Genomic DNA, 102521 nt, shown 5'->3' on the forward strand with positions numbered 1-102521 from the left:
TAGGAGCGAGGCTTGCCCGCGAAGGCGGCCTGACAGCCGACCAATCTCTTGCAGGTACCCACATTCCACTGTAGGAGTGAGCCTGCTCGCGAAGGCGGCCTGACAGCCGACCAATCTCTTGCAGGTACACCCATTCCACTGTAGGAGCGAGGCTTGCCCGCGAAGGCGGTCTGACAGCCGAACAATCACTTGTAGATGTAGGTCATTCCATGTGGGAGCGAGCCTGCTCGCGATGGGGGTGTGTCATTCAACATTGATGTCGGCTGATCCAATGCCATCGCGAGCAGGCTCACTCCTACAGGGAATGTGTGCTGATTTGAGGGGTGTGTTTAATTGTGTTTAGCGTTACTTCCTGAAAGCTACAGTTCCTTGCGCCGTTGCCTACGACTGCGCCAGAATCCGCCGGCTTGTGCGCTTTGTGCCTGGTCTTTATCGTTTCCGCATCGCTGCCAATCAGCGGTCGGGTTTAGCGACTCGGACCATTCAAAGTGCATCAATGCTCCAGACTTTCTAGCAGGCTTTTACGTCTGCAATTTCGTCATGGTGACTGTGTGCGGGAGACCTTCGGGTCTACCGGGTGCCTTTGACCGGTTCGCTAACCTGCATACAGTCGCCACCCTTATTTGTTTAGCGACGGGTTTTGGTGGCGCCAATTTTCAAAGGAGATTCACCATGTTCAAAGCCACACCCAATCCCCCGCACTCCGACGACGTTTCCCCCTACGATCCCCTCGACCCAAAAAAGCTCAACGAAGCCGCCGACCGTGCGCTGGATCACTATCTCAATCCGCTGAAAAGCGCGATCCCGCCACGCAAGCCCAGCACCATTTACCTCATCGCCCCGGATATCGACACCGAAACCCTGTTGGTCAACGCTTGCGAATCCCTGGCTTCAGCCAGTGTCATGGCCAGCGACTTCGCCGGGTTTCTCGAGGGCCCGCAACGCAACACGATGCTGGCCCTCCAGCAAATCATTATGCTAAGCGAGCTGGCGGTGAATCGGGCGCTGGATAACGTCGTTCCGCAGGCGTAAACGCTGAGTCTGGAGCGGGAGGGTTTCTGTGGCGAGGGAGCTTGCTCCCGCTCGGCGGCGAAGCCGTCGTAAAACCAGTGAATGCGGTGTGTCAATGGAGATGCGTTTGCCGGGTTTAGGTCTGCTGCGCAGCCCAGCGGGAGTAAGCTCCCTCGCCACAGTATGAGTTCATCAAGTGGGCCGCGAATCGTTCGAAAGGCAGCCTCACACAAAAAAACCGCGACCCACCCCCGAGGGCCGCGGTTTTTTATGCCTTGCGATTACTGCTGCAGCACGGTCGCCCGGTTGTCACTGCCCAACTGCTGAACCGTCGCCATTTGGGTCACGCCGCTCTGATCAACACTGGCCATGTTCCCGGTACCGCCCTGGGTCACGTAGGCGACGTTCATGGTGTCAGCCTGTTTGACGCTGATCATGTTGTCGCTGCCATACAGCTGCGTGGTGAATGCCTGGTTGCCCGTGCCGGACTGGTCGAACTCGGTGGTGTTGCCAGTGCCGTTGGTGGTGCCCTGGGCCAGGTTGGTGGTGCCGCGCTGGTCGGCGATCAGGATGTTGTCGCTGCCGTTCTGGTCGAAGTACAGCTCGTTATAGGAGTCGGCCTGGCTGATGGTGGTTTTGTTGCCCGTGCCGGTCTGGTTGGTGGTCATGATGTGGCCGACGCCATCCTGGTTGAAGCTGGCGATGTTGCCGTTGCCGGCCTGGGTGACGGTCGCACGCTGGTTGCTGCCGAATTGGCCGCCCAGTTGCGGGCCTTTCCAGTTGCTGGCGTAGACCTTGTTTTCAGTGCCCACGGAGGTGGCGTTCAGCACATGGCTGTCGCCGCTCTGGTAGGTGAAGTGCACGTTGCCGGTGCCTTGCTGGTACAGCGCGAGCACCGAGCCGACGGAGTCGAACTGGTCGGCATAAATGGCGTTGACGTCGCCAACTTGCAGGACCTGGGCGTTGTTGTTTTGGCCGAAGCTTTGGTCGACCACGGTTTCGTTGGTCTGTCCGTACTGGTTGACGGTGGCTTGACTATTAGCGGTTTGCCCGCCTTGCCAGACTTCACTGCCGTTGAAGTCGCCGAACTGGTTGATCGTGATGACGCCGCCGTTGCCGTCGCGTTGGTCGCCATAGGCATAGTTGCCTTCGCCGGCCTGGTTGATGCCGATCTCGCCGCCCATGTGCGCGATCTGCTCAGTGGTGCCGTAGTTGGCGGTGCCGTACTGGATGATCGTCGCGTTGTTGGCGATGCCCAGTTGAATCTGCTCGATATTGGCCTCGTTGGCGTCACCGAACTGGAAGGTCTGGCCTTTGGTGGCTTCCTGGCTGTCCTGATAGAGGAACGAGAAATTGCCGCTGCCCGTCTGTTGTTGCAGCGCCTGGTTTTCGCCCATGCCGATCGATTGACTGGCATGGCTGATGTTGAGACTGCCGACCTGTTGCTGGACGATGGTGCTGCCGTTCTCGAACAGTTGCTCAGCGTAACCGGCGTTGAAGTCGCCGGCCTGATCCTGGGTGATGGTGCCGGTGGCGGTGTCTTGCACCGCCATGGCATCGTTACCCTCGCCGAGTTGCTGTTGGGCTGCGGTACTGAACGGGGCCGCGGTCTGTTTCACTTCGGCAATGTTGGCGGTGCCGACCTGGGACTGGTTGGAAACGCTGTCGTCGGCCATTGCCTGGGCACTGACAATGACCAGGATGGCAGCGGTGAGGGGCGTCAGTTTGAACATGATGAAACCTCCAAGTGGTGCAGTGCTTTAGCGATATTGTTTGACCGAAACGCTCATGCCATTTCCCGACTGGGTCACGGCGCTTGAAAGTCCCGTACCGGCCTGGTCGATGCTGGCGTCGTTGTTATTGCCGTTCTGCGAAATCTGCGCGCGGTTGTGGCTGCCGTTTTGCGTGATTGAAGCGGCGTTGCCGGAACCTTGCTGGGTAATCAATGCCATGAGGTCGCTGCCTTGTTGCAGGATCCAGGCTTCCTGGTTACTGCCCGACTGGACGATGGTGCCGAGCAACGACTGGCCGTTCTGTTGCACCAGCGCCACGTTGGCCTGGCCGTTCTGGTCGATCAGCGCGTGCTGGCCAACCGGTGGAGGCAACTCGCCGAGGTCGGCGGAGGGTGCCAGGTCGTCGTTCTCCATCAAATCGTCGGCACGCGCGCCTGCACTGCTGCAAAGCAGAAGCAGGCAGAGCAGGGCGGCGGTCGGCGTTTTCATGGCGCTGTCCTGTGGGAAGAGGCCGGCCCCACCCACCGAATCGGCGGGTGGGGCGAGGGCTCAGTTGGAGATGACTGTCACGGTACGCACGGTGCCTTGGGACGAGGTGATCGTGGCTGTCGGGTTCGCCGACGGAATCACCGTGGTGCTGTTGCTCACCGTCAACCGCCAGCGACCGGTCACCGGCACCGTGGTGGTGCCCAGAGTTGCCAGCCCTGTCGGGGTGCTGACCTTGACGGTGATGACGTTGCCGGTAATCACCGATGAGGTACCTGCAAAGTCCCAGGTGAAGCGGTTGTTGGAGCGCGCCGACACCGTGGCCGTGGTGACCGTGAAGGTTTCCGCAGCAGGCCGTGGCGAGACTTGCACCGTGACGGTAGCGGGAGCCGACAGGGCGCCGAAGCTGTCCCGGGCGACGTAGGTGAAGGTTGTGGTGAAGGCCGTGGTGACCGTCGCTGGTGGGGTGTAGGTGATGACGGTGCCGTCGGTGCTGACGCTGCCGCGATTGAGTGCCGGTTGGGTCAGGCTGGCGACGGCGAGCGGCACGTTGCCTTCCGGATCGGTGTCGTTGGCCAGCACGTTGATCGGTATCGCCACGCCGAGGGTCGCGATGCTGTCGGCGACGGCCACCGGAGACTGGTTGGGCGCCACGGTGATGGTCACGGTCGCCGGAGCGGTCGAGGCCAGGCCTTTGACGTCTTGAGCCTTGTAGGTGAAGGTCGCTGTCAGCGGTGCATTGACCACGGCTGGCGGGGTGTAGACCACCGAAGTCGTGCCGCTCAATGCCACGGTGCCTTGCCCGGCAGCCGGTGGGGTCAGCGCGGTGATGCTCAGCGGCGTGTTGCCATCGGGATCACTGTCGTTGGCCAGCAGGTTGAGGGTCAGCGGCACGCCGAAGCTGGTGCTGCCAGTGTCGGCGACCGAGAGCGGCGCCTGGTTCTCACCGGTATCCGGAGCCGTCCCGACCACCACGACTGGTTCGGTGTCACTGCCGCCAGCAGCGGATTTGACGGTGACGGTAGCCGGTGGCTGAGTCAGGTCTGCGATGGTCAGTCGTTGCAGGGTGCCGGATTTCGACAGGCGTCCGTAACCTTGCGCAACCATGTCCGGCACGGCCACTTCATCCGTGGAGGAGGCCTCGATCAGCAGGCTGTGATCGCTCCAGTTGTAGCGAGCGGTCTGGATTTTCACCAGGTCAGTGACCTTGCTCGATACCGCCGTCGGCCGGGTGGTGCCCGACGGATTGGTGGCGGTGACGACCACGATCGAAGGCAGCGTGCCGCTGGCCAGGTGCTGACCGAAGAACCCGCCGTTGTTGTCGCCCAACAGGTTGGTCTGGCATGGCGAAAGTGGCGGACCCGGCACCAGAGCGATGGTTTCGCGAAAGCACAGGGTCGAACTGTTGTCTGATTTGGCAAAGACTTCGACCCGGGTGCTGGTGCCTGTACCCGAAGTGGTGCGCCGGTAAGTAGCGCGATCAACTTCCACGGGGGTTTGCGCACGGCTGTCCAGGACTTTACCGGACAAGTTGAACAAATTGGTTTGAATGGTCCCGGCCGGACCTGTGATGCGGACGAAGTTGGTGTCATTGGGACTGCCGGTGACCTGTTCGGTGAGGTTCGGGTCGCCAACGTAGGTTTCGATGGCGCCGGTGTCCGGGTTCACTTCGGTATAAGGACCGTTGACGCTGCGCAGGAACGGCCCGATGTTGCCATTCAGCGTGCCGCTGAAATTTCCAGGCGCACCGATGCCGATGTCCCGGGTGATGTTGATGGCACGACGGCCAGGCGTGGTGACATTGACCGTTTCGACCCCGTAAGGGTGAGTGATGGTGTACACCCCGGCAGTGGGCACCGAGACCCGAACGCGAATCCGCGCGAAGGCCACTTGATCGCCATCGAGCGGATTACCGCCACCGAATGCAGCCTCGATCCCGGCCACGTAGGCATCCAGTTCATAGCCGCTGTTGCCAATTTGCGGGATCGCAGTCTCAGCCAGGAACCAGAACGCTTCCGGCGGCCAGTTGTCGGGGAAGATCATTGGTTGGGCATCGTCGTAAATGCCCGGTTCAGCCAGCAGGATGCACATGTAGGCCGGCGGCACAGTGGTCCCTACCCGTGAGCTCACTGCCCGGGACTGGCACAGTTCCATCGAGAGTAAATTGTTGTCCTGATACCACATCGGGAATTTCCCGGTGGCGAAGGTATAAGGGCCGGGGTCGACAGCCGCGAGTTGCGCGAATGCACTGCCGGACAGCGATAGAGTCAGTCCCAGGGCGTTGAGCGCCAGGCGTGGCCAATTGTTCATGATGCCTCCTGATGAGGATCTGCGCATGTGAGCGTTCATTGCACGATGACCACTTCTTCGATGTCGCTGCCGCCATTGGATGACGTCACTCGAACCTTGGCGGGTGGAATCGGCGAGATGCCGGTCGCCAGGGATTTCACTGCGCCATCGCCACTCAGGGCGCCAATGGCGGCACCGCTGGCGGAGGTGGCGGTGAGCACTGGCGGCGAGGTTTCATCGCTGGTCGAGGCCACGAGCGTCAATTGCCCGGAGCTCAGGCTGTACTCGGCACGCTGGATCACCACAAGGTCGGTCAGGGGCATGGACAAGGTGGTCGGCGTGCTGCTGGGGATGGCCAGGTGATTGTCGGCCGTCACTTGCAGGGTGCTCGGCAACGTCGGGTTGTTCGAGGACTGCGCATACCAGTTTCCGGTGGTGTCAGCCTCGGTCAGGTGCAGCGCCGGGTTGTTGCTGTCCAGGGTCACAGTGGCTGGTGGCGGCGGGGCCATGACGAATACGTCTTGTTGGGCAACCGGGGCGCTTTCACCGGCCTTGCGCGAGTAGGTACTGCGCTGGGTGATCATCGGAGTCGGACGGACCACTGTCGATAACTTGCCGGAGATGGCCATCACCGTGGTGCGCAAGTCCAGTCCGTTCGGACCTTCGATGCGGATGTAGTTGGTATTGAAAGGGCTGCCGGTGAAGGCTTCCGAAAGGTTCGGGTCGCCGACGAATTGCTCCGCAGCACCGGTCACCGGATTGGTTTCGGTGTAAGGGCCGTTGACACTGCGCAGGAACGGTCCGATGTCACCCTTGAGAGCGCCGTCGTAGGTTTTCGGTGAGCCGATGCCGATGTCCCGGGTCATGTTGATCGCCCGCCGCCCGGGGGTGTCGACGTTGAATACATCGACGCCGTAGGGGTGGGTGATCACGTAGGTGCCAGCGGTGGGCACGTCCACCCGGATGCGGATGCGCGCAAAGCTGATTTGATCACCTTCGACTGGGTCGCCGCCGCTGAAGGCCGCTTCGATGGCACTGACGTAGGTCAGGTCGATGCCCCGGGCGGCATCGACAATGGCGCCGTCGCCTGTGAACCAGAATGCTTCGTCGGGGAAGTTGGTCGGAAAGACGACCGGTTGCGCATCATCAAAAACCCCGGGAGTCGGCAGCAGGTTGCACATGTACGACTGTGCACCGGGAGCGCCGGGGACTCGCGAACTGACGGCCTTGGACAGGCACAGATCAAGGGTGCGGCCATGGGTGTCCTGATACCAGGCGGCAAACGAGCCGTTGGCTGGCACATAGGGACCGGGGTCGACCGCAAACAGCGCTGCCTGGGCAACACTTTGGGCGAGAGCGCTGACAACCAGGGCGGCCGCCGTTTTGGACAGTAAAGGGTGCATGAGTATTCCCTCTATCAGAGTACCTGCCCCGTAGGGATGGGTCAGTTGGGAGGGCTTCGGCAACTTCCATACCAATCTTTCAAAACGGCCGGTAGAGGCCCGCAGTGAAGGCGTGGAGCGCGCAAACGGTTTCGCGGGGGCGAGGGCGTAAGCGGGCGACTGTCCCCAGCATTGGGGGTAGGTGGGGGCAGTGGGGTATGTGGGGAATTGGGTGGGGGGGACAAAACCCGATGTCGGGCAAAGACCGGACAGTGGGCTATAACCCTATAGGGAGTTTCCGGGAACAACGTCCATGACCAGTCAGACCACCACCCTCCTGAAAGAAGAGGGCGATATCCGCCTGAGCTCGCGCAAACAGCCGTTCAATCTGCTGCGCTGGTTCTCGCTGATCAGCATGGCCGTGATCGGCACGGTGGCCGTGGCGCTGGGGGCGGTGTCGACGCGGTTCGTGATTACCGAAAGCGTGCAGCGCGATGCCTTGCTCACCTCCCAGTTCATTCAAGCGATTGCCTCCGCCGAGGTGCGCCATGTCTCGATCCCCAACGTGCGAACCATGGGCGAGCTGCTGGACCCGCGCAAGGACAGGGACTTTCCTGACGTCGACCCGATGGCCCGCGCCAGCGCCCGTGGTGAATTCCTCGACCATATCCAGCATTTGCCAGACGTGATTCTGGCGAACATTTATGCCCCTGACCGCATGGTGATCTGGTCCACCAACCCGGCACTGATGGGCACCACGATCCATGCCGACGAAGACCTGGACCAGGCCTTCGCTTCCAAGACTCCAGTGTCGGCCAGTTATCACAACGTCGACAAAAGCCGCATGGAGCAGAAGTTCATCACGCCCCCGGACTACATCTTCATAGAGAATTACATCCCGCTGTTCGATGCCGATGGCAATACCGTCACGGCGATGGTCGAGATCTACAAGGAACCCAGGGACCTGATCGATCGCATGGAGCGCGGCCTGGTACTGATCTGGCTGGCCACGGCCCTGGGCGGCGGACTGATTTATCTCGGGTTGTACTGGATCGTGCGCCGGGCAGCCATTTTGCTGGCAGTGCAACAAAAACAACTGATTACCAACGAAACCTTCGTGGCGCTCGGGGAGATGTCCTCGGCGGTGGCCCACAGCCTGCGCAACCCATTGGCGACCATACGCTCCAGCGCCGAACTGGCCCTGGAGTTCGACACTGGCCTGGCCCACAAGAACATCAACGACATCATCGGTCAGGTGGATCGCATGTCGAAGTGGGTCAGGGAATTGCTGCAGTCCTTACGCCCGCTCAATGATGACGCCGAGCCGGTGAACCTGGTGGCGGCCCTGCATGACAGCCTCATGGCCTTCGAGCATCAGATTGCCAAGGCCGGTGTGCAGGTGGTGTTCGAGCCGCAGGAGACGCCGATGGTGTTGAGCCAGCAGGTGCAACTCACGCAGATCCTCAACAGTTTGCTGGCCAATGCCGTGGAAGCGATGGACAGGGGCGGCACACTGAGCATCACCCTGGAGTCGACCGACACCCGGGGAATTTGCGTTGTCGTGAGCGACACCGGCAAGGGCATGAACGAAGAACAGCGCAGGATGGCGTTCCGGCCTTTCTTTACCACCAAGCAAGGCGGGCTGGGTGTCGGGCTGGTGCTGGTAAAGCGGATCATGGAACGTTTTGGCGGCGCGGTAAACCTGGGCAGCCGTGAGGGCGAGGGCACGAGTGTCCGCTTGTCGTTCAAGCGGATTCCCTGAAATCGGGTATGAACTTTCCCCGCTAGCGGGTGTCTGGACCCAGTCGTTTTCCCCGGTCGCGGCACATTGATATTGATAAGCCATTGTTTTCTTGAGTGTTAATGCTTTTGTATAAAACTGTTACAAATCTGGCGAGGTCCTTGCAAAACCACCACTACCCCCTTCAAGACTTCGAGGCGGCTGGTGATGGACAGAAACGCGCGGTACCCCTTCAAGTGGTTCGGCCTGCTGACGCCGTTGAGCGTCCTCCTGACAATGACGCTCGGCACAGCGAACCTGCGTGCCAGCCCGATCGATGACGAGCGACAGCCAGAACCTACCGATCCTTCGGCTTACTACGACGAACCGGCTGATGAAGCCGCCGCGCTCAACGCCATCTTGACCATGCCCGAGGCCAACGAAGACTCCTTCGATTTGCCCGATGGCGTCAAAGGCAGCCGAGACACCACGCGCCAGGAAAACGTCCTGCCGCCGACGGTGCAAACCAGTTTCAACTACCCCACCAATGGCAAGCCGAGCCCGCTGTTCGGCGCTCAGCCGTTCACTCAGCAGATGGTGTTGTTCGAGGAGTTCGGTCCGGAAAAACTCGACCCCACTACACCGGCGGCGCCGTTGGGCTTTCCACCGGCTACCGTTGGCCCGCTGCCACAACAGGACCCCACCAACGCGGCCCGCAGTGCGCCACCGAGCGCGGCACTCGATGCCTTTATGCGTCAACCGGGGCTGACGCCGTTCCCCAGCCAGTACTCCAACGTGGTGGACCGCAACCCGTGGCAGGCGCAGATCGAAGTCTTCCTCAACCGCCATATCGGCTCGTCAGCCGAAGGCCGTCCGCCAGGAAAAGGCTGGTCGCATCAACGCTGGAACGAGTTCTACCCGCAAATGGCCTACAAAACCGTGCAAACCGGGGCGAGGCTCAACAGCGGCTGGCGTGACAGTCATCAGATGCACGGCTATGCGCTGGGTGAGTTTGGCCCCGGTGGCCTTTATCACAACGTCGCCGGCGTGCCAGCCACGGCGGGCACCGCCAAAGGCGTCGATGCGCGTTTCCACCCGAGCATGCCGGTGCAGAACCACAACTCGGTCTGGACCTTTGACGGCACGTTACCGCCCAAGTTGCTGATGGTGCGTTACGGTCAGCCGGTGCTGATGCGTCATTACAACGGCTTGCCGATCGACCCTGCCGCCAACATGGGGTTCGGTCTGCACACCATCAGTACTCACGAGCACAACGGTCACGCACCGGCGGAAAGCGATGGCTATGCCAACGCCTTTTTCTTCCCAGGGCAGTATTACGACTATCGCTGGCCGATCCAGTTGGCCGGCTACGACAGCATCAACACCGACGCCCATGATCCGCGCGCGGCGTTCCCTTGCTCGCCGGGGGAAACCCTGTGGACCAACGACATCAGCCCCAGCCGCAAGACCTGCGACCACGGCACGATCAAGATCCGCGGCGACTGGCGCGAAACCATGAGCACCCACTGGTTCCACGACCACATGCTCGATTTCACCGCGCAGAACGTCTACAAGGGCAACGCGGCGATGATGAATTACTACAGCGCCCTGGACCGTGGCAACGAATCGGTTAACGACGGTGTCAACCTGCGCTTCCCCAGCGGCAGCGCCTTGCCGTGGGGCAACCGTGACTACGACGTCAACCTGGTGTTCGCCGACAAGGCCTGGGATCAGGACGGACAGTTGTGGTTCAACCCGTTCAACACCGACGGCTTCCTCGGTGATCAGGTGCTGGTCAACTGGCAGTGGAAACCGACCCTGGATGTACGCGCCCGCAGCTACCGGTTCCGCATCCTCAACGGCTCGGTGTCGCGTTACTTCAAGTTCGCCATTGTCCGCGAGGTCAAGGGCAACAGCGGCGAGTTCCCCGGCCCGAAAAACTCCGGCGTGTCCTATGCCCGCGTGCCGTTTCACCTGATTGCCAACGACGGCAACATCATGGAACACAGCGTGCCGTTCGACGGCACCCTGGACCTGGATGCCGACGGCGATAAACAGAATCACAACGCGATCCTGCCGACCCAGGGCATCGCGGAGCGCTTCGACATCATCGTCAACTTCGCGAAAAACGGCATCAAGCCCGGCGACAAACTGTTCGTGGTCAACCTGCTGGTGCACGACGACGGCAAGGGCCCGAAAGAACCCGTGCCATTGGCCGATGTGCTGTCGGAGAAATACCTTGCGGTGATCAAGCAATCGAGCAAGGGCCCGCAGTGGGACAAGGGTGACCCGGGCGTGGGCAAGGTCTTGCAACTGAACGTCAAGGCCTACACCGGTCAGGACCTGGCCATGGACCCGGCAGCCTACGAACCGGCCAAACCGGGCAAGGCCGAAGGCCTGGTGATGATCCCGCTGAAAATCCATCGCGACAATGCGGCCGACAAGGCGCTGCTGGCTCAGGCTCGTCACCGCACCTTTACCTTCGGCCGTTCTGATGGCACCGATGAAGCACCCTGGACGGTCAAGACCGATGGCGGTTTCGGCTTCCACATGGACCCACGTCGCTTGAACACGGCGACCCAGTTGAAAACCGGTCCAACCGATGCCGGCGTCAGTGGCTTCGGCACCCTGGAAGTGTGGAACATCAAGGCCGGCGGCAAGGGCTGGAGTCACCCGGTTCACGTGCATTTCGAGGAGGGGATCATTCTCAGCCGCGGCGGCAAGGCGCCACCGGAATGGGAAAAATGGGCACGCAAGGACGTGTACCGCATCGGCTCGGAAAACGACGGCCTGGACAGCGTCGAGGTGGCGATCAACTTCCGCGAATTTGCCGGGACGTACATGGAGCACTGTCACAACACTCAGCACGAAGACAACTCGATGCTGCTGCGCTGGGACATTGAGAAACCCGGGCAATTCCAGTTGATGCCGACACCGTTGCCGAGCTGGGATGGCGTGCGCTATGTCAACTCCGCTGCGCTGCCAACCTTCCGCAATGGCGACGGCTTCGGCCCACAAGTGGCGGTGAAAAAATGAAGCGCAGGCGCGCCGACACACCGGCGTATACGCCGCGCTCCCGCGCCTTGGGCATGCACCTGATTCTGGTCCTGGTGACCTGTCTGTTGGCGGCTCGGGTGCTGCTCGCTCATGACGGGATACTGTCGCCGAGGGAATCGGCGACGCCCTGGGGTGGCGAATACTTCCCCAACACCCTGCTGACCGATCAGGACGGTCGGCAGGTGCGTTTCTTCGATGACTTGATCAAGGACAAAGTGGTGGTGATCAACTTCATCTTCACCTCTTGCAGTGATTCCTGTCCGCTGGAAACCGCACGCCTGCGTCAGGTGCAAAAGTTGCTGGGCGACCGGGTCGGCCAGGACATCTTCTTCTATTCCATCAGCATCGACCCGCTCAGCGACACCCCCGAGGTGCTCAAGGCTTACGCACAACGCTTCAAGGTCGGGCCGGGCTGGACGTTTCTGACCGGTGAATTCGAAGCGGTCACCGACCTTCGAAAAAAACTCGGGCTGTTCATCGAGGGCGTCGACAACGGACGCAGCAAAGACCACAACCTGAGCCTGATCGTCGGCAACCAGGGCACCGGCCGCTGGATGAAAGCCTCGCCGTTCGAGAACCCGTGGATTCTCGCCGACCAGTTGGCCAACACCTTGCAGAACTGGAAGAAACCCAGCATTGAGCAAAGTTACGCCGATGCGCCCGAGATTCGCCCGCCGAGCAATGGCGAAGAACTGTTTCGCACCCGATGCGCGTCGTGCCACAGCCTGGGTCCGCTGGACGGGCAGGGCATCGGCATGCGCAGCATCGGCCCGGACCTGGTCGGCGTGACGCGCCAACGGGATCTGGCTTGGCTCAACCGTTGGATTCGCGAACCGGACCGCATGCTCGCTGAAAGGGACCCGCTCGCGCTGGCACTGTTTGAACGCTTCGACAAAATCCCGATGCCCAATCTGCGTCTGGATGAGAATGCTGCGCAGTCAATTCTGGGTTTTTTGCAGGAAGAAACCGATCGCCAGCAACCGCTACAAGCGGCGCAGGTGCCATAGCGGCGAAATACTATCAGTGAAGCCGTCGACCACGATCAATGCCACCTACACTGATCCGAAACATGACTGAAAAGGCTTGATGCAAGCACCCTGGACAAGACCCATGCAGATACTGAAACAACAAAAAGTACCTGCGCCGGACGCCCCGGCAGCAGAAGGCCAAAGTCGAAGTGGACAGTTCAATCTGCTGCGCTGGTTTTCGCTGGGAAGCTTTCTCATCATTGCGGTGGTGGCGATGGGGTTGGGTTATGTGTCCACGCGGTTTGTTGTCGATGAGAGCATCGAGCGTGATTCCATGCTGACTGCGCAATTCATTCAGGCCATCGGTGATGCGGAGATTCGCCACGCCGGCATCACCCTGAAAAGAACCATGGGCGAGATGCTCGATCCGCGCGAAGACAACGCCTATCCCGACGTAAATCCAGGTGCCCGTGCCGCTGCCCGCATTGAGTTTCTCGATCACGTCGAACACTTGCCGGACACGCTGTTGGCGGTGGTGTATGCCTTGGATCGCACGGTGGTCTGGTCGACCAATCCACAGATGATCGGCATGCGCGTCGAAGGTGATGAAGAACTGGACGAATCCTTTGAAATGAAGGAGCCGGTCTCCACCAGCTATCACCAGATCGACGAGGAACGTCCCGAACAGATGCTGTTGCGCGAGCCCAAGTACCTGTTCATCGAGAATTACATCCCGATGTTCAATGCCGACAAAAGCAAGGTCATTGCCATGGTCGAGATCTACAAGGAACCGGCGGACCTGGTGGAACGCATTCAGCGTGGCTTCAAGGCGATCTGGCTGGCGACCTTGCTCGGTGGCCTGCTTATCTACCTTGGGCTGTTCTGGATCGTGCGGCGTGCGTCCGTGTTGCTGCAGAGCCAGCAAAAACAATTGATCACTAACGAGACCTTCGTCGCCTTGGGAGAAATGTCCTCGGCCGTCGCCCACAGCTTGCGCAATCCGCTGGCGAACATCCGTTCCAGTGCCGAACTGGCCCAGGAAATCGCCAGCCAGAGTGCGCAGAAAAACATCGGCGACATCATCAACCAGGTCGATCGCATGTCGCGCTGGGTCCGGGAGTTGCTGGTGTCGTTGCGACCGATAAACGACGACTCCGAAACGGTGGACCTGGTGCTGGCCATTGATGACACTCTGAGCGCGTTTGACGCGCTGATCAGGCGCTCAAACGTGCACGTGCACTTCACACCGAAATCCTGTCCGCCGGTCGTCAGCCAACAGGTGCTGCTGACCCAGATTCTTAATAGCCTGTTCGCCAACGCCCTGGAGGCCATGCCCAAGGGCGGCATGCTCACTATCGCCATTGAACAACCCCGACCCGGACTGGTGCGCATGACCCTGAGCGATACCGGCAAAGGCATGACCAAGCAGCAGCAACAGATGGTCTTCAAGCCGTTTTTCACCACCAAACAGGGAGGGTTGGGCGTTGGCCTGGCCCTCGTCAAACGAATAATGGAGCGTTTCGAGGGCTCGGTCGAACTGACCAGCCAGGAGCAGGAAGGAACCCGCGTCTGTCTCAATTTCAAAGTGGCAACGGGAGGGGAATATGGAGCACAGCATACTGCTGGTCGAGGATGATGAACTCCTGGCCGAGAATATTCAGACCTACCTGGAGCGCAAAGACTTCGAGGTGACGGTCTGCCATTCGGCTGAAGAGGCGTTGGATAAACTGGGTACGTTCACCCCTGATGTGGTGCTGACCGACAACTCGCTGCCGGGCATGAGCGGTCACGACCTGATCCAGAAGCTGCGCATCAGCGCGCCGGATCTGAAGGTGATCATGATGACCGGCTACGGCAACGTCGAAGATGCCGTGGTGGCGATGAAAGAGGGCGCTTTTCATTACGTCACCAAACCGGTGGCCTTGCCGGAGCTCAAGCTGCTGCTGGACAAGGCCCTGGCCACTGATCGAATGGAGCGCACGCTGTCGTTTTATCAGGAGCGCGAGGCGCAGAAGTCAGGCGTACAGGCATTGATCGGCGAATCGGCGCCGATGCAATACTTGAAAAACACCATTACCCAGTTGCTCGACGCCGAGCGGCGCATGGCCAACACCGACCTGCCGCCCGTGCTGGTGGAAGGCGAGACCGGTACCGGCAAGGAACTGGTGGCCCGGGCGCTGCACTTCGACGGTCCGCGCAGCAAAGGTCCGTTCATTGAATTCAACTGCGCGTCGATCCCTTCCAATCTGGTGGAGTCGGAACTGTTCGGCCACGAGAAGGGCGCCTTCACCGACGCCAAGGACCGTCGAGTTGGTCTGGTGGAAGCGGCCGATGGCGGCACGCTGTTCCTCGATGAAGTCGGTGAAATGGACCTGCTGCTGCAAGCCAAACTGCTGAAGCTGCTGGAAGACCGGACCATCCGCCGGGTCGGCTCGGTCAAGGAACGCAAGGTCGATTTGCGGGTAATCAGCGCGACCAACTGCAACCTCGAACAAATGGTGCAACAGGGCAAGTTCCGTCGTGACCTGTTCTTCCGTTTGCGCATTATTTCGATCAAGGTGCCGCGCCTGTATGCCCGCGGCGCCGATATCCTGCTGCTGGCCCGGCATTTCCTGGCGATCCACGGCAAACGCTATGGCAAACCGCACCTGCATTTCAGTGACCAGGCTGAAGAGTTGCTGCTCAGCTACAGTTGGCCGGGCAACGTGCGTGAATTGCGCAACATGCTTGAGCAAACCGTGTTGTTGGCGCAAAGCGATACGATTGCCGCCCATCAGCTCAACGTCTGCCTGAGCCTGGTGGATGATCCGATCGTGCTGCAAGAACCCCAGCACCACGAACCGCGACCGGCCTACAACGGCACCGAGTCGATGAACCTGCCGGAAGTCGAGCGCGACATGGTGCGCAAGATGCTCGACAAGACCGACTGGAACGTCACCAAGTCCGCACGCTTGCTGGGCCTGAGCCGCGACATGCTGCGTTACCGGATCGAAAAGCTCGGCCTCGCACGCCCGGACAAACGCCAGTGGTGAGGTTTATTGCAACGTTGCCCCCTGACGGATGAGGCATTCGAGCACGCATGTGGGGTCGAGGACTTCCTGGTTGACGTAGACGCCACGTACCGGATCGTAGGAGCGGATGAATACCCGGACTGAGGCATCCGCGACGGTCGGTAATATTGAGTCGTGGAACTCATGCTGGCTGGCAATCGGGATGAAATCCTGAGGTGCGGTCGGGATGTATGACCGAGGCGGCACGGTGCTCAGGGAGGGCGGCACCGGGTGGGCGAAGGGCTGGTCGGCCCCGTAATAATTGAACTCACTGCTGTAGTCAGTGGTGGGTGTCAGGGTATCGTCTGCCTGGGCGCCGGTGAGGGCGGTCAGGCTGAGGGCGAGCAACAGCGTCAGATCAGTTTTTTTCATGGCAACACCTGCGAAATCGGTTTTCCCGCACTTCCCCAAGGCCATTAACTATAGCTGCCCTACGGGCACGCGTTCGCGACGCCCGGATTACAACATTCCAACAAACGCCCAATGGGGTTTTTCAGCACCCTGATCTAGACTCGTGCCGGTCAACAATGACCCGGATTCTGGAGTGTGCAATGGAAATGCCGACCAAAAAAAATGCCATCGCCAGCAACCGCGATGCCTGGAACGACTCCGCCCGACACCACAAGGACGCGCCCGATTGGCAGGCTCTGGTGGAGGCGGTCAGTCATCGCGATTTTTGCTGCATCGATGACACACTTCGCGGTGTACTGGAGCAGGTCGGCGTCGATGGCAAGGACGTGGTGCAACTGGGCTGCAACAACGGACGGGAAAGTCTTTCGCTGTTTGCGCTGGGGGCTCGCAGCGTGGTGGGCGTCGACCAGTCCGACGCGTTTCTCGATCAGGCGCGGGAACTGGCTGGACTCTCACCCCATGAGCCCGAATTCATCGAGGCCGACATTCATCACCTGCCGGCTGAATTGCATGACCGCTTCGACGTGGCGCTGATCACCATCGGCGTCTTGAACTGGATGCCCGACATCGGCGAATTCTTCCACCATGTCGCGCAGACCCTCAAGCCCGGCGGTGCGTTGGTGGTGTACGAAACCCACCCCTTCCTGGAAATGGTCGACCCCGAGGCCGCCGATCCCTATCGTCTGGACAGCTCGTACTTTCGCAGCGAGCCGTTCGTGCAGGACCAGCCGATCGTCTACGAAGGCAAAGTCGACCAGCACACCGCGTCGTCCTACTGGTTCGTCCACACCCTGGGCGCCATCTTCACCGGCGCCATCGAGGCGGGACTGCAGATCAGCCATTTCAAGGAGTACCCGCATTCCAACCGCGAGGAACTCTATGACCGGTATGAGCGGCAGACGGCGCAGTTGCCGTTGTGTTTTACGTGGGTGGGGGTGAAGCGAGCAGCCTAGCCAGAAGAATCTCTCAAAGCACCGAGTGATTGATCGAATGACCTGGCTGCGCGCAGAGATCGATGCCGAGGGCATGGATGACCTTCAAAACCGTATCAAAGCGTGGTTTTGCACCGGGCGCGAAGGCCTTGTACAGGCTTTCGCGACCCATACCCGAGTCCTTGGCAATCTGTGTCATTCCGCGCGCTTTCACCACGTATCCGATAGCACGAAGAAATTCCTCGTTATCGCCCTCTGCGAGCACTTGTGAGAGGTACTCGCTAATGGCTTCGTCACTGTCCAGCAGTGCCGCCATATCGAAAGTAGTCAAAGTCTGGCTCATGTTTAAACCTCCTTTGCCAATTTTTTAGCCCGCCTGATATCGGCGGTTTGCGAAGATTTATCACCACCGGCCAAAAGCACAATGACGACACTGTTTCGCAAAGTGAAGTAGACCCGATAGCCGGCGCCGACGTCCACGCGCATTTCGGAAACGCCGTCTCCCACCGGCTTGATATCACCCAGGTTACCTGCAGAGGCACGATCAATGCGACGAGCGATAGCAATCTTCGCCCGCAAGTCACGAACTGAGGCATGCCATGCCACGAAGATCATAGTTTGTTGAACAATATAATTCATTGCTCAAATGTATCCACTTGGATACGAATGAGCAGTCAGGCGCTTCCTTCGCCAGGGATGGCTTTTCCCATAGATGTGTGGGACGTATCACGCTCTCAGCAGCGAAATCACCCGGCCCTCCTGTAGTTGATCGTCGTCGAACACAAAATCTTCGTGCGCTGGAGATCCACTGTAGGAGCGAGCCTGCTCGCGATAGCTCTCTGTCAGTCACATCAATGCCGAATGTGCTGCCGCCATCGCGAGCAGGCTCACTCCTACATTGGATCGTCGTCGAACACAAAATCTTCGTGCGCTGGAGATCCACTGTGGGAGCGAGCCTGCTCGCGATAGCTCTCTGTCAGTCACCTCAATACCGAATGTGCCACCGCCATCGCGAGCAGGCTCACTCCTGCATTGGATCGTCGTCGGACACAAAATCTGCGTGCGCTGGAGATCCACTGTGAGAGCGAGCCTGCTCGCGATAGCTCTCTGTCAGTCACATCAATGCCGAATGTGCCGCCGTCATCGCGAGCAGGCTCACTCCTACATTGGATCGTCGTCGAACACAAAATCTGCGTGCGCTGAAGATCCAATGTAGGAGCGAGCCTGCTCGCGATAGCTCTCTGTCAGTCACATCAATGCTGAATGTGCCGCCGCCATCGCGAGCAGGCTCGCTCCCACATTTGAATCCCTCCGTACACAAAGCCCGTGTGCACCGCAGATCCACTGTAGGAGCGAGCCTGCTCGCGATAGCTCTCTGTCAGTCACATCAATGCCGAATGTGCCGCCGCCATCGCGAGCAGGCTCACTCCTACATTGGATCGTCGTCGAACACAAAATCTGCGTGCGCTGAGGATCTACTGTGGGAGCGAGCCTGCTCGCGATGGCCGCAACTCGGTCTGTCTATCGGATATCAGGCGCTAGCCGCCCCTGTTACCACTGGCCGTCCCGGTTTGCGCAGCGGATCAAGCCGTGAGCCGGTGTAGCGGGTTTCGCGGTAGAAGCGCCAGAGTCCGAACAGGCCGTAGACGTGGGTGACGCGACCCTGTTCGTGGTAGCCCATGCGGATGTGCAGCTTCAGGGCAGGGATGTTGTGGGTTTCGCAGACGTCCACCACCTTGTTGCAGCCTTGGGCTGCCATTGCCGCCCAGAGGTCTACCTGAGCATCCACCGACAGGCTGGTGCCGAAGTAGGGGCGGGCCATTTCGCCGCCGAACTCGAAGAACTCACCAGGTTTGACCGGGAACCAGCAGCCGTAATAGTGACGGTCGTGGTAGTCGCGGACGCTGCCCCAGATGAACGCAACAGCGTGGCCTTCTTCGTCCAGATACATGTGCCCGGTGTGACCCTCGGTGGCGAGTTCGGCCATGGTCCCGACGCGGTCACCAAAATGCTTGCCGAAGGCGCTGGCGTTTTCAGGGGTGATGGTCACCATGCGCAGTCCCGAATAGGGACGCAGTTTGTGCGGCGGTACCGGGCTGATCAGGTCCCGTTCCATCCATAAAAGCTCCCAGTGGAAGAACACGTAGCGTTTCCACAGCGTGTTGAACGTGCGGCTCAGGCCTTTTTGTTTTATGCGTTCGCGAAGCTTTTCGATGATGCTCATGACGCTCTCCTTAGCCTAAGCCAGGGTGTGGGTGAAAACGCTTTTGATGGGTATAGATCAAGCTTGAAAGTTCATATCAAAGCGCCAGCTTTGAATGTGTTGCAACGTATGTAACTCATTCGAGCGCGGCTTCACCGGTCACCAAATGGCTGTTCAAAACACCATAGGATGCCCGCGGCACACCGTGAAGACGCCGCTCTAGAACAAGGGTTAGAGACTCTTCTGGCTGCAAATAGGCATCACCGAAATCAGCGCCAAGCTGAGTCGGATGAGCCACGATTTCCAGCACACCATCGGTCGGCATGGCCTCATTGCGCAGGTCCACTGGCGTGCACACATAATCCGCAGTCACACCCGCCAGGCTCTGCAAACGACTGTTGAGCAAGGTCTTGAACACGCGCTTGGGCAAGCTCAGGTTTTGCCCCAGATTGCGCGCAAGGCGCACGGGCACCCCTTGGCTCGCGGCGAAGCGGGCGACGATCTCACCGATGGGCCAGATGTTGTGAACGTGTTGATGGGAATCGATGTGGCTGGGCCGTACACCGTTGTCCACGCAGCGTTGCCATTGGGCGTTGAGCTCCTCCAACACTGCGTCGCGGTCCCCCCGGCTCAGCCAGAGGCGATGGCGGGACAGGTTGAGATCGAACACCCCATGGCTGTCACAGAAGTTCCTTCGACCCAGAATCGACTGACTCAACGGACGCCCATACGTGAGGTTGAAATGCAGGCCGATCCGGTCCTTGAGCAACGGATGCTGGGCCATGATGCACGCCGCTTCGAAGGCCGGCATATTGGCCATGGCCGTGGCGGAGCTGATCACCCCCGCCTGGAAGGCGCCCAGGATTACCGCGTTTTCGCACGGGCTGAGACCGAAATCGTCAGCGTTGACTATGACTTGGCGAGGCATGGTCGCCCTCCCTGTTTGTGTCGGTTGGCTTCGTTGCTTTGACCACTGCGGCAACGGGCGCCGGTGCAGTGGCAACGGTCGCTGCTGCCCGTTTGGCTTGCCATTTCTGCAACAAGGGTTTGAGCCGCTGCCAGAGTCTCAGGGCCAGGCCCAGCGCCAGACCGCTGGGGCGCCAGGAATAGAAACTCCAGCGCCAGTGTTCGAGTTGCCCGGTCATGCGTTCGTGCAGTTGATGGCTGGAATTTTCCAGGCTCACCCGCGAGGCATCGATCCAGCGCCAGTGCTCGTCCAGCCCCCAGCGAATCCACTCGTCGAGCAGCACCCGACCGCTGCCCAGATCGGCGTATTGCGGCAGGAACGCCAGGTTGTAATCGTACAACCGGCCTTGCTCCAGCAACCCGAGGCGGTAGCTGATGCAGCGCCCGTCCAGCTCCAGCACCACGACCCGCACCAGCCCCTGTTCGGCGAGGGCGGTGAAGGCTCGGTCCATCCATTGTCGGTGACGTTCGTCGGCGAAAATCCCGACGCCTTCATCGCCTTTCCAACTGACCGCTTCGACTTCACTGATGGCCTGCAACAACGGACCCATGGTCGACGCATCGGGGGTGATCCGTCGAACCTGGGCACCACAGGCTGCGATGCGTTTGCGTGCGCGGCGCAGTTTATAGCGGGGGTCACCCGAAACTTCCTGGTGGTCCGCGTCGCTGATCACGTGCACCGGCACCCGACAGCTGAGGCGCCGTTCACCGGTCGAGCTGTGCGCCATCCACTCGGTCAGCACGCTTTCTTCGCCGACCGGTTCCGACAACTCGTTGAGTTGCAGCAGGGCATGGGGAAGTTGTCGGCGGATCTCGATCAGTGCCTTGCGGATATTCTCCGAGTCCGTTTTTGCAAGGAGCGCAAGGCGGTCCGCAAGTGGGTAGCCAAGGTGATGCAGCACGCGAAACGGCAGCCTGGCGAAACGCTCGACGGAGGCCACCAACGGCAAACACAAGACCAGCTCATGACCCTGCCAGCCAAGCAACACATGCAAACGTTGCCCGGTGGTCAGGGCCTGTTCGGATGCACGCATCCAGGCCAGTGTGTTGAACGGTGTGTGGTCCGTCACTCGCAGACGCAACGCTTCATAAGCCGTTTCCGGGAAATCAGCGGCGCACAACGAAGTGCGCCATTCGAATCGTGCTGCCATAGGGTCAGCTCACCGCTGCTGTGGCGGGTTCACGTGCCGGTTTGCGCAAGGCATCCAGGCGTGAGCCGCTGTAATGGGTTTCGCGGTAGAAGCGCCAGCGACCAAACAGCTCGTAGACGTTCATGATCCGCCCTTGTTCCTTGTAGCCGGTGCGTATGTGCAGCTTGAGGGCAGGGACATTGTGAGACTCACAGACATCCACCACTGTGTGGCAACCCTGGTCCAGCATGGCTTTCCACAACTCCGTCTGCACGTCCATCGACAGCGCGGTGCCCCAGTACGCGCGGGTCAGCTCGCCGCCGAATTCGAAGAACTCGCCTTCTTTCACCGGGAACCAGCAGCCGTAATAGTGTTTGTCATGATAGTTGCGTGCCGCACCCCAGATGAAGGCCACCGCATCACCCTTGTCGTCCAGGTGCATATGCCCGGTGTAGCCTTCACGGGCCAGTTCGGCCATGGTCTCCACGCGGTCACCGAAGTAACGGGTGAACGCCACGGCGTTTTCCGGGGTGATGCGCACTACCTGCAGCGGTGGGTAGGGCCGGAGTTTGTAAGGCGGCAATGGAGTGACCAGATCGCGCTCCATCCACAACAGTTCCTCGTGGGAAAACACGTAGTGCTTCCAGATTTTATTGAAGGTGGCGCGCCAACCTTTTTGTCTGATGTGTTGGCTGAGTTTCTGCAAAACGCTCATGTTATTGACTCCTGACGGTCTCGGCCGCGAGTGGAGTGATGCGAGGTGCGGCCAATGGCCGATTTCGCTATTCAATACTTGGCAATTCATGAGGCGCTCCAGCTGAGATTGAACAGGGTCCGTCCTGGCAGCTCGAAGCTGACGCGACCGTCCTGGCAATTGAAGGGTGCGTCGCGGGCGCGGTTGTCGGCACCGAAGTAGCTTAATGAACCGTTGGCCAGCGGACACTGGACTCCAGTCAGGGCCACACGCTGCAAGCGCGTGGCTTTATTGACGCCCAGAAGGTTGCGCTTCTTGTCCTCGGCCATGGCCAGCACGTCGACCTCGAAGGCGTCGTTATCGAGGAGCATCACGTCGTGCAGCCAATGCTGGCGGATGAACTGCTGAGCCAGGCCCACGGGCTTGAGCTCGAAGCGATCGTCGCCGAGGACACGCAACATGCCTTTGGGGTAGTTCGGTTCGTCAGCAGCCTGGAACCAGCTCAGCATCTCCAGCAAGCCATCCTGGGACGAGTTGATGACGACCGACGTCCACCACAACGATGCGAAGTGGGTTTCCTGATCGTAAGGACTGAGGCTGGAACCGCTGGACATGTTGGTCTGGTCCAGCAGCAAGGCTTTGCGCGGCCGGCCCTGGGCGTCGAGGCCGACCAGGTCGGCGGCGCGGCGCACGCTGTCACGGTAGACCCGTGTTGCCAGCAGGTCGCGAATCATCCATTCGTGCCAGGCCAGGGCATCGATGTTGTCGCCGGATTCGGCCAGCAAGCGTTTGGCCCAATCGATGCCGCGTTTGTCGGCGGCGTTGTCAGCAAACGGGCCGTTGACCAGTCGCGAACTGGCGGGCATGGCGATGCGCACGCCGGCCTTGGCATTGGCGGGATTGCTACGCACTTGCCGGGCCATGCTGTTGAAGATGCTTTGGTAGTTGGCGTAGTCCGGGTAATTGAGGTTCGGCTCGTCGGCAAAACCGATGTAGTGCGTGCCTTTGCCACCCAGGGCCCGGGTCGACGCGAGCCAGGCGTCGAGCCCGGCGTTGCTCAGGGTGTCGGCGCGCAAGTCAGCCTGGCGCTGGCTCCCGGCCAACAGCGTGATGTCCTGGGTGATGCCGAAGCGGTCCTGATACAGCCGACGGAATTCATCTTCGTAGTGCGGATTCTTCGCCGTGATGTCGACGAAACTGTAGTAAGTGCCCGCCTGTGGCTTGAGTGCATCGAGCACTGCATAACTCGATTCCGGCACCTTGACGTAGGGCAGGGCGATGCCCAGGTTCGGGGTCGGCCCCAGCATTTTATTGTGCAATGTCAGCCGGACCTGGCCATCGTCTTCGCGCAGGGGCTTGAGTTGCTGCGGATTCTGGGCGAAGAGGTTGGCGGTGCCATCTAGCCAGAACGCCACCTTGCCGCTGCCTTGCAGGCGCAGGCGCCAGACCTGTGCTTCTGTTGCGACGGGCAACTCGACCTTGTCGAACTGCCAATAACCCCGATACGGTTTCAGCGCCAGCGCCACTTGTTTGCCGTCGCCCACGCGCTGCGCTTGCAAGGCGCTGACACCGCCGTGGAACTTGCCGGCCAGCACTGCGCGCTCACCCGGCGCTACCTTGAAGTACAGCTCATCGCCATTGTGGGTTTCGGCGCTGAAATGCACCTTGGCCGGGGCGAACAACGCCACCGTGTGTTCGTCGTGTTCAACCCGGTAGCGACGGAAGCTGTAGCCCGGAATTTCCAGTTGATAGCTGGAGGCACTCGGGGTCAACGGCCAGCTCTGGCTGCCGCGCGATTCGCTGGGGGCGATCAGGCGCTCGCCCTGGAGTTTGCCCTGGCCGTCGAGCAGGTACAGGCGTTCTTCGTTGGCATCCGCCTGCCACGCCGGCGCCCAGCGAATGGTCAGCGTGTCGGGACGATCCGGTTGCAGGTACAGGCTGCCGTCGCGAATATCGGCCCAACGCATGGGCGCCGCCTGGGCGCTCAGCGCGAGGCCAAGGCTAAACAGCAGGACCAGGCGTTTCATGCCGACTTCCGTTGCAGCATGTGCAGCATCGGCGTTACATCGCTGGGCAGGATGATCAGGGTTTGCCAGACCGGCACACCGCTCAACCGGCAGTACATCACCAGCAGCGCGAGAGTCACCGCGAGGTAGGCGATGGACGAGGCCGCCGCCGCGCCGACGATCCCGTAGGCCGGAATCAGCACCAGGTTCAGCGCCAGGTTCAGCAAGGCGCCCAGACCCATCAACAGCGAAATCGTGCCGGGACGGTTTTTGCCCAGCAAGTCCAGGCGCAGGATGCTCGCGTAGCACAGGCCCAACAGGCCCGGCAGCAGCGCCAGCAAGGCCGGATACGCCGGCTGATAGGCCGCGCCGAACAGCGTCACGATGAGCCATTCGCCGATCACCGCCATGGTCACGCAGGCGCCGAGCATCACCGTGGCGGTCAGGCGCAGGGCCAGCGGCGTCACTTTGTCGATGCCTTCTTCCTGTTGCAGCAGGCGTTTCATCAACGGCGTGGTCACGGCTTCCGGGACAATCAGCAGCAATTCGGCGGCGGCGCTGGCCATGGCGTAATGACCGAGCGCGGTGCTGCCGAGCAGGGCGCCGATGAACAGGTAATCGGAGCGCAGGATCACTTGCTGGAACAGCAGGTCGGGATGGCTGCGAGCGCTGTAGCGCAGCAGCTCGTTCTGGCTGGCGCGGTCCCATTGCAATTTCAGGGGCTGAGCGCGTTTGAGCCAGAACCAGCCCGCCAGTACCACCAGGCTGATGCCTGCCAGCCAACTGATCAGCGCTGCTTCCAGCGCGGCGTCTTTCCACATCCAGAACAAGGCGAGGAACAACAGCAGCGGCGCCAGGGATTCCACCAGGCGCAACGCGTTGAAGGCCACCACGCCGCCGGAGGCGTTGTGCAAGGTCAGCAGTCCGCTCTTGAGTACGGTCAGCGGCACCGCCAGCAACAACAGCCAGGCGAGCAGGCCCAGTTGCGTGGTGATGTCGAGTTCACTGCCGAACTCACGCACCAGGGCGACCACCAGCAAAGTCAAAAGACCCGCCAGCAAGCAACCGAACACCAGCACCTGACTCAGCAGCAACCCCATGGGGCGTTGCTTGGCCGCCTGAAAACCCACCGCCGAATTCAGCCCGCCGCTGGTGGCGGCGCTGATCAGGTCGGGCAAGGTGCTGAGCAGGGCAAACAAACCCCGTTCGCTCGGCCCGAGGATCCTTGCGAGTAACACGTTGCGCATCAGCCGCAAACCGATCATCGCCAGTTTGGTGCCCATGCTCAGGGCCAGATGCTTGAGGTAATGGCTGCGGCTCATGTGCGGGCCCCGCGGAACAGGCGCCAGGACAGCAGCTGCGGATTGCGCGCCACCCGCTGGCTGACGCCGAAACGGGGCAGGTTCAAGGGGTCATCGGTGCCCCGATAGATCCCGGTGCCGGTGCCCAGGGCGAACGGGTAATCGTGATCGGCAACGTGTTCGCGTACCCGCGCATCGTTGTCGCCGTTGGGGTAGCAGTAGACCGGCAGCGGCCGGTTGCAGCCATTGTGCAAGGCGTCGCGGCTGCGGCTGAGTTCTTCATGCAAACGCTGATCATCGAGGCCGGTGAGAATTGCATGGCTGGCGCCGTGGGGACCGAACCGCACCAGCCCCGAGCCTTCCAGCATGCGCACCTGCTGCCAGTCCAGCGCCTGGGGCAATGACTCGTCTGGGCACTCGTCGGTCAGGCGATTCAAGTCAGCAGGGCTGAGGGTTTTCAGGCTGTGCAGAAAATGCAGCAAGGCCAGGCTGCGACGTTCCACATCCAGTTCATCGAAGGCCACCGGCAACGGCCGACCGACTTGTCGCAGGCAATCGATCAATTGCATCCGCGCCCGTTCACCGTGGCTGCCCCAGAGGGTTTCGCCGATGCTCTCCCACCAGAACCGCTGGCGGCTGCCGATGAAATCGGTGGAGAGAAAAATGCTCGCCGGCACCTGGTATTTTTGCAACAGCGGGAAGGCATTCAGCGCATTGTCGCGCCAGCCGTCGTCGAAGGTCAGGGTGATTTTCGGGCGATCCGATCTCACCGTGCCGGGTTGCAAGATGTCCATCAACGACACGCAATCGAAGTGTTTTTTCAGCCACAACAGCAAGTGTTCGAAGGCTTTTGGCCCGACGCACAGCTCATTGCGGTGGGGCAGGTCGGCGGCGTGGTCGCTGGCCAGCACCCGGTGCAGCATCAGGATCACCCCGGCGCCTTGCAGTTGATTGCGGCCCACCGGCGAGTTGAGATACAGCCAGCCACTGGTACGTTTTAATAGTTGTTTGATCGCCATGGCTCAGTCCTTTCAACGGTTTTGCTCAGGGTTCCACTGGGCGTACCGCTGCCCCCGCAGGAACTGCCACAGACCGATACTCATCCCGGCCAGGGTCACTAGCAGGAACGCGGCGAGGCGGAAAGGTTTGGGCAGCCGGTGTTGCGAATCCAGCAGGCCGGCGATGGCCACGGCGTAACCGAGCAGTTGCGCGATCAGGCTCAGGCGATAGAAACCGTGTTCTTCCCACAGCCAGAAATTGCTCAGCAACAGCGGCAGCAACAGAATCGGCGCCAGACGGCGGATCAACTTGTGGCTGATCAAGGCAATCGAATACAGGCCATGTTTCAGCGGATTGAGCAGCTCGCTACGTTGGGCCAGGCTTTGCAAGCCCCCGACGGTGACGCGCTGACGGCGGCGGAATTGTTTGTCTGCTTCATCGACGCCTTGGTCGATTACTTGCGCTTCGGGCACATAGACAATGCGCTTGAACGCCACCGGCGCGCAGGTGCTGATGAAGAAGTCATCGTTGACCTCGGCCGGCACCTCCTGGAACAACTCGCGGCGCAGGGCAAGCAGGGCGCCGTCGGCGGAGACCATGCAGCCGGTGCGGTTTTCCACCCTGCGCAGCCAGCCTTCGTAATGCCGATAGAGACTGTCGCCGATACTCAGGCCACCGCCGGTGACCGGGATCACCATGTGCCCGGCGCAAGCGCCAACCTGGGGATCGCACAGCGGCGCCAGCAGGTGACCGAGGGTGTCGCGGGACCATTGGTTGTCGGCATCGGTGAACACCAGAATATCCCCGGTGCTCAACGCCACGCCGGCATTCAGGGTCGCGGCCTTGCCCTGGCGAGGCAGGTCGAGGATGGTGATTCGCGGGTCGATGACCTTGCGCGCACAGGCCACGGTGTCATCGGTCGAACCGTCGCTGGCCAGAATGATCTGCAGCGAGGCCGGCTCATAATCCTGAGCGAGCAACGTGCGTAACTTGTGTTCGATGTGCCGCGCTTCGTTGTGCGCGGCAATCACGATGCTGATGTTCATCGGTTCCGCGATTGCGTTACGCCGCGCCGCAAACAATGGCGCCAGCAGCGTCAACAGCAAGGGGTAACCGAGATAGGCGTAAACCGGCAGCAACAGGCACAACCAGAAAATGAATTCAGCCACGGGCAGGCCTCCTGGCTTTCCAATGACAAAAACTGAGAACAAACGCGGCACCGGCCAGGTGCAGACGCAACCAATGCAGGCCCCAGAGTTGCAGGGTCAACAGCAGATCACGGTGTTTTAAGGTCTGGCGCATGCTCAAGGCCAGCGCCGGTAGGCTGGTCAGGAACAACATGAGAGCCGCATGGTGGGGGAAGCCATCGAGCAGGGCGGAGATTGCCAGGAAATCCAACATCCAGGCGGCGAGCGACATCAGCGGGAAGCGCAGCAGACGCATGCTCATCCCGTGACTGCGCAGTAACTGCAGATGACTGCCCTGACGCCAGAATTCCTTGCCCATCCATTCACGCCAACTGCACTCATACCCCCAATGCAGGGCGACGGTCTGGTTGACTGACAGCAGGCGCGCGCCCGCGTGGGAAAGGCGCATGGTGAAATCCTTGTCCTCGCCGGTGCGCAGGGTTTCATCGAAGCCGCCGACCTTGTCGAACCAGGGGCGGCGCATCAACAGGTTGGAACTGGGCAGCCAGCGCACCGTCTGCACCGTCTCGTTGTTCGGACGCAAGGTGCGACGTTGCCAGGCATTGGCATACCAGGGGGCTTCGGCCGGGGTGTGCAAGTCCAGCCCGAGAACGTCGACCTGAACCGCGGGCTCGATTTTCAACAACAGCGTGAGCCAGTCCTCGGGCAATTCGACATCGGCATCGATGAAGGCCAGCCATTCACCGGTGGCGATGGCCGCACCGCGATTGCGCAAGGCGCCGATGAGCACGCCCGGCAGCACCAGCACCTGAGCGCCGAATTGCCGGGCTATCTGCGGGCCCTGATCGTCGGAACCGTTATCGACCACGATCAGCTCGCATTCCAGACCGGCGGCGATGGCAGCGCGTTGCGCAGCCAACAAGGTCCGAGCGATGTGGCGAGATTCGTTGTACATCGGAATAACAATACTGATGCGGCTCATGCCTTGGCCTCCGCGAGTGGGCTTTCTTCGGCTTTCAAACGCAGCACGCTGGTCAGGGCGAGCATGATCCACACGTACTTCTGGTTGGGTGCGCTGAGGAACATCAAAAACAGTGTCAGCGACAGAAAACTCATGCTCAGGTGCGTCAGCAAATCTGCCTGTTCGCGGTTGCGTCGCTGCATCCATGCACGACGGGCGCGGACCAGGTTGTACAAACCGAGGCCGAGCATGCCGACGAACAACAGGCCGGCGGGAATCCCCAGCTCACTGAAGATTTCCAGGTAGGTGTTGTGGGCGCGGCGGTACAGATCGCCGATCTTGCGGTTGGCCGAAAATGCCTTGGCATAACCGGTGGTGGCGTAGTGCAGCGGGAACGTCCCGGGGCCGGTGCCCAGCAACGGGTTCTCGCGGATCATCTCGCTGCCGACCACAATGTACGAGGCGCGGCGGCCGAGGGATTGGTCCTGGCTCTTGGCGCCGGCGCTCAAGATGCTCAAGGACTGAATGCGCTCGATATACCCCTTCGGCATCGCATACAGGGCCAGCGGAATTACGATCACCAGGCCCAGCATGGCAAACCCCAGGTGCCGTGGACGGATGCGTTTGAGCTCGAGGCGGTAGTGCCAGACGCCGATCAGCAGGCTGAGGAACAGCACCACCAGCCCCGAACGGGATTCAGTCTTGGTCATGCCGCCCAGCAGCAAAATGCAGCAAGCGACCCAGAAAACTCGATGCAGAAAGTGCGGGCTGCGCACCACCAGCAGCAAGGCAAGCGGCACGGCGAAGGCGATCAGCATGGCAAAGGCGTTCGGGTCTTCCAGCAGGCCGGCGGCGCGCCCCTGGTCCTGGTATTTGCTGGAGAACATCGCCAACACGCAGGTCGCCGTGACACTGAGGGTGACCATCTTGGCGAACAGGTCCATGTTCAGCTCGCGGCCGATCAGCAGGGTGATCACAAACAGCACCAGGCCGACACTCAGCTCCCGCAGATGCGCCATCGACATGCCCATGTTATCGGTGTTGATCACGCTCAGCAGGTACAAGACCATGAACCAGATCAGGTAGCGCCAGATGTTGCTGCGCAGGCGTTCGGAGGGAATCTGGTGGATGGCCAGTTGCAGCATCAGGATCACGGCTAATGACGCGCCGAGGAACTTGGTGCCCGACAGCGAACTGTCCTTGAAGAAACCTTCGAACGGCACCAGCGCCGCGATCCCGAGCAAACCCCAGGTGGGTTTTCGGTAAAGCAGCGCGACACCGACCAGGCCCAGCACCGCTCCCGGCGCCAGATACGGATAAGGGCTGGCCAGCAAAGCGAGGCAGACCAGGCCAAACAAACTGACGATCGAGAGCGGAAAGATCACGCGCGTGCCTCCCGTGCAGTACGGAGATAAAGTTGCGACCAGCGTTCGGCCAGGGCCTTGAGGTCGTAACGGTCCAATTGCGTACGTTTTGCGTTGTCGATCAGGTCGCGGGCCATGGCCGGTTCAGTCAGCAACGAGCCGATCTGGCGGGCGAGGGCGGCGCTGTCGGCGGGTGTCGCCAGCAGGCCGTTGTGCCGGTCTTGCAGCACATCGGGGATCCCGCCGACGCCGAACGCCACCACCGGCACACCGGCTTGCATCGCTTCGAGCAGAATCATCGGCGTGCCTTCGGTGCGCGAGCTGATCACCAGCGCATCGAGTTGTCGCCACCACACACTCATGTCGGTCTGGTAACCCGGCAGGGTGATGCGGTCCTGTAAACCCGCTTCGTTGATACGCGCCAGCAGCGTCTCCCGTTCCGGGCCGTCGCCGAGCATCACGGCGTCCAGTTGCGGGTGTTGCCGGCAGAGTGGAATCAGCGCATCGAGAAAAAAGTCCGGGCCCTTTTCACTGCTCAGCCGCCCGACGTAACCGGCCAGCCAACGCTGGCGTTTCGCGTGACGCGGCAACAGTCCGTCAGTCGCCGGCAGACCATTGGGAATCACCTGCAGCTTTTCCGCCCGGACGCTGGCCTGACGGCACAGCACGGCGATGCTTTCGGCAACGCAGACCACGCGATTCACCGACGCGGTGCGGCACAGTTGCAGGCTCAGCCAGGTGTAGAACTTCTGCTTGCGGCTGCGCGGTGTGAAACCGTGCTGGGTAATCACCAGCGGCAGGCGCAACAACGTTGCGCCCACCCAGCCAAACAACAGGCCCTTGAAGTTGTGCGTATTGATCAACGGCCGTTCCGCCCGGCGCTGGCGCAAATGCGCCAGTAATTCCCCCAACCCCGCGCAACCCCGGCAGTCGACCCCCGCCTGACGAAACCGCGCGATCAAGTCTGGCGGCGCATCGAGAAACAGCACTTGGTGCTGCCCCGGCGTCGCCAGGCAATGGTCCAGCAGCATCCGCTCAGCCCCGTAGAAGCCGCCGCTGCTGAGCAAATGAATGATCGGCAGGGAAGGGATGAGCGGCGCGTTCAATTGCGCACCCAATGCACGAGACGCGGTAAGGACCAGTTGTTGTGCGGATTGGTGGGTTCCACGTTCTGATCGTTGATCACCAACAGCACCGGCAAGCCCAGTTCGTGGGTGATTTGCGCTGGGTGTTTGAAACGGTGATCGAAGAACTCACGCACGTAGACCAGGGCAATCGCCAGCAAGAGACCGGTGAACAAGCCGAACGGAATGATCAGCATCGGTTTCGGGAACGCCGCTTCGGTGGGCTCATACGGCGGGCTGAGCACCCGTGCGTTGGACAGGTCGTTGTCCAGCGAACGTGCGCTGCTGCTTTCGGCGAAGCGTTGGGCATAGGTCGAGAACGCCGCGTGCAACGCGTTGATCTCGGTGTCCATCTGCCGCAGCTTGCTCTGGGTTTCCTGCAACTGGTGGATGCGCTCCTTGAACTCGGCAATGCGCTTGGTTTTCTGGTCGATCACCGAGCTGACAATCGCCAGATCAGTGTTGCGTTCCTGAATCCGGTTGCTGACCACTTTCAGAAACTGCTGACGGGTTCGGGCGATTTGCTCGCGGGTCAGCAACATCGGTTCGCTGCTTGGCTGGAAGATCGCCAGGTCGTTCATGTAGCGGCTGACCTGTGTGGTCAGGGCCTCACCCATCTGTTTGATCTCACGATCCTCGAACGCCACATTGTCCACGGTGGTGGTGAAGGTGTAGGGGAAGGTGTAGTCGTTGAGTTTCGAGTTGCTCGCTGCGGCCAGGCTGGTTTTCAGGTAGTCGAGCCAGCGTTGGCTTTGCAGCAGGCGATCGCGGTACAGGTTGAGCGCCTGCTCCTCGGTGTTGATGGCATTGAGGCGGAAGGTGATTTCTTCCTTCGGATCGGACGAGCCGACCGCTTCAAGCAAGCCCAGCCGAGTGCCTTCCAGGCCATCGAGACGCACCTGGTATTGCTTCTTCTTGGTTTCGTAAAACGACTGCGGCAAATCGATCGATTGCAGTGCCTGACGGCTCGTCAGGTAGTTCTGCAGCAAGGCTGCGACAAAATGGGTGCCTTGGGTTGGATTGTCGAAGCTGTAGATGATGGAGATCACGTTGGAGCCTGGCAGGGTCTCGATTTTCAGACTGTCGATCGCCTGTTGGGTCAGGGCATCCAGCGCCGTGTCGCGTACCGGGTCGGTTTCCAGGCCCAGTGTGGCTTTCATCGGGTTGATCACGTATTCACGCAGCGGCGTGGTCACGTACTGTTTGAATGGCTGGGTCACCAGTTTGTTGAAAACGCCAGGGGTAGGCGTGTACTCACCCTTGTCGCGCAACTCGCTGATGGTCTGCCGGATCAACGCCGGCGAGCGCAGGATATTGCTCTCGGTTTCCATGTCCGCCAGGGACGGTGGAATGAACGAGGCGTTCTCCTGGTTGAGGGAGGTTGTGGCGTCTCCCTGTGAGAGTTTTTTGGACTGCACGATCACCTGGGCGGTGATATCGAAGCTCTGTTTGAGCATCAGCGGCAAGACCAGGGCGATCACTGCAAAGACCAGGAAGACTCGTTTCACCAACTGCTTGTTGGCGAAAAAGATCCTGAAGAACTCGTGCAGGTAGTTTTCCTTTGGATTCATGTCAGGTCACCTGGGAGTCAGTTGTTATTGCTGTCTTTGTTGTCGACGCGGTAGCCGAAGCTGAAGCCCACGCCCTGGAACAACACCACGTCTGCCAGTTGCCGCGCGAGCTCACCGGCGCTCGCCAGTTTGGTCTTCGGCACATAGAGCATGTCGTCCGGTTGCAGGTACGCAATCTGCGACGCATCGCCGGCCAAAGCCTTTTCGACGTCGTAGCGCACGGCCTGCACCTGGTTGCCATTGCGGCGCATGATCATCACCGAATCGAGCCGCGCCTTGGTGTTGCTGCCACGGGCCAGGGTCAGCGCTTCAAGCACCGAGACCGGCCGGCGGATCGGGTAGGACCCCGGTTGGCCAACTTCGCCCAGCACATAGATTTCGTTACCCGCCGTGGACTTCAGCAGCACGTCGACGGTCATCCGCCCCGGCAGCTTCGCGTAGCGTTGGTTGAGGAAGGTTTCCAGTTGATTGACGGTCATGCCTTGCAGCGGCACGGCGCCGATTTCCGGGAAGCTGGCGTAACCGTCGGTGCCCACGGTGATCTCCCGGCTCATGCCGGTAGCGGGGTGGTTCAGGGCACTTTTGAGGTTCGACTCGTTGCTCAGCGGGCTGATGACCTGCACGGACAACTGGTTGCGGTTAGGCTGGAACAGCTGTTTGCGCTGGTAGGCGCGCTGGATTTCCTCACGCGCCTGTTCGGACGTCAGCCCGGCGATTTTCACCGAGGTGTTGGCGCCCGGCAGTTCAATGGTGCCATCGGGCAGCACCAGTTGATTGCCGTTGAGCTGGCTGGCAGCGGTGAAGTTCAGGCCGATCTGGTCGCCGGACTGGATGCGGTAGGCGTCCGAGCCGCTGGTGCTGATGTGAAAGATCACGTCCAGCACATCCTGTGGACGCAAGGTCTGTTCGACCTTGGGCATGTCAGTGGCCTGGGCGTTGGCCGGTGAGGCCGTGAGGATATTCACCGGCATGTTCTGGGTTTCGGAAGTGCTGGAGCAACCTGCAAGCGGCAGCAACAGCAGGACAAGCATTTTGGCGTTCATGTCGTCATCCTTTTCTGATTGCTCACAGGTTTTTGTAGAGCCATTTCGGCATGTAGTACTTGCGCCGGTTGAAGACGCTGCCGACCAGTTTCGCGCCGGCCTGGGTCAAGCGCTGAACCGCCGCCTGGGCTACTTCCCAGCGCGTGTCTTCGGAGCGCACGACCATGATCACGCCGTCCACCTGGGTACTGATGATCATGGTGTCGGCGGCGGAATACACCGCGTCGCCGTCGATCACCACAAAGCGATACTGACTGCCGAGCTGATCGAGCAACGGGCCCAGGCGTTCAGGGGTCAGGTGCTCGGTGCCACGCACATACCGGCCGTTGGGCAGGATGTGGAAGGGCAGGCTGGAGACGTTCACCACGCAGTCCTGCAGCAGGGGCGGGCTCTGGGTGTTGAACAGCAGGTCGCGAAAACCGCGCTCCTTGGTCAGCCCCATCTGTTGCGTGAGGTTGGTCGATGACTGACTGGCATCGACCAGCAACACTTCGCCGCTGCTCATTTTCGCCAGCTGACTGGCCAGCGCCAGGGCACTGGTGGTGGTGCCGGCGCCGGGGTTGGCGGCGGTCAGAAATAGGATCCGCAGATCTTGATCGAGCACGGTCGAGGTCAGGTTGGACTCGCTCGGGTTGGCAATGCTTAGGCTTTTGGCTGATGAACCGTCCATTTAACTCGCTCCGTGGCCGCTGAATACTTTGAAGGGGGTTTTCAACAGGATCTTCAGATCAAGCAACAGGCTCTGCTCGGCGATATAGCTGAGGTCCAACTCAACGCGCTGGTCGAAGTCGATGTTGCTGCGCCCGGAGATCTGCCACAGGCCGGTCATGCCGGGGTAGATGCTCAGGCGTGCAAGGTGATTGTCCTTGTAGCGGTAGGCGTTGAACGAGGTCGGCCGCGGGCCCACCAGGCGCATGTCGCCCATCACCACATTGATCAGGTTCGGCAGCTCATCCAGGCTGCTGCGCCGCAGGAAACCACCGATGCCGGTGATGCGCGGGTCCTTGTCGATCTTGAAATCGATCGCGTCGGCTCCGTGCTTGTTCAGGTGACGCAGGGATTCTTTGAGCTCCTCGGCGTTGGCCACCATGGTGCGGAACTTGTACATGCCGAACATGCGACCGCGGTAGCCCGTGCGTTTCTGCACGAACATCACCGGTCCCGGGCTGCTGAATTTGATCGCCAGTGCCAGGCCCAACAAGATGGGCGAGATCAGCAGCAGAATCACCAACGCACCGAGGCAGGCGACCACGCGATTGGTGCGCGACAGCGTCCAGGGGCGACCGCCGTCACGGCCGGTCATCCAGCCACGACCCTGCATATGGATCGCGGTGTCGAGGCGCATTCGGTGCTCCGGGTCCAGGCGCTTGTCTCGGCGCATCTGTTGCATCGGCACCGTTTTTTCATGTCCAGTCATAGAATCCTCCGCTGAAGTTCAGCCGCTAGCGGCGCGTGGGCGATAGGCAGTGGGTAGTAATCGCGGAACCAGGCGATGAAGCGCCCGAGTCCTTCATCCAGCTCGATACAAGGCTGAAATCCGGTTGCCCGAGCCAGGTCGCTGGCATCGGCGCAGGTGTTGAGCACGTCGCCCGGCTGCAGTGGCAGCAACTCGACGAGGGCTTTTTGTCCAAGGTGTTTTTCCAGCAGCGCCAGGTAATCCTTGAGTTCCACCGGGTGCTGGCCGCCGATGTTGAAGATCCGCCACGGCGCCATGCTGCTGGCCGGGTCCGGTTGTTCACGGTCCCATTCGGCGTTGGCTTGCGGTGGACGGTCGATCAGGCGTGTGATGCTCTCGATGATGTCGTCGATGTAGGTGAAATCGCGCTGGTGTTCGCCGTAGTTGAACAACTTCAGTGGCTGCCCTTCGGCAATCGCCCGGGCGAACTGGATCGGCGACATGTCCGGCCGACCCCAGGGCCCGTACACGGTGAAAAAACGCAGGCCGGTGCAGGGAATGCCGAACAGGTGGCTGTAGCTGTGGGCCATCAGCTCGTTGGCTTTCTTGGTCGCGGCGTACAGCGACAGCGGATGGTTGACGCCGTCCTTCACCGAGTAAGGCGTGTGCTGGTTCGCGCCATACACCGAACTGGACGAGGCGTAGACCAGGTGCTTGACCGGGTGGTTGCGGCAGCTTTCGAGAATGTTGAGGAACCCGCTCAAATTGCTGTCGAGGTAAGCCCGTGGGTTCTCCAGGGAGTAACGCACCCCGGCCTGGGCCGCGAGATGAATCACCACCTCGGGCTTTTCACGGACAAACAGGGCCTCAATGGCAGGACCGTCGGCCAGGTCAACCGTCGCGAGCTGGAAAGCGCCAACCTGCTCCTGCACCCAATTCACGCGGTCGTGTTTGAGTTGCGGGTCGTAGTAATCATTGAAATTGTCGAGGCCGACCACCTGGTGCCCGTCACGGATCAACCGCAACACGCAATGGGCACCAATGAAACCGGCCGCTCCGGTGACGAGAATCTTCATGGCCGCGGCGCCTCGGGAACGATGTGCCGCAGGCCGATGCCGCTGTAGTGCAAACCGGCGGCCGCCACCTGTTCCGGGTTGTAGAGGTTGCGACCGTCGACGATCACCCGCGAACGCAGTTTGCTTGCCAGCAATTCAAAGTCGACCACGCGGAAGTTTTTCCACTCGGTGCAGATCACCAAGGCGTCGGCGTCCTCCAGCGTGTCGTCGCGGGTGGCGCACAGGTGCAGGTCATTGCGGTAGCCGTAGATGCGTCGGCATTCGGACATGGCTTCCGGGTCATAGGCCTGCACGCTCGCGCCTTCAGCCCATAACGCATCCATCAGGTAACGGCTGGGGGCTTCGCGCATGTCATCGGTGTTGGGCTTGAACGCCAGGCCCCAGATCGCGATGGATTTGCCGGCCAGCCCATCGGGGAATTGTGCTTTCAGTTTGCTGAAAAGAATGTGGCGTTGGCTGTCGTTGACGTCGGTGACGCTACGCAGCAAGCGCAGCGGCATGCCGTTGTGTTCGGCGGTATGCAGCAGGGCGCGCAGATCCTTGGGGAAGCACGAGCCTCCGAAACCGCAACCTGGGTAGATGAAGTGGTAACCGATGCGTGGGTCCGAACCGATGCCTTTGCGAACCGCTTCGATATCGGCCCCCAGCAGCTCGGTGAGGTTCGCCAGTTCGTTCATGAAGCTGATGCGCGTGGCGAGCATCGCGTTGGCCGCGTATTTGGTCAGCTCGGCACTGCGGTTGTCCATGAACATGAGCTTTTCATGGTTGCGGCAGAACGGCGCATAGAGCTCGCTGAGCTGGCCGCGGGCTTCCTCGTCGTCGGTGCCGACGATGATCCGGTCCGGGCGCATGCAATCGGCGAGGGCGCTGCCTTCCTTGAGAAACTCGGGGTTGGAGACCACCCGCACATTGAGGGTGCTCTTGCCGCGACGAAGCAGTTCTTCTTGGGCGGTGGCGGCCACCTGGTCCGCGGTGCCGACCGGCACGGTGGACTTGATGATCAGGGTGCGATCGGCCTCCATGTAACTGGCGATCTGGCGGGCCACATTCAGTACGTGACTGAGGTCGGCCGACCCGTCTTCATCGGCGGGCGTGCCGACGGCGATGAAAATCAGCTCGGCGTGTTCGACCGCGTCGCTGGCCTGGGTCGTGAACAGCAAACGGCCGGCCTTGATGTTCTCTTCCAGCGTGCCGGATAACCCCGGTTCGCTGATCGGCGGCACGGCCTGTTGCAATTGCTTGATCTTGTTGGGATCGATGTCGACACATAAGACACGATGTCCGACATCGGCCAGTGCCGCTGCTTGTATCAGGCCGACGTAGCCCGTACCAAATACGCTCACGTCCATATTGGCGTGCCTCGTAAGACGGTTGAAAGAACTGAAATAAGACTGTCAAAAGGGGTATAGCCCAGCGTTGGGAAAACGTGTCAGCAAAATGACATGTTGCGCAGCTATAACAGCCCCATTTTTGGGGCGTTTTGCCATCAAGTGCTTGCCACTGCTGGATTTGCCGCGGTTTTGACGGGTTTTTCACATTTCGAAGAAAACGATAAACGGTCGTAGGGCTTGAAGCACAAGGGTTGTAGCCGGTCAGGTGTGTCAGATTTGAGTCAACGTTTTTTTGACGCTTTGTGTAAAAACCCGACATTTCTTGCGCTTTGATGGCCCGGTGCTAGTGTCAAAAAATGGCTGACAATCTATTGGCCAACGGACGGCCGCGAGCATCGGAAATACTATGATTCGATATCTCAAAGAACTGCTCTTAGTTCTCTACTTATTCAAAAATTACGACTATTACCTGGAGCGCCTGAGCGCGTTGGGAATGAGTTTGCCGGTGCTGCTGTTTGGCGGGATGTTTATCGGGCTGACCGTGGCGCTGTTCATGACCGCGTACATTCGCCAGACGCTGATCCGTCATCTATTTGCTCTGATGATGTTTGTGTCCGCCGTGTTTTTCGATGTCTATACCCGCGTCACGGCCGACTACCTGACCTACAGCAGCTTCGTGTCGCTGGTGTATTCCGGCGGGTTCATTCAGGAGGCGGCGTACCAGTACCGCGACGCGATCATCAGCGGGGTGGTCGGCGGCTTGCTGCTGTTGTTCGGTATCGGGCTCAAACCGCGTCGGCGAATGCCGCTGCCCGGTGCGTTGCTGGTGGCGGCGCCGGTGCTCGGAGTGCTGCTGCTCAGTGCGGTGTTGTTCGTGCGAGCCGGCGAAGGCGCCCGTGGCCTGCCGATCATGTACACGCCGCTGGCCTACTTGAACCTGTTCACCTATGAAGCCCTGCACAACACCGTCGGCCCACGCGAGCCTGTGAGCCTGGCGCGCAACGACGTGCCGCCGGGGCACGACATCGTTCTGATCATCGACGAAAGCATTTCCGGCAACTACCTGGACATCAACGCCCCGTTCGGTGTGCACAGCAACCTCAAGGAACCGCGCCCGGGCGTCGCGATCTTCAATTACGGTTACGCCGCGTCCATTGCCAATTGCAGCGCCGACACCAACATCACCCTACGGTACGGCGGCACCCGCGCCGACTACATGCGCATCAACAGCACGATGCCGTCGATCTGGCAGTACGCGAAGAAGGCCGGCCTGCGCACCGTCTACATCGATGCCCAGCGCACCGGGGGCAACTTGCAGAACCTGATGAACGACGCCGAGAAAAAAGACATCGACGAGTTTGTGCAATTCGACCAGGCCAGCGTGCGTGATCGCGACATGGCGGCCGCGGCGAAACTGATCGACCTGCTCAACGACGGCAAGCCCGAGCTGGTGGTGATCAACAAGGTGGGCGCGCATTTTCCGGTGCATGACAAGTACCCGGATGCGTTCATGGCCTATCGTCCGACATTGCCTCGGGGCCAGTTTGTCGAGATCGCGGACACCGGCAAGCGCGATGGTTTCAACGGTCAGCCGGATGATTGGGTGCTCTACCGCAACGCCTACAAGAACACCTTGCTGTGGAACGTCGGAGAGTTTTTCTCACGGGTGTTTGCCCAGGCAGACATGAGCAATGCGCTGCTGATCTACACCTCGGACCATGGGCAGGACCTGCATGAACGGGGCAATCCCGGGTTGAATTTGCACTGCGGCGGTGATCCGGTGGCGGAGGAGGGCTTGGTGCCGCTGGTGGTGATTCAAGGGGATCAGTTGCGCACGCTGGATTGGCAGAAAGCGCTGGCCGCAAACAAGGATCGGTCGAGTCACTACAACATCTTCCCGACATTGTTGCAGTTGATGGGCTATGACCTGGCGGGGATCGAGGCGGTTTATGGCAAGCCGTTGAGTGTGCCGACGGCGGACGACTTTACGTTCAACTATCGCTTCAATGCGCGGCTGGGGGCGAAGCCTGAGTGGAAGTATATTGATCTGAACAGCATTGTGACGCCTTCGCAGGCGCCTACAAATGTTGCGGTGGGGCAGTGAGGTTTTTGGTTGACTGATCCGGCCTCATCGCGAGCAGCTCGCTCCTGCAGGGGTGTCTGTCGTTCAAAAGTCCCCTGTGGGAGTGAGCCTGCTCGCGATGGCGTCAGCCAGATCAGAGAGAAGTTTTCGGATGTACTCTCGGCTATCCTAGGCGCTCTGACTTCAGCGAGCCTCCCTTCATGCTTCAGGTCCAAGGCGTCTTTAAAAGCTACGCCACTCCGCAAGGTCCTTTGCCGGTGCTGCAAGGTGTCGACCTGACATTGAAACCCGGCAGCAGCCTGGCGCTGATGGGTGAGTCGGGCAGTGGCAAGAGCACCTTGCTGCACTTGATCGCCGGCCTCGACAAGGTCGATCGCGGCAGCATTCAAAGCGGCGAGCATCGGCTGGACCAGATGAACGAAGGGCAGCTGGCGAACTGGCGACGGACTGAAATCGGCCTGGTGTTCCAGCAGTTCAACCTGATCGGCAGCTTGCGGGTCGAGGACAATCTGGCTTTTCAGGCACGCCTGGCCGGGCGGCATGATCCGGGCTGGCAGGCGCACCTGGTGCAGCGGCTGGGCTTGAGTGATTTGCTGCGGCGTTACCCGGAGCAGCTCTCCGGTGGGCAACAGCAGCGAGTCGCTTTGGGCCGCGCCCTGGCGTCGAAGCCCAAATTGTTGCTGGCCGACGAGCCCACCGGCAGCCTCGATGAAGCCACCAGCGATGAAGTGTTGAAGTTGTTGCTGGAATTGCTCGACGACAGTCCGACCACCTTGTTGATGGTCACGCATAGTCATCGCGTTGCCGCACGGCTGGCGGAGAAAGTGGTGCTGCATCGCGGCCGTCTGGCTGGCGCGGGCGAACACTGAGGTGCGCGTCTTTCGCGAAACGCTGCGGGCGTTGCTCAGCCATTGGTGGCAGCACCCGGTGCAATTTTTCAGTGTGCTGACCGGGCTCTGGCTCGCCACCAGCCTGCTGACCGGTGTAGAGGCGCTGAACAGCCAGGCACGTGAAAGTTATGCGCGAGCCAGTCAGTTGATCGGCGGTGAACCGCAGGCCAGCCTCAGTGCGCCCAGTGGCGCGACCTTTTCCCAGCAAGTGTTTGTCGACCTGCGTCGCGCGGGCTGGCCGGTCTCGCCCGTGCTGCAAGGGCGGGTGACGCTCAAGGGCCATGAGGAACAACGTCTGCAGCTGATGGGCATCGAACCGGTGTCGTTGCCGGCCGGCTCGGCGGTGGCGGGGCGGTCGTTGGCGATCGAGCAGATTGTCGAATTTTTCACCCCGCCGGGCCGCACCTGGATCTCGCCGCAGACCTTGCAGACGTTGGGTCTGTACGAAGGTGAACAGCCAGTGAACTCTAATGGCGAGATTCTGCCACCGCTGCACGTCCAAACCGATATGGCCCCCGGCATGTTGCTGGTGGACATCGGCTTCGCCCAGCAGATTCTCGGCCTGCCGGAGCAACTGTCGCGCCTGTTGTTGCCCAAGGATTTCAGCGCCGCACTGCCCGATCAATACAAAGGCCAGTTGCAGCTCAAAACCAGCGGTGAAGAAAACAATCTCTCGCGGCTGACGGAAAGCTTTCACTTGAACCTCGATGCCTTGGGTTTTCTGTCCTTCGTGGTCGGCCTGTTCATCGTTCACGCCGCAATCGGGCTGGCGCTGGAGCAACGTCGAGGCTTGCTCAGAACCCTGCGCGCCTGTGGGGTCAGCGCCCGAATGTTGATCACCTGTCTGGTGGTTGAACTCGGAGCACTGGCGATGATCGGCGGTATTGCCGGCGTCGCCAGCGGCTACCTGCTGGCCAGCGTATTGTTGCCGGACGTGGCCGCCAGCCTGCGCGGTTTGTACGGCGCCGAAGTGGCGGGGCAGTTGAGCCTCAGTCCGTGGTGGTGGTTCAGCGGGGTGGGCTTGAGCCTGCTGGGTGCGCTGCTGGCCGGGGCCAACAGTCTGCTGCGGGCGGCGCGCCTGCCGTTGCTGGCCCTGGCCGACCCGCAAGCCTGGCATCAGGCTCACGCGCGCTGGTTACGGCGTCAGGGTTGGGTCGCGGCACTGGCCGTTGTCATCACGCTTATCGCCTTGTTCCGGGGGGACAGCCTGGCCAGTGGTTTTGTGCTGATGGCAGCTCTGCTGATCGGGGCCGCACTGGCCTTGCCGGTGGTGCTGAATCTGGTCTTGAACCTGGCACTGAGCCGCAGTCATTCGGTGCTCGGCCAATGGTTTCTCGCCGACTGCCGTCAGCAACTGCCGGCGCTGAGCCTGGCGCTGATGGCGCTGCTGTTGGCGCTGGCGGCGAACATCGGTGCCGGCAGTATGACCGCCGGTTTTCGCCAGACCTTCAACGACTGGCTCGAACAACGCCTGACCGCCGAGCTTTACGTCAATCCGCAAAACCCGGCCCAGTCCCGAGAGCTGCACAGCTGGCTCAAACAGCAACCTTCATTGACTGCCGTGCTGCCCAACTGGCAGGTATCGATCCAGCTGCAAGGCTGGCCGGCGGATATCTTCGGCGTGATCGATCACCCGACCTATCGCCAGCATTGGCCGCTGCTGGAAGCCTTGGGCGACAATCCCTGGGACCGCTTGGCCAAGGACGATGCGCTGATGCTCAGCGAACAACTGGCCCGCCGGTTGAAGGTGCGGCTCGGCGATCATTTGACCATCCCCACACCGGGCGGCCCGTGGTCACCTCGGATCGTCGGGATTTACGCCGACTACGGCAATCCCAAGGGGCACCTTCTGGTGAACGCCAACCATTTGCTGCGCGGGTGGCCGCAGCTCACGCCCAATCGTTTCAACCTGCGCATCGAGCCCGCGTTGATTGCGCCATTCCTCAAAACGCTGCAAAGCCGTTTTACCCTGGACGACAGTCGTATCGTCGATCAGGCGCGCCTCAAGGGCTGGTCCACGCAGGTGTTTGAACGCACCTTCGCCGCCACCGCCGCGCTCAACAGCCTGACCCTGGCCGTCGCCGGTGTGGCGTTGTTCATCAGCCTGCTGACGCAGAGCCAGAGCCGCCTCGGCCAACTCGCGCCGCTGTGGGCGCTGGGCGTGACGCGCCGGCAATTGATGCTGCTCAACCTCGGACAAACCTGGCTGCTGGCGGTGCTGACGCTGGTGCTGGCATTGCCGTTGGGGATCGCGTTGGCGTGGTGCCTGGACACGGTGATCAACGTGCAAGCGTTTGGCTGGCGATTGCCGTTGCGGGTGTTTCCGTTGCAGCTGCTGCAATTGATGGGGCTGGCGTTGCTCGCAACGTTACTGGCGTCGGCGTGGCCGCTGTATTCGCTGTACCGCACACAACCGGCAGACCTGCTGAGGACGTTCGCGCATGAGGATTAAGGTCGGCGTGTTGCTATTGGTTTTGTTGAGCGGCTGCGACAACCCCGCGCCTGACGAGAAAGGCTTCGCAGGTCTGGGTGGTGACGCCTCCGTATTCACACCGGTAGTGCCCGGGCGAGAATTCAGCTTCCCGGCAGATCACGGTCCTCACGATGGCTTTCGCATCGAATGGTGGTACGTCACTGCCAATCTCAAGGACGATCAGGGCCGCGAGTTCGGCGTGCAATGGACGTTGTTTCGCAGCGCGTTGAAAGCTGTCCCGGAGCAGTCGGGTTGGGGCAATCAGACCATTTGGCTGGGGCACGCAGCCGTGACGTCGGCAACGGCCCATCACGCGGCCGAACGTTACGCCCGTGGTGGCGTGGGTCAGGCGGGGGTGAGTCTCGCACCGTTCAATGCCTGGATCGACGATTGGCGCTTCAGCAGTCAGGGGGCCGATGCCTTGGCGGACCTGCAACTCAGCGCGCGGGACAAGGGCTTCAGCTACCAACTGCGGCTAACGTCCACCCGCCCGCTGGTGCTTCAGGGTGACAAGGGTTTCAGTCAGAAATCCGAACAAGGGCAGGCGTCGTATTACTACAGCCAACCGTTTTTCCAGGCCAGCGGCGCGCTGGAAATCGACGGCAAGACGTATCAGGTCAGCGGTCCGGCCTGGCTCGATCGCGAGTGGAGCAGTCAGCCACTGACTGCGAACCAGACAGGATGGGACTGGTTTTCGCTGCACCTGGACAGCGGCGAACAGGTCATGCTTTATCGCATGCGGCAAAAGGACGGCGCGCCTTACCTCACAGGCACGTGGATCGATGCTCAAGGCCAGGCTCAGTCATTGCACGCCTCGGACATCAGCCTCACACCGCAAGACACCGCCAAAGTCGCCGGGCGTGAAATGCCGGTGCGCTGGGCGATCAAAATCCCGGCCAAACACCTCGACATCTCCATCACCGCCCTCAATCCCAACGCCTGGATGGATTTGCGCATTCCTTACTGGGAAGGCCCCGTGCAATTCAACGGCGGCACGGGTTATCTGGAAATGACCGGGTATTGAGTCGGAACTCTCGGTTCGGCGACGGCCTCCTAAGTTAACAAGCCCATTCAATGGAGCCCGTCATGAGCGAAGACCTCAAGCCACCTGACCTCGATGCCTGGCAGCGCCTGTTCGAAGACAAGGCCTACTGGCAGCAATCCCCCGACGCCCACTACAGCGAACTGCTGCGGGTGGCCGACGACTTGCTGGGGCAGGGCGCCATTGACCTGGAACAGTGGCAGACCTTCAAGGCCAAGGCCGAGCAATCCCACAAAGACTCGCCCGCGGTGAACGTTGCACAAGAAGTCGATGATCCCGAAGCCTGAGGAGAACCACCATGAAACCCCAATCCCCCGACACCGCCGAACACCCTGACGAACCGCGACCACCCGGCGAAGTCGAACGCGACAACGATGCCCTGCGCCCCACCGATCCGACCCGGCGCAAGGAAAGCGGCAAGGGCACGCAAAGCGGTGAATCCACCGCGCAAGAAACTGCAAAAAATCCCTGAACTGCGTCTATGCTGAGTTGCACAGTCGGCGCTGACCCTCGGGCCAGAGCCGTCTGCTGCCACCCAATCACAGGGAAAGTATGCTTATGAAACTCCACGCACTGACGAAAGCCATCACCCTCGCTACCTTGCTGTCTGCCGCCAGCCTTGGCGCCATGGCTGCGGATATTCCGCTGTCTGCCGTTGTGGAAGCGGATCAAGTCACCACCAAAGTCGTCTCGGTCGACGCGGCTAATCACCGGGTTGTCCTGGAAGGGCCGGAAGGTCGTCAGGTTCATGTACAGCTGACCGATAAGGCGAAAAACCTCGGTAATCTGAAAGTCGGCGATCAAGTCGACATCAAGGTCACCAGTTCCGTCGCCGCCCACCTCGACACCGATGTCGACAAAGGCTTGCCAGGCACTGTCGAGCGCACAGGCGAAGTCCGTGCCGCCCCCGGCAGCGACAACCCGGGCGGCGAAGCCTACCGTCAGGTGCAGGTTCAGCTGAAAATCACCAAAATCGACTTGAAGAAAAACCAGCTGACCTTTGAAAATCCTGCTGGCCAGTCCAAGACCATCGACGTTGTCCGGCCCGAAGTTCAAGCAAAATTGAAAGACCTGAAAGTTGGACAGAGTGTCGTCGTGACCTACACCGATATCCTCACAGTGACCAGCAAACACTGAAGTTGAGTATTAGCTCTATATATTGATTGTTCTCGTACAGTTTTTTTGTATAAGAACAATCAGTTTTAATGGTCGAACTGGTGAGTTTTTGTTGTCGTACAAATAATATTTAAGATGACATTTAATTAATGTTGTATCGATAAATTTCATGATTATGTATGCGGACAACTTCGCCAACTTCCATTAAAATACTTCCCGTTCGCCCAGTGGCAAGGCTCTTTACCAGTGCATGGATTGCCGAGGCCATTACACTGGGCGAACACCTCCCGGGTGCGATACGCACCTGCAGCAATACATCAACGCCGAATCCTGCTTGCCGTTTCGCTACCTCAAACACACCTCCAAGCTGACCCGTAAACTCGGCAACTCCGATATTTTGCGCTGCAACACAACAAAGTCATCAACCTCAAACAGGCCGTGTCATCAATTACGGCATAGTCATCGCGTCGGGTGAATACTTTTCCCTCTGCCGCCCGGTCGGCCGACTGACCCGCAAACGCGGTTACGTCGAAGGTATGGACCTGTCATTTGGTAGCCATTCAGTCGCCGCTTTTAGTGGTGGAGCGGTCAAACCACAGCTTCGATCGGTTTCCTGTTGACGGTCGGGTACTGCCATTCGGTTTAGGGGCGGCGATTTTTTATAATTACGTTGATCTGGTACTGCATACCCGACGGAGCGGCATTTTCAGTTGAAGTTGAACGTGGGCGAGCAGCAGTTGGAAGGGGAATTGTTGTGTGATCGGGTGCGGGGGGGGTTGGTATCACATTTATCAGGTTGGGCATCGGTTTTTGCGCGAGGGTGGGCGGGTGTTTCGGGGGAATGAGATTTGGCGGGAGGTGCGGAGTAAAGGGCAGGGGAGTGAGGTGTTGGGGAATGAGCGGCTTTATAGGAATTGGGTGGTTGTTAAGTGTGAGGTTGGGGAGAGTTTGTTGGTGGTGAATGGATGAAAAACGGGTGATCTCAAAATTGCCCGTTTTTTTTGAAGACAATAGAGCTTTGGGGATTACTGAAGCACGGGTCGATAGGGTTGAGCAAGTACACCCGGATCAATTCCTGAAGTAAAGCTCATCCAGTTGCCGTTTCCGAATCCGCAGATATTCCTCCCATACCTTAGGGAAATCTTCATCTTTAGTGAGGGGGAAGGTCAGATAAATGTACTTGCCTTTAACACTTATATACTCGCGTGCACGTTTGAAGGCTGGTTGTTCGTACATCGAGATGCTTTCATCGTATCCGTCATGGCTGTGGGAGATGCTTACCCTGTGCGGAGCGATCATACCTCGCGCAAAGTCAATCACCCATCCTTGATCCAGCCCAGTGCTCAAATAGCCGAAAACACCATCGTTTGAGAGTCGAATGCATGTTTTCGCCTGAGCACCATCGTCATCGTTGACGACAATGATCTTGTCTCTGAAGTACTGGATTTTTCGCTGATCCGGTCCCTGCAGAACCAGATTCCAGCCTTCAGCTGACATGCGAAATTCCCCCTGATTCTCGAACTCTGCAATCCAGCCGTTTGAAAGACTGATCTGGTGTTTATTCATGAGAGGCCCTGCTTGTTTGATTTATAGGGTAGATGTACTGCGAGTGGTGACTGTCTAACTTTCCTGATTTTTCGGGATCTTGGCGTTTTGTGGTTACGGAAAGTCAGAGAGCCAAGTCAGACATTGGGCTGGCTTATCGGTATCGTCCATCCAAGCCGATTCTCTCTTGTCCAGCTCTGTAATTGTTCCCGCCGCACTAGCTCGATAACAAATCATCCAACCATTGCGTCCTTCATTGACGATCAGATAGGTTGCTCCATGGCCTTCGACAGTCAACGACCAATAACCGAAAAATGCGCTGGTCCGAGAATTCGATTACGGTGAACCCGGCACGCTTAACCGCATTGAAAAGAATACGATATAAAAACCAAAGATTTACAAATGCTTTCATTCGAACAACGGCTTCAAAAACTAAAAAAGACGCGCAGCCAGCAGCTGGTCTTGTCGTCAGCCTGGCCTTCGCGGTCCCAGTGGAATTGCACTTTGACGCGGCCGTACTGATCGCAGTGGATCTCTTCACCCTTGGGCCCGGTGACCACGGCGCTTTGGCTGCCGAGGATGCGCGGTTTCTTTTGCGTCAGCGGCGGACGGTTCGGCACGTCCGATGGGGTGGCCTGGAAAGCGGTTGCGATAACCCTGGTGGAAATCGCCCCTTGAGGCTGGTGGTGTCGCTGGTGACCGATTCTTCCAGCACCTGCGGCTGTTTGCCTTCGTGCAGGACTTCGGTCTGCAGCCAAAGGTCGTTCCATTTGGCTTTCGGGTGTTGGGTCAGGGCCAGGAAATGGCCGCTGACCAGCAACGGCTGATCGCTTTTGCCTTCGGCCAGCTGGAAGTCGCTGCGGTGGCGTTCCAGGTTGCGCTTGGCCAGGTGTTTGCCGCGCTCTCGGTCGATGAAACAGCCTGGTAAATACCGAGATATTGAAAGGCTTTGTGCGGGACTTTGTTGTGCGGGCAGGGGATGTTAATGTTCGGTCTCTGTTGCATTTTATAAGGATATTTCCAGTGCTACGTCAGCTCGTACTTGCCCTGCCAGCCATGATGTTTTTAGTCGGTTGCGAGGCGGAATCCGGTCCTTTGCCTACCAGCAAGAGTCTTGCACCAGAGAAAGTCTCCACCATCGCTGCCACCATTGCGAAGACTTACCCTCATCTTTCCAGCGAACTGCGCGGGAAGGTGCTCAACACCGTCGTGCAGTCCATCGACAATATGGTGTTTGTCGAGGGTGGACAGTTTGATATGGGGGACTTTGGCTGGATTTGTGAATATGATGAAAAGGATGTGTGTACCTGGCCCTGCGGGCAAGACCCCAAGCAGCTTTGTAACATTAGCAGAGATGGGAATGATGATTTTGTACATCCAGTCAAGCTAAGTAGCTACTATTTTTCTAAGTTTCAGACTAGGTTGATTGATTTTGACTTGTATTTTGCCGCGATGGGACAACCATTGTTTGATGCTGAAGATCGAGAGCGCGAAGACTTAAAGTATCTATATGCGCCTGATCTTCCAGCGCCCACCAAAAGTTGGCAAGAAGCAAAAGATTATTGTCTTTGGATTGGCCGGTTAAGTGGGTATCCAGTTGATTTGCCGACAGAGGCGCAATGGGAGTATGCGGCGCGTAGTCGTGGTCAGCATGTACTGTATCCCACTGATAATGGTAGTTTAAACTTTGGACGTAATTTTCCAGCTAAAAGTACAGGAAATACATATGCGGTTGATAGTTTTACTCCCAATCCGCTAGGTATATATAATATGTCTGGAAATGCTACAGATTGGGTTAGCGACTGGTACGGGAAGGATTATTATCAGCATTCTCCATTGGAGAATCCACGGGGTCCTGAACTTGGTACTCAGAGGGTCCGGCGTGGGTCAAATTATCCTGAGGGACCTATAGCTGCAGCTCCAGTTGTTCGGCGCTGGGCTGATGCCCCATCAAAAGATGCTAACTATCCAGGAACCAGTTTTCGTTGTGCTATACAATCGGATAAGTCTTTATAGTATCCGGAGTAGGGGGCACCAAGGGTGCCCCTACTGGTCGTCTGTCTTTAAGCTAATCCGTCAAATAAGTTACTACGTCGAGCAGCTACTAAAACATTTTCTTTGCGCCACGGTAAACCTGGTGTCCAAGCCAGCATTCCCTTAGGTTGAGCGGATGAATTGGTACTTATTGCTAACGAACCGATAAAACGGTTGAATTCTCGTTGTTCGCTTCCGTCTAGAAGAGCATTTAGACGGTCTAAACTATGTATTGCGTTTACTTTGCTGCCATTTTTAGAACAGTGCTCCAACACCTCGATGAAGTGACGCCAACTTCGCAAATGTGACAGCAACAAGACAACAGCTTTTTCCTGATTCTCCGCCCAGCTTTCAACAAAGCTCTCCGTTAATAAATAAAGCATGGGGCCAAGGGTTTCTGGCGGCATCATTTGGAGTGGGATTTTTTTACCATTAACATTGACGAATTGATTACTAAGCAAATATGTCGCAAGGTTTTGAGCTTCTTCCTTTGTAGCCTTTCGTCTCAGCCACCAACGTTCCATGCTATCGAAACCTTCTACGAAAGCTTTTCCAGCTGCTTCCCCCGGATGTGTTGCAACATGAAATAACCCCTTGGCCATGTAGCTAAACGCTTCTTCCGTCACTGCCAGCTGATAATGAAAGTCTGCTTTCGACAATGCACTGCAAAAAATAAATGCAAGATTCCCTACCTGTTCCAAATCTACTGCTGTACCAAATCCACCGCCGGCACCCGGACCAAATACCAGGCTGGCCTTGCAGTTGATTGCCAAGCGATCTGCATTGATCTCAATACCGAAATCAAAACCCGCTCCAATGCCAAGCGCCACATTGCCTTCAGCCTTGACCTCAACTAGACTCGCCCAGTCTGTACTGCCACTATCATTCGCCTGTCCCGCGACAATTTTGCCGCCCCCTTGCTTGGCCGGATCAAGCCACTTCAACGTTCCGGTCACTGTGCCGCCACCTTGTACACCGGCGAAGGCGGTGCCCTTCAAACCAACGCTGCCTCCGCGCTTTTTATCCACCGCCATGCTCGGTGTGCTGAGCAACGCTGTAGCCCCCGACGCTTCAACTTCTTTGGGTTTATATTGCGCTTTGACGCCAGCCTGACCTTGGGCTGTCGCCCCGGCGAAACACGATAGCTCCACTTTTCCGTCGAGACGGAAAATGCCGATGTCACTCACCACTTCTTTGCCTTCGGCATTGCGGTAAGGCATCCGCACCACGTAACCGCCCTGATCGGGGAAGAAACTCTTGAGCGCAACAGAGCCTTCCGCCAGCGAGATCGCTGCACTGCCTTTCACGCCCACTTCGATGTTGCCTTTACCGGGCTCCCAGCTGTTGATGCCGGCGCTGGCGGTGGCGGCGAAACGGAAGGCGTGAGCTTCGGCGGAGACGGCGTATTTCGCGGAGTCTGCCTGATTGGAAGTCCAGGAGCATTCTTTGTGCAGGGCATTAAGCAGGTTGTCGTCTTTGCTCGTCCAGCTCGTAAACTTGGCTTCCAGACTACCCAGGGGGCTGGTTTTTCGGCTTTCATTGACGGCGGACTTGATGTCCTTGAACAGCTCTTTAGCCAGGTTTTTATCGAGTGGCTTGCCCTGCATTACCTTCGTGCTGACCTTCACTTTCCAGTCAAGTTGTTCCCGGTAACTCATCGGTATGTAGTGCCGGCGACTTGGGTCGCTGAACGAGATGACTTCGATAACGGTAATGCCCGTTTTTACTTGTCGACCCTTTTGGCTTTCGGTGGCTTTTCCCTTGCCATGCTTGATGTCCGGCGCAGCGCTGTTGGCGCTGGTGGAACTGTCGCCGGCTTCGGCCTTTCCTTGCGCTGCGATCTTGGTTCGCAGGGATTCAATCTCGGCGTTCAGTTCGAGTACTTTTTTGGCTTGCAGCTGTTTCCAGTTACTCTCCAGATAATTGCCTTCAAATGTTGCCTTGGGCTCATACCGCTGGTACCAGTCACGTGCCTGCTGCACCGTTGCCAACTGTCCCTGCAAGTCTTCTTTACGAGTTATGGTGGCGGTCGCTTTTTTTTCCGGCGGTGGCTCTGAGCGCTGTACCAACCCGGCATCTTCAGCCTTGACGTTCCAGGCGTCTTTGACACATCGCGAGCAGGCGCAACAGGTCTGAGGATTTGATGCCTTGGTGCATTTACTCGCTTCGGTGGCTTTGGCCAGGTTCTGGTGCAGCTCGTCCATGAGTTTCTGGACGAGGTCAGTCTGTGTTTTGAGTGCTTTCGACTCTTTTTCCGTCAGAATATAAAAAGTGTCTTCACCGGTGATATGCACCACGTCCACCAGTTCGTCCTTGCATTGAGCTTCGCCCTTGACACTGGTGGTGCTCTGGTTGTCCGCATGCTTGGGCGGCGGCAACACTTTAGTGGCTGGTAGCTGCAACACCCAACCGGCTTTGATGTGGTTGGGGTCGGTAATAATGGGGTTAAGTGCCCGTAGATCCGCCACAGAGCATTTGTTTGCGCTGGCAATATTGCCGAGGATATCGCCGCTTTTGACGGTATAGGTGTTGCTCATTACTCATCGTCCTTGTGATTCAGAGGCTTTCCAGCTGAGTCAATTTTTCACCCAGCGCCACGTCGTTACGAGCCAAAAGTTCCGCATCCGGGCCATTCGCCCAAAAGGAATCTCCACGGCTTATGGCGAGGCGTAGCCAGCGCTCCTGATCTGCCATTTGTTGGTAGCCCGCTTGTTGTCCTGCCAGCAATTGACGATGTACAAACTCGACAGTGTCTTGGGCAGGCAACACTTCGCGATAGTCTTCGGCAAAGCGTGCTGCAATGACCTTCAATCGACCTTGCTCGATCAACTCTTCGCGATCCTGATTCAGGTACAGCCAAGCGGGAGGTTGCAGTGCGGCCGCTGGGCTCTGGGGCGCCCTGGCGTAGTACCGCCAGCCCATTTCGTTACGCCAGGCCATACTGGTGAATGGCCCAATAAACTGGTTGCGCTCAGTTTCATTAAGGCTGCGCAGCAAGGGCTCTAACCATCGAGGATCGAAAAACCGCATCATCTGTTGCGGCGCGTCGTCGGTGCGCACAGTGAGCAGACTTCGCCAATGTTCAACCCCGTTGTCCAGGTCGTGCTCGTTGCTTAGCCAGGCCACACAGCCGGCATCGGACTGCTCCAGCAGGGCACTGGCATACGCCGTTGATTCGCCTTTTGCAGGGCACACGACAACGTAAGGTCCAGCAGGTTGAAGTTCGGCATATGGCGTATTGAGGAACAGTGGAATACACCGAGGGCGAGATTGTTCGTCACCTTGAAACAGACGCGCCAGCAAATCCGCATCAAAGCTGCCATCCAGAATCAGACACAGGGTGCCCAGGGACGGAGGTCGTTCGAACGGCGAAGGAATAGAATCGATCATGCTGATTTACCCGGCTGGTGAATGGGGCAATGGCCGGAAGCATCTAGGTGGCACGAAGGGATAGGTAGTAGCACTCCCGTTTTTGCTTGCGCTTTATACGAAGCCAGGGAAGGCGCAACGACCTGCCCCGCCTTATCCGCATCCGCCTGCTTCAACACCCCCGGCAACAACGGCGCCGCCCCCGTCCCGCTTCCCGGCCCACCCCCGGAGTTCATGTTGATCACCGGCCCGCTCATGGTCACGCCGCCAGCATCGATCTTGATAAAGCTGCCACCCCCGATCAGCGTCAACTCACTGCCCGCTTCAAGCACGACTTTCATGCCGCTGCTCAGGTGAATCTCCTGGCCCGCGTCGATGAATTGCCCGGTACCAATCTTGATGTGCTGGTTCACGCCCACGGTCAGGTGGTCGTTCGCCCGGGCTTCGACTTTGCGGTCGGCGTAGACGGTGTGGTGTTCTTCGGCCTTGAATTCGCTGTAGCTGTTTTGCTCGACGGTGTCGTGGCGTTCGTTGCCGACGCGGATTTTCTGGTCGTGTTCGACGTTTTCGTCCCAGTCGCGCTGGGCGTGGAGGAAGATTTGTTCCTGGCCTTTTTTGTCTTCGATGCGCAGTTCGTTGAAGCCGCCACCGCCCTTGGAACTGAGGGTTTTGAAAGTGCTGCGGGTTTTGTTCGCCGGCAGCGGGTAGGGGACGACGTTTTCCTTGTGGTACAGGCAGCCGCTGATCAGTGGTTGGTCGGGGTCGCCTTCGAGGAAGGTGACGAGCACTTCCATGCCGATCCGCGGGATGGCGATGCCGCCGTAGTGGGCGCCGGCCCAGGCGGAGGAGACGCGCAGCCAGCAGCTGGTCTTGTCGTCGGCCTGGCCTTCGCGGTCCCAGTGGAATTGCACTTTGACTCGGCCGTACTGGTCGCAGTGGATCTCTTCACCCTTGGGCCCGGTGACCACGGCGCTCTGGCTGCCGAGGATGCGCGGTTTCTTTTGCGTCAGCGGCGGACGGTTCGGCACGTCCCACGGGGTGGCCTGGAAGCGGTTGCGGTAACCCTGGTGGAAATCGCCCTTGAGGCGGGTGGTGTCGCTGGTCACCGACTCTTCCAGCACTTGCGGCTGTTTGCCTTCGTGCAGGACTTCGGTCAGCAGCCAAAGGTCGTTCCATTTGGCTTTCGGGTGTTGGGTCAGGGCCAGGAAATGGCCGCTGACCAGCAACGGCTGATCGCTTTTGCCTTCGGCCAGCTGGAAGTCGCTGCGGTGGCGTTCCAGGTTGCGCTTGGCCAGGTGTTTGCCGCGATCGCGGTCGATGAAGCGACCGGGGTAGTCGTAGTCTTCGAGGTCGGGCAGGGCGTCGCCGCGGTTTTCGCTTTCGAGGGTGAGGCGCGGTTTTTCGAAGTCGTAGTCGCGGCGGGTGGTGCGGCTGGTGCGGGTTTCCAGGCGCAGGTCGAAGCGCTTGATTACCGGGTTGTTGGCGACCATGCCGGAGTCTTGCTGGTAGGCCACGGGTGCGAGTTTCGGGAACACCGTCTGGTCATCGCCGAACACCAGTTTGTGGGCCGTGGCGCTGTGCTGGAAGTGGTAGTGGATACCTTCTTCCTCGCACAGGCGCTGGATGAACTGCAGGTCCGATTCATCGTACTGAACGCAATAAATGCGCTCGGGATAGATCGCCCCGACTTTGAATTCATAGGCATTGCTTTGGATGCCGTGTTCTTCAAGGACCATGCCGATGATTTTCGGCACGCTGAGGTTCTGGAAGATGCGTTGGTTGATGCGGTGCGCGAGGTAGGACAGTTGCGGGCGCAGGGTCACCGCGTAGCGGGTCAGGCGTTTGCCGGAATCACCCTGGGCGGCGCGATAGATCAGGCCATGGATGCCGCTGCCGTCAGGCGAGAGCTGTAAAAAGGCCGGTTTGTGCAGCAGGGTCTCGAGGTCCAGGGACGGCTGTTCACTGACCAGCTCCACCTCAAACACAAAAGGCTGGCTGATGGCTTCCCGACCTTGCAGGGAAAAGACCTGGAAGTCGCTGGAAAGACCTTCGATGGTCAGGGCAAAGTGAGTTTGATTGGCCGGCGCGAACATCCCTTGTTCCTCGTGCAGTGCTGCGGCATGCGCTGACACCCGGAAACCGGGTCAACGGACGCGAAATTCTGGAAGGGCGGAAACAACATCGACCAGCAGAGCTGGCCGATGCTTGTGACGGTCAGCCTGACTTAGGCGACCGGCATACGCCAGTCATCGGAACCCGAAGTACCGGATACTTCGTGGGTCCAGGTGATTTTGCGGTAGGTGAATTGCACTTCTTCCAGGTGGGTGAAGTGCGAGTTCGACGGATCCTGGCAGTTGTGCATTTTGTTGTTGATGGCGACGATGATCGCGTCTTCCAGTTTGGTGGTGTAGTAGTGCTCTTGGGTACCTTGAGCCGAAGTGCGGTACCACTGGATAACGATTTCGCTCATGCGCTCGCCGGAGGTCAGAGCAGCTTGCAGCAGTGGCGAAGCCTTGTCGTAGACCTTGGTGATCACGACTGGCTTGTGAACGCGCTGACCGGTTGGCTGGCCGGACTGTGGGTCACGCGGGATGATCACGTCGTGGCTGAAAGCCTGAACCATGACCTGGTCTTCGTGACCTTCTTGATAAGTGTTGCCAACCGAGTCGGCGGTGAATGCGCCGGCGGTGATCAGACCTTGTTTTTCGCCAGTGACGGACATGTACGCTGGAGTAGCCATGGATGTGCTCCTTGCTGAATATAGTGAGAGTGCCCGGGAGGCGGTATCGCCCGGTGGGTACCTGACTGTTATCAAGGTCCGTGCCAGAAACGGTTAAGGCTATACAAATCAAGGTATTGAGGATTTTTTTAAAGTGCCTGGAAGGTTTTTGCAAGGAGCGCCGCATGAATGTGCGCAAGTTCTTGCGCAGCACTGCGCAAGAACTTGCGCACTTGGCTGGAGAGCCTGGCAGGCCGGGCGATCAGCGATCCTGCAAGCGTGTTTGGTGCGAGCAGTGCGCAACTTCTTGCACAGCAAGGCTTTGCGCCATCACGTGAAGGTGTCTGGAACTCAGTGCAACGAATCGATGGGCTGAGCGGTCCATAAAAACAGCGCCGTCGAGCGTCCAAACAACCTGGAAGTGGAGTGAGAACGACATGAAAATCCTGATGGTTTTAACGTCCCACGATCAATTGGGCAACACGGGTAAGAAAACCGGCTTCTGGCTGGAAGAATTCGCCGCGCCGTACTTCGCCTTCAAGGATGCCGGTGCACAGCTGACCCTGGTTTCGCCCAAGGGTGGCCAGCCGCCGTTGGACCCGAAAAGCGACGAGCCAGATGCACAAACTGCTGCCACTGATCGCTTTCGCAAAGACTCCGCAGCCCAGTCTGCATTGGCGTCTACCGCGCTTCTGAGCACCGCGAGGGCTCAAGATTACGATGCGGTTTTCTATCCGGGCGGTCATGGGCCGTTGTGGGACCTGACCGAAGACAAGAACTCGATCGCGCTGATCGAAGCGTTCATCAAGGCGGATAAACCGGTCGCGGCCGTTTGTCATGCGCCGGGTGTACTGCGTCACGTCAAGGGTGCGGATGGCCAGCCGTTGGTCAAAGGGAAGCGGGTGACGGGGTTCACCAACACTGAGGAAGAGGCGGTGCAACTGACGAAGGTCGTGCCGTTTCTGGTGGAGGACATGCTGAAAGAGAAGGGCGGTGAGTATTCCAAGGGCGCGGATTGGGCAAGTTATGTGCTCACCGATGGCCTGCTGATCACCGGGCAAAACCCGGCGTCGTCCGAGGCTGCCGCTGAGGCGCTGTTGGCAAAACTCCGCTAAACACGGAATCTCAGCGGATTGAAGATTCTATGTGGCGAGCGAGCTTGCTCGCGCTGGGCTGCGAAGCGGCCCCAAAAATTCTACGTATAACGGAGATTTTGTGAGTGCTGCGCACTCAAGCGGGAGCAAGCTCCCTCGCCACACATTGCAATCGGCTGGCAGTTCGTTGAGTCAAATCAGACGCGACAATCTCGAAGTCTCAAAACATTGTTCGATCGAACGCCGCTGCGTCTCGGCATACAAGCCCAATTCATCGATGGTCGGCCGCCCCAGCGCCTGTTCAAAGGCCTGCTGGTTCGAATGCACGCCATAATTCACCTGCGCCGCATCCCCCAGGTTCGACTGGAAAATCCCCGCCGCACTGACCGGCAGAAAATCTTCATACACCAACGGTTCGACCCGCAAGTACCCGCCGCTGAGCAAATCGTCTAGCGACAACGATTTCAGCTCATCCGCCTCCAGGCCTTTTTCCGTGACGAAATAACGAAAGTACGCCAGTTCCTGTTGGCGCATGCCTTCATACGTGTCAGGGAATTCTGCAAAGTGCTGCGTCATCAGCGCGTTGTAGCGTGCGGCATTGGCCTCGTTGGGGAAGTCCTGCAACTCATCACGGGCTGCGTTGAGCAGGCGGTCGTAAAGTGCCCGGCCTTTCGGGGTGAGCGCCGCGCCACGCTGTTCGATTTCACCGAAGCGTGCGCTGTGGCTGCCGCGTGTCCCGGCTTGATCGGTGAAGGCAATCGGCTCGTCGAGCGCCTTGAAACTGGTCTGGCGCAGCAGGATCGGGCACTGACGGCGGGGCGGGCCTTCGATCACGGCTTTGGGCGTGATGCCGTGGGCGGGCATTTGCGCCTGGACGATGTCGATGTCCAAGGTGCGCGGCGTCAGGTGATTGATGTGCGGGCCTTTGAACGCGACCACATCGGCAATCAGGCGATGCTGTGCGCTGAGTTTCTGGTACTGCTCGGCGGTGACCGTGGCGCTGTGGTGCCAGCGGAAGGTTTCAAGCGCCTGTTCGACGAAGTCCTGCGCCTCTTGTTCGTTCAGACCGCCTGCGGTTACGGCGCGGTCGATCAGGGCAAGGGCTGTCGGGGTGAAGATCTGGCGTTTATCCAGCACCGATTGAGCGAAGGCTCGCAGCTCCAGGTCTTCGATCAGTTCCAGGCGCAGCAGTGAGGTGAACACCCGGAACGGGCTGACTTGCAGGGCGGTTTCATGCACGGCGCGGAACGCGGTGGAGTGCACCGGCACGCCGGCCGGGGTCAGGTCGTAATAGCCCACGGGTTGCATGCCCATGACCGCGAACAATCGGGCGAGGGTGGCCAGTTCGCCAGCGGTGCCGACGCGGATTGCGCCGTGACGCTCCAGGTCCAGCCGCTCGATTTCGCCGGTGCTGTTCAGCTGGCGGGCCACCTGCGGATCGCTGTCGAGCACGTGACGGTTGGTCTGCTCCACGAGCTTCATCAGCGCGCCGTACAGGGGCACTTCTTCGCGGTACATGTCGGACATCGCTTTGGAGAAGCGTTGGCGGATCAGGTCAGGGCTGACGAAGCTTGGGTGGCTCATGAAAAAAATTCCTGGCGCGGTGACGTGAAGGATGGGGGAAAAGATCGCAGCCTTCTGCAACGCCGACAAACGAAGAATCTTACGGACTTCATTCTGCCAAGGACTGCTTCGCACTATTGGTTGCCCACAAACCCTGTAGGAGCGAGCGGGCGGCGGTCCTGCAGGATTGATTGGGGATTACAGGTGCGAACGGCTCTCCGAACGCAGCGATCCGAGGAACTCCCGATACAACCGCGCCGTATTGGCCGGTTGTTCGACCATCGGCATATGGCCAATGTGGTCCCAGATGTCCACGCGCAAATCAGCAATGCCTTTACTCCAGACCGCCACGCTGCTGACATCGATCAGACGGTCCTTGCGCCCCCACAGCAGCAGCGCCGGGCACTTGATGTCTGGGAGTTTGGGCTCCATCGGCGGGCTGGCGCGGAAGTCGTTGAAGATTTCTTCCAGCTCATCACGACTCTGTTCATAACGCTGGGCGATGGCGTCAAGCACCACGCCCGGCACCCACGGCGGCTCGGCCATGGTCATGGCGTAGAAGCGCTGGAATTCTTCCCGCGAGTTGATCAGAAACGGGTTGTGCCCCTTGGCAAGATGTCGCTCCAGGTCGCTGGCCTCGGGGGCGGTGACGCCAGCCGGGTCGATCAGGGCGACGGAGGCAATCCGGTCCGGGTACGTCGCCGCCAGCCACGCGGCGATGTAGCCGCCCATCGAATTGCCGATCACATGGACCTTTTCGACTCCGCAAACGTCCAGCAGCTGAATCATCCGCTTGGCCTGCAGCGGGATGTCATAGCCGCCACCGGCCTTGAAGCCGGTTTCGCCATGACCGGCGATGTCCGGGATGATCACCCGATGGTTGCCGACAAAGTGCCGGGCGAAGCGCAGCCAGATGTTCTTGTCGGCGCTGTAGCCGTGCAGCATCAGCACACTGCTGGACGCTTCATAGGGCCCGCCTTGCCAGGTCGAGACGGTCATTTCCGTGATGGGTACGACGATTTTGTGCAGCCGATACAGCTTGGCTTCCAGGGCCATATTCAGGTCATAGAGCCAATAGCCGATGGCCGGGTAACTCAGCCAGCTCCAGGCCACAAAAACCGCGATAAGGACAACCAACACAAGCATCAGGCATCTTCCTTTTACGTGATCAAGACAAAATGTGATCGGCGGGTTTCAGTGCCCGGGTCAACCGGTGATAGCTGAAACTGAACCCCGGGAACATGGCGATCACATGACCGCTCTTGCTTTGATACCAACTGTGGCAGCCCCCGGACTTCCAGACGGTACGCTCCATTTCACGGTGGATCATCTCAGTGTAGGTACGTTCTGCCTCGGGGCGTACTTCGATGCTGCGCAAACCCTTTTCTTTCAGCGTGCGGATGCAATCGAGGATGTAATTCATCTGTGACTCGATGATGAACAGCGCCGAGGTGTGGCCGATGCCGGTATTGGGCCCGGTGACGATAAACAAGTTGGGGAAGTCCGGCAGGCTGGTGCCCAGATAAGCCCGCGGGTACTGGGCCCAGACGTCTTTGAGCCGGGTGCCTTTTTTACCGGTGACCGGGTAGGAAATCACCCCGTCGGTGGCGTCGTACCCGGTGGACCAGACGATCAGGTCCAGGTCGATGTGCTGACCGTCCAGGGTAACGATGCCGGTTTCGTCGATGGACGCGATGCCTTGTTCGCGGCTGTGCAGCGTCACGTTGCTGCGCCCGAGTGCCGGGTAGAGGGTGCTAGAGACGATCACTCGCTTGCAGCCGATGGTGAAGTCCGGTGTCAGTTTGCGGCGCAATTCGGGGTCAGGCACCTGGCGCTTGAGGAAGCGCAGGGCGTGTTGCTGGACCATGCGGATCGCCGGTTTCGAGTATTTGAAGGCAATCACCCGGGATTCGAACTGCCAGTAGAGCATCCAGCGCAGCAGTTTGTACGCCGGTTTGAGGCCCAGCAGCCAACGCTGGAAAGGCCCGAAGGTACGGTCGGCGCGGGGCAACACCCAGTGCGGCGTACGCTGGAACACATGCAAGCGCTCGACGTCTGGGGCAATGGTCGGAATGACCTGGGCCGCACTGGCGCCGCTGCCGACGATGGCGACACGTTTGTGCCGGTAATCGAAGGTGTGATCCCAGTTGCTGGTGTGAAACGTCTTGCCCTGGAAGCGTTCCTGGCCTTCGAAATGAGGCACCACCGGTTGACTCAGCGGCCCCGTCGCGTTGATCAGGAACTGCGCGTAAAACGTGCCTTTGGCGCCGGTGTGCACCGCCCAGCGCTGGCCGTCGGCGTCCCATTCGATGCGCTCGACATTGGCTTGCAGTTCGACCTTGTCCCGCAGGCCGAAGTGCTCCACCACGTACTGGGTGTAGTGATGCAGTTCAGCCTGACCGGCGAACATTTGCGTCCAGCGGTAAGGGGCGAAGGACAGCGAATAGAGCGGCGAGGGCACATCGACGGCCGCGCCGGGGTAGGTGTTCTGGCACCAGGTGCCGCCAAAAAAGTCCCGTCGTTCCAGCAGGCGAAAATCGTCGATGCCTGCCTTGAGCAGATTGATCGCCGCGCACTGACCGCCAAAACCGCTGCCGATGATCAACACCTGAAAAGTCTGCATGGGTCTCCTTTATCGTTGTTTATCCAACTCTTCCTTCATGTATAGCCCAAACATGGCCGACAAAGACTGCGCAGGATTCAGGCTGCCCGCCGGTGATGGCTATTTAACGTTGCCCTGATAGACTCCCACCACACCCGCACCCGTGTTTTGTCGGGTTCCGTTGTGTGACGCAGAGGCCCTTATGGGAAAAACGGGAGGAAAAGGGCTTTCACTGGCCAGAAGGCTCTATACGTCGCGAACCCTGGGCCTGGCCTTGGGCCTGTTGTGCGTAGGCGCGGCGATGTATCCACTCAACCCGGCGCCATGGGTCTGGGTGCTGATGGTGGTCAATGGCGTGCTCTGGCCGCATGTTGCCTATCAATGGGCGCGTCGGGCGAAGGTGCCGTTTCACGCCGAACATCGCAACATTCTCGTCGACGCCTTTCTCGGTGGATTCTGGGTCGCTGCCATGCAGTTCAATCCACTGCCGAGCGCGGCGACGCTGTCCATGATGGCCATGAACAACGTGGCGATCGGCGGTTTGCGGTTCCTGCTGGTGGGCACGGTTGTGCAGATTCTCGGGATGGGTGTCGGCCTGTTGGTGTTCACACCGGCCTTCGTTGCGCAAACCAGCCCGTTGCAGCTCTACGCCTGTCTGCCCTTGCTGAGCCTGTATCCGCTGGCGCTGGGCTGGATCTGTTTTCAACAGGCCACCACCCTGGGCCGCCAAAAACGCGAATTGCTGGCCCTGAGCCGTACCGACAGCCTCACTGGCCTGCTGAACCATGGCGCCTGGAAAGACCAGCTGGAAGTTGAATTCCAGCGTTGCCAACGCCAGCAGCAGGGTGGGGCGATTGCGTTGATCGACATCGACCATTTCAAGACCATCAATGACACCTATGGCCATGTCGCCGGGGACATCGTGCTGCGGCAACTGAGCAAAATGCTCAAGCAGAACCTGCGGGCGACCGATGTGGCAGGGCGCTATGGTGGCGACGAATTCTGCGTGCTCCTCCCGGATTTGCCCCTCGACAGCGCAGCGGCTGCCATGGACGCCTTGCGTGATCGCTTCGCGACCCTGGGCTACGAGCAGAACCCGGCGCTGAAAGTCAGCTTGAGCATTGGCCTGGCGGCATTCGACCCGTCACACACCGACGCCACCTTGTGGCTCAATGATGCCGACCAGGCGCTCTACCAAGCCAAGACCACCGGCCGCAACCGCGTGATCTACCGCATAGACGGCAAACCCCATCACGAGCTGCTCGACCCGGTCTGAGGGCCTGCACACATCCCCCTGCGGGATCGGCCTCAGGTTCGTGTGCGTCGCATTCGGTCTAGAGCCGTGCGCCGCAGTCAGGTAGGGTGTTTTTGACCCCCGACACGAAACAAGGATCGATTCATGACGCTCAATCTCCCTCGTTCCCTGCTGGCCACCAGCCTTGGCCTGACCCTCGCCCTCGGCGCATTCGCCCCTGCAGCCTTCGCCGAACCCCACAAACAAGTCCTCGCCGACGCCGAACAGTACAGGGGTGAAGCCCTGAAACTGTTGGAGCGTCTGGTAAACATCGACTCCGGTTCCGGCTATGAACCCGGCCTGACGCAAGTGCGCGACATCGCCATCGACGAGTTGAAAAAACTCGGCGCCACCATCGAACTGGTACCCAACACACCGGACAAAAGCAGCCACGTGATCGCGACCCTCAAAGGCACCGGCAAGGCGAAAATCCTGCTGATGGCGCACATGGACACCGTGTTCAAGGAAGGCTCGGCCGCCGAGCGCCCTTTTCATATCAAGGACGGCCGCGCCTACGGGCCGGGCGTGATGGACGACAAGGGCGGCATCGTCGCCGGGATCTACGCACTGAAAGTCCTGAAAAACCTCGATTTCAAGGACTACGCTCAAATTACCTTCCTGCTCGATGCCAGCGAAGAAACCGGCTCGGACATCGCCACCGACCTGATCAAGAAAACCGCCAAGGCCCACGACGTGACCCTCAACCTCGAACCGGGCCGCCCGGCGGATGGCCTGGTGGTGTGGCGCAAAGGCAGCGCGACGGCGGTGGTGGAAGTCAAAGGCAAAGCCGCACATGCCGGTGTTGCGCCGGAGCTGGGGCGTAACGCGGCGATGGAGGCGGCGCACCAGATTCTGCAACTCGGCAAACTGGGCGACGCCGAGAAGAAAACCACCATCAACTTCACCGTGATCAAGTCGGGCGATCGCACCAACGTGATTCCGGACCAGGCCACGGCCAAGGCCGACGTGCGGGCGGCGGTACCGGAAGAGTTCGACCGGATCGAGAAGGACCTGGCGCGGGTGTCCAAGGACAAGCTGATTCCTGATACCGAAGTCACCACCACGCTACAACGCGGTTTGCCACCGATGCCGCAAACGGCGGAATCGGATCGGCTGATGGCCATCGCTCAGGGAATTTACGGCGAGATCGGGCGCAAGTTGACGGAAGAAGGCAGCGGCGGGGCGGCAGACGCCAGCCTCTCGGCCGGGGTGGGTACGCCGACACTGGATGGGTTCGGGATTGTCGGCGGCAATATTCATACGCCTGAAGAATACGCGGAGGTAGAGAGCGTAGCGCCGCGGATTTATCTGCTGTCGCGGATGATCATGGAGTTGGCGAAGCGCTGAAAATTGTTCCCTGTGGCGAGGGGGCTTGCTCCCGCGGGACTGTGCAGCAGTCCTCCCCTTTTCGTGGGGCCGCTTCGCAGCCCAGCGGGACGGTGCGGCGATCCGACAAGCTCCCTCGCCACAGGGATTTTTGGTGTTAGTAAAATCGATGTCCTACAGCGCAACAAGCAGCAGCGCTATTCCTTCACACTCATGAACTCTTCCGCCCAACGGATATATTCCTCAGGCTGCGTATACGTATGAGTCAGCTCGGTAGCGCTCAAATCCGACGCCTGGGTAAAGATCTGCCGTTGCTCGCGCAGGCTGTCATACGTCGCCTTGATCGCCGCGAAGTACGCGCCATGACCATCAATGGTCACCCGCACGCCCAGTTCGGCCAAGCGTTTGTCATCGCGCAGCAGCGGGTTGCCGTAGGTGACCAGCATCAGTGGCACGCTCAGGTGTTCGGCAATCTGTTCGAGGTGATCGAAGTCCCGCACGCCCACCATGCAAATCCCGTCCGCACCGGCCTGCTGGTAATGACAGGTGCGGCTGATGACTTCCTGAACCGGCAGGATCCCGGCGTTGGTACGCGCGATGATCGCCATTTCCGAGTCGACCCGGGCCTCCAGTGCCGCGCGAATCTTGCCGACGCCTTCCGCCACGCCGATCAGGTCGGTGGATTTGCGGCCGAATTGCGCCGGCAGCAGGGTGTCTTCGATGGTCAGGGCGGCGATGCCGGCGCGTTCCAGTTCGACGATGGTGCGCATCACGTTGAGCGCGTTGCCATAGCCGTGGTCGGCGTCGGCGATGACCGGCAATTGGGCCACTCGACCGATGCGCGTGGCCTGTTCGGCGAACTCGCTGAGAGTGATCAAGGCAAAGTCGGGAGCGCCCAGCACCTGCAACGAGGCAACAGAACCGCCGAGGATGCCCACTTCAAACCCCAGGTCAGCGGCAATGCGGGCCGACATCGGGTCGAAGACCGACGCCGTGTGATAGCAGGTGTTGGAAGCAAACAGCTCGCGGAAGTTACGGCGCAAATCTTGATGAGAAAGCCTGGACATATGAGTTCCACCAATACAAAGGAATGGAAAGGCTTGAGCAAAGGTGTCAACGCCGAAGGAACAAAAGGCTATCACGCGAAGGAGGGGAAGATGATGACGAATTTTGCTGGGGGCTCAGATAGACGCGGACCTCTGTGACGAGCGGGTTTACCTGTGGCGAGGGAGCTTGCTCCCGTTCGGCTGCACAGCAGTCGTAAACGATGGGGGCGGTGTGTCTGGAAAAATAGATTAGGGTGGCAGTTTTGGGGCCGCTTCGCAGCCCAACGGGAGCAAGCTCCCTCGCCACAGGTGAACCCACTCACCACAAGGGTGGGGGAGGACTCAGGATCTGATCACGCTGCCACCGCCTGCTGTTGCCGATTGGGTAACGGCACGGCCCGCACCGAGTTACCCGGTTGCAGTTGCAGGCGTTTGGCCGTGAGTCGGTCGACGACCAGGCTGTTGCCCACCAGCCTGGCCTGGGCGGTGGTGATGCGGCAGTTTTCCAGGCGGCGATTGTGGATCAGCCACACCGGGGCCTGCTCGTCGGGCGTGCCGATAGCCAAAACCAGCGGTTGGCTGTCGCGCACGGTGCGGATTTTCGCGACCGGGGCTTCGATCACCGGGCCTGCGTCGAAGATGTCGATGTAACCCTGATGCACAAAACCTTCGGCCTTGAGGATCTTCAGTGCCGGTTCGGTGTTTGGGTGGGCCTGGCCGATGACGGCCTGGGCCTGTTCGGTGAGCAGGCACGTGTAAAGCGGCTGGCGCGGCATCAGTTCGGCGATGAACGATTTGCTGCCCAGCCCCGACAAGTGATCGGCGTGGCTGAAATCCATCTTGAAGAAGTGCCGGCCCAGGCTGTCCCAGAACGGTGAACAGCCGTGTTCGTCGGCGCTGCCGCGCAGTTCGGCGATGAGTTTGTCGCCGAACAGGTGCGGGAACTCGGCCACGAACAGCAAGCGCCCCAGGGACAGCAATCGACCGTTGCTGCCGTGGCGTTGATCGGGGCGCAGGAACAGCGAGCAGATTTCCGATTGCCCGGTCATTTCATTATTCAGGAACAGCGTCGGAATCTGCCGTTGAATACCCAGGTCCGGCGACGAACTGACGGTCAGCCCGACCCGATAGTTGTACCAGGGTTCACGCAGGCCAACGGCACCGGCCAGCGCACTGATGCCGACCACTTGCTGATCGTCATCTTCCAGCACGAACAGGTAATCGGCATCGGCACGCTCGACCTGCTCGGCGAAGGTCCGCTGGGCCCAGCGCACCCGGTGCACCAGGCGTTCTTCGTTGGCCGGCAGGGTGGTAAACCCGGGGCCGGCCTGTTGCACCAGATCCATCAAGGCGGGCAGGTCGGTGATGCGAACCGGGCGGACAATCATGATGCAGCTCCTTCTTCGCGCCAGTTCGGGCGCTGTCGTTGGGCATGGGGCCGGGTGCTGCTCACAGGGCAATCAGCCGGATCGGGCTGCCATCGGTGACGTTCAGGGCGGCACACATCTCGGCGCTCAACTCCACCGGTTGCCCGGCCTGGACATTCAACTCGGCGACGATCGCGCGATAGTCCTTCAGCGCGTCATTGCTCACCAGGTAACGGCCGCACGCATCGATCAGTGAAGCCCGTTGCGCCGTGCCGGTCTGGCTTTGGGCGATGGAGAGAATGTTCGAGGTGCGCGCGTACAGCGTCGGCCCACCGTCAAACAGGTCGATGTAGCTGTTGGTTTCAAATCCCTCACGCTCAAGAATATCGAAGGCCTCCTGGCCATCGGGGTGGATCCGGCCGATGCAATCCTGCGCAGCCTGGGGCAGCATCGGCACGTAGATCGGGTATTGCGGCATCAGTTCGGCGAGGAAGGTCCGGCTCTCCAGACCGCAGAGCCGCTCGGCTTCGGCGTAGGGCAGGTCGAAGAAATGCTTGCCGAGCGCATCCCAGAACGGTGATTGCGCCTCCTCGGTGCTGAAGCCGACGATCTCGGTGATCACCGCTTGCGCAAAACGCTGCGAATGGGCGGCAATGAACAACAGGCGCGCCCGGGACAGCAACTCCGAAAACGCTGTGCGCACCAGCGCTGTTTCGATGTGAAAGCCCCGTAGCAAGGTGTGGCCGCTGAGGTCCTGACACAACGACAACGCCGGTACGCCGTGCTCGATGTTCAGCTCCCGGGAGGCGCTGGTGAAGTGACGGTTGCGCAAACTGTAGAACGGTTCGTTGAAACCGGCGGTGGCAAGGATCTCCGAGCACCCCACCAGACGCCGGGCCGCGAGATCCTCCAGCACGAAGAAATAGTTCTCCGGGCCATGACCTTCCACGTCTTTGTCGAACGAGGCGCAGGAGTCGAGAATCCTCAGGCGCAGGCGTTCAGTGTCATCCGGCAAGGACGTGACTCCGACCAGGCTGTCGCGCGCCAGTTGCTGTAACTGGGGCAGGTCGGCTAACTCGACTGGGCGTAAGACCAGCATGGATGTACTCCTGTATCAAAGGGTTCGGCGCTGTGTGCCGAACCTGACTATCACTGTCGGTTTCCACGCATTAAATCGGCGGTCGCCTGATTTCTTGTCAGACGCCGCTCTTTTTCTTGTCAGCCGTTGCTCGGGTCGGGCAACGCTGTGCTGGCGCCTAGTTTGTTGAGGAAAAACAGATACACCAGGCCCAGGGCAATCCAGATCAGTCCGAGTTTTTGTGCATCGACCCCCATGTTGTACATGATGGCCGCGACGATGATGAAGCCAACCACCGGGCAGACCAGGTGACGGATCACCTGGCCGGACTTCTGCCGACGCCAGTAGTAATTGATCACGGTCAGGTGCAGCAACATGAAACCGCTCAGCGCGCCGAAGTTCACCAGCGAAGTGAGGGTGTCCACCGAGTTGATGAACAGGTAGCAGATCACCAGCGACAGCACCGCTACGAGGTAAATGCTCAGGTAGGGGGTGTTGTGTTTCGGGTGAACCTTGGCCAGCACTTTCGGTAGCTTGCCGTCCCGGGCCATGCCGAACAGCAGACGCGATACCGCCGCTTGCGAGGTGATGGCAACTGCCACGCCCCAGGCCAGGGCGGTGGCCACGCCAGTCAGGGTTGCCAGCCAGCTGCCGGCAGCGATTTCGGCGATTTCATAGAACGCGGTGTCGGCGGAGGTGAAGCCCATGCCGGCCGCCAGGTCTGTGGCAATCCAGGTTTGCACGACGAAGATCACGCCCATCACCAGCAGCGTAATCAGCGCTGCCTTGCCGACGCTGCGGCCAGGGTCGCCCTTGATTTCTTCGGCGAGGGTGGAGATCGCATCGAAACCGAGGAAGGACAGGACCGCAATCGACACGGCTTGCATCAGCAGGGCGAAATTGAAGGTGTCCGGGTTGTACAGCGGCGCCAGGGTCAGTTGACCGTTACCGCCGCCGCTGTGCAGCGCATTCCAGGCGTAGAACAGGAAGATCCCCAGCACCACCAGTTGCGCCAGCAGAAAGACAATGTTCATGCGGGCAGTGAATGTAATCCCCCGCAGGTTGACGAACGTCGCGCTGACCAGAAACGCCAGAATGAAACCGACCTTGGGGATGTCAGGGTAAAGGTGATTCAGCGCCATGGCCGCGTACACGTAGAGCAGCGGTGGAATCAGCAGGTAATCGAGCAGCATCAGCCAGCCGGCGATAAACCCGACGTGCGGGTTGAGGCCGCGTTGCGCGTAGGAATACACCGAGCCGGCAATCGGAAAGGCCCGCGCCATGCTGCCGTAACTCAGGGCGGTGAACAGCATCGCCACCATGCCGATGATGTAGGCCAGCGGCACCATGCCGGGTGCTTCGGCGTTGACGTAACCGTACACACCGAATGGGGCGATGGGGATCATGAAGATCATCCCGTACACCACCAGGTCAGTCAGCGACAGGCTACGTTGCAACTCTTGCTTGTAGCCGAATTCTTCTAATTCCATGAAGCCCTACTCCTTGGGATGAAAGCAGCTGCATGCTGCGGGTTTGACGCGATTTCTTACAACAGCGGAGCCAGATAACCTGCCCAGCGACTGACGTTTTCAGCGGTGCGCAGCAGATCGTTGCGCACCTCGATCAACACCGATTCCAGTCCCCGTGCATCGCCGTGGACCGGCACGGTCATGTCGCCCAGCGGGTTGATTTTGTACGGCTCATTACTGGCAACCTTCAAGGGGTGCTGGCTCAACCCGTCAATCAATCGTTGGGCGTAGTCCCTGGCTTCGCCAAACAGCACGCCGACTTCCAGCGCGCGCGGTTGGCCGTGGAAAACCGGGGTGAAACTGTGAATGCCGACCACCCGGACCGGCTGCCCTTGGGCGATTCGTTGGTCGATCAAGGTTTGCAGCCGGGCATGAAACGGCTTGAACAGGCATTCGCGGCGGTACTCGCGCGTGACTTCGTCCAGATCCCGATTACCCGGTATCGGATAAATCTCGCTCTGCAGCGGGATGCTGTCCGGGGCATGGCGCGGGCGGTTGAGGTCAATCAAGAGCCGTGAGTAATTGGCCGCCAGCAACGTCGCCCCCAGTGCCTGGGACAAACCTTCAGCAAGCGCCAGCGCACCAATGTCCCAGGCGATATGCTCGCGGGCCGCGTCGTGACTCAGGCCCAGGTCATTCAACCCGGGTGGAATAAAACGGCTGGCGTGTTCACACACCAGAATCAACGGGTGCGCCGAGTCTTCGCGGCTCAGGGTGTACGCGGGCTCGGTGTACAGGCCAAGTTCGGCGGATTCAGTACAGGCGTGCATAGTGCTCACAGCGTTCGGCGGGGGACAGCTGTTCCGTCAGCGTCAGTTCCTCGGTTTTAAGGGCGAACCAGGTGTCCATCAACGCGCTCGGCAGGGCTTCGATCAGCGCCTCGCTATTGCGCAGGCACTCGAGCGCCTCGGCAAGGGAGGCGGGCAGGGCGACGATGCCGTGGGCCTGGCGTTGTTCTTCGTTCAGGGAATCGGGGATTTCATCGGTGATCGCGTTCAAGGCCAGGCGTTGCTCGATGCCCAGGCGACCGGCGATCAGCAGCGCGGCCATCGCCAGGTGCGGCGACGCCGTGGCGTCCATGGCGCGAAATTCCAGGTTGTATTGCGCCGCCACCGATTTGCCGCCCAGGCTCACGGTCGGGCAGATCCGCAGCGCCGCTTCGCGGTTGCGCTGGCCGAGGCAGGCGTAGGAGGCGCTCCAGTGATGCGGCTGCAAGCGCTCGTAGGACACCGGTGTCGGTGCGGTAAACGCGCACAACGCTGGCAAGTAATGAAGGATGCCGGCGGCCCAGTGCTGGCCGAGGGTCGACAGGCCATTGATCGTGCCGGCGTCGTACATCAGCGGTTGGCCGTCCAGATCCAACAGGCTGACATGCAGATGGACGCCGTTGCACACGGCATGTTCGGACGTCTTCGGCGCGAAGCTCACGTCCAGGGCCATCTGCCGGGCGATCTCGCGGGTGATCTCGCGCACGTTCACCGCACGGTCCGCAGCGGCCACGCCGAGGGCGGGGCGGCAGGTGATTTCGTATTGATGCTTGCCGTATTCGGGCAGGAACATTTCCGGTTCGACGCCACCGGCGCGCAGGGCGCTGAGCAGCCAGCCACCGAACTCGGCGCCCTGACGCTGGGCCTCAAGGGAGAACGCCAGTTGATCGGCCGCGCCGCTGCTCAGGTTGAATTCATGTTCGAACGCGGCGTTGACCTGCAAGCCCAATTCGGCGCGATACCGCTGCACTTCATTGCGCAACAACGTGCGTGGGCAGGCGCCCCACGGGCGGCCATCGGTTTCGTGAATGTCGCTGTGGATGAAGTCCAGCGCCGGGGCCGCGGCATCCGGGCCGTTACTGACTGTCACCCGGCTGCTCAGGTCGGGAATCAGGCGTAAATCGCCATAAGCGCCCCACGGGTTGGTGGAGGCGATGATGTCTTGCGGAGTCAAGGCGCTGTTGGCCGGCACCCAGCCGCAGCCCGTCGCCAGGTAATGTTCAAGTTCGTCCGTCGGGAACGAACGGCCACGGGTCACGCCGATCAGGTCGGTGGTGACGAGGGTGGTCATGGGCAGCGGCGACAGGCGTTCGCTCATGCTTGCATCTCCTGCAACCGGCCGAGCACGGTCTGGGTGTCGGTGATCCAGCAGTAACCCTTGATCGCGTTCAGGCAGGCTTGATGACGCTCCGGCGTGTAGGTCGCGCAGGCATCCTCCACTAGCGTCACCAGGTAACCACGGTCGGCGGCGTCACGCACCGCCATGTCCACGCACTGGTCGGTGACGATGCCGGCGATGATCAGGTGCCGCGTTTCAAGGTTGCGCAACACGTAGTCGATGTTGGTGGAGTTGAAGACCCCGGAAGAAGTCTTGGGCAAGACGATTTCGTTTTCTGTCGGCGTCAGGTCGTCGATGATCCGCGCCGGGGGGCTGCCCTTGGGCAAGTGCATGTCCGAGAGCTTGTGGTCCAGCGAGCGGTCGCGGCCATCGGCGGTCAGGCTTTCGATGATCGTGTGCAGCACATTTTGCTGCGCGCTGCGAAAGGCACTGAGCAATCGGCGTTGATTGGGCACCACCTGCATGTGGGTGCGGGTCAGGAAGTACTCGCCATCCGGTCCGTTGAGGTGCGGGTCGAACTGCGGTTCGAGCCAGGCACGCTGCATGTCCACCAGCAACAGCGCGGTGTGATCGGCAGTGAACGGCAAGTCCCGGGGCGAGTGGTGGGGGAGCGTGAACATCCTTATTTATCCTCCAGCAGGTGGGTGGCGAAATCGGTTCGCAGGGCATCGATGCCTTCCAGGCGATCGGCCAGCTCCGGGCTGCGCAGGGTCAGGCAGGCAATCAGCGCCTCGATCTGGGCCAGCGCCGGGACCATGGTGTCGAAGGCCGACACTGATTCCACCGGCGCACTGATAATCAGGTCGGCCATTTCCCGCAGCGGTGAAGCATAGATGTCCGTGAACAACACCACCCGGGCGTATCGGCTTTTCGCCGCATTGGCTACGCGCAGGGCCTGTGACTGGTAGCGGCGATAGTCGAACACCAGCACCACGTCCTGACGCTGCACGTCGAACAGCCGGTCCGGCAGTTGTGCGTTGTCTTCCAGGGCGAAACAGCCCGGGCGCAGCAAGCGCAAATGGTTGAGCAAATAATTGGCGAGGAAACTGCTGAAGCGCCCGCCAAAGCAGTGAACCTGATGACGGGTATCGAGCAGCCACTGCACCAGAATCCGCACATCTTCGGGTTGGGTCAGCGCATGGGTATCCACCAGCGCCCGATGGGTCTCCGCCAGGTAATGGCTCCAGGCGTCGTCTTTCTGAACATGAGAACGAAGCTGCAACAGGGCGCTGGGGGACCGGAGGCGGTGGTCCATGTCACTGAGCAAGGCATCCTGGAAATCGGCGTAACCGCTGAAACCCAGTTTTTTTACCAGCCGCACAATGGTGGGGTCGCTGACACCGGCATGTTCGGCCAAGCGTGACATCGGTCCCAGCCCGTTACGCGGGTATTGGTCCAGCAAGGCACGGATGACTTTGCGTTCCGCCGGCGTAAGGTCCAGGGCGGGATCGGTGATCAGGTCTCTGAGAGAGGGCATCCGGGCTCCTGCTGGATGGGTATGTCGGTTTTGTTTCATAAATCGCTAAAACAGTATTTATGTAGCGCATGCTACATGTCTAGCGAAACTTTCCGTGGTTTTTCAAGGCCCCAAAATGGGGCGAAAAGCCCGTGCGCTGAGGGCTACACGGAAGTCGACTGGCTTTGTAGTCCATCGCCCACACGGGTGTCAGAGATTGCCTAACTTAATGGGTTAAACAAGCTCGCGTCGCGTCGGTACTGATGCAAACGAAACGCCCTGGATCAAGCGTCTTGCGGCACAATTGCGTGATTATCGGCGGCATCGAGCCGTTTTCCATTTCATCGACAGGGTGATAAACCGTGCAGGCAACCCGTTTGACCCTGATGTGCCACGCGCGAACAGTCGCACAAAAATTGGCGAGTTTTCCTACGAATGAGCCGTTGGAATTTTATGGCCAATTGGCAAAGGGTTCGCGCAGCAGTCAGTTCGAGGGGGCGCCACGGGTGCTCTGTGGACCGGAGTTGCGCACGCAGCAGACCGCCGAGTTGTTTGGCAATGACGTTGAAATCGTTTCGGCACTGAGGGATTGTGACTTCGGACGGTGGAGCGGGGTGCGGATCAATGACCTGCAAAAGTCCGAACCCGAGGCACTGCAAACCTGGCTAGATGATCCGACCTCGGCGCCCCATGGCGGTGAGTCGGTCGCGCAACTCTGTGAACGCGTGGCGCAGTGGCTCCAGGCCCTTGTGGCAACACCGGGGCATGTCCTTGCCATCACCCATCCCTTTGTCATTCGCGCAGCACTGACGCAGGTGTTGCAGGCCAAGGCATTCAACCTGATCGACGTCGAACCGTTGTCGGCCGTCGAGTTGCGGTTCACCGGCCGCTGGCGCCTGCGCTTGCTTGAAGGAGAAATTTGATGAAGAAGCTGCTGGTCATCGGCATAGGCGCCGGCAACCCTGACTACATCACAATGCAGGCCGTGAAGGCGCTGAACCTCGTCGACGTGTTTTTCCTGATGGACAAGGGCCAGAGCAAGGACAAATTGATCGACCTGCGCCGTGAGATCTGCGAGCGCTACATCACCGGTCACGACTACCGCTTCGTCCAAGCCCATAGCCCGGAACGCGAGCGCGGGGAGGTGGACTACAAGACCAGTGTCGACGATCTGAACCTCGCCAAGCAGCAGACCTTCGAGCGGCTGATCAATGAGGAACTGTCCGACGGCCAGTGCGGCGGTTTTCTGGTGTGGGGCGATCCGGCGTTGTACGACAGCACCCTGCGGATTTTGCAGGCGATCCTGGCCTCGGGCCGTTGTGCGTTCGAGTATGACGTGATCCCCGGAATCACCAGCGTTCAGGCGCTGGCGGCGCAGCACAAGGTACCGCTGAATCGCATCGGCCGCTCAATTGAAATCACCACCGGCCGACGGCTGGCGGCGGGGCAAGTGAGCGATGCCGACAGCCTCGTGGTGATGCTCGATGCCGAGGATTCCTACCATCAAGTGGCGGATCAGGAGACGGAGATTTACTGGGGCGCGTATCTGGGGACGCCGGATGAAATCCTGATCAGCGGCAAGCTCAAGGACGTGGCGCCGGAGATTGAGCGGGTGCGCAAGGCGGCGCGGGTGGCGAATGGGTGGATTATGGATACTTACCTGTTGCGCAAGCCTTGAGGTAAACGGTGCCTGAGCTGATGTCTTCGCGGGCAAGCCTCGCTCCTACAGGTATTGCGTCGCCTTTGTAGGAGCGAGGCTTGCCCGCGAAGAGGCCCTCAACCGCACCTCAAATAATGGCTTTGACCCCACGCCCAAACCGCTCCCGATACACTGACGGCGGCACGCCCACCACCCCACGAAACGCCACGCGAAAGCTCTCCACCGAGCGATACCCACACTGCGCGGCAATCTGGTCGGTGTTTTGCCCGGTGCTCTCCAGCAACTCCTTCGCCCGCGCCAGCCGCTCATGCTGCAACCACGCCTTGGGCGGCATGCCGGTGGCTTCAGTAAACCGACGCAGAAACGTGCGTTCACTCATGGCCGCCTCGCTCGCCAGTTCGCGAACCTCCAGCGGTTCGTGCAAGCGTTCCCGGGCCCACTGCATGACACGGGACAAATCGCTGCGCGGCGTCGGGCTGACGGGCGTAGGAATAAACTGCGCCTGACCGCCGGTGCGTTGCGGCGACATCACCAGGCGCCGCGCCACTGAGTTGGCCACTTGCGTGCCTAAGTCCCGCGTCACCAGGTGCAGGCACGCATCGATCCCCGCCGCGCTGCCCGCCGAGGTGATCAATTGGCCGGAATCGACATAGAGCACATCCGGGTCCACCCGAATGTTCGGAAAACGTTCGGCCAACTCAGCGGCATAGCGCCAATGGGTGGTGGCGCCGTGCCCGTCCAGCAGGCCGGTCGCCGCCAGCACAAACACACCGGAGCAGATCGACAGCAACCGCGCTCCCCGCGCATGCGCCTGGCGCAGGGCGGCGAGCACGTGTTCCGGTACCGGCGCGTTGCGATCGCGCCAGCCGGGAATGATGATCGTGCGGGCCTCTTCGAGCAGTTCCATGCCGCCATCGGCCAGCACCTGAATCCCGCCCATGGCGCGCATCGGGCCCTGATCCACGGCGACGATACGATGCTCATACCAAGGGAAGTCGAACTCCGGCCGCGCCAGGCCGAAGATCTCCACGGCGATGCCGAATTCGAACGTACAGAGGCCGTCGTAGACCAGAATCGCGACCAATCCAGGGTTCGGTTGCATTTGGCGGAAAGTTCCCGGTAAGTGTCTTGTGCGCCACTGTAGCCGCAAGCGTCGGGCGGATAAAGTCTTCTCATACCCACTCAAGACTTTGGAGTAAAGCCCATGACCAGCCTGGTCCGCGCCATTCCCGCAGCCCCTTCGGCCATTGCCCTGATGCACTTCAGCAACCGTCTGACCTTTGAAACCGATTGTTCCGACGTGTACAGCAGCCAACAGGCCGGCGATGTGGATTTTGTCCTGGTGGACGTTCGAGGACCGTTAGCGTTCGAACGCGGGCATGTGCCCGGCGCGATCAACATTCCCGGACGCCTGCTCACCGCCGAGAGCCTGGCGGGTTACCCGACGTCCACCTTGTTTGTGGTTTATTGCGCCGGGCCGCACTGTAACGGTGTGCACAAGGCGGCGGTGAAGCTGGCGGCGCTGGGTTACCCGGTCAAGGAGATGATCGGCGGCGTGACCGGGTGGCTGGATGAGGGGTTGGAACTGAGTGTTGCGGTGCAGCGGCCTGCCACCACCGCTATCGGTTGCGAATGCTGATATTCAGACACCGCTGAACCATCGTGGCGAGGGAGCTTGCCCCCGCTGGGTGGCGCAGCAGCCCCGCAATCTTGGCAATTGTCGAAGATTTTTGGGAGCGCTTCGCACTCTAGCGGGAGCAAGCTCCCTCGCCACAAAAGCTCCGTTGCCACAAAGGCTCACTGGCCACAGGAGCCCGTCGATCCTTAGTTCAGCGACTGCTTGAGCACGCTGCCCACCACCCATCCAGCGTTGCCTGCAACCATTCGAACACGGCTGCATGGGCGGCGCTGTCCTGTTGCCCCCGAGGCAACGGCGACTCCTCTCCAAAGTGCGCATTGAGCATCGCCACCGACTCCGCATTCCACTCTGGATGAAACTGCAAGCCCACCCGCGTCGGCCCCACGCGATACATCTGCTGTTCACATTGATCGCTGCTGGCCAGCACTTGCGCATCAGGCGGCAAGTCGATTGCGTCTTCGTGCCACTCCAGCACCTTCAGCGTCCGGCCATCGACGAACGTCACGGTGGTCCAGCCGGTTTCGGACCGATCCATCCGCCGCACGTTTCCACCCAGACTCAGCGCCAGCAACTGCGCCCCCAGACAAATCGCAAATACCGCCGCGCCCTGATCCAGGCTGGCCGCCAGCCACTGCCGTTCTGCTTCCAGCCACGCCGGCCCGGCGTTGGATTCATAAGGTCCACCCAGCACGATCACGGGCGCCGCGCTAACCGGCGGTAACTGGCCGAGGTCGGCGCGAAAGATGTTCAGCGTCACCCCTCTGGACGCTGCCCAATTGGCAATGGCGCCTGGACCTTCGGCGGGGTGGTGCTGGATCAGATTCAAGGTGGGCATCGGTACTCTCTGTAGTTTTTGCGTGTAGGTTTTGTCTGAAAAAAGGGCTTGTCCTACAGTCCTTGCACCGCCTTGGCGCACGCTTCAAGGGCTTTGAATGGAGCAGCCACGTTTCTATAAGTATTTGTCGCTTAAAAACAATTTGCCCATTAGAAGCCATTCTAGACTGCCGGCCACTTCGATCTTCACCGACCGAAAGTCATTCGAAAGCTGCCAATAAAAGCCTCCGCACACAGGAGTTATAAATGAAGAAGCTAGTGATGTTTGGTGCCTTGGCACTGTCGATGTTGTCCCTGACCGCCGTGGCCGATGACGCCAAGCCGATCCGCATCGGTATCGAAGCCGGTTACCCGCCATTCTCGATGAAAACCCCTGACGGTAAACTCACCGGTTTCGACGTCGATATCGGCGACGCGCTGTGCGAGCAGATGAAAGTGAAGTGCACCTGGGTCGAGCAAGAATTCGATGGCCTGATCCCGGCACTGAAAGTGAAGAAAATCGACGCGATCCTGTCGTCCATGACCATCACTGACGATCGTAAGAAGAACGTCGATTTCACCATCAAGTACTACCACACCCCGGCTCGTTTCGTGATGAAGGCAGGCACCGACATCAAGGACCCGCTGACCGAACTCAAGGGCAAGAAAGTCGGTGTGCTGCGCGCCAGTACCCACGACCGCTTCGCCACCGAAGTGCTGGTTCCGGCCGGTATCAACCTGGTTCGCTACGGCTCCCAGCAGGAAGCCAACCTGGACATGGTGTCCGGTCGCGTAGACGCGCTGCTGGCCGACTCGGTCAACCTGGACGACGGTTTCCTGAAAACCGACGCCGGTAAAGGCTTCGCGTTCGTCGGCCCGACCTACGAAGACGCCAAGTACTTCGGCGGCGGCGCCGGTATCGCTGTGCGCAAGGGCGATACTGCGCTGGCCGACAAATTCAACACCGCCATCACCGAAATCCGCGCCAACGGCAAGTACAAGCAAGTGCAAGACAAGTACTTCGACTTTGACGTTTACGGCCAGTAATCACGCCGTTCAAAAAAGTGGCAACCGTTGACGCGGTTGCCATTTTTTATGCCCTCTCTGTGTTGAAATGAAATCCCTTGTGGGAGCGAGCCTGCTCGCGAAATCGGTCGTTCAGCTGCATTTATGTTGACTGACCCACCGTTTTCGCGAGCAGGCTCGCTCCCACAGGTGATTTTCGCCGTTCAGCCATTCAGGAGTGACCATGCAACGCATCGACCATCCTCTGCCCTGGAGCCACCTGGGCACCGAACGCACCCTCAGCGTGTTTCGTTACGGCGCGGGTCCTCGCAAGGTTTACATCCAGGCCAGCCTGCACGCTGACGAGTTGCCCGGTATGCGCACAGCCTGGGAGCTGAAGAAACGCCTGGCCGAACTCGAAACCCAGGGCCAGTTGCAGGGCGTGATCGAGCTGGTGCCGGTGGCCAATCCGATCGGTCTTGACCAGCACCTGCAAGGCAGCCATATGGGGCGCTTCGAGCTGGGCAGCGGCAAGAACTTCAACCGCGCCTTCGTTGAACTCAGCACCCCGGTGGCCGCATTGATTGGCGACCAGTTGGGTCAAGATGCGCAGGCCAACATCGCGCTGATTCGCCAGACCATGGGCCAAGTCCTCGACGACTTGCCGGCACCGGCTTCGCAGCTGGAAGCCATGCACCGCCTGCTGCTGCGGCACGCCTGCGAGGCTGACATCACGCTGGACCTGCATTGCGATTTCGACGCGGCCATTCATTTGTATGCGTTGCCACAACACTGGCCGCGGTGGCAATCCCTGGCCGCGCGTCTGAAGGCCGGGGTGGCGTTGCTCTGTGAAGACTCCGGCGGCAGTTCATTCGATGAGTCCTGCTCGTCGCCGTGGCTGCGCCTGGCGCGGGCCTTCCCCGAGGCGGCGATTCCCCCGGCCAATCTGGCGACGACGCTGGAACTGGGCAGCATGGGCGATACGCGAGTCGATCAGGCCCAGGCCAATTGCGAGGCGATCCTGGGGTTCCTCGCCGAGCAGGGCTTCATCACGGGCACCTGGCCTGCGGCACCCAGCGAGTGCTGTGAAGGCATGCCGTTCGAGGGCACCGAATACCTGTTTGCACCGCATCACGGTGTCGTCAGTTTTCTGCGTGATTCGGGTGAGTGGGTGGAGAAGGGCGATGCGCTGTTTGAGGTGGTTGATCCGCTGAGCGACCGCGTGACAACCGTGCGCGCCGGGACCAGCGGTGTGTTGTTTGCGATTGATCGCGGGCGGTATACGCAGCCGGGGACGTGGCAGGCGAAGGTGGCGGGGCGTGAGGTGATTCGGGTGGGGAAACTGGTTAACGACTGAGGGTTGTCGCCATTGCCAAAGGCCTCTTCGCGAGCAGGCTCGCTCCCACAGGTTTGATGTGCGACACACGTCCACTGTGGGAGCGAGCCTGCTCGCGAAGACGGCATCAACAGCGCCACAAATCCCCTTGCTGTGCGCACAGTGTTAGGCTCCCCCCGAATCCTGCACTTGTGAAGGAAGGTTTATGTTGAAGTTTCTCGCTCTGCTGACGCTGCTGGCCTCGGCCACCGTCCACGCTGAACCCCCGCTGCACACTGATCTGCCGCTCAAATACCTTGAGCAGGCCCATCCCGAGTCCCGCCACCAGCCCCTGGTGATTTTCCTCCACGGTTACGGCAGTAACGAGCAGGACCTGTTCGATATCAAGGATCAATTGCCTGCGCAATACACCTTCCTGTCAGTGCGGGCACCGATGGTGATGGAGGAGGGCAGTTACAAGTGGTTTCGCGAGAAGGGCAACGCTGCCTACAACGGTGAGACCGATGATCTGAAGGCCAGCGGCCAGGTGCTGCTGGACTTCATTGCACAGGCGGCGAAGAAGTATCACACCGAACCCGACAAGGTCTTCCTGGTGGGTTTCAGCCAGGGCGCGATCATGTCCTACGAGGTGGCGCTGCGTCATCCCGAAGCCGTTGGCGGGATTGCGGCGCTGAGCGGGCGGATTCTGCCGGTGCTGAAATCCGAACTCAAACCGGATGAAAAACGCCAGAAGCTGGCGATCTTCATCGGTCATGGCACGGCAGACAAACGCTTGCCGTACATCGACGGCACCGAGGCCAACAGCCTGTTACAGAGCCTGTTTCTCAAGCCTGAATTTCATGCCTACCCCGGTGTCGGTCACAGCATCAGTGCCACCGAAATGCAGGATTTGAGCGCCTGGTTGCAGCGCCTCAACCCTTGAAGCTTATTTGCCGCTGACGATCTGCTTGACCAGCGTCTCGTGGCCGCCGTTGTCGCTGAGGCGGGAAATCACCTGAACGATCGCCATGCGCGTGTTGGACGCGGCCATCACTGTGGTGTCGAGGGTTTTGCCGCCGCCCTGGGTGGCGGTGCTGTCGATCTGCCGCAAGCCCAGACCGGTGCCTTTCTGCGTCAGGCTTTTTTCGCTGAGTTTGGTGAAGTCCGGCAGCGCCTTGGCTTGTTCTGAGGCGAAGTCGGCCGCTGCGGAGTCGAGGAACGGACCGTCGTTATCCTTGACGTTGGCGCCACCGGGGATGGTGTTTTCAGCGGCGATTACGACGGTTTTGGTGGTCTGGTTGGTGTACATGGTGCCCGTTGCCCCGGCTGTACCGGTAGCCGCGTCGCCGGCCGGGAGCGGGTTGGCGATGAAGCCCTTGGGCAGGGTGAACTTGAACTTGCCGCCGAGCATCGAGACCACTTGCGCGGGCGCTTTATCGCTGGCGGTGGCCTTGGCGGCAGAGGCATTCAACGCCCCCAGGCTGGCGGCCGCCGTCAGTAACAGGACAACGGCTTTTTTACTCAACAATGACATTCGGAAACTCCAGGGATGATCGCGCATTCGCCGCAATCATCCCATGGAACACGATTTGTAGCAGCTGCCGAAAACCATCCTCGCCACAGTCTCAGGCCTGATTTTGCGCAAACAGTTATGACGGGTTTCTTCGTTGAACTCGACCTTGAACACCCATTTCTCCCTCAGACCCTGCGCACGCTGGGCGCCCGGGCGGGCGCTGATTTCATCGAACAGACGCTTGACGTTCGGGTCGGCCGCCAGGCCGTTCTCGCCGAGGATGTAATGCGCGTAGCCAGACGCTTCAAGTAGCAGGGCAACGTTCATCGGGTTCGGCAGCTTTACTCGTTCGGAACAATTGAACGTGTTGCGGGCGCTCTATCGCTTGCGCTCGACGTGGCGATCACCGCCCCCGCGATGATCAACACGGCAGGGATGATCAGGATCGGACCGGCCTGGCTGCGTCCCACGGCAAGCAGCAGTAACGTCGATATCAACGGTGCCAGATAGGAAAGCGCGCCCAGCGTCGCCAGACTGCCGTGTTTGGTGGCGTGGTCCCAGGCAAGAAATGCCAACCCGACCGGCCCGAGGCCAAGCACCACAATCGCGGTCCATTGGCCGGGATCAGGCAGTACCGTGGTTTCGAAGGCCAGATGGCAAATCAGACCGGACACGGCCGACATACCGCAGATCCCGCCGATGATGCTGCTGGGCACGTTGTTGAACCGTCGGTTGATCACCGAGTAACCGGCCCAGATCACCGCACAGCCGAAGGCCGCGAGATAACCGGCGATGGGCATTGATGCGCCAGCCTCCGGGCCGTGTTGTTGCATGATGAACGCGGTGCCGGCCAGCCCCAGCAGCGCGCCGAGCATTTGCCGTTTGTGCAGCTTTTCCCCGGCCGAGAACGCCGAGAGCAGCACCAGCAACAGCGGCCACAGGTAGTTGATCAGACTGGCTTCGGCCGCCGGGGCTACTTTGAGCGCGAAAAAATACAGCGCGTGATAAACGAAAATGCCCACGAACCCGGTCACCCATACCGCCCAGGGCTGTCGCCAGCTACTGAAGCCGGCGAGCCCGCGCCGACCCAGAATTACCAGGCTCGCCACAAACGCTATGCCGAAGCTCAGTGTCAGCAGTTCAAAGGGCGGAATGCCTTCGGTGAGGGTGGTCAACAGCGCGAGGCAGGACCAGAGAACTATCGCGATCACGCCAACGGCGGTGGCTGAGTGGGGGGGACGGACGAGGGACGATGCGAGACTCATGTCTGTTCCTTCAGCACGTAGCGGGCGACATCCTGGCCCTCTGGATGTGAAGGAGCTTAGCGTTTGATCGCTGATCGTCCAGTCTCGGTCGTCGAGTTGATCGGTCGCGCCAGCAAGCGCCTGGTTATGCCCAACATCCCCACGGACACCGCAACACCGAGGGCAAAGGCGCTCATGCCCATGTCGGGCAACGCCAGCGCCAACACCAGGCAAAACGCCGCGAACGAATACATGCCGGTCGCCGTCGCCCGCAGCAATGCTGCCGTAAACGCCGGGCCGCGGGTTTGCTGGGAAAACACCGCCATCACGCTGCCGAGTACCGGGAACACCGCGAGCAAACCGCTCCAGCCTTCGCCGACGGTGCTGGCGAGTAAGGTCACGGCGAGGGTGAGCAGGGCGCCGGCCATCATGCGCAGCAGCAGTCTGTCGGACTTCGGCGCCGGGCCTGTGACGATGGGTTGCACACTGGGAAACAGGTACGGCGCCGCCAGCAGCGCGGTGGCGGCCGCGATCACCGAGAACATCAGCGAGGGGGGTATCAGCGAGAGCACCACGGCCACGGCGGCCCATACCAGCAGTGAAATGGTCAACGCCCATGGCCATCCTGCCCGTTGAGCGACCTGGGCGTAGGTCACGCAGAAGGCAATCATCGCGGACATCGCCGACAACGCCGCCGTCGCTGATTGAGCGGCGAACACCTGGCCTTGTTCGATGGCAAGGAAGAACAGAATCGGCCCGACCACCACCGGCAATCCCGACAGCCAACCGGCCACGCTGGGGCCCCAGCGTTTGCCAGCCAGGGAAATCAACAAGAGGAAGCCTGGAATCACCAGCAGCTTGAGCATCAGCACGCACACGTCTCCGACCTGAGTGAGGCGCCAACGTTAGCACTGCGGACGCAGGATTGCTCTAGGAATGAGGGGGTTTTGTATACAAAACTTGCAACTCAAATAATTGTACAAAACGCAGCTTTGCGTATAAGTTTTTAACAGATGCCCATGGTGAGAAAAACGCGATGAACAGACTCCGGTTGCGCCTGTATCACGGTGTGTTGTTGCTGGGATTGTCATGCACCCAGGCCTTGGCCAATTGGCAGGAGGCATTGCCCGGCGCGCAGATCATCGGTGCCGGTGAGTTTCGGGTGTTCGGATTCGATGTCTACAACGCTCGGCTCTGGAGTGCGGCCCGGCCTTTGGCACCAGATCAGCCGTTTGCCCTGGAGCTGATCTATCAGCGCAGCATTTCCCGCGATGATTTGGTGCAGGCCAGTGTCGATGAAATCAAGCGGTTGTCCGGCGCCTCGGTCAGCACCGAGCAACTCGAGCGCTGGAAGGTGCAGATGCAACAGTCGTTCGTCGACGTAAAAGCCGGCATGCGCATTACCGGCGTTTATTTGCCGGGGCAGGGCGCGCGGTTCTTTGTCGGCCAGCAGCCGCAACACGAAGTGAAAGACCCGCAATTCGCCCGGGCCTTTTTCGATATCTGGCTCGACCCACGTACACGTAATCCGGAGTTGCGCCAGCAGTTGCTGGGCAGCGCCAAGCCTTGAGGTGCATGACATGTTGAAAAATCTGCTGCTGGTGTTGTGCGTCTGCCTGGCGGGTTGCAGCGTCGATGTGCAGCATTACAGCGAGCAAAACCCCAAGCTCGATCTACCCGGGTTCTTCGTCGGGCGAGTGGATGGCTGGGGAATGTTCCAGAAGCGCTCGGGCGAGGTGGTCAAACGCTTTCATGTGCTGATCAACAGCCGAATGGACGGTCAGAACCTGATCATGCATGAAGCCTTTACCTACAGCGACGGCACGAAGCAGACCCGTGTCTGGACGTTGTACCCGGACGGCCCTGGCCGTTGGCGCGGTACGGCCGGCGATGTGGTCGGCGAGTCTCGCGGTGAGGTCGCCGGCAACGCGCTGCACTGGCGCTATGAACTGAGCCTGCCGGTGGACGACAAGGTCTACCAGGTGCATTTCGACGACTGGATGTACTTGCTGGACGAAAACACCATGGCCAATCGCTCCGCCATGACCAAGTTCGGTGTTGAATTGGGCCAGGTGACCTTGTTCTTCCGCCGCCACGGCGCCTGATACCCGGGCATTTGCCCCTTGGGCGCAGGGGCTGAAACGTCTAAGCTGCGCTTTTCCACCTGTCGACGGATGTGTCCGTGAAATTCAGTTTGCCCAAGGTTGGCACTGCGCCATTTTGCCCGCCGGAAGTGGCGGGCAGCGTTGCAGTTGATCCCAACGCTTCATTTTTCAAACGCATGCTGCGCTTTGCCGGTCCTGGCTTGCTGGTGTCCATCGGCTACATGGACCCGGGCAACTGGGCGACCGCCATCGAGGCCGGTTCGCGTTTTGGTTACAGCCTGTTGTTCGTGGTGCTGCTGGCGAGTCTGGCGGGGATGGTGGTGCAGTGTCTGTGTTCGCGCCTGGGCATCGCCACCGGCCGCGATCTGGCGCAGCTGTCCCGGGAGCGCTACAGCACACGGACCGCGCGGACTCAATGGGTGCTGGCGGAAATCTCGATCATCGCCACCGATCTGGCGGAAGTGCTCGGTTGCGCACTGGCCTTTCACTTGCTGCTGGGCTGTTCGCTGACTGTCGGCATCGCGCTGACCGCGTTTGACACGCTGCTGGTGCTGGCCCTGCAAAACCGTGGTTTCCGCCGCCTGGAAGCGATCATGCTGGTGCTGGTGAGCACCATCGGCGTGTGCTTCTTCGTCGAGTTGCTGCTGATCAAACCGTACTGGCCGGACGTCGCCCGTGGGTTTACGCCGTCCCTGTCTGCCATTGGCGATGCCGCGCCGCTGTACCTGGCCATTGGCATCCTCGGGGCCACGGTGATGCCGCATAACTTGTACCTGCACACCTCGATCGTACAGACCCGAATGATCGGCAAGGACCTGGCCAGCAAGCAGGACGCGGTCAAACTGGCGCGGATCGATACCATTGGCTCTCTGGCGTTGGCGCTGCTGGTCAATGCGGCGATCCTGATCCTCGCCGCGGCGGCCTTTCATCAGAGCGGGCATACCGATGTGGTGGACATCCAGGACGCCTATCACTTGCTCGACCCGCTGGTGGGCGGCGCCTTGGCCAGTGTGTTGTTTGGCGTGGCCTTGCTGGCGTCCGGGCAGAGCTCGACGTTTACCGGGACCATCGCGGGTCAGGTGATCATGGAAGGCTATCTGAACCTGCGGATCCCGTGCTGGCAACGACGGCTGATTACCCGGGGGCTGGCGTTGATCCCGGCGTTCATCGGCGTCTGGCTGATGGGTGACAATGCGATCGGCAAGTTGCTGGTGTTGAGTCAGGTGGTGTTGAGTCTGCAGTTGCCGTTTGCGTTGTACCCGCTGATTCGCATGACCAACGATCACAAATTGATGGGACCGTTTGTGAATCGCTGGCCGACGCGGGTGTTGGCGTGGGGGGTGTTTGGGGTGATCAGTGGGGCGAATAGCTGGTTGATCTTCCAATTTTTGGGGTGACTGGGCTGGCCTCATCGCGAGCAGGCTCGCTCCCACAGTGGATCTGCGGTGAACACAAAACCCTGTGGGAGCGAGCCTGCTCGCGATGAACGATAACGCGGTTTTCCGGACGGCCCGTTGCCCACGCTCAACCTGGTGAAATTTGCCTGAAGGCTGGGGCAAAAAAGAACCCGGTGCTTCTGATGACTGTCAGTCCATACAGATACTGACTGTGGCGAGGGAGCTTGCTCCCGCTCGAGCGCGAAGCGCTCGCAAAATCTTCGACAATTGCCGGGATTTTGGGGCTGCTTCGCAACCCAGCGGGAGCAAGCTCCCTCGCCACAAAAGCCTGCAACGCAGGAACACCGGGGGTGTTACCAGACCGCGCGGTTCTTCGTGGGTCCCCGCGCAGTCTGTTGAACGCTTTACGCCCGTTCGATCGCCAAAGCCACGCCCTGACCACCACCAATGCACAAGGTGGCGAGGCCTTTCTTGGCGTCGCGCTTGATCATTTCGTGCAGCAGGGTCACCAGCACCCGGCAGCCCGACGCACCGATCGGGTGACCGAGGGCGATGGCGCCGCCGTTGACGTTGACCTTTTTCAAGTCCCATTCCAGGTCCTTGGCCACCGCCAGGGATTGCGCGGCGAAGGCTTCGTTGGCCTCGATCAGGTCCAATTGGTCGATGGACCAGCCAGCCTTGCTCAGGCAACGGCGCGTGGCCGAGACCGGGCCGATGCCCATGATTGCCGGGTCGACGCCCGCGTTGGCGTAAGCGGCGATTTTCGCCAGCACTGGAAGACCCAGGGCCTTGGCTTTGTCGGCGCTCATCAGGATCACGGCGGCAGCACCGTCGTTCAGGGACGAGGCGTTACCGGCAGTCACCGAACCGTCCTTCTTGAAGGCCGGTTTCAGTTTGCCCAGCGCTTCAGCGGTGGTGCCGGCACGCGGTTGCTCATCGGTGGCAAAGGACAGCGGATCGCCCTTGCGCTGCGGGATCAGAATCGGTGTGATCTCATCGACAAAACGCCCGGCTTCGATGGCAGCCGTGGCTTTCTGCTGCGAGGCCGCGGCGAAGGCGTCCTGTTGCTCGCGGGTCAGGTTGTACTTGTCCGCCAGGTTCTCGGCGGTGATGCCCATGTGGTAATCGTTGAACGCATCCCACAGGCCGTCGCTGATCATGGTGTCGACGATTTGCGCGTGACCCATGCGCAGGCCAGTGCGGGCTCCGGGCATGACGTAGTTGGACAGGCTCATGTTTTCCTGGCCGCCGGCAATGATCACCTCGGCGTCGCCGCAGCGGATCGCCTGAGTGGCCAGGTGCAAAGCTTTCAAACCCGAGCCGCAGACCTTGTTCAGGGTCATCGCCGGCACGGTAAACGGCAGGCCGGCCTTGATCGCGGACTGGCGCGCCGGGTTCTGCCCGGCACCGGCGGTCAACACCTGGCCCATGATCACTTCATCGACTTCAGCAACGTCCAGGCCGGTTTGCGCCAGCAGCTGACGGATCACCGCGGCACCGAGGTCAATGGCGGACACATTGGCCAGCGAGCCCTGGAAACTGCCGATGGCGGTTCGGGTGGCGGCAACAATAACGACGTCTTGCATGGAAGAATTCCTCACTGGGCAGCGAACTGCATTTCCGGAACGTGATCCGGCACGATCAGTTTACCGGCGGTCTTGGCGACAATCTCTTCGACGCTGACGCCCGGCGCACGTTCTTTGAGAATGAACGCGCCATTTTCGATTTCAAGGTAAGCGAGGTCGGTCAGCACACGCTTGATGCACCCGGCGCCGGTCAGCGGCAGGCTGCATTTGGACAGAAGCTTGGACTCACCGTCCTTGGACGCGTGGGTCATGATGACGATGATGTTGTCCGCGCCGGCGACCAGGTCCATGGCGCCGCCCATGCCCTTGACCAGTTTGCCGGGGATCATCCACGAGGCGATGTTGCCTTGCACGTCGACTTCAAAGGCGCCCAGCACGGTCAGGTCGACATGACCCCCGCGAATCATCGCGAAGGACTCGGCCGATGAGAAGATCGACGCGCCGATACGCGCGGTCACCGTTTGTTTGCCGGCGTTGATCATGTCGGCATCGATGGTTTCTTCAGTAGGAAAGGGGCCCATGCCGAGCAGGCCGTTTTCCGACTGCAGCATGACTTCCATGCCTTCAGGGATGTAGTTGGCAACGAGGGTCGGAATGCCGATGCCCAGGTTCACGTAAAAGCCGTCCTGCATTTCGCGGGCGACGCGTTGAGCCATTTGTTCGCGGGAAAGTGCCATTGTTATTTTTCCTTCAGGTCCGGGGGCTGGGGATCACTTACGCACGGTGCGCTGTTCGATGCGCTTCTCGAACGTGCCGCAAATGACTCGGTCGACGTAGATGCCAGGGGTGTGGATCTGCGACGGTTCCAGCTCGCCGGGTTCGACGATTTCTTCGACTTCGACCACGGTGATCTTGCCGGCAGTGGCGGCCAGCGGGTTGAAGTTCTGGGCGGTGTGGCGATAGATCACGTTGCCGAAGTGGTCGGCTTTCCAGCCTTTGACGATGGCGAAGTCACCAGTGATGGATTCTTCCATCAGGTACTTGCGGCCATGGAATTCGCGCACTTCCTTGCCATCGGCAACCGGAGTGCCAACGCCGGTGGCGGTGAAGAAAGCGGGGATGCCGGCACCGCCAGCGCGCATTTTTTCGGCGAGGGTGCCTTGCGGGGTCAGGACGACTTCGATTTCGCCTTTGAGCAGTTGGTCTTCGAACAGTTTGTTCTCACCGACGTAGGAGGCCACCACTTTTCGAATCTGCCGGTCTTCCAGCAACACGCCGAGGCCGAAACCATCGACGCCGCAATTGTTGGAAACCACGGTGAGGTCACGGGTGCCCTTGCGCTTGATCTCGGCGATCAGGTTTTCCGGGATTCCGCACAGGCCGAAGCCGCCGGCGATCACAGTCATGCCGTCTTCAAGACCTGCCAGAGCTTCCTCATAGGAACTCACGCGCTTGTCGAAACCTGCCATATGCACCTCTTTTATTCTTTGTGGGCGGCTGGCTAGCCGTATGGGGTAGGAGTGTCTCGCTGGATGATTTATTTGTTAAGTTGATTTTTAAGGTTGATTGATAGATAAAACTCACCAATCACTTATCTTTAATACGTTGGAGCCCGCGCCCATGACAGTCAAGCAGATCCGCGCATTCCTGGCCGTGGCCCAGAGCCTGAGTTTCGCCGTGGCCTGCGAGCGGTTGCACCTGTCGCAATCGGCCTTGAGCCTGACCATCAAAGCGCTGGAGGAGGGGCTGGGCGGCCGGCTATTCACCCGCAACACACGTAATGTGGCGTTGACGGCGGAAGGCGAATCCCTGGTGCCCCTGGCTCGCCGGCTGATTGCGGACTGGGACAACGCCGAGGATGAACTGCGCCAGCGTTTCACCCTCCAGCGCGGGCGCGTGACCCTGGCGGCAATGCCGTCGTTTGCTGGCAATCTGCTGCCGCCGATCCTCAAGACTTTTCGCGCCCGTTATCCCAAGGTCAACGTCACGGTGAACGACGTGATCAACGAGCAAGTGCTGGAAATGGTGCGCGACCGGCAGGTGGAGCTGGGGGTGGCGTTTGAGCCGTCGCAGAGTTCATCGCTGGCATTCACGCCGTTGTATATGGACCGTTTCGTTGCCGTGGTGCCGGACGACTCTCCCTTGGCGCAACGGCACGACATTGATTGGCAGACGTTGCTCCAGGAACCGTTCATTACCTTGCAGCGTCCGTCGACGGTACGGGTGATGCTGGAAGAACACTTGCAGGCCCGGGGGATGAAATTGCCGGTGGAGTTTGAAAGCCATCAGTTGGCGACAGTCGGAAGGATGGTGGCCAGCGGATTGGGCGTCAGCGCCGTGCCAGCCCTGTGCGCCGGGCAGATGCGCGAGTTGGGCGCACGGTGCATTACCTTGCGCGACCCGGTGGTGGAGCGGGCGATCGGGGTGCTGACCAAGCCAGGAGTGGAACTGTCGGCGGCGGCGCAGGCGTTGTTCGATATCCTCAAAGCCGAGAATCTGGGCGAGCGAGTGTCCATGCCCTGATCACAATCCCCTGTAGGCGCGAGGCTTGCCCGCGAAAAGGCCGGCACCTTCAACATTGAAGTCGACTGACACGACGCCTTCGCGAGCCAGCTTCGCTCCTACAGGGGTTTAGGGTGAACAGGGGGAGAGGTGCTGTGCCAGCAAGGGCAACAGCTGTTCGCACGAGGCCTCAATCTTCATGTCCAGGAGGTCATCTGCCCGGGTCTTGCCCAGATTGATCGCCATCAACGGCTTGCCCTGATCCGCCACCACCCGGCACAAGCGAAACGCCGAATACGCCATCAACGAAGAGCCCACCACCAGCAATCCCGCCGCCTGTTCCACCGCCGCAATGGCCTTGGCCGCCGTCACCTGCGCGACGTTCTCGCCAAAAAACACCACGTCCGGCTTCATCCGCTCACCCGCGCAATGCGGGCAGTGCGGCACCTGGAACCGCGCCTCGAACGCCGGATCCAGCAACGTGTCGCCATCCGGCGCCTGCACCGCATCGACCCCGGCCAGATAGGGATTCTGCGCCTCCATCAGGTGCTGGATCGAATCCCGCTCGCTGCGCTGTCCGCAGTCCAGGCACAGCACCCGGTGCAAGCTGCCGTGAAGTTCGATCACATCATGGCTGCCGGCCTGATCGTGCAAGGTGTCGACGTTCTGAGTGATAAGCCCGCTGATCTGCCGGCTGCTTTGCAGACTGGCCAGGGCTTCGTGGGCCACGTTCGGTTGAGCCTGGCGCACGCGCGGCCAGCCGAGCATCGCCCGCGCCCAATAGCGGCGCCGTGATTCCGGGGCCGACAGGAACTCCTGATACATCATCGGTTGCCGGCCACGCCGAACGCCCTCGTTGTCGCGGTAGTCTGGAATGCCCGACGGGGTGCTGATGCCGGCGCCGGTCAGGACCATGAACGGCTGCTCGGCCATCAGCTGCTGGAGCCGGTCGAGTTGTTCGCGGATGCGGCGGTCAAGCATGTTCAACACTCCGGGTATCTTGAGTGTTTGCAGCGTAGCACTTGCCAACCTGCCGAATGCGAGCCCGTGAGCGGCGTGGTTATTTTCGTGCCTCCAGAATCAGGTTGAACGGCGTTTCCGTGGCCCGCCGGAAAGTCTTGAACCCCGCTTCGGTGAAGACCTTGCGCAACCGCGCTTCACCCGCCTGAGCGCCGAGCCCAAGGCCGACTTCCTGGGACAGCGAGTTCGGCGTGCAAATGAAGGTCGAGGCGGCGTAGAACAGCCGGCCAACCGGGGTGACGTTGTCGTCCAGCGAATCGTTGGCGAACGGTTCCACCAGCAGCACCGTGCCGTCTGGTTTCAGAGCGTCATAGGCGTGTTTCGCCGCGCCCACCGGGTCGCCCATGTCGTGCAGGCAGTCGAAATAGCAGATCAGGTCATAGTCGTCGCCGGGGAAGCTTTTCGCCGTGCCCTGAAAGAACCGCGCACGCCCGGACACGCCACCTTCTTCGGCGCGCTGGGTCGCGACGGTGACGGACGGTGCGTGGTAGTCGAAGCCGACGAACCGCGAGTCCGGGAACGCCTGGGCCATGATCACCGTGGAGGCGCCGTGTCCGCAGCCGATGTCGGCGACTTTGGCGCCCGCCTGTAATTTGGCGACCACGCCTTCCAGGGCCGGCAGCCACTCGGCGATCAGGTGCGCTTTGTACCCTGGGCGGAAGAACCGCTCCGTGCCGCTGAACATGCACGGATGGTGATCGCCCCAGGCCAGGGCGCCGTTGCCGCGCATGGCGTTGACCAGTTTGTCCTTGTCATGGAAAAACGACGCGACCACCCCGATACCGCCGGCGATATAGACCGGCGAATCTTCGATCGCCAGCGCCAGGGCTTGCTCTTCGGGCAGGCGGAACTGGCCGCCCTCGTGTTCCATGTAGCCGGAAGCGGCGTGGGCGCTGAGCCATTCGCGCAGCAGGCGGGGGTTGCAGCCGGTCTTGTCGGCGAGTGCTTCAGGGGTGATCGGCTGACTGTCGGCCATGGCCCGGTACAGGCCGAGCTCTTCGCCGAGGATGACGTTGGCAAGCATCGCCGCGCCGCCCATGTCGTTCACCAGTTTGCCCATGAAGTCATTGAGTCTGGCCTCGTCCATCACATGTGCTCCTTCAGCAGGATCACGGTCCAGAGGCCTTGTTTATCGAGGCGTACACCTCTGGGCGGTGGTCGTGGGAATGAACGGGACGCTGTGCACGTCCCGCGTGCAGTAAGTTTAGTCCGAGCCCCGTGCGCGGCGGCCTGAAGCGACGAAAGCGCCATTCCCCTGGCCGACACAAATCCCCTGTAGGAGCGAGGCTTGCCCGCGAAGTCGCCGTGTCAGTCGACAAAAGTATTGCCTGACACTCCGTCTTCGCGGGCAAGCCTCGCTCCTACAAGGATTGGCGATGTGTATCGCACTGTATCCAGCCGCCGTCCCGATACATTCCACTTCATTCGCGGCTCCCACCGAACACAGACCAGATACAAACCTGCGATGAACTGTAAAGGCTACCCAGCGCCCGAAATCCGGGGCTGTCGAGGCACTTTTCAGGGTCGTCGCAACAGACGGCCGTCTTTGCTCGTGACTCCGTGAAGGGAACAATAATGACCACGCTCGTGCCTGAAACCGACCTGAAATCCGCTCCCGTCAACCATCTGCGCGTCGATCAGTACACCAACGGTCTCATTGGCCCCAGCCAGCCGATGCTCGGCCCGCTCGCCGACGGCGGCACCCTGATCACCGGCACACCGCCGGGTTGCTGGGGCCCGATGATCACGCCCGCCTTCGAGGGCGGCCACGAAGTGACGCAACCGGTGGCCATCGCTGGCGCGGAAATCGGCGACGCCGTGGCGATCAAGATCAAGAGCATGCGCGTCACCTCGCTGGCGACGTCGTCCGGGGTCATGAGCTTCGTTGAGGGGCGCTACAACGGCGACCCGTTTGTCGCCAAATTTTGCTCCAAATGCGGCACCGACCACCCGGCCAGTCATGTCGAAGGCATTGGCGAGGAGTCGATTCGCTGTAACAACTGCGGCGCCGAGGTCAGTGCGTTTCGCTTCAGCCATGGCTACGTGATCGTGTTCGATGCACAGAATCAGGTCAGCCTGACCGTCAACCAGGACGTCGCCAACCGACTGGCCGGCAATGCCTCTGAAATGTCGGCGCTGCCGGAATTCGCCGCCCAGCATTCGATCCTGTCTCTGGCCCGTGCCGACATCCCCGGAGTTGCCGCGCACATGCGCCCGTTCCTCGGCAACATCGGCACCACGCCGTCCCGTGACTTGCCCGATTCGCACAACTGCGCCGATTTCGGCCAATACCTGATCAACGCCCCACACCGTTTCGGCATGACCCGCGAAGAGCTGCACGCGGCCAAGACCGACGGCCACATGGACACCAACTCGATCCGCGAAGGCTGCGTGTTGATCTGCCCGGTGAAAGTGCCGGGGGCCGGTGTGTACATGGGTGACATGCACGCCCAGCAAGGCAACGGCGAGATCGCAGGGCACGCCACCGACTGCTCCGGGGAAACCGAAGTGGTGGTGCAAGTGGTGAAGAACCTGACCCTGGACGGGCCGATCCTCCTGCAAAACCTCGACGATCTGCCGCCGATGGCCCGGCCCATGAATGGCCAACAACGGCAGAAAGTCCGCGAACTGGGCGAGCGCTGGGGTCAGCATGAAATCGAGCAGAGCGGGCCGATCACCTTTATCGGCAGCGGCGAGAACCTCAACGTCGCCGTCGAGAACGGCTTGAAACGTGCCGCTTCGGTCACCGGTTTGCCGTATGACGAAGTGCTCAACCGCGCGACCATCACCGGCTCGATCGACATCAGCCGCCTGCCGGGCACCGTGCGCGTGACCTTCCTGTGCCCGATGAACGTGCTCGATCGCATCGGCATCGGCCATCTGGTACGCGAGAAATACGACCTGGCGTAACGCCTGCCGAAGGGTCTGTACCGGAGTGTGTACAGGCCCGTCGGCGATACAACCGCCACGATGTTCTGCCGAACCGGAACACAGCCCCGATACATCGCTTCGGTTAACTGTGACTCCGTACTGGCAACCCTTGAGATCGACACCATGCAGACCCCCATCACCTCAGCGAAAGCGACCGTCGGGCTTGGCTTGCGTCGCGGATTAATGAAGGACCTCCAGGCCGCCCGTACCGGCGATTTCGATTTCCTGGAAGTTGCGCCGGAAAACTGGATCGGCATCGGCGGCGCCCATGGCCATGCGCTGCGGGCCCTGGCCGAGCGTTTTCCGTTGTCTTGCCACGGCTTGTCGCTGTCGCTGGGTGGGCCGGCACCGCTGGACGTCGGTTTTTTGCAGGAAGTGCGGGTGTTCCTCGATCACTACAACGTGCCGCTGTACAGCGAGCACCTGAGCTATTGCAGCGATGACGGTCACCTTTACGACCTGTTGCCGTTGCCGTTTACCGAAGAAGCGGTGCACCACGTGTCCGCGCGAATTCGCCAGGTCCAGGACATTCTTGGCCGGCGTCTGGCGGTGGAAAACGTCTCCTACTACGCCGCGCCCCAGCAGGATATGGACGAAGTGACCTTCACCAACGCGGTCCTGCGTGAAGCCGATTGTGACCTGTTGCTGGACGTCAACAATGTCTACGTCAACTCGATCAACCATGGCTTCGATCCGCAGACCTTTCTGGCCGGCATCGATTCGGGCCGGGTGGTGGCGATGCACGTGGCCGGGCACTTCGATGAGTCCGACACGTTGAAAATCGACACCCATGGCGCGTCGGTGAAACCGGTGGTCTGGTCGTTGCTGGCCCAGGCCTACGCCCGGTTTGGCGCACAGCCGACATTGCTGGAGCGGGATTTCAACTTCCCCGCATTCACTGAACTGGTGACTGAATTGCAGACTATTCGTCGCTTGCAGGCCGAGGGGGTGAACCGTGGATAAGCCAGGCCTGTTTGACCAGCAAAACACATTGGGTCTGTACCTGCGTGACCCGGACCATTGCGCGCCGCCAGCCGGGATGGATGTGGCGCGGGCACAGGTTTACCGCGACCTGATTTTTTCCAACCTGTCGTTGTTGCTCAGCGGGACCTTTCCGGTGCTGATCAAGATTCTCGGTGATGAGCGCTGGCGTTCGCTGGTACGGATCTTCCTGCGGGACTGTCGTGCGCGTACCCCGAAATTCGGCGAAATCGCCCAGGAGTTTGTCGAGTTCCTGGCCTCGGAACCGAGTGCATTGAGCGAAGGTGTGTGGCCTCCGTTCATGGTGGAGCTGGCGCATTACGAGTGGGTCGAAATGGCGTTGCAACAGTCCGAAGCGGAGCCGTTGCCGCCGAGTGATGTGGCGTTGATTCTGGAGCGACCGTTGCAGGTGTCACCGTTGGCGTGGCCGTTGGCTTATGCCTGGCCGGTGCAGTTGGTGGGGCCGGATCATCAACCGGAAGCGCCACCGGTTCAACCGACTTTGCTGCTGGTGCGTCGAGCCGAGGACTGGAGTGTGAAATTTTCCGAGCTGAGCCCCCTGGCGTGGCGGTTGTTGCAGCGGATCGAGGCATTTCCCGAGCTGGATGGGCAGGCGCAGTTGGAAGGGTTGGCGGTAGAGGCGGGGGCTGCCGGCTCGTCAGCGTTCATGGAGAGCGGGGCGGCGTTGTTGCGGCAGATGCATGGCGAAGGGGTGATTGGGTTTGCATGATCGTTCCCATGCTCTGCGTGGGAATGCCTCACCGGTCGCTCCGCGCCCGCGTCAGGGACGCGGAGCGTCCCGGGCTGCATTCCCACGCAGAGCGTGGGAACGATCACTGACAGGGGGTGGTGTCTATTTTATGGGGCGGAAAAGAAATACCGCGTCAGGTGAAAGAAAATCGGCGCCGCGAAGCAGATCGAATCCATCCGATCCAGCATGCCGCCATGCCCTTTGATCATGGTTCCCCAATCCTTGGCGCTCAGGCTGCGCTTGATGGCGGACATGACCAGCCCACCGAGAAAACCCATCACCACGATCACCAGCGACATCAGCAGCGATTGCCAGAAACTGAACGGGGTCATCCAGAACATGCACCCGCCAATCAACGTGGCCGACAGACCGCCACCGACCAAGCCTTCCACCGTTTTCGACGGACTCACCAGCGGCGCAACTTTGTGCTTGCCCAATAGTTTGCCGAACACGTACTGCAACACGTCACTCAGTTGCACGACGAACACGAGATAGAACAGCAGTAGCGCGTTCTGCCCCTTGAAACCTTCCAGGTCCAGCAGCAACAGGGCCGGCGCGTGGCTGATGCAGTAGACGCAAATCATCACCCCCCACTGAATCTTGGCCGCCCGTTCCAGAAAAGCGTCGGTGTCCTGGCTCAGCACCGCAATCGCCGGCAACAGCAGGAACGCGTACACCGGAATCAACAGGGTGAACAGCGAATACCAGTGCGTGCCGATCAGCACGTATTGCAGCGGGATCAGAATGAAGAACGCCGAAAACAGCGCGTTATGGTCGCCCAGCCGGGTCGGCGTCAGGGTAATGAACTCCCGGAGCGCGAACAGCGAAATGAAGCCGAACAGAATAACCGTCGCGTTCCCGCCCAGCAGGTAGGACACGAAGAAGATGATGACCATGCCCCACCAGGCATTCACCCGCTGGTTGAGGTTCTCGATGGTCGACATCGAGCTTTCTGTTTTGGCGCGCTTCGCCAGAATCCGGCCGATGACCGAAGCGATTGCCAGCAGGACGGCAATGGCGCCGAAGAACCACAAGAACTTTTCGTCAAGATTCATTCCGACAACCTCACAATCGCTTCACGCGCCCGATCCAGAAACACCTGTTTTTCCTCGCCACTGATCCGTGGCAGCGGGTCGCCAATACGGATCGTGCAGATGATGGGCAGCGGGACGTGTTTGCCTTTCGGCATGGAGCGATGCAGGTTTTCCAGGTAGATGGGCACCAGATCCACCTCGGGGAATGTCTCGGCCAAACGGTACAGCCCTGATTTGAAAGGACCGGGCAACGCCTCGCTGCCTCGGGTGCCTTCCGGAAAGATGATGATCGAATGGCCGGCCCGCACCACGTCGAAAATCGGCTCCAGCACGTTAACGCCGGGCGCCGGATTTCGCTCGATCAGCACTGCGTTCAGGCCTTTTTGCGAGATGTACGACAGAAATTTGTTCTTTCCCCAGTAATCCGCAGCGGCGACCGGTTTCACGTTCACCCGGGCTTCCGGGGGCAGCGCCGCGATGATTGCCAGGGTGTCCATGTGGCTGGAGTGATTGGCGAAATAGATGCGCTGGCGTGTCAGGTCCGGCGGGCTTTCCCATCGGGCGGTGACGCCGATCAGGAAGCGAAGAACAGAAATCAGCGCGTTACTGATCCACATGAGCATTCCCCTTGAGCTGGCGCGAGATGGCCAGCGTGCGCGTGACGCAGGTCGCGGCTGAACCGACAGCGATGACGACCAGCGCGATCAACAGCACGTAGTGAGTGCCATAAACGCTGGCTTCGACGGCATTCAACAGAAGGGCCACAGTCATCACGGCCATTCGATGCTGCTTGGCCATTGGGCCGATGAAACTTTGCTTCAGGCCAATCGAACCGCCGAACACCCTGACATACGCCGTCAGTGCCGCGGCCAGCGCCGCGAACCAGCCGAGATCGGCGTAGCCGATGGCATACCCCAGCGCGACGATCAGCAGGCTGTCGGCAATGCGGTCGGGGAATTCGTTGTAGAGGCTGCCGATGTCGGATTTCTTGCCGCCCTCGATCGCCACCATGCCGTCGAAGAGGTTGCACAGCAGGCGCAATTGAATGCCGACGGTGCAGAGGATCGAGCCGATGAGCCCGTTATCGAGATTCAGTGCCACCGCCCCGGCGAGCGCGAAGGCGATGCTGGCGACGGAGATCTGATTGGGGGAGATGTCTCGTTTCACCAGAAGGTCGGTGATGTATTTCGCCCAGCCCGCAGAGCGCGTCTTGATGGGCCTTCGGTTGTCATCCATTTTGCCAATATCCATATAAGTGTCGGTTGCTATCAGGGCATCGCCGTCGGCTGCTGCACGACGGTGTCCGACAATATAAAGGCTTTCCTTGGCCTTTGTGTCTGTTTACTGACTGCCAGGTCGAAGCGGCAACTTCAACTCCGCACACAACCCGCCGCCCTCACGATTGCTCAACGTCAACGATCCCCCGAGCGCCAACGCCAATTGCTGCGCGATCGCCAGCCCCAACCCTGTGCCGCCGGTGCTGCGATTGCGCGAATTCTCAACCCGATAAAACGGTTCCATCACATGGGTCAGTTCCTCTTCGGCAATGCCCGGTCCGCGATCCATGATCTTCACCGAGAGGCCGCCGTTTTTCGCTTCCACCCACAGCTCGGCGGCGCCGGCGAACTTCAGAGCGTTATCCGTCAGGTTTACCAGTACCCGCCGCAAGGCATGGGGCCGGGTGTCGATCACCGCGCCACTTTTGCCACCCAATGTCACGTCTTTGCCCACGTCCTGGTAGTCGAACACCAGGCTGTCGAGGAATGAATCGAGGTCGGTGCGGCGGCTTTCTTCGGTGGCGCCGTGAACGCTGCGGGCATAGGCCACGCCTTCGCGCACCAGGTGCTCCATCTCACTGAGATCGCTCCACAGTTTGTCTTTTTCGCTGCAGTCGTCCATGAATTCGGCGCGCAGTTTCATGCGGGTGATCGGGGTTTGCAGGTCGTGGGAAATCGCCGCCAGCAGTTGCATGCGCTCTTTCAAGTACGCGGCGATGCGTGCCTGCATCGAATTGAAGGCGATGGCGGCGTGGGCGACTTCGGTCGGGCCTTTTTCGTCCAGGTGCACCGCGTGGGTGTTGGGATCAAGGTTGTCCACGGCCTCGGCAAGGCGGGTGAGGGGGCGGATGGCGATTCTCACCGCCAGCCAGGTGCAGAGGATCATCAGCGCCAACTGGCCCAGCAGAACGATGGGCAACCACGGCGACAACGGCACCATTGATGGCCTGACGTCGATGGTCACCGGGCTGCCGTCCGCGAGTTTCAGGTGCACCTGAAAGTGTTTCTGTTCGCCGGGAATGTCCGTCACGGTCATCGGGTAATCCTTGCCGATGGCGTCCTTGATCGATGTCATCGCGATGGGCGTGTCGCTCATGGCCACGCCCGGCGAACCTTCGTCGAGCAAATAACGGTAGTTGCGGCGGTTCAGTTGTTGCAGCCAACCCATGCGTTCTTCGGCTGGCAAGCGGTCAAGAATGGCGATGGAGGTCGAGACGTCGGTTTCCAGATTGCCAAGCATGGTGTTTTTTGCGCTTTCATAACGCTCGTAATACTGCGCGCCAAAGGACAGCGCCTGCGCCAGGATCAGGCCAATCAGAAAGATCAGCGAGAGGCGCGAGGCCAGGGTGCGGGGCCAACGAAGGGTGAGGTTCATGACGGCGCACCGAGCACTTCCACCGGCAGGGAAAAGACGTAGCCCTCACTGCGCACGGTTTTGATGTAGGCCGGTTCGCGGGCATCGTCCAGTAAGCGCTGGCGCAAGCGGCTGACCAGCAAATCGATGGAGCGGTCAAACAGATCGGCGTCGCGGCCCTGGGTCAGATTGAGCAACTGGTCGCGATTGAGCACCCGCTGCGGGTGATCGAGGAACACCCGCAGCAATCGGTATTCCGCACCGCTGAGCGCGACCATGGTGCCGTCTTCGTCCAGCAGGTGCCGGGCCGACGTGTCCAGGCGCCAGCGCCCGAACGCCAGCAGGCGACCGCTTTCGGTGACCACCAGGTTTGGCGGCAGCATCCGCGTGCGGCGCAGTACGGCGTTGATTCGCGCGAGCAGTTCACGGGCGGCGAACGGCTTGACCAGGTAATCGTCGGCGCCCATTTCCAGGCCGATGATGCGGTCGGTTTCGTCGTTGCGGGCAGTGAGCATCAGCACCGGCGTGGCCTTGTGTTTGCCGGCGCGCAACTCGCGGCAGAGCATCAGGCCGTCGTCGCCCGGCATCATGATGTCGAGCACGATCAGGTCCACCGGCGTGGACTCAAGGAAGCTGCGCATCTGGCGTCCATCGGCGACGACCGTGGTGCGCAGGCCGTTCTTCTTGAGGTAGTTGCCTACCAGTTCCCGGATCTCGCGGTCATCGTCCACGATGAGAATGTGATCGACGTGTTCCATGGGGGCCAAGCCTCTATCAATGGGGGATGTTGCGCAGTCTATCGGGCCTTGGCCCGCTCGCCCGCAGCCCTTTGTATTGCAGTGTATCTGGCGTAGCGACGGATACATGCAAAGGCAAAAATGCGGTTTTCCAGGGGTTTTGTATCGCTCTGTATCAGGGGCCGGCTTTGATACGTACCGATTTACACGCGGCTGTTTTCGACACAGACGAGATACCTCGCGAGCTTCTAATGGGTTCCATCGAGGCAACCCACACCGCCTCTGCTCAATCGAACGACCTACCCATTGAAGCCTTGAGGAAACCGCCATGAACACCAAAGCCATCTACGCCGCTTGCCTGTTTGCCGCCCTGAACATCTGCACCTTGTCGGCCCGCGCCGAAGCCGCCGATGTCAGCGCCAAAACCTACACCTACGGCACCCACCTGGACATCAAGAAAGTGCTGTCGTTGAAAGAAGACGCCGCGCCTTCCTGCGGGGTTGTGAATGCCCAGCTGACCTACCTCGATTCCCAGCACAAAACCCAGGTGCTGGATTACCGCAAATTTGCTGACGGCTGCAACGCGGACAACTGAGTCCTTCGCTGAGCGATTGCCACCCCCCTTTGAAACAGGAAGAACACCATGAACAACGTCACCCGCTTTTTGACCGCTGTTGCTTTCTCCGCAGCCGGCGCGGCTGCCCATGCCAATGCCGCTGTTGAACAGAAAAGCTGTGGCAGTGCGACCTGCTTCCAGCTGACGCCGGTGGCCGAGCAGGGCGCTCATGCCTTCCTCGCACAGGACGGCTCGAGCCGCACGCCTCAAGGTCAGCTACAGGAAAACCAGAAGGCCTGATGCCCGAACCCTGTTTTGTAAACACCACAATTCCAGTGTAGGAGCGAGCCTGCTCGCGATGGCGGAGTGTCAATCGACATCAGTGTTATCTGACACACCGCCATCGCGAGCAGGCTCACTCCTACAGGGGGTAGGTGGTGTGTCGTTCTTCTCTATTTCAAGGTGATTACCATGTTTCTCATCGCTTTTCTGGGCGGCATATTGACCGTCCTCAGCCCCTGTATCCTCCCGGTGGTGCCGTTCCTGTTCGCCGGTGTCAAACGCACCCGTTCATCCATTCTGCTGACCCTCGGCGGCATGGTCCTGACCTTTGCCCTGATCGCCAGCCTGGCCGTGGTCAGCAGCGAATGGGTGGTGCAAGCCAACAACACCGGTCGTCACGTCGCGCTCTTCGTGATGGGATTGTTTGCTCTGTCGCTGATTTCCGCCCGTGTCGGTGACTGGATGGCCCGTCCGTTCGTGGCGCTGGGCAATCGCCTTGATCCCGACACCCGCAAAATGTCAGGCCCGCTGGGTTCGGTCATGATCGGTGTGGCCACAGGGTTGCTCTGGGCGCCGTGTGCCGGCCCGATCCTCGGGGTGATTCTCACCGGCGCCATGCTCCAGGGTGCGAACGCACAGACCAGCCTGTTGCTGCTGGCCTACGGCCTGGGCAGCGCACTGTCCCTGGGGACCTTGATCTTCGCCGGTCGCGGTTTGGTCAATCGCTTGAAAGTGTCGATCCCGGTCACTGGTTGGTTGCGTCGTGGTGCCGGTGTTGCCGTGCTGGCGACCGTGGCGGTGATTTCCACCGGTGCCGACCGGACACTGTTGGCTGGCACCTCGTCCGAAGGCGTCAGCAGCCTCGAGAAGGGCGTGATGGAAACCGTGCCGAAAGTCGTCGACTACTTCGTCAGCAAGGTCAGGGCCGACTCCATGGACAACGCCCAAGGTGCCATGCCGTCGCTGTCCGGTGCCGTCCAGTGGCTGAACTCGCCAGCGTTGAGCAATGATTCGCTCAAAGGCAAAGTGGTGCTGGTGGACTTCTGGACCTACGACTGCATCAACTGCCAGCACACCCTGCCGTATGTGAAGGACTGGGCGAAGAAATACGAGAAGGATGGCCTGGTGGTCGTCGGCGTCCACACCCCTGAATACGGTTACGAGCGCATCATCGACAACGTCAAGGACCAGGTGAAAAAGCTCGGCATCACCTACCCGGTGGCCATCGACAACAACTACGCGATCTGGCGCGCCTTCGACAACCAGTACTGGCCCGCTCACTACCTGATCGACGCCAAGGGCCAGGTGCGTTACACCCACTTCGGTGAAGGCGCCTACGAAACCCAGGAAAAGATGATCCAGCAACTGCTGGAAGAGGCCAAGGCACCTTCGGCGTAACCCTCGACATCAATGGCTCACAGGCTGCGCGCCGCGGGCCATTGGTTTTTTCTCCTGATTGCGCCGCCACGCCGCCGGTGGCGCGCCGTACTCTCGACGAAAGGCACGGCTGAAGGCCGTGTCGGTCTGGTAGCCCACCTCTTCGGCAATCCGCATCAACGAACTGTTACTGCTGCGTAACAGGTTCGCCGCCAGCAACATCCGCCACTGCGTCAGGTACTGCATCGGCGAACTCCCCACCAACTGCGCAAAGCGTTCTGCCAACACCGACCTTGAGGTGCCGGCGGTTCGCGCCAGTTCATCCAGGGTCCAGGCGTGACAGGGTTTTTTGTGCAGCGCATTCAGGGCGGCACCGACGATCCGGTCACCCACACCGGCCAGCCAGCCGGTCCGGCCTTCACCGCGCTCGTTCATGTACAGGCGCAACACCTCGATGAACAACACCTCGGCCAGTTTCGCCAACACGCCTTCGCCCCCGGGCCTGGGCGAGCGTGCTTCCGCCAAGGCATAACGGACCGATGATTCCAGCCAGATTCCGGCATTGGAACCGCGCACATTGACCCGGACCACCGCCGGCAATCCCGTCAGCAACATGCCCGCCAACCGCGTATCGCAGGCCAGATAACCGCACACCAGTCGCGTGACCGCGCCGCCTCCGCCGTAACTCAGTTGCCGGGGACGGCGCGCCAGCACCACGTCCAGCCGCTTGCCGGTGACCGGCGTCAGACCGGGTTGCGAGCTCATGCGATGGGCATCGCCCTGGGGGAACACCACCACATCGCCGGCGGTCAGGCGCAGCGGCGCAGCGTTTCCCATCTCGACATAGCACTCGCCTTCGGTGATCAGGTGGAATATCACCACCCGCTCGGCACCGGGCTCCAGAAAGGGGGCCGCCGTGTCGGCACTGGGCGACTGGTAGCACCAGGGTGCCGTGAACCTGGCATTGATGAAGATCGCGCCGACCAGGCGGACGACGCGCAGGGTTTGGGACAGGGCGTCCATGGTGACTTCCCATGCGACTAAGGGCTTTCTGATTGTGAGCGCGTTGCCGGGTAACGTGAATTCTCCGGACGATCGGGCAGTGTTGCCCGACGATCGGGCAGGACGCCGGCCCGCGCCGGAGCGATAGTTTGCCTACAGGGCCACTGCCGACCCTGTCATCAATAACAAGACTGAGAGGTTGCCATGCCAAAGTTCGTCATAGAACGCGAGATTCCAGGTGCTGGAACACTGTCAGAAAGGGATTTGAAAGCCGCTTCGCAAAAGTCCTGCCGGGCATTGCGCGATTTGCCGCAGGTGCAGTGGCTTCAGAGTTATGTCACGGGTGACAAGTTGTACTGCGTATACATCTCGCCGAGCGAAGCGCTGATCCAGGAGCACGCGAGGCAGAGCGGTTTCCCGGCCAACCGCATTTCCCAGGTGATGAACATCATCGATCCGACCACGGCGGAGTAAGCCGGGCTTGCGTTCCAATCCTTACGGAGCAGATTTAATGAGCACCCCCCTTGATCTCACTGCCCTGAAAAACCGCCAGATGGTCTCCTGGGCCAGCGGCGATTACGCCGTGATCGGCACCACCCTGCAAATTGTCGGCGAGCAACTGGCTGAAGCCTGTGACTTGCTCTGCGACGAACGCGTGCTGGACGTGGCCGCCGGCAACGGCAATGCGACGCTCGCCGCTGCACGCCGAGGTTGCAACGTCACCTCGACCGACTACGTGGCGGCGCTGCTGGAGCGCGGCGAAGACCGGGCCCGGGCCGAGCGCCTGGAGGTGACCTTCCAGGTCGCCGACGCCGAGGCGCTGCCGTTCGAAGACGCCAGCTTCGATGCGGTGCTCTCGACCTTCGGCGTGATGTTCACGCCGGATCAGGCCAAAGCGGCTTCAGAACTGGCGCGGGTCTGCCGTCCTGGCGGTCGCATCGGCCTGGCCAACTGGACGCCTGAAGGTTTTGTCGGCCAGATGTTCAAGACTCTGGGCAAACACCTGCCGCCACCGCCAGGCGCACAACCGCCTTCAAACTGGGGAACCGAAGCCTGGTTGCACTCGCACTTCGATGAGCGTGACTTTCAGGTCCAGGTGACGCGCCGCACCTTCAACTTCCGTTATCGCTCGGCGGCGCACTTCATCGATACGTTTCGCACCTGGTACGGCCCGGTCCACAAGGCCTTCGCGGCGCTGTCTCCCGAGGGAGCCCAAGCCTTTGAAAGCGACCTGACTGAGCTGATCAACCGGATGAACAGAGCGGGAGAGAAATCGGTGGTGGTGCCGAGTGAATACCTGGAGGTCGTCATCACCCGACGTTAACCAGACAACACAAAACCCTGTAGGAGCGGGGGGGGGGGGGGGGGGGGGGGGGGGGGGGGGGGGGGGGGGGGGGGGGGGGGGGGGGGGGGGGG

At 60.3% G+C, this 102521-nt stretch carries 92 protein-coding genes and 3 pseudogenes; 37 read left to right on the plus strand and 58 right to left on the minus strand.

Features of this window, described 5'->3' with window-relative positions; genetic code table 11:
- The first annotated feature begins 672 nt into the window (after positions 1–672).
- Positions 673–1032, plus strand: coding sequence for a DUF6124 family protein (locus AC1ROI_RS30515; protein WP_102595858.1), 360 nt, complete (start codon positions 673–675; stop codon positions 1030–1032).
- Between the two features lie 260 nt (positions 1033–1292).
- Here AC1ROI_RS30515 and AC1ROI_RS30520 read toward each other — a convergent pair whose 3' ends face one another.
- From AC1ROI_RS30520 to AC1ROI_RS30535, 4 genes are read right to left on the minus strand one after another with little or no spacing between them, the layout of a single operon-like run.
- Entirely contained in the window at positions 1293–2744 is a 1452-nt protein-coding gene (locus AC1ROI_RS30520; protein ID WP_010455670.1) for a curlin, read from the minus strand.
- Positions 2745–2771: 27 nt separating this feature from the next.
- A complete protein-coding gene (locus AC1ROI_RS30525; protein ID WP_077750527.1) occupies positions 2772–3233 on the minus strand; it encodes a curlin in 462 nt (153 codons plus the stop codon).
- Positions 3234–3293: 60 nt separating this feature from the next.
- Complete coding sequence (locus AC1ROI_RS30530; RefSeq protein WP_102595859.1) at positions 3294–5540, minus strand: Ig-like domain-containing protein; 2247 nt, start codon at positions 5538–5540, stop codon at positions 3294–3296.
- A gap of 35 nt (positions 5541–5575) precedes the next feature.
- Positions 5576–6922 carry a hypothetical protein gene (locus AC1ROI_RS30535; protein ID WP_083376373.1) on the minus strand — a complete coding sequence of 449 codons (1347 nt, stop codon included), beginning with the start codon at positions 6920–6922 and terminating at the stop codon, positions 5576–5578.
- A 292-nt stretch (positions 6923–7214) separates the two neighbouring features.
- Between AC1ROI_RS30535 and AC1ROI_RS30540 the strand changes: the two genes are divergently transcribed.
- The 5 genes from AC1ROI_RS30540 (at position 7215) to AC1ROI_RS30560 (ending at position 15678) form a co-directional block, all read left to right on the plus strand.
- Positions 7215–8663 carry a sensor histidine kinase gene (locus tag AC1ROI_RS30540; RefSeq protein ID WP_083376374.1) on the plus strand — a complete coding sequence of 483 codons (1449 nt, stop codon included), beginning with the start codon at positions 7215–7217 and terminating at the stop codon, positions 8661–8663.
- Between the two features lie 186 nt (positions 8664–8849).
- Positions 8850–11657 (plus strand): multicopper oxidase domain-containing protein, encoded by a 2808-nt coding sequence (locus tag AC1ROI_RS30545; RefSeq protein ID WP_102595809.1) that lies wholly within the window; start codon positions 8850–8852, stop codon positions 11655–11657.
- Entirely contained in the window at positions 11654–12685 is a 1032-nt protein-coding gene (locus AC1ROI_RS30550; RefSeq protein WP_102595810.1) for an SCO family protein, read from the plus strand. Before AC1ROI_RS30545 ends, AC1ROI_RS30550 begins: the two co-directional genes overlap by 4 nt.
- 103 nt (positions 12686–12788) lie before the next feature.
- Complete coding sequence (locus AC1ROI_RS30555; RefSeq protein ID WP_102595811.1) at positions 12789–14282, plus strand: sensor histidine kinase; 1494 nt, start codon at positions 12789–12791, stop codon at positions 14280–14282.
- Positions 14251–15678 (plus strand): sigma-54-dependent transcriptional regulator, encoded by a 1428-nt coding sequence (locus AC1ROI_RS30560; protein WP_077749041.1) that lies wholly within the window; start codon positions 14251–14253, stop codon positions 15676–15678. The genes AC1ROI_RS30555 and AC1ROI_RS30560 overlap by 32 nt, the downstream gene beginning before the upstream one ends.
- Before the next feature lie 3 nt (positions 15679–15681).
- Here the strand turns inward: AC1ROI_RS30560 and AC1ROI_RS30565 are convergent, their stop codons facing one another.
- The gene (locus AC1ROI_RS30565) at positions 15682–16068 is read right to left on the minus strand and encodes a hypothetical protein (RefSeq protein WP_010455655.1); all 387 of its coding nucleotides are present in this window, start codon (positions 16066–16068) and stop codon (positions 15682–15684) included.
- Between the two features lie 179 nt (positions 16069–16247).
- Here AC1ROI_RS30565 and AC1ROI_RS30570 point away from each other — a divergent pair, with 179 nt between their 5' ends.
- Positions 16248–17060, plus strand: coding sequence for a class I SAM-dependent methyltransferase (locus tag AC1ROI_RS30570; RefSeq protein WP_102595812.1), 813 nt, complete (start codon positions 16248–16250; stop codon positions 17058–17060).
- Positions 17061–17073: 13 nt separating this feature from the next.
- Here AC1ROI_RS30570 and AC1ROI_RS30575 read toward each other — a convergent pair whose 3' ends face one another.
- The 19 genes from AC1ROI_RS30575 to AC1ROI_RS30665 all read right to left on the minus strand — a co-directional run bounded on the left by AC1ROI_RS30575 (position 17074) and on the right by AC1ROI_RS30665 (position 37370).
- The gene (locus AC1ROI_RS30575; RefSeq protein WP_010455651.1) at positions 17074–17382 is read right to left on the minus strand and encodes an addiction module antidote protein; all 309 of its coding nucleotides are present in this window, start codon (positions 17380–17382) and stop codon (positions 17074–17076) included.
- 2 nt (positions 17383–17384) lie between these two features.
- Entirely contained in the window at positions 17385–17678 is a 294-nt protein-coding gene (locus tag AC1ROI_RS30580; protein WP_010455649.1) for a type II toxin-antitoxin system RelE/ParE family toxin, read from the minus strand.
- Positions 17679–18570: 892 nt separating this feature from the next.
- Entirely contained in the window at positions 18571–19263 is a 693-nt protein-coding gene (locus AC1ROI_RS30585; protein WP_077749045.1) for a GNAT family N-acetyltransferase, read from the minus strand.
- 115 nt (positions 19264–19378) lie between these two features.
- The gene (locus AC1ROI_RS30590) at positions 19379–20170 is read right to left on the minus strand and encodes a ChbG/HpnK family deacetylase (protein ID WP_042932752.1); all 792 of its coding nucleotides are present in this window, start codon (positions 20168–20170) and stop codon (positions 19379–19381) included.
- Positions 20142–21359, minus strand: a complete 1218-nt coding sequence (locus AC1ROI_RS30595) for a GNAT family N-acetyltransferase (RefSeq protein ID WP_010455642.1) — start codon at positions 21357–21359, stop codon at positions 20142–20144. The genes AC1ROI_RS30590 and AC1ROI_RS30595 overlap by 29 nt, the downstream gene beginning before the upstream one ends.
- A 4-nt stretch (positions 21360–21363) precedes the next feature.
- On the minus strand, positions 21364–22053 hold the full coding sequence (locus tag AC1ROI_RS30600; protein ID WP_102594879.1) for a GNAT family N-acetyltransferase: 690 nt from the start codon (positions 22051–22053) through the stop codon (positions 21364–21366).
- An 86-nt stretch (positions 22054–22139) separates the two neighbouring features.
- The gene (locus AC1ROI_RS30605; RefSeq protein ID WP_102594878.1) at positions 22140–24059 is read right to left on the minus strand and encodes a hypothetical protein; all 1920 of its coding nucleotides are present in this window, start codon (positions 24057–24059) and stop codon (positions 22140–22142) included.
- Positions 24056–25360, minus strand: a complete 1305-nt coding sequence (locus AC1ROI_RS30610) for a lipopolysaccharide biosynthesis protein (RefSeq protein ID WP_077749050.1) — start codon at positions 25358–25360, stop codon at positions 24056–24058. The genes AC1ROI_RS30605 and AC1ROI_RS30610 overlap by 4 nt, the downstream gene beginning before the upstream one ends.
- Entirely contained in the window at positions 25357–26358 is a 1002-nt protein-coding gene (locus AC1ROI_RS30615; RefSeq protein WP_102594877.1) for a polysaccharide deacetylase family protein, read from the minus strand. Before AC1ROI_RS30615 ends, AC1ROI_RS30610 begins: the two co-directional genes overlap by 4 nt.
- 12 nt (positions 26359–26370) lie before the next feature.
- A complete protein-coding gene (locus tag AC1ROI_RS30620; RefSeq protein ID WP_010455633.1) occupies positions 26371–27507 on the minus strand; it encodes a glycosyltransferase in 1137 nt (378 codons plus the stop codon).
- Positions 27500–28468 (minus strand): glycosyltransferase family 2 protein, encoded by a 969-nt coding sequence (locus tag AC1ROI_RS30625; protein WP_102594876.1) that lies wholly within the window; start codon positions 28466–28468, stop codon positions 27500–27502. Before AC1ROI_RS30625 ends, AC1ROI_RS30620 begins: the two co-directional genes overlap by 8 nt.
- Positions 28465–29832, minus strand: a complete 1368-nt coding sequence (locus tag AC1ROI_RS30630) for an O-antigen ligase family protein (RefSeq protein ID WP_102594875.1) — start codon at positions 29830–29832, stop codon at positions 28465–28467. Before AC1ROI_RS30630 ends, AC1ROI_RS30625 begins: the two co-directional genes overlap by 4 nt.
- Positions 29829–30917, minus strand: a complete 1089-nt coding sequence (locus AC1ROI_RS30635; protein ID WP_083376386.1) for a glycosyltransferase family 4 protein — start codon at positions 30915–30917, stop codon at positions 29829–29831. The genes AC1ROI_RS30630 and AC1ROI_RS30635 overlap by 4 nt, the downstream gene beginning before the upstream one ends.
- Positions 30914–32506: a GumC family protein gene (locus AC1ROI_RS30640; protein ID WP_102594874.1), complete on the minus strand. Its 1593-nt coding sequence runs from the start codon at positions 32504–32506 to the stop codon at positions 30914–30916. The genes AC1ROI_RS30635 and AC1ROI_RS30640 overlap by 4 nt, the downstream gene beginning before the upstream one ends.
- 17 nt (positions 32507–32523) lie before the next feature.
- Entirely contained in the window at positions 32524–33549 is a 1026-nt protein-coding gene (locus AC1ROI_RS30645; RefSeq protein ID WP_102594873.1) for a polysaccharide biosynthesis/export family protein, read from the minus strand.
- Positions 33550–33571: 22 nt separating this feature from the next.
- On the minus strand, positions 33572–34219 hold the full coding sequence (locus AC1ROI_RS30650; RefSeq protein WP_010455621.1) for a CpsD/CapB family tyrosine-protein kinase: 648 nt from the start codon (positions 34217–34219) through the stop codon (positions 33572–33574).
- Positions 34220–34966, minus strand: coding sequence for a sugar transferase (locus tag AC1ROI_RS30655; protein WP_010455619.1), 747 nt, complete (start codon positions 34964–34966; stop codon positions 34220–34222).
- The gene (locus AC1ROI_RS30660) at positions 34963–36021 is read right to left on the minus strand and encodes an NAD-dependent epimerase (protein ID WP_102594872.1); all 1059 of its coding nucleotides are present in this window, start codon (positions 36019–36021) and stop codon (positions 34963–34965) included. Before AC1ROI_RS30660 ends, AC1ROI_RS30655 begins: the two co-directional genes overlap by 4 nt.
- The gene (locus tag AC1ROI_RS30665) at positions 36018–37370 is read right to left on the minus strand and encodes a UDP-glucose dehydrogenase family protein (protein WP_102594871.1); all 1353 of its coding nucleotides are present in this window, start codon (positions 37368–37370) and stop codon (positions 36018–36020) included. The genes AC1ROI_RS30660 and AC1ROI_RS30665 overlap by 4 nt, the downstream gene beginning before the upstream one ends.
- 388 nt (positions 37371–37758) lie before the next feature.
- Between AC1ROI_RS30665 and AC1ROI_RS30670 the strand changes: the two genes are divergently transcribed.
- From AC1ROI_RS30670 to AC1ROI_RS30705, 8 genes and pseudogenes are all read left to right on the plus strand, one after another.
- Positions 37759–39456 (plus strand): sulfatase-like hydrolase/transferase, encoded by a 1698-nt coding sequence (locus AC1ROI_RS30670; protein WP_102594870.1) that lies wholly within the window; start codon positions 37759–37761, stop codon positions 39454–39456.
- Between the two features lie 179 nt (positions 39457–39635).
- On the plus strand, positions 39636–40304 hold the full coding sequence (locus AC1ROI_RS30675) for an ABC transporter ATP-binding protein (RefSeq protein ID WP_102594869.1): 669 nt from the start codon (positions 39636–39638) through the stop codon (positions 40302–40304).
- Position 40305: 1 nt separating this feature from the next.
- Entirely contained in the window at positions 40306–42777 is a 2472-nt protein-coding gene (locus tag AC1ROI_RS30680; RefSeq protein ID WP_102594868.1) for an ABC transporter permease, read from the plus strand.
- The gene (locus tag AC1ROI_RS30685) at positions 42767–43822 is read left to right on the plus strand and encodes a lipocalin-like domain-containing protein (protein ID WP_102594867.1); all 1056 of its coding nucleotides are present in this window, start codon (positions 42767–42769) and stop codon (positions 43820–43822) included. Before AC1ROI_RS30680 ends, AC1ROI_RS30685 begins: the two co-directional genes overlap by 11 nt.
- 62 nt (positions 43823–43884) lie before the next feature.
- Positions 43885–44127 carry a hypothetical protein gene (locus AC1ROI_RS30690; RefSeq protein WP_102594866.1) on the plus strand — a complete coding sequence of 81 codons (243 nt, stop codon included), beginning with the start codon at positions 43885–43887 and terminating at the stop codon, positions 44125–44127.
- Between the two features lie 11 nt (positions 44128–44138).
- Positions 44139–44312: a hypothetical protein gene (locus AC1ROI_RS30695; RefSeq protein WP_010455603.1), complete on the plus strand. Its 174-nt coding sequence runs from the start codon at positions 44139–44141 to the stop codon at positions 44310–44312.
- A gap of 86 nt (positions 44313–44398) precedes the next feature.
- Positions 44399–44977 (plus strand): hypothetical protein, encoded by a 579-nt coding sequence (locus AC1ROI_RS30700; protein WP_102594865.1) that lies wholly within the window; start codon positions 44399–44401, stop codon positions 44975–44977.
- A 313-nt stretch (positions 44978–45290) separates the two neighbouring features.
- Positions 45291–45925, plus strand: a pseudogene (locus tag AC1ROI_RS30705) (VanW family protein); the annotation flags it as partial.
- A gap of 99 nt (positions 45926–46024) precedes the next feature.
- On the opposite strand, the gene AC1ROI_RS30710 reads toward AC1ROI_RS30705, so the two are convergent.
- Both AC1ROI_RS30710 and tssI read right to left on the minus strand, forming a co-directional pair.
- Positions 46025–46522 (minus strand): hypothetical protein, encoded by a 498-nt coding sequence (locus AC1ROI_RS30710; RefSeq protein WP_027921338.1) that lies wholly within the window; start codon positions 46520–46522, stop codon positions 46025–46027.
- Positions 46523–46941: 419 nt separating this feature from the next.
- Positions 46942–47426, minus strand: a pseudogene (tssI, locus tag AC1ROI_RS30715) (type VI secretion system tip protein TssI/VgrG); the annotation flags it as partial.
- Between the two features lie 98 nt (positions 47427–47524).
- Between tssI and AC1ROI_RS30720 the strand changes: the two are divergent.
- Complete coding sequence (locus AC1ROI_RS30720; RefSeq protein ID WP_256580190.1) at positions 47525–48517, plus strand: formylglycine-generating enzyme family protein; 993 nt, start codon at positions 47525–47527, stop codon at positions 48515–48517.
- A gap of 47 nt (positions 48518–48564) precedes the next feature.
- On the opposite strand, the gene AC1ROI_RS30725 is transcribed toward AC1ROI_RS30720, so the two are convergent.
- The 4 genes from AC1ROI_RS30725 to AC1ROI_RS30740 form a co-directional block, all read right to left on the minus strand.
- On the minus strand, positions 48565–51072 hold the full coding sequence (locus AC1ROI_RS30725) for a LysM peptidoglycan-binding domain-containing protein (protein ID WP_102595871.1): 2508 nt from the start codon (positions 51070–51072) through the stop codon (positions 48565–48567).
- Positions 51073–51091: 19 nt separating this feature from the next.
- On the minus strand, positions 51092–51925 hold the full coding sequence (locus tag AC1ROI_RS30730; RefSeq protein WP_102595870.1) for a DUF4123 domain-containing protein: 834 nt from the start codon (positions 51923–51925) through the stop codon (positions 51092–51094).
- Entirely contained in the window at positions 51922–53997 is a 2076-nt protein-coding gene (locus AC1ROI_RS30735; RefSeq protein ID WP_102668197.1) for a type VI secretion system Vgr family protein, read from the minus strand. Before AC1ROI_RS30735 ends, AC1ROI_RS30730 begins: the two co-directional genes overlap by 4 nt.
- A gap of 131 nt (positions 53998–54128) precedes the next feature.
- Positions 54129–54644: an Hcp family type VI secretion system effector gene (locus AC1ROI_RS30740; protein ID WP_010455578.1), complete on the minus strand. Its 516-nt coding sequence runs from the start codon at positions 54642–54644 to the stop codon at positions 54129–54131.
- A 416-nt stretch (positions 54645–55060) separates the two neighbouring features.
- Between AC1ROI_RS30740 and AC1ROI_RS30745 the strand changes: the two genes are divergently transcribed.
- Positions 55061–55738 (plus strand): type 1 glutamine amidotransferase domain-containing protein, encoded by a 678-nt coding sequence (locus AC1ROI_RS30745; RefSeq protein WP_102595355.1) that lies wholly within the window; start codon positions 55061–55063, stop codon positions 55736–55738.
- A gap of 171 nt (positions 55739–55909) precedes the next feature.
- Here the strand turns inward: AC1ROI_RS30745 and hglS are convergent, their stop codons facing one another.
- The 3 genes from hglS to AC1ROI_RS30760 all read right to left on the minus strand — a co-directional run bounded on the left by hglS (position 55910) and on the right by AC1ROI_RS30760 (position 59903).
- Positions 55910–57301, minus strand: coding sequence for a 2-oxoadipate dioxygenase/decarboxylase HglS (hglS, locus tag AC1ROI_RS30750; protein ID WP_102595354.1), 1392 nt, complete (start codon positions 57299–57301; stop codon positions 55910–55912).
- Between the two features lie 177 nt (positions 57302–57478).
- Complete coding sequence (locus AC1ROI_RS30755) at positions 57479–58426, minus strand: alpha/beta fold hydrolase (RefSeq protein WP_102595353.1); 948 nt, start codon at positions 58424–58426, stop codon at positions 57479–57481.
- Positions 58427–58448: 22 nt separating this feature from the next.
- Positions 58449–59903: a flavin-containing monooxygenase gene (locus AC1ROI_RS30760; RefSeq protein WP_102595352.1), complete on the minus strand. Its 1455-nt coding sequence runs from the start codon at positions 59901–59903 to the stop codon at positions 58449–58451.
- 181 nt (positions 59904–60084) lie between these two features.
- Here AC1ROI_RS30760 and AC1ROI_RS30765 point away from each other — a divergent pair, with 181 nt between their 5' ends.
- The gene (locus tag AC1ROI_RS30765; RefSeq protein ID WP_102595351.1) at positions 60085–61158 is read left to right on the plus strand and encodes a diguanylate cyclase; all 1074 of its coding nucleotides are present in this window, start codon (positions 60085–60087) and stop codon (positions 61156–61158) included.
- Positions 61159–61281: 123 nt separating this feature from the next.
- The gene (locus AC1ROI_RS30770) at positions 61282–62523 is read left to right on the plus strand and encodes a M20/M25/M40 family metallo-hydrolase (protein ID WP_083376401.1); all 1242 of its coding nucleotides are present in this window, start codon (positions 61282–61284) and stop codon (positions 62521–62523) included.
- Positions 62524–62699: 176 nt separating this feature from the next.
- On the opposite strand, the gene AC1ROI_RS30775 is transcribed toward AC1ROI_RS30770, so the two are convergent.
- From AC1ROI_RS30775 to AC1ROI_RS30810, 8 genes are all read right to left on the minus strand, one after another.
- On the minus strand, positions 62700–63569 hold the full coding sequence (locus AC1ROI_RS30775) for an isocitrate lyase/PEP mutase family protein (protein WP_010455567.1): 870 nt from the start codon (positions 63567–63569) through the stop codon (positions 62700–62702).
- A gap of 332 nt (positions 63570–63901) precedes the next feature.
- Complete coding sequence (gene astA, locus AC1ROI_RS30780) at positions 63902–64936, minus strand: arginine N-succinyltransferase (RefSeq protein WP_010455566.1); 1035 nt, start codon at positions 64934–64936, stop codon at positions 63902–63904.
- A gap of 61 nt (positions 64937–64997) precedes the next feature.
- The gene (locus tag AC1ROI_RS30785; RefSeq protein WP_083376402.1) at positions 64998–66014 is read right to left on the minus strand and encodes an arginine N-succinyltransferase; all 1017 of its coding nucleotides are present in this window, start codon (positions 66012–66014) and stop codon (positions 64998–65000) included.
- 119 nt (positions 66015–66133) lie between these two features.
- A complete protein-coding gene (locus tag AC1ROI_RS30790; protein WP_077749072.1) occupies positions 66134–67483 on the minus strand; it encodes an APC family permease in 1350 nt (449 codons plus the stop codon).
- Between the two features lie 56 nt (positions 67484–67539).
- Positions 67540–68292 (minus strand): N-formylglutamate amidohydrolase, encoded by a 753-nt coding sequence (locus tag AC1ROI_RS30795; protein ID WP_077749073.1) that lies wholly within the window; start codon positions 68290–68292, stop codon positions 67540–67542.
- Entirely contained in the window at positions 68276–69607 is a 1332-nt protein-coding gene (locus AC1ROI_RS30800) for a glutamine synthetase family protein (RefSeq protein WP_077749074.1), read from the minus strand. The genes AC1ROI_RS30795 and AC1ROI_RS30800 overlap by 17 nt, the downstream gene beginning before the upstream one ends.
- Positions 69604–70248: a cysteine hydrolase family protein gene (locus tag AC1ROI_RS30805; RefSeq protein WP_102595350.1), complete on the minus strand. Its 645-nt coding sequence runs from the start codon at positions 70246–70248 to the stop codon at positions 69604–69606. Before AC1ROI_RS30805 ends, AC1ROI_RS30800 begins: the two co-directional genes overlap by 4 nt.
- A gap of 2 nt (positions 70249–70250) precedes the next feature.
- Entirely contained in the window at positions 70251–71105 is an 855-nt protein-coding gene (locus tag AC1ROI_RS30810; RefSeq protein WP_077749076.1) for a MurR/RpiR family transcriptional regulator, read from the minus strand.
- A 341-nt stretch (positions 71106–71446) separates the two neighbouring features.
- On the opposite strand from AC1ROI_RS30810, the gene AC1ROI_RS30815 reads away from it, so the two are divergent.
- On the plus strand, positions 71447–72007 hold the full coding sequence (locus AC1ROI_RS30815) for a histidine phosphatase family protein (RefSeq protein ID WP_102595349.1): 561 nt from the start codon (positions 71447–71449) through the stop codon (positions 72005–72007).
- Entirely contained in the window at positions 72007–72762 is a 756-nt protein-coding gene (gene cobF, locus AC1ROI_RS30820; RefSeq protein ID WP_010455552.1) for a precorrin-6A synthase (deacetylating), read from the plus strand. The genes AC1ROI_RS30815 and cobF overlap by 1 nt, the downstream gene beginning before the upstream one ends.
- 109 nt (positions 72763–72871) lie before the next feature.
- Here the strand turns inward: cobF and ftrA are convergent, their stop codons facing one another.
- The gene (gene ftrA, locus AC1ROI_RS30825; RefSeq protein WP_010455550.1) at positions 72872–73846 is read right to left on the minus strand and encodes a transcriptional regulator FtrA; all 975 of its coding nucleotides are present in this window, start codon (positions 73844–73846) and stop codon (positions 72872–72874) included.
- A 102-nt stretch (positions 73847–73948) separates the two neighbouring features.
- Here ftrA and AC1ROI_RS30830 point away from each other — a divergent pair, with 102 nt between their 5' ends.
- Positions 73949–74383 carry a rhodanese-like domain-containing protein gene (locus AC1ROI_RS30830; protein ID WP_102595348.1) on the plus strand — a complete coding sequence of 145 codons (435 nt, stop codon included), beginning with the start codon at positions 73949–73951 and terminating at the stop codon, positions 74381–74383.
- Between the two features lie 190 nt (positions 74384–74573).
- Here AC1ROI_RS30830 and AC1ROI_RS30835 read toward each other — a convergent pair whose 3' ends face one another.
- Positions 74574–75218, minus strand: coding sequence for a type 1 glutamine amidotransferase (locus tag AC1ROI_RS30835; protein WP_077749080.1), 645 nt, complete (start codon positions 75216–75218; stop codon positions 74574–74576).
- Positions 75219–75463: 245 nt separating this feature from the next.
- Between AC1ROI_RS30835 and AC1ROI_RS30840 the strand changes: the two genes are divergently transcribed.
- The 3 genes from AC1ROI_RS30840 to AC1ROI_RS30850 all read left to right on the plus strand — a co-directional run bounded on the left by AC1ROI_RS30840 (position 75464) and on the right by AC1ROI_RS30850 (position 78459).
- Complete coding sequence (locus AC1ROI_RS30840) at positions 75464–76243, plus strand: ABC transporter substrate-binding protein (protein ID WP_077749081.1); 780 nt, start codon at positions 75464–75466, stop codon at positions 76241–76243.
- Positions 76244–76445: 202 nt separating this feature from the next.
- On the plus strand, positions 76446–77558 hold the full coding sequence (locus tag AC1ROI_RS30845) for a succinylglutamate desuccinylase/aspartoacylase family protein (protein WP_102595347.1): 1113 nt from the start codon (positions 76446–76448) through the stop codon (positions 77556–77558).
- 184 nt (positions 77559–77742) lie between these two features.
- On the plus strand, positions 77743–78459 hold the full coding sequence (locus AC1ROI_RS30850) for an alpha/beta hydrolase (RefSeq protein WP_102595346.1): 717 nt from the start codon (positions 77743–77745) through the stop codon (positions 78457–78459).
- A gap of 3 nt (positions 78460–78462) precedes the next feature.
- Here AC1ROI_RS30850 and AC1ROI_RS30855 read toward each other — a convergent pair whose 3' ends face one another.
- The 4 genes and pseudogenes from AC1ROI_RS30855 to AC1ROI_RS30870 all read right to left on the minus strand — a co-directional run bounded on the left by AC1ROI_RS30855 (position 78463) and on the right by AC1ROI_RS30870 (position 81145).
- Entirely contained in the window at positions 78463–79050 is a 588-nt protein-coding gene (locus tag AC1ROI_RS30855; RefSeq protein ID WP_010455538.1) for a DcrB/PsbP domain-containing protein, read from the minus strand.
- Between the two features lie 91 nt (positions 79051–79141).
- Positions 79142–79329, minus strand: a pseudogene (locus AC1ROI_RS30860) (glutathione S-transferase family protein); the annotation flags it as partial.
- Positions 79330–79370: 41 nt separating this feature from the next.
- On the minus strand, positions 79371–80294 hold the full coding sequence (yddG, locus tag AC1ROI_RS30865) for an aromatic amino acid exporter YddG (RefSeq protein ID WP_010455534.1): 924 nt from the start codon (positions 80292–80294) through the stop codon (positions 79371–79373).
- Positions 80295–80350: 56 nt separating this feature from the next.
- Positions 80351–81145, minus strand: a complete 795-nt coding sequence (locus AC1ROI_RS30870) for a hypothetical protein (protein WP_010455532.1) — start codon at positions 81143–81145, stop codon at positions 80351–80353.
- A gap of 164 nt (positions 81146–81309) precedes the next feature.
- Here AC1ROI_RS30870 and AC1ROI_RS30875 point away from each other — a divergent pair, with 164 nt between their 5' ends.
- The 3 genes from AC1ROI_RS30875 (at position 81310) to AC1ROI_RS30885 (ending at position 83775) form a co-directional block, all read left to right on the plus strand.
- Entirely contained in the window at positions 81310–81843 is a 534-nt protein-coding gene (locus AC1ROI_RS30875) for a chalcone isomerase family protein (RefSeq protein ID WP_010455529.1), read from the plus strand.
- Positions 81844–81853: 10 nt separating this feature from the next.
- Complete coding sequence (locus AC1ROI_RS30880; protein WP_010455527.1) at positions 81854–82378, plus strand: DUF3833 domain-containing protein; 525 nt, start codon at positions 81854–81856, stop codon at positions 82376–82378.
- Between the two features lie 77 nt (positions 82379–82455).
- The gene (locus AC1ROI_RS30885) at positions 82456–83775 is read left to right on the plus strand and encodes an Nramp family divalent metal transporter (protein WP_102595345.1); all 1320 of its coding nucleotides are present in this window, start codon (positions 82456–82458) and stop codon (positions 83773–83775) included.
- 404 nt (positions 83776–84179) lie between these two features.
- Here the strand turns inward: AC1ROI_RS30885 and AC1ROI_RS30890 are convergent, their stop codons facing one another.
- Genes AC1ROI_RS30890 through AC1ROI_RS30900 form a run of 3 tightly spaced genes read right to left on the minus strand, consistent with a single transcriptional unit; the run spans position 84180 to position 86770 of the window.
- Positions 84180–85361, minus strand: a complete 1182-nt coding sequence (locus tag AC1ROI_RS30890) for an acetyl-CoA C-acetyltransferase (RefSeq protein ID WP_102595013.1) — start codon at positions 85359–85361, stop codon at positions 84180–84182.
- 11 nt (positions 85362–85372) lie between these two features.
- A complete protein-coding gene (locus tag AC1ROI_RS30895) occupies positions 85373–86038 on the minus strand; it encodes a CoA transferase subunit B (protein WP_010455523.1) in 666 nt (221 codons plus the stop codon).
- A 33-nt stretch (positions 86039–86071) separates the two neighbouring features.
- Positions 86072–86770, minus strand: a complete 699-nt coding sequence (locus AC1ROI_RS30900; RefSeq protein ID WP_010455522.1) for a CoA transferase subunit A — start codon at positions 86768–86770, stop codon at positions 86072–86074.
- A 151-nt stretch (positions 86771–86921) separates the two neighbouring features.
- Here AC1ROI_RS30900 and AC1ROI_RS30905 point away from each other — a divergent pair, with 151 nt between their 5' ends.
- Positions 86922–87824 (plus strand): LysR family transcriptional regulator, encoded by a 903-nt coding sequence (locus tag AC1ROI_RS30905; protein ID WP_102595014.1) that lies wholly within the window; start codon positions 86922–86924, stop codon positions 87822–87824.
- A gap of 108 nt (positions 87825–87932) precedes the next feature.
- On the opposite strand, the gene AC1ROI_RS30910 is transcribed toward AC1ROI_RS30905, so the two are convergent.
- Together AC1ROI_RS30910 and AC1ROI_RS30915 are read right to left on the minus strand one after the other, a co-directional pair.
- A complete protein-coding gene (locus AC1ROI_RS30910; RefSeq protein ID WP_102595015.1) occupies positions 87933–88784 on the minus strand; it encodes an NAD-dependent protein deacetylase in 852 nt (283 codons plus the stop codon).
- Between the two features lie 79 nt (positions 88785–88863).
- On the minus strand, positions 88864–89910 hold the full coding sequence (locus tag AC1ROI_RS30915; protein ID WP_010455519.1) for a class I SAM-dependent methyltransferase: 1047 nt from the start codon (positions 89908–89910) through the stop codon (positions 88864–88866).
- A gap of 488 nt (positions 89911–90398) precedes the next feature.
- Between AC1ROI_RS30915 and AC1ROI_RS30920 the strand changes: the two genes are divergently transcribed.
- The 3 genes from AC1ROI_RS30920 (at position 90399) to AC1ROI_RS30930 (ending at position 93465) form a co-directional block, all read left to right on the plus strand.
- A complete protein-coding gene (locus AC1ROI_RS30920) occupies positions 90399–91733 on the plus strand; it encodes an acetamidase/formamidase family protein (RefSeq protein ID WP_102595016.1) in 1335 nt (444 codons plus the stop codon).
- Positions 91734–91877: 144 nt separating this feature from the next.
- Positions 91878–92717: an HvfB family MNIO-type RiPP peptide maturase gene (locus AC1ROI_RS30925; protein ID WP_102595017.1), complete on the plus strand. Its 840-nt coding sequence runs from the start codon at positions 91878–91880 to the stop codon at positions 92715–92717.
- Positions 92710–93465 (plus strand): HvfC family RiPP maturation protein, encoded by a 756-nt coding sequence (locus tag AC1ROI_RS30930; protein WP_102595018.1) that lies wholly within the window; start codon positions 92710–92712, stop codon positions 93463–93465. Before AC1ROI_RS30925 ends, AC1ROI_RS30930 begins: the two co-directional genes overlap by 8 nt.
- Before the next feature lie 128 nt (positions 93466–93593).
- Here AC1ROI_RS30930 and AC1ROI_RS30935 read toward each other — a convergent pair whose 3' ends face one another.
- From AC1ROI_RS30935 to AC1ROI_RS30955, 5 genes are all read right to left on the minus strand, one after another.
- Positions 93594–94541, minus strand: a complete 948-nt coding sequence (locus AC1ROI_RS30935; protein ID WP_010455511.1) for a phosphatidate cytidylyltransferase — start codon at positions 94539–94541, stop codon at positions 93594–93596.
- On the minus strand, positions 94538–95137 hold the full coding sequence (locus AC1ROI_RS30940; protein ID WP_077749092.1) for a lysophospholipid acyltransferase family protein: 600 nt from the start codon (positions 95135–95137) through the stop codon (positions 94538–94540). Before AC1ROI_RS30940 ends, AC1ROI_RS30935 begins: the two co-directional genes overlap by 4 nt.
- On the minus strand, positions 95124–95756 hold the full coding sequence (locus tag AC1ROI_RS30945) for a CDP-alcohol phosphatidyltransferase family protein (protein WP_010455508.1): 633 nt from the start codon (positions 95754–95756) through the stop codon (positions 95124–95126). Before AC1ROI_RS30945 ends, AC1ROI_RS30940 begins: the two co-directional genes overlap by 14 nt.
- A gap of 105 nt (positions 95757–95861) precedes the next feature.
- Positions 95862–97172, minus strand: coding sequence for a sensor histidine kinase (locus tag AC1ROI_RS30950; protein ID WP_077749094.1), 1311 nt, complete (start codon positions 97170–97172; stop codon positions 95862–95864).
- On the minus strand, positions 97169–97909 hold the full coding sequence (locus AC1ROI_RS30955; RefSeq protein WP_010455506.1) for a response regulator: 741 nt from the start codon (positions 97907–97909) through the stop codon (positions 97169–97171). Before AC1ROI_RS30955 ends, AC1ROI_RS30950 begins: the two co-directional genes overlap by 4 nt.
- Positions 97910–98216: 307 nt before the next feature.
- Between AC1ROI_RS30955 and AC1ROI_RS30960 the strand changes: the two genes are divergently transcribed.
- The 3 genes from AC1ROI_RS30960 (at position 98217) to AC1ROI_RS30970 (ending at position 100124) form a co-directional block, all read left to right on the plus strand.
- Positions 98217–98483 carry a DUF2790 domain-containing protein gene (locus AC1ROI_RS30960; RefSeq protein ID WP_077749095.1) on the plus strand — a complete coding sequence of 89 codons (267 nt, stop codon included), beginning with the start codon at positions 98217–98219 and terminating at the stop codon, positions 98481–98483.
- Positions 98484–98531: 48 nt separating this feature from the next.
- Entirely contained in the window at positions 98532–98744 is a 213-nt protein-coding gene (locus AC1ROI_RS30965) for a hypothetical protein (protein WP_010455503.1), read from the plus strand.
- Between the two features lie 171 nt (positions 98745–98915).
- A complete protein-coding gene (locus tag AC1ROI_RS30970; protein ID WP_077749096.1) occupies positions 98916–100124 on the plus strand; it encodes a cytochrome c biogenesis protein DipZ in 1209 nt (402 codons plus the stop codon).
- A 9-nt stretch (positions 100125–100133) separates the two neighbouring features.
- Here the strand turns inward: AC1ROI_RS30970 and AC1ROI_RS30975 are convergent, their stop codons facing one another.
- Positions 100134–101126 carry an AraC family transcriptional regulator gene (locus AC1ROI_RS30975; RefSeq protein WP_083376418.1) on the minus strand — a complete coding sequence of 331 codons (993 nt, stop codon included), beginning with the start codon at positions 101124–101126 and terminating at the stop codon, positions 100134–100136.
- Between the two features lie 183 nt (positions 101127–101309).
- Here AC1ROI_RS30975 and AC1ROI_RS30980 point away from each other — a divergent pair, with 183 nt between their 5' ends.
- Positions 101310–101579 (plus strand): DUF4242 domain-containing protein, encoded by a 270-nt coding sequence (locus AC1ROI_RS30980; RefSeq protein WP_010455500.1) that lies wholly within the window; start codon positions 101310–101312, stop codon positions 101577–101579.
- A 37-nt stretch (positions 101580–101616) separates the two neighbouring features.
- Positions 101617–102429 (plus strand): class I SAM-dependent methyltransferase, encoded by an 813-nt coding sequence (locus AC1ROI_RS30985; RefSeq protein WP_010455498.1) that lies wholly within the window; start codon positions 101617–101619, stop codon positions 102427–102429.
- Positions 102430–102521: the final 92 nt, after the last annotated feature.

The organism is Pseudomonas sp. GW823-FHT02C02 (assembly GCF_058797635.1).

Bases quoted from the DNA above. Each gene is read 5' to 3' on its own strand.
- AC1ROI_RS30515 (WP_102595858.1), top strand. From the start codon at position 673: ATGTTCAAAGCCACACCCAATCCCCCGCACTCCGACGACGTTTCCCCC.
- AC1ROI_RS30520 (WP_010455670.1), bottom strand. From the start codon at position 2,744: ATGTTCAAACTGACGCCCCTCACCGCTGCCATCCTGGTCATTGTCAGT.
- AC1ROI_RS30525 (WP_077750527.1), bottom strand. From the start codon at position 3,233: ATGAAAACGCCGACCGCCGCCCTGCTCTGCCTGCTTCTGCTTTGCAGC.
- AC1ROI_RS30530 (WP_102595859.1), bottom strand. From the start codon at position 5,540: ATGAACAATTGGCCACGCCTGGCGCTCAACGCCCTGGGACTGACTCTA.
- AC1ROI_RS30535 (WP_083376373.1), bottom strand. From the start codon at position 6,922: ATGCACCCTTTACTGTCCAAAACGGCGGCCGCCCTGGTTGTCAGCGCT.
- AC1ROI_RS30540 (WP_083376374.1), top strand. From the start codon at position 7,215: ATGACCAGTCAGACCACCACCCTCCTGAAAGAAGAGGGCGATATCCGC.
- AC1ROI_RS30545 (WP_102595809.1), top strand. From the start codon at position 8,850: ATGGACAGAAACGCGCGGTACCCCTTCAAGTGGTTCGGCCTGCTGACG.
- AC1ROI_RS30550 (WP_102595810.1), top strand. From the start codon at position 11,654: ATGAAGCGCAGGCGCGCCGACACACCGGCGTATACGCCGCGCTCCCGC.
- AC1ROI_RS30555 (WP_102595811.1), top strand. From the start codon at position 12,789: ATGCAGATACTGAAACAACAAAAAGTACCTGCGCCGGACGCCCCGGCA.
- AC1ROI_RS30560 (WP_077749041.1), top strand. From the start codon at position 14,251: ATGGAGCACAGCATACTGCTGGTCGAGGATGATGAACTCCTGGCCGAG.
- AC1ROI_RS30565 (WP_010455655.1), bottom strand. From the start codon at position 16,068: ATGAAAAAAACTGATCTGACGCTGTTGCTCGCCCTCAGCCTGACCGCC.
- AC1ROI_RS30570 (WP_102595812.1), top strand. From the start codon at position 16,248: ATGGAAATGCCGACCAAAAAAAATGCCATCGCCAGCAACCGCGATGCC.
- AC1ROI_RS30575 (WP_010455651.1), bottom strand. From the start codon at position 17,382: ATGAGCCAGACTTTGACTACTTTCGATATGGCGGCACTGCTGGACAGT.
- AC1ROI_RS30580 (WP_010455649.1), bottom strand. From the start codon at position 17,678: ATGAATTATATTGTTCAACAAACTATGATCTTCGTGGCATGGCATGCC.
- AC1ROI_RS30585 (WP_077749045.1), bottom strand. From the start codon at position 19,263: ATGAGCATCATCGAAAAGCTTCGCGAACGCATAAAACAAAAAGGCCTG.
- AC1ROI_RS30590 (WP_042932752.1), bottom strand. From the start codon at position 20,170: ATGCCTCGCCAAGTCATAGTCAACGCTGACGATTTCGGTCTCAGCCCG.
- AC1ROI_RS30595 (WP_010455642.1), bottom strand. From the start codon at position 21,359: ATGGCAGCACGATTCGAATGGCGCACTTCGTTGTGCGCCGCTGATTTC.
- AC1ROI_RS30600 (WP_102594879.1), bottom strand. From the start codon at position 22,053: ATGAGCGTTTTGCAGAAACTCAGCCAACACATCAGACAAAAAGGTTGG.
- AC1ROI_RS30605 (WP_102594878.1), bottom strand. From the start codon at position 24,059: ATGAAACGCCTGGTCCTGCTGTTTAGCCTTGGCCTCGCGCTGAGCGCC.
- AC1ROI_RS30610 (WP_077749050.1), bottom strand. From the start codon at position 25,360: ATGAGCCGCAGCCATTACCTCAAGCATCTGGCCCTGAGCATGGGCACC.
- AC1ROI_RS30615 (WP_102594877.1), bottom strand. From the start codon at position 26,358: ATGGCGATCAAACAACTATTAAAACGTACCAGTGGCTGGCTGTATCTC.
- AC1ROI_RS30625 (WP_102594876.1), bottom strand. From the start codon at position 28,468: ATGAGCCGCATCAGTATTGTTATTCCGATGTACAACGAATCTCGCCAC.
- AC1ROI_RS30640 (WP_102594874.1), bottom strand. From the start codon at position 32,506: ATGAATCCAAAGGAAAACTACCTGCACGAGTTCTTCAGGATCTTTTTC.
- AC1ROI_RS30645 (WP_102594873.1), bottom strand. From the start codon at position 33,549: ATGAACGCCAAAATGCTTGTCCTGCTGTTGCTGCCGCTTGCAGGTTGC.
- AC1ROI_RS30650 (WP_010455621.1), bottom strand. From the start codon at position 34,219: ATGGACGGTTCATCAGCCAAAAGCCTAAGCATTGCCAACCCGAGCGAG.
- AC1ROI_RS30655 (WP_010455619.1), bottom strand. From the start codon at position 34,966: ATGACTGGACATGAAAAAACGGTGCCGATGCAACAGATGCGCCGAGAC.
- AC1ROI_RS30660 (WP_102594872.1), bottom strand. From the start codon at position 36,021: ATGAAGATTCTCGTCACCGGAGCGGCCGGTTTCATTGGTGCCCATTGC.
- AC1ROI_RS30665 (WP_102594871.1), bottom strand. From the start codon at position 37,370: ATGGACGTGAGCGTATTTGGTACGGGCTACGTCGGCCTGATACAAGCA.
- AC1ROI_RS30670 (WP_102594870.1), top strand. From the start codon at position 37,759: ATGATTCGATATCTCAAAGAACTGCTCTTAGTTCTCTACTTATTCAAA.
- AC1ROI_RS30675 (WP_102594869.1), top strand. From the start codon at position 39,636: ATGCTTCAGGTCCAAGGCGTCTTTAAAAGCTACGCCACTCCGCAAGGT.
- AC1ROI_RS30685 (WP_102594867.1), top strand. From the start codon at position 42,767: ATGAGGATTAAGGTCGGCGTGTTGCTATTGGTTTTGTTGAGCGGCTGC.
- AC1ROI_RS30690 (WP_102594866.1), top strand. From the start codon at position 43,885: ATGAGCGAAGACCTCAAGCCACCTGACCTCGATGCCTGGCAGCGCCTG.
- AC1ROI_RS30695 (WP_010455603.1), top strand. From the start codon at position 44,139: ATGAAACCCCAATCCCCCGACACCGCCGAACACCCTGACGAACCGCGA.
- AC1ROI_RS30700 (WP_102594865.1), top strand. From the start codon at position 44,399: ATGAAACTCCACGCACTGACGAAAGCCATCACCCTCGCTACCTTGCTG.
- AC1ROI_RS30710 (WP_027921338.1), bottom strand. From the start codon at position 46,522: ATGAATAAACACCAGATCAGTCTTTCAAACGGCTGGATTGCAGAGTTC.
- AC1ROI_RS30725 (WP_102595871.1), bottom strand. From the start codon at position 51,072: ATGAGCAACACCTATACCGTCAAAAGCGGCGATATCCTCGGCAATATT.
- AC1ROI_RS30730 (WP_102595870.1), bottom strand. From the start codon at position 51,925: ATGATCGATTCTATTCCTTCGCCGTTCGAACGACCTCCGTCCCTGGGC.
- AC1ROI_RS30735 (WP_102668197.1), bottom strand. From the start codon at position 53,997: ATGTTCGCGCCGGCCAATCAAACTCACTTTGCCCTGACCATCGAAGGT.
- AC1ROI_RS30740 (WP_010455578.1), bottom strand. From the start codon at position 54,644: ATGGCTACTCCAGCGTACATGTCCGTCACTGGCGAAAAACAAGGTCTG.
- AC1ROI_RS30745 (WP_102595355.1), top strand. From the start codon at position 55,061: ATGAAAATCCTGATGGTTTTAACGTCCCACGATCAATTGGGCAACACG.
- hglS (WP_102595354.1), bottom strand. From the start codon at position 57,301: ATGAGCCACCCAAGCTTCGTCAGCCCTGACCTGATCCGCCAACGCTTC.
- AC1ROI_RS30755 (WP_102595353.1), bottom strand. From the start codon at position 58,426: ATGCTTGTGTTGGTTGTCCTTATCGCGGTTTTTGTGGCCTGGAGCTGG.
- AC1ROI_RS30760 (WP_102595352.1), bottom strand. From the start codon at position 59,903: ATGCAGACTTTTCAGGTGTTGATCATCGGCAGCGGTTTTGGCGGTCAG.
- AC1ROI_RS30765 (WP_102595351.1), top strand. From the start codon at position 60,085: ATGGGAAAAACGGGAGGAAAAGGGCTTTCACTGGCCAGAAGGCTCTAT.
- AC1ROI_RS30770 (WP_083376401.1), top strand. From the start codon at position 61,282: ATGACGCTCAATCTCCCTCGTTCCCTGCTGGCCACCAGCCTTGGCCTG.
- AC1ROI_RS30775 (WP_010455567.1), bottom strand. From the start codon at position 63,569: ATGTCCAGGCTTTCTCATCAAGATTTGCGCCGTAACTTCCGCGAGCTG.
- astA (WP_010455566.1), bottom strand. From the start codon at position 64,936: ATGATTGTCCGCCCGGTTCGCATCACCGACCTGCCCGCCTTGATGGAT.
- AC1ROI_RS30785 (WP_083376402.1), bottom strand. From the start codon at position 66,014: ATGCTGGTCTTACGCCCAGTCGAGTTAGCCGACCTGCCCCAGTTACAG.
- AC1ROI_RS30790 (WP_077749072.1), bottom strand. From the start codon at position 67,483: ATGGAATTAGAAGAATTCGGCTACAAGCAAGAGTTGCAACGTAGCCTG.
- AC1ROI_RS30795 (WP_077749073.1), bottom strand. From the start codon at position 68,292: ATGCACGCCTGTACTGAATCCGCCGAACTTGGCCTGTACACCGAGCCC.
- AC1ROI_RS30800 (WP_077749074.1), bottom strand. From the start codon at position 69,607: ATGAGCGAACGCCTGTCGCCGCTGCCCATGACCACCCTCGTCACCACC.
- AC1ROI_RS30805 (WP_102595350.1), bottom strand. From the start codon at position 70,248: ATGTTCACGCTCCCCCACCACTCGCCCCGGGACTTGCCGTTCACTGCC.
- AC1ROI_RS30810 (WP_077749076.1), bottom strand. From the start codon at position 71,105: ATGCCCTCTCTCAGAGACCTGATCACCGATCCCGCCCTGGACCTTACG.
- cobF (WP_010455552.1), top strand. From the start codon at position 72,007: ATGAAGAAGCTGCTGGTCATCGGCATAGGCGCCGGCAACCCTGACTAC.
- ftrA (WP_010455550.1), bottom strand. From the start codon at position 73,846: ATGCAACCGAACCCTGGATTGGTCGCGATTCTGGTCTACGACGGCCTC.
- AC1ROI_RS30830 (WP_102595348.1), top strand. From the start codon at position 73,949: ATGACCAGCCTGGTCCGCGCCATTCCCGCAGCCCCTTCGGCCATTGCC.
- AC1ROI_RS30835 (WP_077749080.1), bottom strand. From the start codon at position 75,218: ATGCCCACCTTGAATCTGATCCAGCACCACCCCGCCGAAGGTCCAGGC.
- AC1ROI_RS30840 (WP_077749081.1), top strand. From the start codon at position 75,464: ATGAAGAAGCTAGTGATGTTTGGTGCCTTGGCACTGTCGATGTTGTCC.
- AC1ROI_RS30845 (WP_102595347.1), top strand. From the start codon at position 76,446: ATGCAACGCATCGACCATCCTCTGCCCTGGAGCCACCTGGGCACCGAA.
- AC1ROI_RS30850 (WP_102595346.1), top strand. From the start codon at position 77,743: ATGTTGAAGTTTCTCGCTCTGCTGACGCTGCTGGCCTCGGCCACCGTC.
- AC1ROI_RS30855 (WP_010455538.1), bottom strand. From the start codon at position 79,050: ATGTCATTGTTGAGTAAAAAAGCCGTTGTCCTGTTACTGACGGCGGCC.
- yddG (WP_010455534.1), bottom strand. From the start codon at position 80,294: ATGAGTCTCGCATCGTCCCTCGTCCGTCCCCCCCACTCAGCCACCGCC.
- AC1ROI_RS30875 (WP_010455529.1), top strand. From the start codon at position 81,310: ATGAACAGACTCCGGTTGCGCCTGTATCACGGTGTGTTGTTGCTGGGA.
- AC1ROI_RS30880 (WP_010455527.1), top strand. From the start codon at position 81,854: ATGTTGAAAAATCTGCTGCTGGTGTTGTGCGTCTGCCTGGCGGGTTGC.
- AC1ROI_RS30890 (WP_102595013.1), bottom strand. From the start codon at position 85,361: ATGCAAGACGTCGTTATTGTTGCCGCCACCCGAACCGCCATCGGCAGT.
- AC1ROI_RS30895 (WP_010455523.1), bottom strand. From the start codon at position 86,038: ATGGCACTTTCCCGCGAACAAATGGCTCAACGCGTCGCCCGCGAAATG.
- AC1ROI_RS30900 (WP_010455522.1), bottom strand. From the start codon at position 86,770: ATGGCAGGTTTCGACAAGCGCGTGAGTTCCTATGAGGAAGCTCTGGCA.
- AC1ROI_RS30905 (WP_102595014.1), top strand. From the start codon at position 86,922: ATGACAGTCAAGCAGATCCGCGCATTCCTGGCCGTGGCCCAGAGCCTG.
- AC1ROI_RS30910 (WP_102595015.1), bottom strand. From the start codon at position 88,784: ATGCTTGACCGCCGCATCCGCGAACAACTCGACCGGCTCCAGCAGCTG.
- AC1ROI_RS30915 (WP_010455519.1), bottom strand. From the start codon at position 89,910: ATGGACGAGGCCAGACTCAATGACTTCATGGGCAAACTGGTGAACGAC.
- AC1ROI_RS30920 (WP_102595016.1), top strand. From the start codon at position 90,399: ATGACCACGCTCGTGCCTGAAACCGACCTGAAATCCGCTCCCGTCAAC.
- AC1ROI_RS30925 (WP_102595017.1), top strand. From the start codon at position 91,878: ATGCAGACCCCCATCACCTCAGCGAAAGCGACCGTCGGGCTTGGCTTG.
- AC1ROI_RS30935 (WP_010455511.1), bottom strand. From the start codon at position 94,541: ATGAATCTTGACGAAAAGTTCTTGTGGTTCTTCGGCGCCATTGCCGTC.
- AC1ROI_RS30940 (WP_077749092.1), bottom strand. From the start codon at position 95,137: ATGTGGATCAGTAACGCGCTGATTTCTGTTCTTCGCTTCCTGATCGGC.
- AC1ROI_RS30945 (WP_010455508.1), bottom strand. From the start codon at position 95,756: ATGGATGACAACCGAAGGCCCATCAAGACGCGCTCTGCGGGCTGGGCG.
- AC1ROI_RS30950 (WP_077749094.1), bottom strand. From the start codon at position 97,172: ATGAACCTCACCCTTCGTTGGCCCCGCACCCTGGCCTCGCGCCTCTCG.
- AC1ROI_RS30955 (WP_010455506.1), bottom strand. From the start codon at position 97,909: ATGGAACACGTCGATCACATTCTCATCGTGGACGATGACCGCGAGATC.
- AC1ROI_RS30960 (WP_077749095.1), top strand. From the start codon at position 98,217: ATGAACACCAAAGCCATCTACGCCGCTTGCCTGTTTGCCGCCCTGAAC.
- AC1ROI_RS30965 (WP_010455503.1), top strand. From the start codon at position 98,532: ATGAACAACGTCACCCGCTTTTTGACCGCTGTTGCTTTCTCCGCAGCC.
- AC1ROI_RS30970 (WP_077749096.1), top strand. From the start codon at position 98,916: ATGTTTCTCATCGCTTTTCTGGGCGGCATATTGACCGTCCTCAGCCCC.
- AC1ROI_RS30975 (WP_083376418.1), bottom strand. From the start codon at position 101,126: ATGGACGCCCTGTCCCAAACCCTGCGCGTCGTCCGCCTGGTCGGCGCG.
- AC1ROI_RS30980 (WP_010455500.1), top strand. From the start codon at position 101,310: ATGCCAAAGTTCGTCATAGAACGCGAGATTCCAGGTGCTGGAACACTG.
- AC1ROI_RS30985 (WP_010455498.1), top strand. From the start codon at position 101,617: ATGAGCACCCCCCTTGATCTCACTGCCCTGAAAAACCGCCAGATGGTC.